This window comes from Burkholderia sp. PR2 (assembly GCF_052372875.1).
Taxonomy (GTDB): Bacteria; Pseudomonadota; Gammaproteobacteria; order Burkholderiales; family Burkholderiaceae; genus Burkholderia; species Burkholderia diffusa.
Genome location: NZ_JBQRWH010000004.1, coordinates 2,323,754 through 2,436,559 on the forward strand (window position 1 = coordinate 2,323,754; position 112,806 = coordinate 2,436,559).

The following is a 112,806-nucleotide window of genomic DNA, read 5'->3' on the forward strand; positions in this document are numbered from 1 at the left end:
CGGCTCGCGCGCTTCATCAGCAGCCAGACCACCGCCCAGTACACCGCATAGGCGATCAGGTTGGTCAGCGCCGGGTGCGCCCGGTAGCCCGTCAGCGTCGCGACGAGCGAACCGAACGTGCCGGAGTCGTCGAGAATCGACGACGTATCCCACACCTGCGAAATGCCGAGCGGCAGGATTTCCTTGTCGATCAGCTTGTCGACGCCGGTCTGGAACAGGCCCGCACCGAGGAACAGCAGCATCACTTCGGTGACGCGGAAGAAATGCCGCCACGAGAAGTACTTGCCGCCAAGCTGCAGCAGATAGAACGTGAGGAACGCGAGGCCCAGGCCGATCACGACCGCGAGCATCTGGCTGCCGTCCACGTGCCCCGACTGACCGAAACCGAGGCCGTACAGGAAGATCACCGTCTCGCTGCCTTCGCGAGCGATCGCGAGCGCGACCAGCACGGCCACTCCCCACCAGTTCGAATCGCGCGTGCTCTGCTGCAGCGACTGCTCCATGTCACGCTTCAGCGTGCGGCCGTGCCGGCGCATCCACAGCACCATCTGCACGATCAGCACGCACGCGATGAGCACCATCGCGGTCTGGAAATAGTCCTGCGCGTCGCCGGACAGCACTTCGGTAAAGCCGACGAGCGCGGCGCCGAGACCGACCGCCATCAGCAGGCCGACTGCCACGCCCGTCCACAGAAACGGCAGGCCGCGGCGCGCGTCGTCGTCGCCGTTCTTCAGCCATGCATAGAGGATGCCGACGACGAGCAGCGCTTCGACGCTCTCCCGCCAGACGATGAACAAGATCTGACCCATTGAATCCTCCTGACGCGCGGCGCAAGACACTCGTACGCCCGCACGCAGATAAAACGCATTACTTCGCGACGATCACGCCCTGTGCCTGCTGGTGGAAATCGTCGAAAAACTTGTATTCGCCCGGCGACAGCGGGGCGACGACCACGAACGAATCCGCGCCCGGCGCAAGCACCTTCTCCTTGCGCAACTGCACGCTCTCGAATTCGGCGGCGCCCTTGCCGGTATTCCTGATCTCGATCTTGAAGCGCTGGCCGGCCGGCACTTCGATGCGGGCGGGATTCAGCTTGCCGTCCGTCATCTCGAGCTTGAACGTCGGCAGATCGGCGGCATGCGCCGCGCCGGCCAGCCACAGCGCGGCGGCTGCGGCAACGATTTTCTGGGGAAATTTCATTCTGGGTTCTCTGCGCCGACGGCGCGCCGAAGCACGCCATCCGTGATGCCACCGATCAGTACCCGCCCTTCTTGCCGATGCCGGCGAACGGGAAGTCATATTCGAGGGTGATGGGCTTGAACCATGCGCCCACGCCCGTTTCCTTGTCGACGTGACGGCCGAACGCCATGTGGCCCGACTGCATCGGCGGCTTGACGGTCATCGTCAGGTGATACTTGCCCGGGCCGGCGAGCTTCACGTTGTCGCCATAGTGCGGCCCGTCGCTCGCGACCATGCCCATCAGGTCGCCTTCGGCCTTCCACTTCGCATCGCCCTGCTTCGTCAGCTTGTACGTGACCTGCAGGTACGGCATCCAGTCGCCTTCCGCGAAACCCGTCGGGTTGTTCTTGACCGCGTGGATGTCCGCCTCGAGGTGGATATCGGAATCCGACGCCTTGCGCATCATCCCTTCCGGATCCATCGTGATCGGCTGCAGGTACACCGCGCCGATCTCCATGCCGCCCTGGATCTGCTGCTTGCCGATCGGATATTCGGCCGCCGAGGCCGACATCGCGGCAAGCGCCGCCGCTACCGCAACCGACGTGCGGATGAACGAAGAACCCAACATGGACACTCCTTGTTATTTGTCTGACTATCTTGACGACATACGTGCGGCCTCCGGGGCGGCACGCTGAAAACACTAACGCAATGAAGAACGTTAATGCGAACTATTCTCAATACTTGCGGAGTTTAGCACCGAACCGGCTTCGGAACAAACGAGACACCGTGTAAACCCCTGATCCGACAAGGCTTACAGACCCGTTACTGACAGATTTTGGTGACGCTTGGAAAGATTTACCGGCCGCCGTTGATGTGGTCGCCGACGTTCGCGCCGAACACGCGCTCGCGCAACAGCGCAAGCTGGTCGCGCGTCGCGGCGGCCTTCTCGAACTCAAGGTTCTTCGCGTAGTCGGCCATCTGCTTCTCGAGACGCTTGATTTCCTTCGCGAGCTGCTTCTCCGACATATCCTCGAATTTCGCGCGCTGCTGCGCTTCCTTAAGCTCCGCGCGCGCCTCGTCGGCGTTGTACACGCCGTCGATGATGTCCTTGATGCGCTTCACGACACCGCGCGGCGTAATGCCCATTTTCTCGTTGTGCGCGATCTGCTTCGCGCGGCGCCGCTCGGTCTCGCCGATCGCGCGCTTCATCGATTCGGTCATCCTGTCGGCGTAGAGGATCGCCTTGCCGTTCACGTTGCGCGCCGCGCGGCCGATCGTCTGGATCAGCGAGCGCTCGGCACGCAGGAAGCCTTCCTTGTCCGCATCGAGAATCGCGACGAGCGACACTTCCGGAATGTCGAGGCCCTCGCGCAGCAGGTTGATCCCGACCAGCACGTCGAACGTGCCGAGCCGCAGGTCGCGGATGATCTCGACCCGCTCCACCGTGTCGATGTCGCTATGCAGGTAGCGCACCTTGACGCCGTGGTCGGCCAAGAACTCGGTGAGCTGCTCGGCCATTCGCTTCGTCAGCACGGTGATCAACACGCGCTCGCCGGCCTTCACGCGCGCATTGATCTCCGTCAGCACGTCGTCGACCTGCGAACTCGCCGGGCGCACTTCGATTTCCGGGTCGACGAGCCCGGTCGGCCGCACCACCTGCTCGGCGACCTGCCCCGTCACGCGCTGCTCGTAGTCGGCCGGCGTCGCCGACACGAACACCACCTGGCGCATCTTGCGTTCGAACTCCGGGAACTTGAGCGGTCGGTTGTCCAGCGCCGACGGCAGCCGGAAGCCATAGTTGACGAGGTTTTCCTTGCGCGCGCGGTCGCCGTTGTACATGCCGTTCAGCTGGCCGATCAGCACGTGCGATTCGTCGAGCAGCATCAGCGCGTCGGGCGGCAGGTAGTCGACGAGCGTCGGCGGCGGCTCGCCGGGCGCGGCGCCCGAGAAGTGCCGCGAGTAGTTCTCGATGCCCTTGCAGAAGCCGAGCTCCTGCAGCATCTCGAGGTCGAAGCGCGTGCGCTGCTCGAGGCGCTGCGCCTCGACGAGCTTGCCGTTGCTGTGGAAGAACTCGAGGCGCTCGCGCAATTCGTCCTTGATCGTCTCGACCGCCCGCATCACGGTGTCGCGCGGCGTCACGTAGTGCGACGACGGATACACGGTGAAGCGCGGGATCTTCTGCCGCACGCGCCCGGTCAGCGGGTCGAACAGCTGCAGCGTCTCGACCTCGTCGTCGAACAGCTCGACGCGCACGGCCAATTCCGCGTGCTCGGCCGGGAAGATGTCGATCGTGTCGCCGCGCACGCGGAACGTACCGCGCTGGAAGTCCTGTTCGTTGCGCGAGTACTGCATCGCGATCAGCCGCGCGATCACGTCGCGCTGCCCGAGCTTGTCGCCGGTGCGCAGCGTCAGGATCATCTGGTGGTATTCGGACGGGTTGCCGATACCGTAGATCGCCGACACCGTCGCGACGATCACCACGTCGCGGCGCTCCATCAGGCTCTTCGTCGCCGACAGCCGCATCTGCTCGATGTGCTCGTTGATCGACGAATCCTTCTCGATGAACAGGTCGCGCTGCGGCACGTACGCTTCCGGCTGGTAATAGTCGTAGTACGACACGAAGTACTCGACCGCGTTGCGCGGGAAGAATTCGCGAAATTCCGCGTAGAGCTGCGCCGCGAGCGTCTTGTTCGGCGCGAACACGATTGCCGGGCGGCCGAGCCGCGCGATCGTGTTGGCCATCGTGAAGGTCTTGCCCGAACCGGTCACGCCGAGCAGCGTCTGGAATGCGAGGCCGTCGCCGACACCTTCGACGAGCGTTTCGATCGCGGTCGGCTGGTCGCCTGCGGGCGGATACGGTTGGTACAACTGGAACGGCGACCCTTCGAAGGTCACGAATTTCGATTCGTCGAGCGCGTCGCCGACTTCGGCGTGATGTTCGGACATGGAGTGCGGCCGGAGCGAGGGCAAAAAAACTATTCTAGCGCTTCGCGGCGTTGCGAACCGCTGACGGCTCCTGACGCGCGGCAACCGCCCGAAATCGCAATTCGCCGCGCGATCACCGCCTCCGGCAGCGTGAATTCGCTACAATGTCAGGCTGCTGCGCTTTCCGGCGCCGTGCCTGTTGGCGCGCGGTCCGCTGCGCCTGCCCCGCCGGCTGAAAGCCTGACCCTCTTTTCACTACTGCCGAATCATCATGTCGCTCTTCTCCGCTGTCCAGCTTGCTCCCCGCGACCCGATCCTGGGCCTGAACGAAGCCTTCAACGCCGATGCGCGCCCGACCAAGGTCAACCTCGGCGTCGGTGTGTACACGAACGAAGAAGGCAAGATTCCGCTGCTGCGCGCCGTTCGCGAAGCGGAAAAGGCGCGTGTCGACGCCGGCCTGCCGCGCGGCTACCTGCCGATCGACGGTATTGCCGCGTACGACGCAGCGGTGCAGAAGCTGCTGCTCGGCAACGATTCGCCGCTGATCGCTGCGGGCCGTGTGGTCACGGCGCAGGCACTGGGCGGCACGGGCGCACTGAAGATCGGTGCCGATTTCCTTCGCACCGTGAACCCGAACGCGAAGGTCGCGATCAGCGATCCGAGCTGGGAAAACCACCGCGCACTGTTCGAAGCCGCCGGCTTCGAAGTCGTCGCATACCCGTACTACGACGCCGCCACCAACGGCGTAAACTTCGAAGGCATGCTGTCGGCGCTGAACGGCTATGCGGCGGGCACGATCGTCGTGCTGCACGCGTGCTGCCACAACCCGACCGGCGTCGACCTGACCGAAGCACAATGGCAGCAGGTCGTCGACGTCGTCAAGGCGCGCAACCTCGTGCCGTTCCTCGACATGGCCTACCAGGGCTTCGGCGAGAACATCGAGGCCGATGCCGCCGCGGTGCGTCTCTTTGCCGCTGCCGACCTGAATGCGTTCGTGTCGTCGTCGTTCTCGAAGTCCTTCTCGCTGTACGGCGAGCGCGTCGGCGCGCTGTCGATCATCACGTCGAGCAAGGAAGAAGCGACGCGCGTGCTGTCGCAACTGAAGCGCGTGATCCGCACGAACTACTCGAACCCGCCGACCCATGGCGGCGCCGTCGTCGCGGCCGTGCTCGCGTCGCCTGAACTGCACGCTTCGTGGGTGCAGGAACTCGGCGAAATGCGCGATCGCATCCGCGCGATGCGCAACGGCCTCGTCGAACGCCTGAAGGCGAGCGGTGTCGATCGCGACTTCAGCTTCATCAACGCGCAGCGCGGGATGTTCTCGTATTCGGGCCTGACCACGGCGCAAGTCGATCGCCTGCGCGAAGAGTTCGGCATCTACGCAGTCGGCACCGGCCGGATCTGCGTTGCGGCGCTGAACACGCGCAACCTCGATGCGGTCGCCAATGCGGTCGCAGCGGTCCTGAAGTAAGCCGGTGTCAGCGGGCAGCAGCCCGCCCTGCCGAAACAACAAACGCGCTCCCCGGAGCGCGTTTTTTTCTTGCCGTTCCACTACCGGCGAATGCTGCCTGCAGCACAAGCGGCGCGCAGCGCGGCCGCCCGTGCCGGAGCCCGTTACTGCATGAACCAGCCGTGGCTGACGACGAACGACTGGCCCGTGAGCGCGGCGCTCGGGAACGCCGACAGGAACAGCACCGTCTGCGCGACGTCCTGCACCGTCGTGAACACGCCGTCGACCGTGTTGCCGAGCATCACCTTCTTCACCACTTCCTCTTCGCTGATCCCGAGCTCCTTCGCCTGCTCCGGAATCTGCTTGTCGACCAGCGGTGTGCGCACGAAGCCCGGACACACGACGTGCGAGCGCACGTTGTGCTTCGCGCCTTCCTTCGCCAGCACGCGCGCGAGACCGAGCAGCCCGTGCTTGGCCGTCACGTACGCCGACTTCAGCGGCGACGCTTCGTGCGAGTGCACCGAGCCCATGTAGATCACCACGCCGCCGCGATCGTCCTTGTACATGTGCTTGAGCGCGGCCTTGGTCGTCAGGAACGCGCCGTCGACGTGGATCGCCTGCATCTTCTTCCAGTCGGCGAACGAATAGTTTTCGATCGGGTTGACGATCTGGATGCCCGCGTTCGACACGAGGATGTCGACCGAGCCGAATGCTTCGGCCACCTTGTCGATACCGCTGTTGACCGCTTCCTCGCTGGTCACGTCCATCGCGACGCCGATCGCCTTGCCGCCTGCCTTGTTGATCTCGTCGGCGACCGCATTTGCGCCGTCCTGGTTCAGGTCGGCGATCGCGACCGCTGCGCCCGCCTTCGCGAGCTCCAGTGCGATTTCCTTGCCGATGCCGCTTGCGGCGCCCGTGACGACTGCGGTCTTGCCGGTCAGATCTGCTGCCATGTCCGTCTCCTTCCGTTATCGGATCGAAAAAGCGCGCCCCGCTGCAGCCGCTTTCGTCGCGCGGTCGTGCAGATGGGCCAGCCGCTATTGTGCACGATCGGCCCCGCCGTTCGCGCGCAAAACGTCTAAGCTTAAGGTCGGTTTCGAGTCGCGGGAGACTCCCATGCACTATCGACGGCTAGGCCGCTCCGGCCTTCAGATCAGCGCGCTTTCGCTCGGCTCGTGGGTCACCTACGGCAACCAGGTCGATCAACGGGTTGCCCGCGAATGCCTCGCGGCCGCCCGCGATGCGGGCGTCAATTTCTTCGACAACGCCGAAGTCTATGCGGGTGGCAAATCCGAGGAAATCATGGGCCAGGCGATCAAGTCGCTCGGCTGGCCGCGCATCAGCTACCTCGTGTCCACCAAGTTCTTCTGGGGACTCGCGGAAGCGCCGAACCAGTATCACACGCTGAACCGGAAATATCTGCTGAACGCGATCGACCACTCGCTGCGCCGGCTGCAGCTCGACTATGTCGACCTCGTGTACTGCCATCGCCCCGATCCGAACACGCCGATCGAGGAGACCGTCTGGGCAATGAGCGACATGATCGTGCGTGGCAAGGCGCTCTACTGGGGCACGTCCGAATGGAGCGCCGACGAGATCCGCGCCGCGTACGAAATTGCCGAGCGGCACCATCTGCACAAGCCCGTCGTCGAGCAGCCGCAGTACAACCTGTTCCACCGTACCCGGGTCGAGCAGGAATACGCGCGGCTTTATGACGACTACGGCCTCGGCCTGACGACCTGGAGCCCGCTGGCATCGGGGCTGCTCACCGGCAAGTACCGGAACGGCGTACCGCCGGGTAGCCGCGCGCAATTGCCGGGCTACGACTGGCTCCGTGCGCGGCTGACGGATCCGGCCAGCAACGACGTGGTCGAACGGCTCGGCGCGATCGCGGCCGAGCTCGACTGCAGCACCGCCCAACTCGCGATCGCATGGATACTTGCGAATCCGCGCGTGAGTTCTGTCATTACGGGCGCCTCGCGAGTCGAGCAGATCGGCGACAACATGCGCGCGCTCGACGTTGTCGAGAAGCTGACGCCGGAGGTCAAGCAACGTATCGAAGAGGCGGCCGGCGACGCATTCGAGTAAGGCGGCTCACGCCCACTCGCGTACAATACGCGGCCGCATTGGTGCGAGGCCCAGCGGCCACACGCGATCGTCCGTTTTCATCGATTCATCCTTCGTTTCAGGCAGCCAGCCATGCTCAGTTATCGTCACGGTTTTCATGCAGGCAACCACGCGGACGTGCTCAAGCACGCCGTCGTCGTCCAGCTGCTGCGCCACCTGAACAAGAAAGACAAATCGTACTGGTACATCGACACGCACGCCGGCGCCGGCGTGTATTCGCTGCGCGACGGTTATGCCGCCAAGACGGGGGAATTCGACACCGGGATTGGGGCGCTATGGAACGAAAAGAACCTGCCCGAGGTGCTCGGTGATTACGTCGACGAGGTGCGCGCGCTGAACGACGACGGCGAGCTGCGCTACTATCCGGGCTCCCCGTATCTCGCATGGCGATCGATGCGCGAGCAGGACCGGATGCGTCTGTTCGAAATGCACACGACGGAAATCGACGTGCTGCGTCACAACTTCCGCGATGCGGGGCGCCGCGCGATGATTTACGCCGGTGACGGCTTCGAGGGCATCAAGGCGCTGCTGCCGCCGCCGCCGCGACGCGCGCTCGTGCTGATCGATCCGTCCTATGAGGACAAGAAGGACTACGCGCGCACGCTGACTTGCGTAACGGAATGCCTGAAGCGTTTCGCGACCGGCTGTTACGCGATCTGGTATCCGCAGGTTGCGCGGGTGGAATCGCAGCGTTTTCCGGAACAACTCAAGCGCCTGCAGCCGAACAACTGGCTGCACCTGACGCTGACGGTATCGAATCCGCCGACAGGCGGCCTGGGCCTTTACGGCAGCGGAATGTTCATCCTGAATCCGCCGTACACACTCGCGCAGAGCATGAACGAAGCGCTGCCCTATCTCGTCGAACGCCTGGGACAGGACAGCGGCGCCCGATGCCAGATCGAGCACCGCGGGAACTGAGCGGACGTCGTGCCGTTATGGCTGCGGTCTTGGCGTGGGTCTCGGCTGATTGGCCGGCGACACGCCCCAGCCCGGCACATTGATATACGGCGCGACAAACAGCGGGATCGATGAAGTCGATCCTTGCCCGGCCGGCGCTCGCATGCCTGCGGGCTCGACGATTGGCTCTGACGATAGCGGAGCCGTTTGCAACACCAGGCCGCCCTTGCCATCCTGGATCCCATGTTGCGTATCGAGAATCAGCGGCTTGGACGACGTCGCCGCACCGGCCGCCAAGCCGTGAGCGAGCACAACAGCCCCCAGAACGAGACGCGCGCGGGAAACGTGACGCACATCGAGACGCAAGCGCATGGTTGTACTCTTCCGGTTAAAAACAGGCCCATACCATAGCGCCGCGCCGACGATTTCGCCAGATCCAGTGCACAAAAAACAAAGCCCCGTCAACACGGGGCTTGCTTTTCGTTCGGTGCCACACGGCACCTGGCGGTAACTCGATTACAGCGAGTAGCCGTTGGTTTCGAGCGAGCGGATGCGGCTCTCGAGCTGGACGATGTCCGACGACGTGGCGAGGTATGCCTCACGGCGCTCACGTTCTGCGGATTCGAACCAGTTGCTCAGCTTTTCAACGATGTAGGCGATCATGATCTTCTCCAAGGAAGGGGGACCCCTGGCGAATCGAGATTCAGGGATTTCCCGTATAGGGTTATCCCGAATTATAGCGATGCCGCACCAAGATACCAGTGAAATGCTTGCATGGAAGCCATTCCATTTTGGAATGGATTGTGAAGCATCCGCTTTAACTCACTGATTTTTATGAATATTGAATCGAGGTCTCTTTTCGACCTCGAGGGCATGCACTAATCTGGTTCACCAGCCGGTTCGGCCAGGCGCGCCAAGATCGGGCATTCAGGTCGTTCGTCACCATGGCAGTGCGCGGCCAGATCGGCTAGCGTATTGCGCATGTCGCTCAATTCCGCGATGCGTTTGTCGAGTTCGGCCACGTGTTCGAGGGCAATCGACTTCACTTCGACGCTGGCGCGGGCGCGGTCCTGCCAGAGCATCAGCAACTTGCGGATATCCTCGACGAGAAAACCGAGCCGCCGTGCCTGACGGATGAAGCGCAGGATGTGGACTTCGTCCGAACCGTAGATCCGGTATCCGGCGTCGCTCCGCTTGCTCGGTGCAAGAAGACCGACCTGTTCGTAGTACCGGATCATTTTTGCGCTGACGCCGGATTCGCGCGACGCGTCGCCGATATTCATTCCCTGCCCTCTCTCCATCAAGCACTGGTTCGAACATGAACGTCGAGGCAAGCAGCCGTCGACGACACTTCGATCGTATCAAATCGCGAGATTTCGTTCCGGCGCGAGCGTGACAACGGAATCGACTGCAATCCGGATAAGTTTATTGGGGTGGGTTGCCGCGGGATCTGCCGGTCCGAGACAGCATGCAGCTTGCAAGACGGAGACGGCTATCTGCCATCTCGCGTATTTTCGCCGCTCAAATGCAAAAACCCCCGCCTTGTCGGGCGGGGGTTCTTGGCTTAGGGAGCCTGACGATTACCTACTTTCACACGGGAATCCGCACTATCATCGGCGTAGAGTCGTTTCACGGTCCTGTTCGGGATGGGAAGGGGTGGGACCGACTCGCTATGGTCATCAGGCAAAGAGGGTTGTTGCGCTGCTTCGCAGCACAACCAATCTGGGAAGAAGCAGTAATTTCGTTGGGTTGTGAGGTTGTATCTCACACATACGCGGTAGTTCAACCGCTGTACGTCGAGTGCCTTGCACTCGACGTTCGACATTCGTAAAGCGCTGAAGCGCTAACGACTGTCGAAACAGACTTGTTATAGGATCAAGCCTTACGGGCAATTAGTATCAGTTAGCTGAACGCATTACTGCGCTTACACACCTGACCTATCAACGTCCTGGTCTCGAACGACCCTTCAAGGGGATCTAGTCCCCAGGGATATCTCATCTTAAGGCGAGTTTCCCGCTTAGATGCTTTCAGCGGTTATCTCTTCCGAACATAGCTACCCGGCGATGCCACTGGCGTGACAACCGGTACACCAGAGGTTCGTCCACTCCGGTCCTCTCGTACTAGGAGCAGCCCCCTTCAAATATCCAACGCCCACGGCAGATAGGGACCAAACTGTCTCACGACGTTTTAAACCCAGCTCACGTACCTCTTTAAATGGCGAACAGCCATACCCTTGGGACCGGCTACAGCCCCAGGATGAGATGAGCCGACATCGAGGTGCCAAACACCGCCGTCGATATGAACTCTTGGGCGGTATCAGCCTGTTATCCCCAGAGTACCTTTTATCCGTTGAGCGATGGCCCTTCCATACAGAACCACCGGATCACTATGACCTGCTTTCGCACCTGCTCGACTTGTCGGTCTCGCAGTTAAGCACGCTTATGCCATTGCACTATCAGCACGATTTCCGACCGTACCTAGCGTACCTTCGTACTCCTCCGTTACGCTTTGGGAGGAGACCGCCCCAGTCAAACTGCCTACCATGCACTGTCCCCGACCCGGATCACGGGCCAAGGTTAGAACCTCAAACAAACCAGGGTGGTATTTCAAGGACGGCTCCACCGAAACTAGCGTTCCGGTTTCATAGCCTCCCACCTATCCTACACAGATCGGTTCAAAGTCCAATGCAAAGCTACAGTAAAGGTTCATGGGGTCTTTCCGTCTAGCCGCGGGTAGATTGCATCATCACAAACACTTCAACTTCGCTGAGTCTCGGGAGGAGACAGTGTGGCCATCGTTACGCCATTCGTGCAGGTCGGAACTTACCCGACAAGGAATTTCGCTACCTTAGGACCGTTATAGTTACGGCCGCCGTTTACCGGGACTTCAATCAAGAGCTTGCACCCCATCATTTAATCTTCCGGCACCGGGCAGGCGTCACACCCTATACGTCCACTTTCGTGTTTGCAGAGTGCTGTGTTTTTATTAAACAGTCGCAGCCACCAGTTTATTGCAACCCCTTCACCCTCCTGGCGCAGGCCAGTCAAGCTACAAGGGCGTACCTTATCCCGAAGTTACGGTACCAATTTGCCGAGTTCCTTCTCCCGAGTTCTCTCAAGCGCCTTAGAATACTCATCTCGCCCACCTGTGTCGGTTTGCGGTACGGTCATCGTTAGACTGAAGCTTAGAGGCTTTTCTTGGAACCACTTCCAATTGCTTCGCTCCCGAAGGAGCTCGCGCCACACCCTTGAATTGCGCACCCGGATTTGCCTAAGTGCCTTCTCCAATGCAGCGACCGGGACTTCCAACACCCGGACAACCTTCCGCGATCCGTCCCCCCATCGCATCTAACAATGGTGCAGGAATATTGACCTGCTTCCCATCAGCTACGCATTTCTGCCTCGCCTTAGGGGCCGACTCACCCTACGCCGATGAACGTTGCGTAGGAAACCTTGGGCTTACGGCGAGGGGGCCTTTCACCCCCTTTATCGCTACTCATGTCAGCATTCGCACTTCCGATACCTCCAGCACCCTTTACAAGGCACCTTCGCAGGCTTACGGAACGCTCTCCTACCATGCGTGCAAAGCACGCATCCGCAGCTTCGGTATATAGCTTAGCCCCGTTACATCTTCCGCGCAGGACGACTCGATCAGTGAGCTATTACGCTTTCTTTAAAGGGTGGCTGCTTCTAAGCCAACCTCCTGACTGTTTTAGCCTTCCCACTTCGTTTCCCACTTAGCTATATTTGGGGACCTTAGCTGGCGGTCTGGGTTGTTTCCCTCTTGACACCGGACGTTAGCACCCGATGTCTGTCTCCCGTGATTGCACTCTTCGGTATTCGGAGTTTGCTATGGCGGGGTAATCTGCAATAGACCCCCCAACCATGACAGTGCTCTACCCCCGAAGGTGAGACACGAGGCACTACCTAAATAGTTTTCGGAGAGAACCAGCTATTTCCAAGTTTGTTTAGCCTTTCACCCCTATCCACAGCTCATCCCCTAACTTTTCAACGTTAGTGGGTTCGGACCTCCAGTACGTGTTACCGCACCTTCATCCTGGCCATGGATAGATCACTTGGTTTCGGGTCTACGCCCAGCAACTGAACGCCCTATTCGGACTCGCTTTCGCTACGCCTGCCCTATACGGTTAAGCTTGCTACTGAACGTAAGTCGCTGACCCATTATACAAAAGGTACGCCGTCACCCCTTTCGAGGCTCCGACTGTTTGTATGCATGCGGTTTCAGGATCTATTTCACTCCCCTCCCGGGGTTCTTTTCGCCTTTCCCTCACGGTACTGGTTCACTATCGGTCGATCACGAGTATTTAGCCTTGGAGGATGGTCCCCCCATCTTCAGACAGGATTTCACGTGTCCCGCCCTACTTGTCGCACACCTAGTTCTTTCATACTGTTTTCGCCTACAGGGCTATCACCTGCTATGGCCGCACTTTCCAGAGCGTTCGGCTAACAATACAAATAAAGAGTGCAAGGCTCATCCCATTTCGCTCGCCACTACTTTGGGAATCTCGGTTGATTTCTTTTCCTGCGGTTACTTAGATGTTTCAGTTCACCGCGTTCGCTTCACATGACCTATGTATTCAGCCATGGATACTCCAAAAGGAGTGGGTTTCCCCATTCGGACATCTACGGATCAAAGCTCGTTTGCCAGCTCCCCGTAGCTTTTCGCAGGCTACCGCGTCCTTCATCGCCTGTGATCGCCAAGGCATCCACCACATGCACTTGTTCGCTTGACCCTATAACGAGTCTGTCTCGTTACAGGTTGAGTTCTCGCGTTGTGCCGTATTCCAAAATCGAGTCGAACATAGAGTTCGAATCATCTTGAGATACATCGATACAATCACAACCCGGATAGTTTCCACGTCCATCTCAAGACGCTTCCGCTATCCAAATTACTTACTTCTTCCAGATTGTTAAAGAACGACAGCCGATACGTACTACGTATCCTCTGACTGGCTCAATCGCCAATGCAAAATTCTCGGTTCACTGTCTGAACCAAGCCCTTAGCGTTGGTGATTGGTGGAGGCAGACGGGATCGAACCGACGACCCCCTGCTTGCAAAGCAGGTGCTCTCCCAGCTGAGCTATGCCCCCATGAGTACAGATTTGCCTCAGGTGTTACCGCCAGACAATGGTGGGTCTGGTTGGATTCGAACCAACGACCCCCGCCTTATCAAGACGGTGCTCTAACCGACTGAGCTACAGACCCCTGAGTCTGTCTTTAAATTTACAGCCGATAAGCGTGAGCGCTCAACTTTGCGAGAAGCTCTGGAAAGGAGGTGATCCAGCCGCACCTTCCGATACGGCTACCTTGTTACGACTTCACCCCAGTCATGAATCCTACCGTGGTGACCGTCCTCCTTGCGGTTAGACTAGCCACTTCTGGTAAAACCCACTCCCATGGTGTGACGGGCGGTGTGTACAAGACCCGGGAACGTATTCACCGCGGCATGCTGATCCGCGATTACTAGCGATTCCAGCTTCATGCACTCGAGTTGCAGAGTGCAATCCGGACTACGATCGGTTTTCTGGGATTAGCTCCCCCTCGCGGGTTGGCAACCCTCTGTTCCGACCATTGTATGACGTGTGAAGCCCTACCCATAAGGGCCATGAGGACTTGACGTCATCCCCACCTTCCTCCGGTTTGTCACCGGCAGTCTCCTTAGAGTGCTCTTGCGTAGCAACTAAGGACAAGGGTTGCGCTCGTTGCGGGACTTAACCCAACATCTCACGACACGAGCTGACGACAGCCATGCAGCACCTGTGCGCCGGTTCTCTTTCGAGCACTCCCACCTCTCAGCAGGATTCCGACCATGTCAAGGGTAGGTAAGGTTTTTCGCGTTGCATCGAATTAATCCACATCATCCACCGCTTGTGCGGGTCCCCGTCAATTCCTTTGAGTTTTAATCTTGCGACCGTACTCCCCAGGCGGTCAACTTCACGCGTTAGCTACGTTACTAAGGAAATGAATCCCCAACAACTAGTTGACATCGTTTAGGGCGTGGACTACCAGGGTATCTAATCCTGTTTGCTCCCCACGCTTTCGTGCATGAGCGTCAGTATTGGCCCAGGGGGCTGCCTTCGCCATCGGTATTCCTCCACATCTCTACGCATTTCACTGCTACACGTGGAATTCTACCCCCCTCTGCCATACTCTAGCTTGCCAGTCACCAATGCAGTTCCCAGGTTGAGCCCGGGGATTTCACATCGGTCTTAACAAACCGCCTGCGCACGCTTTACGCCCAGTAATTCCGATTAACGCTTGCACCCTACGTATTACCGCGGCTGCTGGCACGTAGTTAGCCGGTGCTTATTCTTCCGGTACCGTCATCCCCCGGCTATATTAGAACCAAGGATTTCTTTCCGGACAAAAGTGCTTTACAACCCGAAGGCCTTCTTCACACACGCGGCATTGCTGGATCAGGCTTTCGCCCATTGTCCAAAATTCCCCACTGCTGCCTCCCGTAGGAGTCTGGGCCGTGTCTCAGTCCCAGTGTGGCTGGTCGTCCTCTCAGACCAGCTACTGATCGTCGCCTTGGTAGGCCTTTACCCCACCAACTAGCTAATCAGCCATCGGCCAACCCTATAGCGCGAGGCCCGAAGGTCCCCCGCTTTCATCCGTAGATCGTATGCGGTATTAATCCGGCTTTCGCCGGGCTATCCCCCACTACAGGACATGTTCCGATGTATTACTCACCCGTTCGCCACTCGCCACCAGGTGCAAGCACCCGTGCTGCCGTTCGACTTGCATGTGTAAGGCATGCCGCCAGCGTTCAATCTGAGCCAGGATCAAACTCTTCAGTTTAAACCTGTTACTGTTTTCGGTTCTTTCGAACCGGTCGCTCACTCAAAGCTGACAGGAATATGAATTGCTTCATAAACCTGACTTACTTTAGTGTGAGACTCTTGATACTTTCGCTATCTGACCCGAAGATCAGCTCGCTTCCATCAAGCGCCCACACTTATCGGCTGTTAATTTTTAAAGAGCATTTCTGCGAGAAACCTGAAGTTTCTCAGCAGCGCTGCGTTTTCAGCAGCAGAGAAGCGAGATTATGAACCGTCTTTTTCAGTCAGTCAACAACTTTTTGAACTGCTTCGTTGCGACGACTGGGTTCAACTTCGTGTGCGCCGGGGCTCTACAACCGACCCTCCATCGCACCGCTTCCCTTCTTCCCCCGCGCCGCGTTTCCGTTAGCGCGAAAGAGGCATGATTCTATGCAGCTCCCGGCAATCGCGCAAGGGGTTGATGGATTTTTCTTCATCCCCGCCGATTCGGCCTTCCGGCCATGCCGGAGCACGAGACCGCTTATGGTGCAAAGAACGGACTAGAATGTGAGGTTCTTCGCCCCTTTCTATACGTATTTAATATGCGCCAGCGAATCGCCAAACGCCTCCCCCCCGACGCCGACAAACTGGTCGGCCTGTCGCTTGCGCTCTTCGCCTCGGGCAGCCGCATCGAGGATCGCTTCTGGGAAGCGAAGCTCGATGCGCTACTCGCCAAGATCGTTCGCAACGGCAACCAGACCACGCTCGACGCGGCACTCGACCATCTGCAGCAGAACCACCCTGATGCCTATGGCGCGCTCGCCGACATGGCCGAGACGCATAGTGAATCGATGGTGATCGAGCACGACGGCCAGCCGTACGATGCGCTGCTGGTCGCCGTTCCCGTTCTTGCCTGGACGCGCTATATGATTCCATCGGGCCCGCTGAAAGGCGACGTCGCCGATGCATTGCGCACGCACCTTCAGGCGCACGTGCTCGCTACCGGCACGCTGGTCGGGCTGGCCCCGTTCCTCTACAGCATCGACCAATTGCCGCGCCACCACGTCGAGACCTACCGGCTTGCCCAGCAACTCGCGCACGCGGCGCTCGGCCAGCATGCAGCCAAGCTCAGCTTCGGCGACCTGCCCGAAACCTCGCCGATCCTGGCTGACCCGCGCTTCCTCCTCGCCGTCGTCGCCGCTCCAGCCGGCGCACCGCTGTTCCGCTGGCAGGAAGAAGAGCACGGCAATCGGATCGAACGCGGTCAGTGTCTCGAGCAATGGACCGCGCAGGGTGGTCCGAACCTGTCGATTGCCCTCCCCGGCTGCGAGTTCGAATGCCTGCTCCCGGACGCATACTATTCGGCCTGCCGTGATGCGGACGAGCGCATCCGTCCGCACACGGTCCGAACGGCTATACGTTATCTTTTCGACACACTTGGTACGGCGCCGCAAGAGCTGCGCGCCGTGGTCGCGGGCTTCGGCGAGCGCCGGATCGACGAGTATCGCGTCGGCTTCACGCGACGCGCCAGCAACGACGTGATCTATGGCGTCGTGTGGCCGCTCTACGGCCGCGAAAACGGCGACGTGTCGATCGACAGCGCGACGCTCGAAGGCGAAGCACCGATCGAAGGGCCGCTTGAGGAGATCGTAAGTCTGCTGAAGGAATGCGGCGTGACCGACGTCCGCCGGCACGCGGGCCGCTTCGAGCCTGAATACTGCGACGACTGCGGCGTGCCGCTCTATGCGGATCCGCTCGGCGAGATCGTCCACGCGGAAATGCCAGAAGACGCGTCGCCCGCCCAACCGCACTTTCACTGATCGTGCACCGCAGGCCCCCAGCGCCTGCCCGACGAAGCCGCTCCCGGTTCCAGCCGGAGCGGCTTTTTTCTCGTCCGCATTTCCCTCACTCGAAATTTCAGACTTCTCCTAAACCTTTCAGCCAAGCAGACTTCGTGTAAGGTTTTTGTCATTATCGGATCCAACGCATGCCAACGGCAGCTCAATGACTCACCTTACGGAGGTTGAATATGCGGTTCCTGGTGCTGAACTCAGACGCCGAACGGCGTGACGGACTGAAGGCCCTGCTGCGGCAGATCGACCGTCACGCCAGTATCAACGATGCGCCCGATGGCTTCCAGGCGCGCCGGCTGCTGCGCACCCAGCGCTTCGACCTCGTTGCCATCGACTGGCTGGACGTCGGCCGCCTCTGCGAACTCCAGGCGCTCTGCAGCGCCTGTTCGCCGACACCCGCCGCAGTACTGATCGACGAATCCACGCCGGAAGCCATCCAGCGCTTCTACAACTATGGCGTCGCGGGTGTGATCCCGCACTCCACGCGGCCGCACCTGATCGTGCGGGCACTCGAAATGGTTCTGCTGGGCGGCCATTACATCCCGCCCATCGCACTCAGCCTGCTGCCCTCCACTGCCGCAGTACGCCACGACGCCCATTTCCAGACGCTCGCCGGATCGCTGCCACGCCGCCCGCCAAGCGGCCTCCTCTCGCCGAGACAGGCGCAGATCATGCGCTTCGTCCATATGGGCAGCACCAACAAGATGATCGCTCGCACGCTCGGCATCAGCGAAGGTACCGTGAAGATCCACCTCGCAAGCATCTTCCAGCAGCTGGGCGCGGCAAACCGCGCCGCCGCAGTCGCGATCTACAACGGGTGGCTGTCGCCGCATCTCGAGGTATTGCTGGCGAACCGTGATCGTGCAAGCAAGCCCGTCATCGGCGAACGCGGCCCGGTTCCGCTGCGCAAGCAACGGAACGACCGTCCATACCCGCTGCCCGCCGCGAACACCGACACCCGGGACCTGCCGCTCGCGGCCGAACCGCCAGCGCGGTTTCGGCGCGAGCGCTGATCGGACAGTATCGATATTGCGACGGTCGACATGTGCGGATTCCCACCTTTGATGCTCAACGAGTAATATGGACGCATGGGTTTTCTTTTCACACCGCTTCCGCTCTGGGTTGGCATCGGTGGCTGGATCGCCGCCGTGGCGCTGCTCGCGCTCGCGCTCTGGAATCGTCCCTTCGTCCGTCTCCAGGACGCAACGCTCCAGCACGTGTGGCTCGCGCTCGTCACCGCGATCACGGTGCTCTGGGCCTCGAATGCGTGGCTCGAAGACGGCATCGTCATGCACCTGCTCGGCGCGACGCTGCTCGTCACGCTGTTCGACTGGACGCTTGCGCTGATCGCGATGGGCGCCGTCACTGCCGTCGCCGCTATCGTCTTCGATGCGCCGTGGCAAGGCGTCGGCGTCACCTATCTGATCTACGGCGCGCTACCGGTCGCCGTGTCCGCATTGCTGCAACGCGCCGCGATCGCGCGGCTCCCGCACAATCTCGCGTCGTTCATCACCTGCCAGGGATTCCTGTCACCGGCCATCGCGATCGTCACCGTCGCCGCGGCTGCGGCCGGTGTCCGGCTCGTTCTCGCGGACGGCGTGCCCGTTGTCATTCCCGCAGGCTATCTGCTGAACACCGCGCTGCTCGCGCTCGGCGAAGCGTGGTTCACCGGCATGGCCACCGCACTCATCGCCGTCTATCGTCCGGCGTGGGTCACGACGTTCGACGTTCGGCGCTATCGCCTTGGCGGCCCGCGCGCCTGAACACGCAGGTCCCGGTGCGATCGGTGCGCGTGACGATCCGCTTCCGCAGCGCGGGAGAGCGCGACATCTACTGCCGCACGACTTTTTTACGCTAAGATTGAACTCCTGTTCTTCATCGGGCATCTATACGTGCCCGATGTCTCATTCGCTCCTCACCAATAACCAGATGGACAGCTCACCTGCCTCGCTCCGGATCTTCCGGGCGTTCGGCAAGCTGGCAGCCTGTGTCGCGGGCCTGTCGCTTGCGCTTCCGGCACCGGTATTCGCCGACCTCCTCGATCAGCGCTCCGAACTGATCGACAAATTCGTCAATGAGATGCATGCCGATCCGATCGTCGCCGATTGTGCGGCGCACGGCAGCTTCATCGCCAGCACATCGACGGCCTTCGACCGCGTCGACTTCGCGCCGAACGCGTTCGAAAATGGCAACGCGACGATCACGCCGTGGAATGATTCGTTCGATCAGGGCAAGCAGCGCGTGAAGGTCGACAACATCGTCACCGTGGACGGCCTCGGCGTCCACAGCGACGGCAGCGACCCGACACCGCTGAAATTCCGCTGCGGCTATGTCGGACAACAAATGCTGGCGTTCAGCTGGAACGATCCGGTGCCACCACTGAAGCCGCGTGTCGAGCGCCCGTCGTCGTCGACGAAAAAGTTCAAGGGCAAGTCGCACCGCGGCAAGGCCAAGACATCCGGCCGCACCTCCAAGAAGGCCGTCGCAACGCAAAAATCAAGCGGCCAGAAGAAAGCCGTGAAGAAGAAAACCGCGAAGAAGAAGTCCTGATCCGACGGAGCGGCAACGACAGAAGCAAAAAAGCCGGCGCATCGCACGATGCGCCGGCTTTTTCATATCGACGACGGTACGCTTACGCGAACGTCTCGACGTGCACCAGAATTGCCGCCAGCATCGCCGCGCCGAGCGCGGCGCTCCGCTCGCCGTTCCAGCCGACCCGCTCGTCCGGAAGGTTCGCATTGTCCTTGAACGGCATCTCGAGCGTCAAAGACAGGCAGCCGAACTGATGGCCGATGTACTTCGACGCGAGCTTGAGCGCGTCTTCCTTGTACTTGCTCGCCGCATAACCGTGCTCGGTCTGGAAATCCGGGCTCGCGACCTTGAACGCATCGATGAATGCGGTCTGCTCCTTGCCCTGCTGCTCCGTGAAGCTCGGCAGCATTTCCGAACCCGCCACGAACACGTACGGCAGATCCTCGTCACCGTGAATGTCGAAGAACATGTCGCAGCCGATCGAATGGATCGCATCGCGCACAGCCAGCACTTCGGGGCTGCGCTCGGTATCGGGCGCCATCCACTCGCGGTTCAGGTTCGCACCCGCCGCGTTGGTGCGCAGGTTGCCGTGCACGCTGCCGTCCGGATTCATGTTCGGGACGATATAAAACGTCGCGCGGTCGTATAGCTTGCGCGCCACCGGATCGCCCGCCCAGTCGCCCCACCCGGCCAGTCGCTTGACGAGCCCTTCGACGAACCACTCGGCCATCGTCTCGCCCGGGTGCTGGCGCGCGATGATCCATACCTTCTTCTTCGGTGCGCCGTCGACCTCCGGCGTACCGAGCGTCAGCAGCGACATCGGACGGCCTTCGACCGTTCGGCCGAGCTCGACGACGCTCGCCTGCGGCAATTGCTGGACCGCGCCAAGGAACGCTGCATGACGCTCCTCCGAGTACGGCTCGAAATACGTGTAGTAGATGCTGTCGAACTCGGGCGTATGGTCGATGGTCATCGTCTTGCCGTCGAACGTCGTCGGCACGCGGAACCAGTCGACCCGGTCGTAGCTCGCGACCGCACTGTAGTTACGCCATCCCGACGGATACGCGCATTCGGCCGCATTCTCGAACGACATCACGCACCGCGTACCGCGTGCGCCCGTCAAGCGGAAGTAGAACCATTGCGCGAATTCCGAGCGGTTGTCGCCGCGTACGCGCAGCCGGATCGCGTCGGGGCTGTCGCACGACACGACGTCGATGGCGCCCGCGTCGAAATTGCTGGTGATCGAAAGGGTCATCTATCTCTCCAGTGTCGACCGGAACCGGCAGTTTGCCGCGGGTCCGGCCTCATGCGTGCGCCGGCCGTCTCGTGAACGGCCGGCTTGGTCATTCGCCGATTCGCCGGCGATATACGTAAGTCGAATCATTCGACGCAGCGGCATCGAACGCGTAGTCTTCCACCGCGAAATCCTTCAGCGCCGCCGGTTCGGCGATGCGGTTCTCGACGATGTAGCGCGCCATCAAGCCACGGGCGCGCTTCGCATGGAAGCTGATGATCTTGTAGCGGCCGCCCTTCCAGTCCTCGAACACCGGCGTGACGATCGGCGCGGCCAGCAGTTTCGGCTTGACCGACTTGAAGTACTCGGTCGACGCGCAGTTGATCAGCACGCGCGCCGCGCCGCTGCGCGTCTCGAGCTGCTCGTTCAGCGCCCGCGTGATCCGGTCGCCCCAGAACGCATACAGATCCTTGCCGCGCGCGTTCGCGAATCGGGTACCCATCTCGAGCCGGTAAGGCTGCAGCAGGTCGAGCGGACGCAGCAGCCCGTACAGGCCCGACAGCACGCGCACGTGCTGCTGCGCGTAGTCGAGATCGGCGGCCGACAACGATTTGGCATCGAACCCTTCGTATACGTCGCCGTTGAACGCGAGCACAGCCTGCTTCGCGTTGGCCGTCGTGAAGGTCGGCGACCAGTCCGCATAGCGCTGGAAGTTCAGCCGCGCGAGCGGGTCGGAGATGTCCATCAGCGTCGAGATGTCCTGCGGCGACAACTTGCGCAGGCCGTCGATCAGTTCCGACGCATCGTCGACGAATGCAGGCTTCGTGTAAGACGGGACGTGGGCGGGCGTATCGTAGTCGAGGGATTTAGCTGGGGAGAGAACGATTATCATAGAGGCTCGCTGGCACGCCGTGCCTTGCGGTCAGACGAAAACCACCGATTGTAACGAATGACCCGCTCCATCGCCCCGCATGCCGCACATCGCGTCGTGCTCGACTCGAACGTCTGGATCGACATACTCGTATTCGACGACCCTGCCACACGCCCGATCCGGGCTGCGCTCGAACGCGGCACGCTGGCCGCCGTAATCGACGGCCGCTGCCTGAACGAACTCGTGCTCGTGCTCGATTATCCGCAGTTTCAGGCGCGCGCGATCGACAAGGCCGAAGCGCTCGCGACCGTCGCGCGCCTGACGAGCCTCGTCGAGCCACCGCCCGTCGACGCCGGTGCGCCCCCCCTGCCAAAGTGCAAGGACCGCGACGACCAGAAATTCCTCGAGCTTGCGCGCGCCGCGCAGGCGGACTGGCTCGTATCGAAGGACCGTGCGCTGCTCAAGCTCGCGAAGCGCACCGCGCGCGATTTCGGCTTCCGGATCGCGCAGCCCGCGCCGTTTACCGAAGCCTGCGCGCTCGATGCCGCGTTGGCCACCACTACCACGCCGGCCTGAAGGGCCCGGCACCACCCGCTTGCGACCGTATCGATGAACGCTCCTTCCGACATGCCCACGACTCCCGTTTTCCCCTCGCGCCTGCCGAACGTCGGCACGACGATCTTCACGGTCATGAGCGCGCTCGCCGCCGAGAAAGGCGCCGTGAACCTCGGCCAGGGCTTCCCGGATTTCGACTGCGACCCGCGCATCGTCGACGCGGTCGCAACCGCGATGCGCAACGGTCACAACCAGTATCCGCCGATGGCCGGCGTCGCGCCGTTGCGCGACGCGATCGCCGGCAAGATCGCGCAGGTCTACGGCCGGCTCTACGATCCCGCCACCGAGATCACGGTCACGGCCGGCGCGACGCAGGCCCTGCTGACGGCGATCCTGTGCGCGGTCCATCCGGGTGACGAGGTGATCGTCGTCGAGCCGACCTACGACAGCTATCTGCCGTCGATCGAGCTCGCCGGCGGCAAGCCCGTGTTCGTCACGCTGGAAGCGCCCGACTATGCGATTCCGTTCGATCGCCTGGCCGCCGCGATCACGCCGAAAACGCGAATGATCATGATCAACACGCCGCACAATCCGACCGGCACCGTGTGGCGCGAGGCCGACATGCGCAAGCTCGAGGAGATCGTGCGCGGCACCAACGTGCTGATCCTGTCGGATGAAGTGTACGAACACATGGTCTACGACGGCGCGCGCCATGAAAGCGTCGCACGCTACCCGGAACTGGCCGCGCGCAGCTTCATCGTGTCGAGCTTCGGGAAGACCTACCATGTGACGGGCTGGAAGGTTGGCTACGTCGCGGCGCCTGCCGCGCTGACCGCGGAGTTCCGCAAGGTCCATCAGTTCAACGTGTTCACGGTGAACACACCGATGCAGGTCGGGCTCGCCGACTACCTGCGCGATCCGGCACCGTACCTGACACTGCCCGACTTCTACCAGAAGAAGCGCGACTTCTTCCGCGCCGGCCTCGAGCGCACGCGCTTCAAGCTGCTGCCATGCCCCGGCACGTACTTCCAGTGCGTCGACTATTCGGCGATCAGCGACCTGCCCGAAGCGGAATTCTCGAAGTGGCTCACGTCGGAGATCGGCGTGGCGGCGATTCCTGTGTCGGCGTTCTATCACGAACCGCGCGAATCGGGCGTCGTGCGCTTCTGCTTCGCGAAACAGGAAAGCACGCTGGCATCCGCACTCGAACGGCTCGCACGCCTGTAAGTCCTGCATGGGCGGCCGGGCGCGGTACGACACCGCGCCCACGCCGCGCTTACGAACGCGCAGCGCTCGTCGCCTCGACGTAGGCCTTGCGATCAGCCGCCACGCGCTGCGCGGCCGGCCGCTCACCGACCAGCTTCGCGTGCGCCTTCCAGTCAATGCCGGCATCAAGCAGGAAATCGCGACCGAAGATGGCCTTCGTCGCCATGCCGATCACCGGCAGATGAATCGTCGCGGCAATGTCCGCAAGACTGAACGTGTCGCCGAGCACGTAGGGCGAGAACTGCGTCATCCGCTTGAACGCATTGATCGAGCGCGGCAGGCGCTTCTCGACGTGCGCCTTCGTCCCGTCGCTGACCTTGCCGCCGAAAAACGCTTCCGTATAGACCTCGCGCGTGGTCCATTCGAGATACAGCTCGAGCGTCTCGACGAGTTCACGCACCTTCGCGGCCGCGAACGGTCCGGCCGGGAAAATGGCCTTGTCGGGATAACGCGCCGCCAGATATTCGATGATCACCTGCGATTCGAACAGCGCGCCCTCTTCCGTCTTCAAGAACGGAATCTTGCCGAGCGGCGAATCGGCGAGCAGTGCCGGATCGCTGATCGGCAGGCTGCATGCCATTTCCTCGAACGGGATGTCATGTTCGAGCAGGACGAACTTCACCTTGTTGTAATAGTTGGACAACGGAATACCGCACAGCTGTAGCATCGGAGTCTCCTTCGTTGCTGAAGCGCGGCCGCGGCGATGCCGGCGGCATCGGGATGCGTCGCGCTGAAAAGCACGTTCGTGCTAGTCTAAAGCAGTTTCGCGTCTGTCACGACAACAACGCATCCGCTGCGGCAGCACCCTCACGGGTATGCGCATGCGCCCGCGTAGCATGCGGTGCCGCAGCCTCGCCATCCGATGGAGACACACTCGCATGAGTGCTGAACTGCTGGCCTCGCGTCCGCCCGAGAGCGAATCGACGCTCGTCCTCACGCTGTCCAATCCCGGCGCACGCAACGCGCTGCATCCCGACATGTATGCGGCCGGCGTCGAGGCGCTCGCCACCGCCGAGCGCGACCCCGCCATTCGCGCGGTCGTGCTCACGGGTGCCGATCGCTTCTTTTGCGCGGGCGGCAACCTGAACCGGCTGCTCGATAACCGCTCGAAGGATCCGTCCTATCAGGCCGACAGCATCGATCAACTCGCCGCGTGGATCACGGCGATCCGCGCAGCGACCAAGCCCGTGATCGCGGCAGTCGAAGGTGCGGCGGCCGGCGCGGGCTTTTCGCTCGCGCTCGCGTGCGACCTGGTCGTTGCCGCGCACGACGCGAAGTTCGTGATGTCGTACGCGCGTGTCGGCCTCACGCCCGACGGCGGCGGCTCGTGGTTCCTCTCGCGCGCACTGCCGCGTGCGCTCGCCGCCGAAATCCTGTTCGAGGGCAAGCCCGTCGCGGCCGACCGCCTGCATGCGCTCGGCGTCGTCAATCGGCTCGCCGTGCCCGGTGCCGCGCTGTCCGACGCGCTCGCGTGGGCCGACTCGCTCGCCGGCATCTCGCCGAACGCGCTCACGCGCATCAAGTCGCTGCTCGACGATGCGGCCGCACAGCCGCTCGATGCGCATCTGGACACCGAGCGCGATCACTTCGTCGCATCGTTGCATCATGCGGACGCATTCGAAGGGATTACCGCATTCCTCGAGAAACGCCAACCGCACTACAAGCGCTGATACGCAAGCCCTCGCCGTTACAGCAGCGTTTCGGTCGCCGCAACGCCATGCACGCGCAGGCGCGCGACCGCACGTTTCCGTCGCCTGCAGCCCGCATCGATCCATGCTCTAATGACCGCCTGTCGCGGCGCCCCGCCGGCGCCGTTTTCGCGCATGCAATAAAGGAGTTGACGATGATCGACGTCTACAGCTGGGCGACCCCGAACGGCCACAAGGTACACATCATGCTCGAGGAAACGGGCCTCGCGTATCGTGCGCATCCGGTCGATATCGGTGCGGGCGACCAGTTCAAGCCCGAATTCCTGAAGATCAGCCCGAACAACAAGATCCCCGCGATCGTCGACTCGGACGGCCCCGGCGGCAAGCCGATCTCGCTGTTCGAATCGGGCGCGATCCTCGTGTACCTGGCGGAAAAGACCGGCAAGTTCCTGCCGACCGAGCCGGCCGAGCGCTACGCGACGCTCGAATGGCTGATGTTTCAGATGGGCGGCGTCGGCCCGATGCTCGGGCAGGCGCATCACTTCCGGCTGTATGCGCCGGAGAAGATCGAGTACGCGGTCAATCGCTACACGAACGAAGCGAAGCGCCTGTACAACGTGATGGAAAAGCGTCTCGGCGAATCCGAATTTCTCGCCGGCGACACGTACACGATCGCGGACATTGCGACGTTCCCGTGGACGCGCTCGTGGCAGAATCAGGGCATCGCGCTCGACGAACTGCCAAACGTGAGGCGCTGGCACGAAACGATTGCCGCGCGTCCGGCCGTGCAGCGCGGCGTCGAAGTACTCGCATCGCTGCGCAAGCCGCTGCAGGACGACAAGGCGCGCGAAATGCTGTTCGGTGCGACGCAATACGCAAAGCACTGACGAACCACGCAACAAGCGACGCGGCGGCATCCATCGACGCCGCCGCGCGCATCAGAAATAGTGCAGCGTAATGAATTCCGCCGCGCAAACGAGCAACGGCACGTCCGGACGCTCGACCTGCATCGACACAGACCACGTCACCTGCACGCCGCCCTGAGCGGCCTCTGCGGCTTCCTTCACCGCGAACAGCGCGCGCACGCGTGCGCCGACCGGCACCGGCTTCAGGAATCGCACGCGGTTCAGTCCGTAGTTCACGCCCATCTTCTGCTCGAAGCGCATCGCATCGGTCATCAGCGCGGGAATCAGCGACAGCGTCAGGAATCCGTGCGCGATCGGGCCGCCGAACGGCGACTCGCGCCGCGCCCGCTCGGGATCGACGTGAATCCACTGATGATCGCCGGTGGCGTCGGCAAAACTATCGACGCGACGCTGGTCGATCTCGACCCAGCCGCTCGCGAGCGGCTCCGCGCCGACCCGCTCGTGCAGCGCTTGCGCCGACGCGATAAGTGGCACTGTCACGTCCGTCATGCGCCTACCCCTTGCGGATGACGCAGTCCGAAGATCACCTTGGTATGCACGGTGATCACCGTGTCGCCGGCACCGTTGACGCCGATCCACTCCGTCGACACGATGCCGCGATCGGGCTTGCTCGCCGACACGCGCTTGTCGTGGACCTTCTGGTACATCGTGATCGTGTCGCCGGCACGCACGGGCTTTAGCCAGCGGATCGAGTCGATGCCGGGCGAGCCCATGCTGGTCGAATCCGGCCCCAGCTTCTTGATGAGCAGGCTCATGAACACCGAACACGTATGCCAGCCGCTCGCAACCAGTCCACCGAACGGCGATGCCTTGCCGGCCGCTTCGTCGAGGTGGAACGGTTGCGGATCGTAGCGTAGCGCGAACGCCTTGATGTCGTCCGATTCGAACGTATAGCGGCCGATTTCGGTCGTACTGCCGACTTCCAGATCTTCGTAACTGATACCCACTGTCTATCTCCTCTGGCGCGCTCACGCGCCGCCGTCATGCCGCGTCGGTTTGCGCGAAATCCGGCAGGGCCGCAATGCGCGCAAGATGATGATCGGTGTCGCCGAGTGTCGTCTCGATGATCGACAGCCGCTTGAACAGGTGTGCGGCGGCTACCTCATTGGTCACGCCCATGCCGCCGTGTAGTTGCACCGCCTGCTGCCCGACGAAGCGTGCGGCCGCGCCGACCCGCGCCTTCGCGGCCGACACCGCCTTGCGACGGGCATCGGCATCGCCGCCCGCGTAACGCACCGCAGCCAGGTAAGTCAGCGAGCGCGCCTGCTCCGCATGAATCAGCATGTCGACCATCCGGTGCTGCAGTGCCTGGAAACGTGCAATCGGTACGCCGAACTGTTCGCGCGTCTTCGTGTATTCGACCGTCACGCGGTTCAGCTCGTCGAGTGCACCGACCGCTTCCGCGCAAAGCAGGAAGGTCGCGTAATCGGCAATCTGCTCGAGTGCGGCCGCATCGCGTGCGCCGCCCGTCAGCTGCCGCGCAGGCGTGTCACGCAGCTCGATCGTCGCAGCGCGCTGGCCGTCGATCGTCCGGTAGTCGACGAGTTTCGCCCCCGCGGCATCGCGCTCGACGACGAACAGGCCGATGCCGCCGCCGTCTACCCGAGCGGGTACGATCCACGCATGCGCCTGGGCGCCGTGCTGAACGACCGACTTGGTTCCGGTCAGTCGGTACGTGCCGCCCTGCTCACGCGCGTGTGTATCGAGTGCGTACAGGTCGTAGCGCGCCCGCGGTTCGTGGAACGCAACGGCCAGGCGCTTCTGCCCTTGTGCGACCGCTTCCAGCAGCGCAGCATCGTCACCCGTGCCGGACCCGGCGACACGCAGCGCCTCGATGCCGACCGCCGTCGCCCAGTACGGCTCGACCACGAGTGCACGGCCGAGCTCCTGCATCGCGACCAGCATGTCGACCGGGCCGCCGCCGAAACCGCCCTGTGCATCCGGCACGGGCAGCGCGGTCAGGCCCAGCTCCGCGAATGCGCTCCATTGCGCGTCCGACACGCCGGCATCGCTTCGCACGATGCCCTGGCGTGCGTCGAAACCGTATTGCTCGCCGAGATAACGACGCAGCGCGTCGGCAAACTGTTGCTGCTCATCGGTAAAGCTGAAATCCATGGTTGTCTCCGTTCCCTGATCACAGCCCCAGGATCATCTGCGCGATGATGTTCTTCTGAATCTCGTTCGAACCACCGTAGATCGACGTCTTCCGGTAATTGAAGTAGTAGGCCGCGAGCGGCGCGGCATCATCGTCGCCCGCGCTGCTGTGTTCACGTTCGCCCTCGAGGAACGGAACGTCGAACGGCGCGGCGAGCGGCCCGATCGCCTCGAACATCAGCTCGGTAAGCGCCTGCTGCACCTCGGTGCCCTTGATCTTCAACATTGATGCCTCGGGGCCCGGCCCCTTGCCACTCGTCTCGCGGCTCACGACACGCAGCACCGTCACCTCCAGCGCCATCAGCTCAACTTCGAGCGCGGCAACCTTCGCGGCAAACACGGGATCGGCGAGCAACGGCTTGCCGTTCTTGCGCTGGTTCGACGCCACGCGTTTCAGGAATGCGAGCTCGCGCTTCGACGCGCCGACGCGTGCGATGCCGGTGCGCTCGTGGCCCAACAGGTATTTCGCGTAAGTCCAGCCGCGGTTTTCATCGCCGACGAGATTCTCGACGGGCACCTTCACGTCCTCGAAGAACACCTCGTTGACTTCGTGATCCTCGTCGAGCGTGATGATCGGGCGCACCGTGATGCCAGGCGTCTTCATGTCGATCAGCAGGAACGAGATGCCCTCCTGTTTCTTCGCCGCCGGATCGGTGCGCACGAGACAGAACATCATGTCCGCGTACTGACCCAGCGTCGTCCAGGTCTTCTGGCCGTTGACGACGTAGTGGTCGCCATGACGCTCGGCACGCGTGCGCAGCGATGCGAGATCCGACCCGGAGCCCGGCTCCGAATACCCCTGGCACCACCAGTCGGTACCGTCGAGAATGCGCGGCAGATAGTGGCGCTTCTGCGCTTCGCTGCCGTATTTCATCAGCACCGGCGCGACCATCGATACGCCGAACGGCAGCACGGTCGGCGCGCCGATGCGTGCGCACTCCTCATCCCAGATGTGGCGCTGCGTCGCGTTCCATTCCGGACCGCCATATTCGGCCGGCCACGCGGGCGCGGACCAGCCGCGCTGGCCGAGAATCCGGTGCCAGCTCGCGAAATCCTCGCGGTCTAGTCGTTTGTGATCGAGTACCTTGGCGCGCAGTGCATGAGGCAGGTTGGCCTCGAGCCAGACGCGGACGTCGACGCGGAACGCGTCGTCGGCGGGGGAGTAATCCAGATCCATGCGCAGTGTCTCCTGGCCGCGGCCGTCCGGCCCGGCAAGGACACACTGCGTACGTCATTGCAGCGGTTCTTTCAGCGCGGCAGGAATCGGTAGCGGCATCACGTCGATGCCTTCTTCGACCAAGGATTGCGCATCCTCCGGCGTCGTGACGCCACGAATGCTGCGCGCCGGCGCCTCGTTGTAATGAATGCGCCGCGCTTCCTCGGCGAAGCGCTCGCCCACGTTCTCGGTCTTCTCCAGCACCTCGCGCAGTGCGCGCATCACCTGCGCCTGCAACGCACGCGGATCGGCCGGCGGCGCCTGCGTCGCACCCGACAGGTTAAGGCGCGGCGCCGACGGCATCCGGTTGATCTCGGTCGTCCCGCACACCGGACATTCGACCAGCTTGCGGGACAACTGCGCTTCGAACTCATCGGCGGAAGCGAACCAGCCTTCGAACCGATGACCGTGCGGGCACTGTAAATCGAGGACCTTCATGCTGAATCAGGGCGTGTGGCGAGTGTAGCGCAAAACGCGCTTTTGTGAACGATCGTGCTAAACGAGGATCGCGCGGCCGGACAGCGGCCGCGTCACAGAATTGTAACGCGGCGCCCCACTCGCCGCTGACGCGCCGTCAGGGCTTCTCGACCGGGCCGAGCGGCCAGGTGCCGGACAGCACCTTGTCGAGCCACATTGCGCCGATGATCGTCTTCACGTCAGTGATCTGGCCTGTGCGCACCCACTCCTGCAGGTCGGGCAGCGTCGCCGTGAAGGTTTCGAGGAATTCGCCTTCGTCGAGCTTACGCTCGCCGGCCGTCAGGCCGCGCGCGAGATACAGGTCGATGAATTCGGTCGAATAGGAAATGATCGGGTGAATCCGGGCAAGGAACACGTATTCGCGCGCCGTGTAGCCGGTTTCCTCGCGCAGTTCGCGCACCGCGCAGGCGAGCGCGCCCTCGTTCGGATCAAGTTTGCCGGCAGGGAATTCGGCCATGACCTTGCCGATCGGATAGCGATACTGGCTTTCCATCAGCACGCGGCCGTCGTCGAACAGCGGGATCACCATCACCGCGCCGGGGTGCTGGACGTATTCGCGCGTGGCCTGCTTGCCGTCGGGCAAACGAACGGTATCGCGCTTCAGCTTGAGGAACGAGCCGTCGAAAATCGCCTCGCTCTCGAGGCAGGTTTCGGTCAGTGCGGCGTCGTGATTGGGTAGTTCGGCCATCGGCGGGCTCCGGAGGAATGAGCACGCGACGGCCGAAGCCGTCAGCGTCGTTTGACGAGATACTGGAACGTGAAGCCGGGAAACGCGAATACAACGAAGAGACTGAACGTGATCGCGTAGAACTGCCAGCCCTGTTCGAAGCGGTTGCCGGCGCGCGACTCGAGCCAGAAGCCGAGCGCACCGACGACGAAATACAGCACGATCAGTTCGCCGATCCGAACCCACGCGTTCTTCTTCGTCGCACCGATCGGCACGACGGCGAAAAGGCGTTGGTTCAGGAACGGTACGTTGGCGCATACGAGCGCCAACAGCACGATGAACCAGCCGGCTGCCGACATTACAGCGGCAGCGTGTGACGGATCGCCTGCAGGCAGGCCGTCAGCAGCGGGCTCGGGATCAGGCCGAGCACCACGACTGCAATACCGTTCAGCACGAGGATCGTGCGCTTGCAGAAATCGCCGGTGACCGGAGTCGCGTCCTGCGGGGCATCGAAGTACATCAGCTTGACGATGCGCAGGTAGTAGAACGCGCCGAACAGCGACGTGATCACGGCCAGCACGGCCAGCCACGTGAGACCCGCGTTGACGGTCGCCTCGAGCACCGCGAGCTTCGCGTAGAAGCCAACGGTCGGCGGGATACCGGCCAGCGAGAACATCATGACCATCATCACGAACGCGAACACCGGGCTGCGCTTGTTAAGGCCCTTGAAGTCGTCGATCGTTTCCGCTTCGAAATCGCGGCGTGCGAGCAGCATCACCACGCCGAACGAGCCGAGCGTCGTGATCAGGTAGACGATCGCGTAGAACATCGCCGAGCTGTACGCGTTCGCCGGTGCGGCCGCGTCGCCCTTCACGATGCCGGCGAGCAGGCCGAGCAGCACGAAGCCCATGTTCGAGATCGCCGAGTACGCGAGCATCCGCTTGATGTTGCGCTGGACGATACCGGTGATGTTACCCACGATCAGCGACAGCGCGGCGAGGATCACGAGCGCGGTCTGCCAGTTCTGAGCGAGCGGCAGCAGGCCCATCACAAGGAAGCGCAGGCCCCACGCGAACGCGGCAACCTTCGGGCCGCCGCCGACGAACAGTGTCATCGCGGTCGGTGCGCCCTGGTAGACATCCGGCACCCACATGTGGAACGGCACGGCGCCGAGCTTGAACGCGATACCGGCGACGATGAAGACCACGCCGAACATCAGCACGGCCGCGTCGGTGTTGCCGCCGACCGCCTTGTACACCTCGCCCAGCTCAAGCGAGCCGGTCGCGCCGTAGAGCATCGAAATGCCGTACAGCACGAAGCCCGACGCGAGCGCGCCCAGCACGTAGTACTTCATCGCGGCTTCGCTCGACTGAGCGACATCGCGGCGCAGCGCGATGACGGCGTACAGCGACAGCGACATCAGTTCGAGGCCGAGGTACAGCGTCAGGAAGTTGTTGCCCGACACCATCACCAGTTGACCGAGCAGCGAGAACATGCCCAGCAGGAACACGTCGCCGCGGAACATGTCGCGGTCTTCGAGGTACTTGCGCGAATAGACGAGCGAGACCGCGAAGCCGAGCGACACGACGGCCTTCATCATGCTCGCGAACGAGTCGACGACGACCATCCGCGAGAAGAAGTAATACTGCTGCGGGTCCAGCGCCTGCACCGCGAACCACACGCCGGCAACGACCGACGAAACCACCGCGATCAGATAGGTCAGGCGGCGGCCAGCAGCACCGGTAAAGGTGTCGTTCAGCCATGCGACGACGACGGCGACCATCACCAGCGCGTCAGGCAACAGGACATTCATAGGAGCGTTCATGATCTTGATTTCCTCCGCTCGCGATTACTGGGCCAGCGGCAGCTTGGACTGCGCGACGTGGGAGAGGAGGTTTTCCACGGAAACGTGCATCACGTCGGTGAAAGGCTTCGGATACAGACCCATCAGCAGCGTGAACGCGGCGAGCACGGCCAGCATCACGAATTCGCGACGGCCGATGTCCTTCAGCTTTGCAACGTGATCGTTCGCGACCGCGCCGAAGTACACGCGCTTGTACATCCACAGCGTGTAGGCGGCGCCGAGGATCAGCGTGAATGCCGCGCCGAATGCGATCCAGAAGTTGTACTGGACAGCCGCGAGAATCACCATGAACTCGCCGACGAAACCCGAGGTACCCGGCAGGCCGCAGTTGGCCATCGAGAACAGCATCGCAAATGCCGCGAACTTCGGCATCACGTTCACGACGCCGCCGTAATCGGCGATCTGGCGCGAGTGCACGCGGTCGTACAGCACGCCGATGCACAGGAACATCGCGCCCGACACGAAGCCGTGCGAGATCATCTGGACGATCGCGCCTTCGACGCCGAGCTGGTTGAAGATGAAGAAGCCGAGCGTGACGAAGCCCATGTGCGCGATCGACGAATACGCGACCAGCTTCTTCATGTCGGCCTGCACCATCGCGACGAGGCCGATATAGATCACCGCGATCAGCGACAACGTGATCACGACAGGTGCCAGGAAGTGGCTTGCGTCAGGCGTGATCGGCAGCGAGAAACGCAGGAAACCGTACGCGCCGAGCTTCAGCATGATTGCCGCCAGCACGACCGAGCCGCCCGTCGGCGCTTCCACGTGCGCGTCCGGCAGCCAGGTGTGCACCGGCCACATCGGCACCTTCACCGCGAACGCGAGGAAGAATGCAATGAACAACAGGATCTGCGGCGTCATCGCGATCTTGGCGTTCTGCCACGTCGCGAGGTCGAACGAATGCGTCTGCGTGTACAGGTAGATCAGCGCGACCAGCATCAGCAGCGAGCCGGCCAGCGTGTACAGGAAGAACTTGAACGCCGCGTACACGCGGTTCGGGCCGCCCCACACGCCGATGATGATGTACATCGGGATCAGGGTCGCCTCGAAGAACACGTAGAACAGCAGGCCGTCGGCCGCCGAGAACACGCCGATCATGATCCCGGACAGGATCAGGAACGCCGCGAGGTACTGCGCGACGTTCTCGGTGATCACTTCCCACGCGGCGATCACGACGATCACCGTGATCAGCGCGGTCAGCACGACGAACCACATCGAGATGCCGTCGACGCCGAGGTGATACGCGATGTTGAAGCGCTCGATCCAGGTCGACTGTTCGACGAACTGCAGCGCAGCCGTGCTCGAGTCGAAGCCCGTGATCAGCGGAATCGTGACCGCGAGACCGAGCAGCGAACCGATCAGCGCGACCCAGCGGGCCGTCCCCGGATTTTTGTCGTTACCCACCGCGAGCACGAGGAGGCCGAAAACGATCGGCAACCAGATCGCGGTACTGAGAATCGGAAAAGCGTGCATTAGTGTTGTCCCCCCGCCTTATTTGCCGCCGAGCGTTACAAACAGGGTCAGGAGCCCCAGCATGCCGATGATCATGGCGAACGCGTAGTGATAGATGTAACCGGATTGGAGGAAGCGGATCACGCCGGCGAACCAGCCGATGAACCGCGCGCTGCCGTTGACGAGACCGTCGATCACGACGACGTCGCCTTCCTTCCACAGGCCGCGGCCGATCGCCACCGAACCACGGGCGAACACCACTTCGTTGATCTTGTCCATGTAGTACTTGTTGTCCAGCAGCGTGTAGATCGGACCGAACGCGCGGCGGATCGACGCCGGCAGCTCCGGACGCTTCAGGTACAGAAACCACGCAACGACGACACCGGCGAGCGCCAGCCATACCGGCAGGCCCGACACCGAGTGCAGGCCCATGCCCACCCAGCCGTGGAACTCTTCGGCCATCTCGGCCAGGGCCGGATGGTTTTCACCGATGAAGATCACCTTGTCGAACGCGACGCCGTGCTGGAAGAAGTCGCCGAACAGCATCGGGCCAATCGCGATCGCACCGATGATCACCGACGGAATGGCCAGCAGGACCAGCGGCACCCACACGACCCACGGGGTCTCGTGCGGCTCGTGCGCGTGGTCGTCATGACCGTGGCCATGGCCGTGATCGTCGTGGCCGTGCGCGGCCGCCATGCCCATCGGCGATTCAGGATGCTTCGGCTTGCGGAAGCGCTCTTCGCCGTGGAACACCAGGAAGTACATGCGGAACGAGTAGAGCGCCGTGACGAACACGCTCGCGACAACCGCGAAGTATGCGAAGCCCGAACCCGGCAGGTGCGACAGCTTCACCGCGTCGATGATCGAGTCTTTCGAGTAGAAGCCGGAGAAGAACGGCGTACCGATCAGCGCCAGCGAACCGACGAGCGACGTGATCCACGTGATCGGCATGTACTTGCGCAGGCCACCCATGTTGCGCATGTCCTGGTCGTGGTGCATGCCCATGATCACCGAACCGGCGCCAAGGAACAGCAGCGCCTTGAAGAACGCGTGCGTCATCAGGTGGAACACGGCGACCGGGTAAGCGGACACGCCGAGCGCGACGGTCATGTAGCCGAGCTGCGACAGCGTCGAATACGCAACCACGCGCTTGATGTCGTTCTGGACGATACCGAGGAAGCCCATGAAGAGCGCCGTGATCGCGCCGATCACCGTGATGAACGACAGCGCGGTATCCGACAGCTCGAACAGCGGCGACATGCGCGACACCATGAAGATGCCGGCCGTCACCATCGTCGCCGCGTGAATCAGCGCGGAGATCGGGGTCGGGCCTTCCATCGAGTCGGGCAGCCAGACGTGCAGCGGGAACTGCGCCGATTTACCCATCGCGCCGATGAACAGGCAGATGCAGGCGACGGTCAGCAAGCCCCAGTCGGTGCCCGGGAAGTGCAGGCTTGCGAGCTCGGCACGCTTCGCGAACACTTCGCCGTAGTTCATCGAACCCGCGAACGCCAGCAGCAGGCCGATGCCCAGCAGGAAGCCGAAGTCGCCCACGCGGTTCACGAGGAACGCCTTCATGTTCGCGTAGATCGCGCTCTCACGCGTGAAGTAGAAGCCGATCAGCAGGTACGACACCAGACCCACCGCTTCCCAGCCGAAGAACAGCTGCAGGAAGTTGTTGCTCATCACGAGCATCAGCATCGAGAACGTGAACAGCGAGATGTACGAGAAGAAGCGCTGGTAGCCGTCTTCTTCCGACATGTAGCCGATCGTGTACACGTGCACCATCAGCGAGACGAAGGTCACGACGACCATCATCATCGCGGTCAGCGAATCGACGAGGAAGCCGACTTCGAGTTTCAGCGAACCGACGTTCATCCATTCGTAGACGGTCGCGTTGAAGCTCGCGCCGCCCATCACGTCGAGGAAGACTTTCGCCGACAGGAGGAACGCGATCAATACGCCGAGGATCGTGATCCGGTGTGCGCCCTTGCGCCCGACTGCGTTCCCGAACAGCCCCGCAATCAGCGAGCCGGCCAGCGGAGCGAGCGGAATCGCCAGCAGCAGGTTTTCATTGAGTGTCGTTGACATAACAGCGTTGCCTGAAATTAACCTTTGAGCTGATCGAGATCCTCGACATTGATCGTGTCGAGCTTACGGAACAGGGTCACCAGAATCGCGAGGCCGATCGCGGCTTCCGCTGCGGCGACGGTCAGCACGAAGAACACGAATATCTGGCCGTGCACATCGCCGAGGTAGTGCGAAAAAGCGACGAAGTTGGTGTTCACCGCCAGCAGCATCAGTTCGATCGCCATCAGGATGATGATGATGTTGCGGCGGTTCAGGAAGATCCCGACGATCGCGATCGCAAAGAGGATCGCGCCGAGCACAAGGTAATGAGCAAGAGTCAGCATGGTTTTCTTTTCCTCCGCTTAGCCGTTGGTGCTCGTACCGGCTTCGCTCTGCGCCGTTTCCGGCTGCGGCTTTTCCGCTTCCATCTTCACGAGGCGCACGCGGTCGTCGCGGCGCACCTTGACCTGATCCGACACGCGCTGCCGCTTGCTGTCCTTGCCCTTGCGCTCAGTCAGCCCGATCGCGGCGATGATCGCGACCAGCAGCACCAGGCCTGCGATTTCAAACGCGAAGATGTAGTCGGTGTAAATCACCTTGCCGATCAGGCGCGTGTTCGACCAGTCGGCCATCGCGCCCGTCGCCATCGCGTGCACCGTGTGCGTGTCGCCGTAGCCGCGCCACAGGATCAGCGCGGTCTCGACCACGATGATCGCGCCGACGACGGTCGCCATCGGTACGAAGCGCTTGAAGTCGCGGCGCAGGTAATCGATGTTGATGTCCAGCATCATCACGACGAACAGGAACAGCACCATCACGGCGCCCACGTACACCAGCACCAGCAGGATCGCGAGGAACTCCGCTTCCAGCAGCATCCAGATCGCGGCGGCGTTGAAGAACGCCAGCACAAGGAAAAGCGCAGACGCCACCGGGTTGCGCGAAGTGATCACCTTCAGCCCTGATACCACCAGGAGCAGCGCGAAGATGTAGAACAGTACGGTCGTGAATTCCATGATTACCGGTTCATCGTTAGGCCATAGTCAGGCGCGGCTTGCGGGACGCTCTCGCGTGCCGCACCCGTCGCGGCGGCTCGGCCCGTTCCTGCCGGGCCGGCACTGCAAACACAATCAACGATACGGCGCGTCGGCGGCCTTCGCCGCGGCGATGTCCTTCTCGTAGCGATCGCCCACCGCGAGCAGCATTTCCTTCGTGAAATACAGGTCGCCGCGCTTTTCGCCGTGGTACTCGAGAATCTGCGTCTCGACGATCGAATCGACCGGGCAGCTTTCCTCGCAGAAACCACAGAAGATGCACTTCGTCAGGTCGATGTCGTAGCGCGTCGTGCGGCGCGTGTTGTCCGCGCGCGTTTCCGATTCGATCGTGATCGCCATCGCGGGGCACACTGCCTCGCAGAGTTTGCACGCGATGCAGCGCTCTTCGCCGTTTTCATAGCGGCGCAGCGCATGCAGCCCGCGGAAACGCGGCGAAATCGGGGTCTTTTCTTCCGGGAACTGCACGGTGAACTTGCGCTTGAACGTGTAACGACCGGTCAGCGCGAGCCCCTTCAGCAGCTCCGTCAGGAAGAAGGTCTTAAAGAAGTGTTGGATTGCCGTCATGATTTCGTCCGATCTTTACTTCACCCAGATGTTGAGCGGCGACATCATCCAGAAGCCGACCACGACCACCCAGATCACCGTGACGGGCAGGAACACCTTCCAGCCCAGACGCATGATCTGGTCGTAACGGTAGCGCGGGAACGTCGCGCGCACCCAGATGAACACCGACAGCAGCGCGAATACCTTCAGCACCAGCCAGAAGATGCCCGGAATGAACGACAGGAATTCGAACGGTGCGTCCCAGCCGCCGAGGAACAGCGTCGCGGCCAGCGCCGAGATCACGATCATGTTGATGTACTCGGCGAGGAAGAACAGCGCGAACGCCATGCCCGAGTAATCGATCATGTGACCTGCGACGATCTCCGACTCCCCTTCCACCACGTCGAACGGGTGACGGTTCGTTTCGGCGATGCCGGACACGAAGTAGACCACGAAGGCCGGCAGCAGCGGCAGCCAGTTCCACGACAGGAAGTTCACGCCGTGGCCGGCGAAGAAGCCGTGCTGTTGCGAGCCGACGATTTCCGACAGGTTCAGGCTGCCGGCCGTCATCAGCACGAGCACCAGCGCGAAGCCCATCGAGATTTCGTACGACACCATCTGCGCCGCAGCGCGCATCGCGCCGAGAAACGCGTACTTCGAGTTCGACGCCCAGCCGGCGAGAATCACCGCGTACACGCCGATCGACGAGATCGCCATCGCATACAGCAGGCCTGCGTTCACGTTCGCGAGCACGGCTTCGGCCTGGAACGGGATCACCGCCCACACGGCGAACGCCGGCACGACGGTCATGACCGGCGCGATCAGGTACAGCCAACGGCTGGCGGCGCTCGGCTGAATCACTTCCTTCAGCAGCAGCTTCAGCACGTCGGCGATCGGCTGCAGCAGGCCGCCGGGGCCGACGCGGTTCGGGCCGAGACGCACGTGCATCCAGCCGATCAGCTTGCGTTCCCACAGAATCAGGTACGCGACGCACAGCAGGATCACGACGGCGACGACGAGGATGCGCACGACGGCCCACACCGTCGGCCACGCGACGCCGAGAAGCTGGGCTCCGCCCGCGTTGATCGTATCGAACAAGCTCATTTACGCCTTCTCCACCACCAGTTCACCGGACAGGCTGCCGAGCGCTGCGCCGGCAGGCGTCGCCGCCGACACGCGAACGACCGTCTCCGCAAGATTCGCGTCGCGCACGGCCGGCAACTGCACCGCACGCTCGCCCTGGCGCACGCGCACTGCGTCGCCTTCCTTCAAGCCCAGCTTGTCGAACAGCGCGGCCGGCAGGGCTGCGGCATTCGCTGCCTTCGCGGCAGCCGTCAGGTGCAGCGCACCTGCGCGGCGCACCAGCACGTCGGCGTGATAGATCGGCACATCGGCCAGGCGCTCGAAGCCGCCGTTCGCGGCATTCGCCGCGACGCGCGCCGGAGCGACCGACGTCTGGTTCGACAGGCGGCCCGCGACGCCTGCGTCGCCGAGCGCCGCGAGACGCACTTCTTCCGCCGTCTCGTATTCGAAGTTCGGCAGGCCGAGCAGGCTGCCGAGCACGCGCAGCACCTTCCATGCCGGACGCGTGTCGCCGAGCGGGCGCACGACGCCGTTGAAGCTCTGCACGGTGCCTTCTGCGTTGACGAACGTGCCGGACGTTTCCGTGAACGGCGCGATCGGCAGCAGCACGTCGGCGTAATCGAGGCCGTGCTTGAACGGCGACATCACGACGACCATTTCAGCCTGGTTCAGCGCGGCAAGCGCCTGCGCCGGATCGGCCGTGTCGAATTCCGGTTCGACGTTCAGCAGCACGTAGCCCTTGCGCGGCTGTGCAAACGCTTCGCGTGCATTCAGGCCGCCTTCGCCCGGCAGCGCGCCGACGACGTGCGCACCGACCGTGTTCGCCGCTTCCGTGAGGAAGCCGAACGTCGCGCCGGTGTTGTCGGCGATCCATTGGGCGACCGCGTGCAGCTTCGCGAATTCCGGATGACGGACCGCGACGTTGCCGAGCAGCACCGCGCGGCGTTCGCCGTTCGCGAGCGACTGGGCGACCGCTTGCGCAGCCGGCGATGCCGTGACGCCCGCGAGCGTGTCGGGCAGCGCGACGCCGCGCAGTTGCGCGACGGCCGCGGCGATGCCGGCCAGCTCGTCGAGCCATGCCGACGGCGCGGCGACGATGCGCTGCGCGGTCGGGATCAGCGAGTCGTCGGCGGTCGCGTGCAGGAAGTGCAGCTTCGCGCCGTTCTTCGCGGCCTGGCGCAGGCGTGCGGCGAACAGCGGGTGGTCGCGGCGCAGGAACGAACCGACGACGAACGCGGCATCCACGCTCGACAGATCGGTGATCGGCATGCCGAGCCACGGTGCGCCCTGGACCGGCGCCGAGAAATCCTGCTGCCGCAGACGGAAGTCGACGTTCGGCGTTTTCAGTTCGCTGGCGAGCTGCTTAACGAGGAACAGCTCTTCAGCGGTGCTGTGCGCGCTCGCGAGCATCGCCAGCGCGTTCGCGCCGTGATCCGCGGCGATGCCCTTCAGGCCCTTCGCGACATATTCGAGCGCGGTCTGCCAGTCGGTCTCGATCCACTGGCCGCCCTGCTTCAGCATCGGCTTCGTCAGGCGCTCTTCACTGTTCAGGCCTTCGTACGAGAAGCGATCCTTGTCCGAGATCCAGCATTCGTTGATCGTTTCGTTCTCGAACGGCAACACGCGCATCACGCGGTTGTTCTTCACCTGCACGACGAGGTTCGCGCCGACTGAATCGTGCGGGCTCACCGACTTGCGGCGCGACAGTTCCCACGTACGGGCGCTGTAGCGGAACGGCTTGCTGGTCAGCGCGCCGACCGGGCACAGGTCGATCATGTTGCCCGACAGTTCGGAGTCGACCGTCTTGCCGACGAACGTCGTGATTTCCGAGTGCTCGCCGCGACCCAGCATGCCGAGCTCCATCACGCCGGCGATTTCCTGGCCGAAGCGGACGCAGCGCGTGCAGTGGATGCAGCGCGACATTTCTTCCATCGAGATCAGCGGGCCCACGTTCTTGTGGAACACCACGCGCTTTTCTTCCGAGTAGCGCGACGACGACTTGCCGTAACCGACCGCCAGATCCTGCAGCTGGCATTCGCCGCCCTGATCGCAGATCGGGCAGTCGAGCGGATGGTTGATGAGGAGAAATTCCATCACCGACTGCTGCGCCTTCACGGCCTTGTCGGACTGCGTGCGCACGATCATGCCTGCCGACACGGGCGTCGCGCAGGCAGGCACGGCCTTCGGCATCTTCTCGACTTCGACGAGACACATCCGGCAGTTGGCCGCGACCGACAGTTTCTTGTGATAGCAGAAGTGAGGAATGTACGTATCCGCCTTGTGCGCAGCCTGGATCACCATGCTGCCTTCGGGCACCTCGACCTTCTTGCCGTCTATTTCAAGTTCAACCATGATGGTGAATGGTCCTTAACCTATTTCCGCCCGTTCGCGCCTTCGCCCGACCGTGCGCTCAAATTCCGCAACCGGTGCTTCGCTTCAGGCCGCCGCCGCGTGCGCGTGGCCGCCGACCATGCAGTGCTTATGCTCGACGTGGTACGCAAATTCGTCCCAGTAATGCTTCAGCATCCCGCGTACCGGCATCGCCGCCGCATCGCCGAGCGCGCAGATCGTGCGGCCCATGATGTTCTCGGCAACCGAGTTCAGCAGGTCCAGATCTTCCTGGCGGCCTTCGCCGTGCTCGATACGATTCACGACGCGATACAGCCAGCCGGTGCCTTCACGGCACGGCGTGCACTGGCCGCACGATTCCTCGTAGTAGAAGTACGACAGGCGCAACAGCGAACGCACCATGCAACGCGTCTCGTCCATCACGATCACCGCGCCGGAGCCGAGCATCGAGCCCGCCTTCGCGATCGAATCGTAATCGAGATCGGTCTGCATCATGATGTCGCCCGGGATCACCGGTGCCGACGAACCGCCCGGAATCACGGCCTTGATCTTGCGACCGCCGCGCATCCCGCCGGCGAGCTCCATCAGCGTCGCGAACGGCGTGCCGAGCGGCACTTCATAGTTGCCCGGACGCTCGACGTCACCCGACACCGAGAAGATCTTCGTGCCGCCATTGTTCGGCTTGCCGATCTCGAGGTAATTCTGCGGCCCGATGGACAGCAGGAACGGCACCGCCGCGAACGTCTCGGTGTTGTTGATCGTGGTCGGCTTGCCGTACACGCCGAAGCTCGCCGGGAACGGCGGCTTGAAGCGCGGCTGGCCCTTCTTGCCTTCGAGCGACTCGAGCAGCGCCGTTTCCTCGCCGCAGATGTACGCGCCGTAACCGTGGTGCGCGTGCAGCTGGAACGAAAATTCCGAGCCCATGATGTTGTCACCGAGGAAACCCGCGGCACGCGCTTCATCGAGCGCAGCCTCGAAGCGTCGATACACTTCGAAGATTTCCCCGTGGATATAGTTGTAGCCGACGGTGATGCCCATCGCGTACGCGCCGATGGCCATGCCTTCGATCAGTGCATGCGGGTTCCAGCGCAGGATGTCGCGATCCTTGAACGTGCCCGGTTCGCCTTCGTCCGAGTTGCAGACGAGGTACTTCTGCCCCGGGAACTGGCGCGGCATGAAGCTCCACTTCAGGCCGGTCGGGAAGCCCGCACCGCCACGGCCACGCAGGCCCGACGCCTTCACGTCGGCGATCACCTGCTCCGGCGGAATCTTTTCTTCGAGAATGCGGCGCAGCTGCTTGTAGCCGCCGCGCGCGACGTAGTCTTCGAGATGCCAGTTCTCGCCGTTCAGACCAGCGAGGATCAGCGGTTTGATGTGACGGTCGTGGAGGGACGTCATTTCGAGAGCTCCTCAAGCAGCTGGTCGATCTTCTCGCGGCTCATGAAGCTGCACATTCTGTGATTGTTCACCAGCAGCACCGGCGCATCACCGCAAGAGCCCATGCATTCGCCTTCCTTCAGCGTGAACTTGCCGTCGGGCGTGGTCTCGCCGAAGCCGATGCCCAGCTTCTGTTTCAGGTAGTCGGCAGTCGCTTCCGCGCCGCCGTGCGGGCCAAGCTGGCACGGCAGGTTCGTGCAGAGCGTGATCTTGTGCTTGCCGACCGGTTTGAGCTCGTACATCGTGTAGAACGTCGCGACTTCCTGCACGGCAACGGCCGGCATGCCGAGATAGTCCGCGACGAACTGCATCAGTTCGGGCGACAGCCAGCCGTGCTCTTCCTGAGCAACGGCCAACGCCGACATCACGGCGGACTGTTTCTGATCGGCGGGATACTTCGTCAACGCTCGATCGATTTCCTTCAGGCCTTCAGCTGAGATCATTTTCAGACACGACTCTTTCAATTCCTACCGAACGAACAACCTGCCGCACTGCTGTGCGAGGACGGCAGACCTGGCGCTCACTGTTGACAGCTTGCGAAGCCGCGCCGGTTCAGCGCGCATCGCGTGTGACTTACTGCTCGCCGCCCGCACGCGCAGGCGGCGCAACCATTAGCGATCGATCTCGCCGAACACGATGTCCTGCGTACCGATGATCGTGACGGCGTCGGCAATCATGTGGCCGCGCGCCATTTCGTCGAGCGACGCGAGGTGCGCGAAGCCCGGTGCGCGGATCTTGAGGCGATACGGCTTGTTGGCACCGTCCGACACGAGGTAGATGCCGAATTCACCCTTCGGATGCTCGACCGCCGCGTACGCTTCGCCTTCCGGCACGTGAAAACCTTCGGTGAAGAGCTTGAAGTGGTGAATCAAGTCTTCCATGTTGGTCTTCATGCCGACGCGCGACGGCGGTGCAACCTTGTGATTGTCCGTCATCACCGGGCCCGGATTCTTGCGGAGCCACTCAATACACTGTTTCGCGATGCGGATCGACTGGCGCATTTCCTCGACGCGCACCAGATAGCGGTCGTAGCAATCGCCGTTCACGCCGACCGGCACGTCGAAATCCATGCGGTCGTACACTTCGTACGGCTGCTTCTTGCGCAGGTCCCACGCGATACCCGAGCCACGCAGCATCGGACCCGTCAGGCCCATCTGCAGCGCACGCTCCGGGCTGACGACGCCGATCCCGACCAGACGCTGTTTCCAGATCCGGTTGTCGGTCAGCAGCGTTTCGTATTCGTCGACGCACTTCGGGAAGCGCGTGAAGAAGTCGTCGATGAAGTCGAGCACCGAGCCGCTGCGCGCTTCGTTCATCTTCGCGAGCGCCTTCTCGTTGCGAATCTTCGACGCCTTGTATTGCGGCATTGCGTCAGGCAGGTCGCGGTAGACGCCGCCCGGACGGTAGTACGCCGCGTGCATCCGGGCACCGGACACCGCTTCGTACACGTCCATCAGGTCTTCACGCTCGCGGAATGCGTACAGGAACACCGCCATCGCGCCGACGTCGAGTGCGTGCGCGCCGATCCACATCAGGTGGTTCAGCACGCGCGTGATCTCGTCGAACAGCACGCGGATGTACTGCGCGCGCTCAGGCACGTCGATGCCGAGCAGACGCTCGATTGCGAGCACATAGCCGTGCTCGTTGACCATCATCGACACGTAGTCGAGACGGTCCATGTACGGCACGGACTGGATGAAGGTCTTGCTTTCCGCGAGCTTTTCAGTCGCGCGATGCAGCAAGCCGATGTGCGGATCGGCGCGCTGGATGACTTCGCCGTCGAGCTCGAGCACGAGACGCAGCACGCCGTGCGCTGCCGGGTGCTGCGGGCCGAAGTTGAGGGTGTAGTTCTTGATTTCTGCCATGACGCCCCCTTAATGTTTCAGACCGCCATAGCGATCCTCGCGGATCACGCGCGGCGTGATTTCGCGCGGCTCGATCGTCACCGGCTGGTAGACGACCCGTTTCTCTTCCGGGTCGTAACGCATTTCGACATAACCCGACACCGGGAAGTCCTTGCGGAACGGGTGACCGATGAAACCGTAGTCGGTGAGGATGCGGCGCAGATCGGGGTGACCCTCGAACACGAGGCCGTACAGGTCGAACGCCTCGCGCTCGTACCAGTTTGCGGAGGCCCAGATGTCGACGAGCGATGCCACGATCGGCAGATCGTCGTCCGGAGCGAACACGCGCAGACGCAGGCGCCAGTTGTTCGTGACCGACAGCAGCTGCGACACGGCCGCGAAACGCGGGCCGTCGTAGGCGCCGTCGCCGTAGGTCTGGTAATCGACGCCGCAGAGGTCGATCAGTTGCTCGAAACGGAGCTTCGGATCGTCGCGCAGCATCTTTGCGACTTCGAGGTAATCGCTCGCCTTCACGACGAGCGTCAGTTCACCGATCGCTTCGGTGAGGCTCACCACGCGCGCGCCGAGCGCTGCTTCGAGGTTTGCCTTGAGGGTCTCGATTTTGCTTGCCATATTGAGGGGGACGCTCGGGACTTTATTGACGGGCGATGGTGTTGGTGCGGCGGATCTTCGCCTGAAGCTGGATCACGCCGTAGACCAGCGCCTCGGCCGTGGGCGGGCAGCCCGGCACGTAGACGTCAACGGGTACGATCCGGTCGCAACCGCGAACCACCGAGTACGAGTAGTGGTAGTAACCGCCACCGTTCGCGCACGACCCCATCGAGATCACCCAGCGCGGCTCGGCCATCTGGTCGTACACGCGGCGCAGTGCGGGCGCCATCTTGTTGCACAGTGTGCCGGCGACGATCATCACGTCCGACTGACGCGGGCTCGGACGGAACACGACCCCGAACCGGTCCAGGTCATAACGGGCCGCGCCCGCATGCATCATCTCGACGGCGCAACACGCGAGCCCGAACGTCATCGGCCACAGCGAGCCGGTACGCGTCCAGTTGATCAGCTTGTCAGCCGTCGTGGTGACAAACCCTTCCTTCAAGACCCCTTCGATACTCATTTGCTTTCCACTCCAGACGAGCGGCCCAGCGTGGCCGCCCATGCAAACCGGCGATTAACCCATCACTCCCAGTCGAGGCCGCCTTTCTTCCAGATATAGGCAAAGCCCAGCAGGAATTCGAGCAGAAAAATCATCATTGCGATGAAACCCGGCCAGCCGATGTCCCGGAGCGCGACGCCCCACGGAAACAGGAATGCGGTTTCGAGATCGAAGATGATGAACAGGATGGCGACGAGGTAGTACCGGACGTCGAATTTCATCCGGGCGTCTTCAAAGGCTTCGAAGCCGCACTCGTACGGTGCGTTCTTCTCGACGTCCGGCTTGTTGGGACCAAGGAGCTTGCCGATGCTGACCAGCGCTATACCTAAACCAGTGCCCACGAGGAGGAACAACAAGACGGGGTAATAGGCTGCGAGGTTCAAGGCAATCCTCTATCGGTTGGTTCTGAGCGTCCGGAGAATACCACTTCCGGCGGAAGGAATCATTTCGGAGTGCTCGCGATCACAAGACAATCGCAAGGCACACCCCAGAAATGAAAAATGCCAGCCACTAGAAGCGGCTGGCATTGAGTAACTTTGGTGCCGACGGCGAGACTCGAACTCGCACAGCTTTCGCCACTACCCCCTCAAGATAGCGTGTCTACCAATTTCACCACGTCGGCACTGCATGCAACCCGGGTTGTGCTGCTTGTTTCCCGCGAATCGCTTCAAGAATTAAATTCTAACCCGAGTTCCAGATTTGTTCAACGCACAAACGCAAAAATTTTGACCTTTTATTTCGGGACATCCTGGCCGGGCGCGCTTGCTGCCGAACCTGCGGCAGCGGACGCCGCGACGGCTGGCGCCGACGCTGCGGGCGCCGATGCCGGCGCGGTCGCGGCGGCACCGAGCACGCCCGCCGACGGCGTCGACTTGTACGAACCGAGGTACGTCAGCGCGAGCGTCGCGACGAAGAAGATCGTCGCGAGAATGCCCGTCGTGCGCGACAGGAAGTTGGCGGAGCCCGTTGCACCGAACAGGCTGCCCGACGCGCCGCTGCCGAATGCAGCACCCATGTCCGCACCCTTGCCGTGCTGCAGCAGCACGAGTCCGATCACACCGAGTGCAGACAGCACCTGCACGACAATAATCAGCGTCTTGAATAACAGCATCACACCCACCCGATTGGATCAGGCAACCGGACCAACCGGCCGCCATCATGGTTCAATTCGATCCCGGACCGCTCAACGTGCGGCCCGGCAGATCGCCAGGAAATCTTCCGCCTTCAGCGACGCGCCGCCGATCAGGCCGCCGTCGATGTCGGGCTGCGCGAACAGCTCTTCCGCGTTGTCCGGCTTCACGCTGCCGCCGTACAGCACCGATACGTCCGCCGCCCCCTTCGCCGCGAGACGCGCCCGCAGGAATGCGTGCACGTCCTGCGCCTGCGCCGACGTCGCGCTCTTGCCCGTGCCGATCGCCCAGACCGGCTCGTATGCGACGACGATGCGGGCGGCTTCGTCAGCCGTCAGCACGGCCAGCACGGCGTCGAGCTGCGCACCGACTACCTGCTCGGTCGCGCCCGCTTCGCGCTCGTCGAGCGTTTCACCGACGCACACGACGGGCGTGAGGCCCGCCGCGAGCGCGCGTTGCGTCTTCGCGGCGACGGTTTCGTTGCGCTCGCCGTGATACGCGCGACGCTCCGAGTGACCGACGATCGCATACTGCGCGCCGAACTCCGCCACCATCGCGGCCGCCACTTCACCGGTGAACGCGCCCTGCTCGTGCGCGGACACGTCCTGCGCGCCGAACGCGACACGGCCGCCGCCGAGCTGCGCCTGAACCTGCGCGAGGTACGGGAACGGCACGCACACGCCGACCGACGTTTCGGCCGGCACCGCACCCGCGCCCTGCATCACTTCGTTCAGCAATGCCTGGTTGCCGGCCAGCCGGCCGTGCATCTTCCAGTTGCCGATCACTCGCTTCGTTCGTTGTTTCGACATCGTGTCTGTCTCGTCACTATCTTGTCATTAACGCACCGGAAACCGGCCCGTCAGGTTGGATCTGGCGAAGCAAACCCGCGATTTTACTGCGCGCGGCTTGAACCGGTCAAACCACACATGTCAAGCCCGTCGCACGGGCCGTCACGCGTTCGCACCCCAATCGAGCACGATCTTGCCGATGTGCTCGCCGCTTTCCATCAGCGCATGCGCCTGGGCGGCCTCCCCTGCCGGCAGCACGCGGTAGATGACGGGTTTGATGCGGCCGTCCGCGAGCAGCGGCCAGACACGCGCCTTCAGCTGCGCGGCGATGCGCGCCTTGAACTCGACCGGCCGCGGACGCAGCGTCGAGCCCGTCACCGTCAACCGGCGGCGCAGGATTTCATTCAGGTTGACCTCGGCCTTCGCGCCGCCGAGCAGCGCGATCAGCACGAGGCGGCCGCCATCCGCGAGCGCGGACAGTTCGCGCGGCACGTACGAGCCCGCGACCATGTCGAGGATCACGTCGACGCCGCGATCGTGCGTCAGCGACTTGACGACCTCGACGAAGTCTTCGGTCTTGTAGTTGATCGCACGCTCGGCGCCGAGCGCCTCGCAGGCACGGCATTTATCGGCACTCCCCGCCGTCGCGAAGACACGAAAGCCGAGCGCGTGCGCGATCTGGATCGCCGTCACGCCGATCCCGCTCGAGCCGCCCTGCACGAGCAGCGTTTCCTGCTCGCCGCCCTCGCCCGCGCCGAGCAGCGCGCGGTCGAACACGTTGCTCCACACCGTGAAGAAGGTTTCGGGCAGCGATGCGGCCTCGATGTCAGTCAGCCCGTCGGGCACCGGCAGGCATTGCGGCAGCGGCGCGACCGCATATTCGGCGTAACCGCCGCCCGCGAGCAGCGCGCAGACGCGATCGCCCACCTTCAGGTCGAACGGGTTCAGCGCCGCATCCGACAGGTCACCGCCGACAATCTCGCCCGCGACCTCGAGGCCCGGCAGATCCGACGCACCCGGCGGCGGCGCATACGCGCCCTTGCGCTGGAATACGTCCGGCCGGTTCACGCCGGAAGCCGCCACCTTGATCAGCACTTCGCCGCGCTTCGGTTCCGGGCGCGGACGCTCCGCGAGCTTCAGCACGTCGGGGGCGCCGAATTCGGTGATTTCGATGGCTTTCATGGTGGTCGCTCCAGGATCAGTCGGGGGCGCACCCGTGCGCGGCACGGGCGCCTCGCCGGCGCTGCTGCGCCGCACAACGATGCTACAGAAAAAACGGCCGGCACGCTTTCGCACTGCCGGCCGCTCTTACGCCCGTCCGCTTACTGCTGCGGCGGCGTATCCGACTGCGACGCTGCCGCTGCTTCGTTCAGCAGCGCCTTCGCCGACAGACGCACGCGACCCTTCTCGTCCGTCTGGATCACCTTGACCTTCACCTGCTGACCTTCCTTCAGGTAGTCGTTGATGTCCTTCACGCGCTCGTTGACGATTTCCGAGATGTGCAGCAGGCCGTCCTTGCCCGGCAGCAGGTTCACGATCGCGCCGAAATCGAGCAGCTTGAGCACCGTGCCTTCGTACACCTGGCCGACTTCGATCTCGGCCGTGATGTTCTCGATGCGCTTCTTCGCTTCGGCCATGCCTTCGCTGCTCGTGCTCGCGATCGTCACGACGCCGTCATCCGAGATGTCGATGGTCGTGCCCGTTTCTTCCGTCAGCGCGCGGATCACCGAACCACCCTTGCCGATCACGTCGCGGATCTTTTCCGGGTTGATCTTGATCGTGATCATGCGCGGCGCGAATTCCGACAGTTGCGTGTTCGCACCCGAGACCGCCGACGTCATCTTGCCGAGGATGTGCATGCGGCCTTCCTTCGCCTGCGCGAGCGCGACCTGCATGATTTCCTTCGTGATGCCCTGGATCTTGATGTCCATCTGCAGCGCCGTCACGCCTTGCTCCGTGCCGGCTACCTTGAAGTCCATGTCGCCGAGGTGATCCTCGTCGCCGAGGATGTCGGTCAGCACCGCGAACTTGTTGCCTTCGAGGATCAGGCCCATCGCGATACCCGCGACGTGCGCCTTCATCGGCACGCCGGCGTCCATCAGCGCGAGGCAGCCGCCGCACACCGATGCCATCGACGACGAACCGTTCGATTCGGTGATTTCCGACACGACGCGGATCGAGTAGCCGAATTCGTCGGCGCTCGGCAGGCACTTGACCAGCGCGCGCTTCGCGAGACGGCCGTGGCCGATTTCACGACGCTTCGGCGAGCCGACGCGCCCCGTTTCGCCGGTCGCGAACGGAGGCATGTTGTAGTGGAGCATGAAGCGCTCGCGGTATTCGCCTTCGAGCGCGTCGATGATCTGCTCGTCACCCTTCGTGCCGAGCGTCGCGACGACGAGCGCCTGCGTTTCGCCACGCGTGAACAACGCCGAACCGTGGGTGCGCGGCAGCACGCCGGTGCGGATCTCGATCGGACGCACGGTGCGCGTGTCGCGACCGTCGATGCGCGGCTCGCCGTTCAGGATCTGCGAACGGACGATCTTCGCTTCGATGTCGAACAGGATGTTGCCGACGGTAGCCTTGTCGGCCGCGACCGTGCCGGCCGCCAGCGCGTCTTCCTCGAGCTTCGCCGAGGTCGCCGCGTAGACTTCCTTCAGCTTCGTCGAACGCGCCTGCTTGTCGCGCAGCTGGTAAGCGGCGAGCAGGTCGCCGTGCGCCAGTTCCGTCACGCGCGCGATCAGCGCCTCGTTCTTCGGTGCCGGCTGCCAGTCCCACTCGGGCTTGCCACCTTCGCGCACGAGTTCGTGGATCGCGTCGATCGCCGTCTGCATCTGCTCGTGACCGAACACGACCGCGCCCAGCATCACGTCTTCCGGCAACTGGTCGGCTTCCGATTCGACCATCAGCACCGCGCGCTCCGTGCCGGCGACGACGAGATCGAGGCTCGATGCCTTGATCTGGTCACGCGTCGGGTTCAGCACGTATGCGTTGTCGATGTACGCGACGCGCGCGGCACCGACCGGGCCGTTGAACGGCAGGCCCGACACGGCGAGCGCAGCCGATGCACCGATCAGCGCGGGGATGTCCGCCGGGATTTCCGGGTTCACGGACAGCACGTGGATCACAACCTGCACTTCGTTGTAGAAGCCTTCCGGGAACAGCGGGCGCAGCGGACGGTCGATCAGGCGCGACGTCAGCGTCTCGTGTTCCGACGGACGGCCTTCGCGACGGAAGAAGCCGCCCGGGATCTTGCCGGCCGAGTAGGTCTTTTCGAGGTAGTCGACGGTCAGCGGGAAGAAATCCTGGCCCGGCTTTGCCGACTTCGCGCCGACGACGGTTGCCAGCACGACGGTGTCTTCCACGTCGACGATCACGGCACCGCTCGCCTGGCGAGCGACTTCACCGGTTTCGAGGCGCACCTTGTGCTGGCCCCACTGGAATTCCTTCACGACCTTGTTGAACATGGACATGGTTGCTCCTTTGAATTCATTCATTTCATTCGCCGCCCGGGTCATCCCGTGCGGCGGCGTCCCGACCGAATCACCCGGAGCAAGGTGTGTTTTTTATGCCATTCCAGCGCGGCGCTCGTCGAGCGACGCGCTGGAATGACACAAATCCCGACCCCGGTATCAGCCGTTCCGGCAGCCGGCACTCTCGTGCCGGACAACCTGCGGTGCGCGTGACGCTACGCACCGCGCAAAAACAAAATGCCTGCATCAGCGGACTGACACAGGCATCTTGCTGGCGGCAATCGCCTCGATTACTTACGCAGACCCAGCTTCTCGATCAGCGCGCGGTAACGGTCGGCATCCTTGCCCTTGAGGTAGTCGAGCAGCTTGCGGCGGCGGCTCACCATGCGCAGCAGGCCGCGGCGGCTGTGGTGGTCCTTCGCGTGGGTCTTGAAGTGACCCGTCAGTTCGACGATACGTGCGGTCAGCAGTGCGACCTGGACTTCGGGCGAACCCGTGTCGTTGGTACCGCGGGCGAACTGAGCAACGACTTCCGACTTCTTGATATCTGCAACAGACATGTGATTTCCTTTCTAACTGAACAGGCGGACACGGAAGAATGGCCGTGCCGTGACTTACAACCGGCGGGGATTGTAGCACAACTCTCCGCCGTTCTTACCGCCTCCTGTCACGGACGCGTCATCGAGCACGCCGACGGCATCTCCGTGCGCTGCGCTGGCACCGCCAGCACCGTCCGAAAGCCATAGCCCGACCCCTCGTTGTCGAAGCGCACGCCCGGCGTGCCGGCCTTGTCCATCTCCATTACGTAAAGGGGCTGGATCAGCTGGTGATCCTGCGCGCGCATCCGCGACGCCTGGAAGCCGTCGTCGAACGACAGGCCCTCGAGCGACCGCGCGACCGCCACGGGGTCGGCCGACCCCGCCCGGTTCATCGCCGCGGCCAGCATCTCGATCATCAGGCTCATCCGCCGCACCGGATAGTCGTCGTGCGCGGCCGGGAATCGGGTCCGGAACGTGCGGTAGAACGCGTCGGATTTCGCGCCGCCTGCGTTCGGGTGCCAGTCGGCCACGGCCACGACGCGCCCGACCCCGGCATCGCCCAGGGCGGCCGGCGCGCCGAGACTGTTGCCGTAGAACGTATAGAACTTCGCGTTCAGCCCCTGCTCGCGCGCCGCCTTCACGAGCAGCGTGAGGTCGTTGCCCCAGTTGCCGGTCACGACGGCATCCGCGCCGCTCGCGCGGATTTTCGCGATGTACGGCGAGAAATCCTTGATCCGGCCGATCGGGTGGAATTCGTCGCCGGCGATCGTCACGTCCGGGCGCCGCGCGGCCAGCGCCTGCCGCGCGAGCGTGCTGACGTCGTGACCGAAGCTATAGTCCTGGTTCAGCAGATAGACCTTGCGCAGCGCGCGGTCGCGCGCCATCACGTCCGCGAGCGCGGCCATCCGCATGCCCGCGTGCGCATCGAAGCGGAAATGCCAGAAGCTGCAGCGCGCGCCGGTGAGCGCGGGATCGTCGGCCGAATAGTTCAGCAACAGCATCCGGTTGTCCGGGTCGCGCGCGTTCAGCTTGTCGAGCGCCGCGACGAGCGCGGCCGCGACGGCCGAACTGTTGCCTTGCGCAACGAAGCCGATATGGCGGTCCGCGGCCGCGCGCAGTTGCACGAGCGCCTCCTCCGGGCTGCCCTTGCTGTCGAGCACGACGAGTTCGAGCGGGTGCGCGCCGTCGCGCAGCTTCACGCCGCCCGCCGCGTTGACCTGCTCGACGCCGAAGCGCAGGTTGCGCTCGACCGCCGCGCCCGCGTTCGCGAACGGGCCCGACATCCCCTCGATCAGCGCGATCCGCACCGGCTCGCCGCCGGCAAACGCGGACGACACCAGCATCCATCCTGCGCTCAACGCGAGCGCGCACCATTTCCACCCCTGCATCGGCCACCTGCCCTTCGATCTGCCCGAGAAGCGCGGATCATAGGCCGGCGCGCCCGCCGCCCGCAAGCCTCGCCACGCCGCCGATCCGCACCGATTTTTTCCGCGCGATGCACCGGCGCGCGCCGTCCGTGATACAACGGGGCCTGTTTCCGTGTTCTGGAGGATCCCATGCGCATTCGTATTCCCGCGCGCCTGCCGGTGCTGGTCGCCGGTGCCGCCGCACTGCTGGCCGGTTGCGCGCAACCGTGGCAGCAATACCAGGCCGGCCAGGACGAGTCGGCGATCGTCGCGCGCATGGGCCCGCCGCGCGAGATCTACGACCTGCCCGGCGGCGGCAAGCGGCTGATGTGGCCGACCCAGCCGATGGGCGAAATCACGATCGCGGCCGACGTCGACGCAGCCCACAGGATCGTCAACGTGCGCCAGGTGCTGCAGCCGAGCGAGTTCTATCGCGCGGAGATCGGCAAGTGGACGAAGACCGACGTGCTCGTCAATTTCGGCCGCCCGGTCGAGACGTCCTACTTCCCGCTGATGAAGCGCGAGGTGTGGACGTACCGGTATCTCGAGGACAACGTCTGGTACATGATGTACAGCTTCTATTTCGATCCGCAGGGCATCCTGCGCACCACGCAGAAAACACCGGACCCGCTGCACGATCCCGATCGCCGTAATCTGTTCTGACCGATTGCGCATTTACGCGCAATTTTCACAATGGCCATTCACGAATTATTGCGTGAATGGCCATTTCGTTTTTTCCGCCACATTATTCAATGCACGGAATATGGCGGAAAACTTTTCCGGTCAATGACATCCCGATGGCAATCCGCTGAACGCCCCGTCATGCGGCCCTCTGCGCAGAAACCGGCATACGCGATGCATGTCATGCGTCGGGTTGGTGCACGCAATGCACTGCGCCAAATCAATTTGAAACAGTTTGTTTCAATGCCCCCGGAGCGCTAGGGCATACCCCTAATATCAGTCCAAATCCAACCTTTCAATTTAGAAAGAATGGAGTTGCGTCATTTCGTCGATATTTATTTGCCGTTGTCAGAAAGGAGTCCTCATGAATCGCCCCAAGAGCATGCTGGTTGCCAACATTGCCTGGGCCCGCGAGACGCGTGAACACACGCCCGGTTTCTTCGACGCGCTCGCGCGTGGCCAGAACCCGCGCGTGCTGTGGATCGGCTGCGCAGACAGCCGTGTGCCGGCCGAAACCATCACGCACTGCGCGCCCGGCGAACTGTTTGTCCATCGCAACATCGCGAACCTGTTCCATCCCGACGACGACAATTCCGCCAGCGTGCTCGAGTACGCGGTGCGCGTGCTGAAGGTCGACCACGTGATCGTGTGCGGCCACTACGGCTGCGGCGGCGTGCGCGCGTCGCTGCTGCCGCCGCCGGCCGACCTGCCGCACGTCGCGCGCCGCATCGCGCCGCTCTGCGCGCTCGCGCGGCGCCATCGCGACACGCTCGACGGGCTCGACGACACGGCCGCCGCCGACCGCCTCGCCGAGCTGAACGTGCTCGAGCAGGTGCGACTGCTGCGCGCATCGCCGATCGTGCGCGACCGCGAACGGCCGCCGCTCGTGCACGGCTGGATCTTCTCGCTCGCCGACGGTCGCCTGCTGGAGCTCGATTCCGGCTACGCGGCACCGCCCGTCGACGTCGAACCCGCGCTGGCCACGACCGCCGCCGCGCTCGGCTGATTCCCCCCCCGCCCCAACGCCCACGAAACCGCCCCAACCATGAAACTGAACGAGCGCCTGTCCACCCTGCCGCGCGACATCGTCGCCGGCATCGTCGTTTTCCTCGTCGCGCTGCCGCTCTGTCTCGGCATCGCCAACGCCTCCGGCGTCGAACCGTTCGCCGGGCTCGTGTCCGGCATCGTCGGCGGCATCGTCGTCGCGCTGCTGAGCGGCTCGTCGCTGTCCGTCAGCGGGCCGGCCGCCGGCCTCGTCGTGATCGTCGTCGAGGGAATTGCGCAACTCGGCAGCTTCTCCGCGTTCCTGCTCGCGGTGCTGCTGTCCGGCGTGCTGCAGTTCGGGTTCGGCATGCTGCGCGCCGGCCGCTTCGCCGCCTACGTGCCGTCGCCCGTCATCAAGGGCATGCTCGCCGCGATCGGCCTGCTGCTGATCGTGAAGCAGATTCCGTTCGCGTTCGGCATCGGCGGCTCGGCTGCGCAATCGTTTGCGAACTGGCCGGGCCTGCCGGTCGCATGGGCTGCCACGGCCATCGCGCTCGCGTCGCTCGCGCTGCTGATCGCATGGGACACGCCCGCGCTGCGCCGCTTCGCGCTGGTGCGCTCGGTGCCCGCGCCGCTCGCGATCGTCGTGCTCGGCATCGGCGCGACGCTCGTGCTGGGCTTCGTCGCGCCGGCCGTTGCGCCGGGCGCGGCCCATCGCGTGACGCTGCCCGAGCTCGGATCGTTCGCGGCGTTCGCGGCCTCGCTCAAGCATGCGGAGCTCGGCCCGAACTTCGCGCAGCTCGTCAATCCGGACGTGTGGCGCGTCGCGATCACGCTCGCGGTCGTCGCGAGCCTCGAGACGCTGCTGAGCCTGGAGGCGGTCGAGCAGATCGACCCGAAGCGCCGGCCGACGCAGCCCGATCGCGAACTGAAGGCCCAGGGCGTCGGCAATCTCGTCGCGGGTGCGTTCGGCGGGCTGCCGATCACGTCCGTGATCGTGCGCAGCTCGGTGAACGTGAACGCGGGTGCGCAAAGCCGGATGTCGGCGATCGTGCACGGGATCCTGCTGCTTGCCAGCGTGTTCGCGCTCACCGGGCTCATCAACCTGATCCCGCTCGCAAGCCTGGCCGCGATCCTGATCCATACGGGCTTCAAGCTCGCGAAACCGGCGCTGTTCCGCTCGGTGCTGAAGCAGGGCCCGGCCGCGTTCGTGCCGTTCGCCGCGACGATCGCGGGCGTGCTCGCGGTCGACCTGCTGTTCGGCATTGCCGTCGGCCTCGCGTGCAGCGTGCTGGCGGTCGCCGTCGCGAACCTGAAGAGCCCCGTCACGCTCGCGCAGCACGACGACCACTTCCTGCTGTCGTTCCGCAAGGACGTCTCGTTCCTCGGCAAGGTGCAGGTCAAGCATCACCTGCGGCACATTCCCGACCGCGCGGCCGTGATCATCGACGCAACGCGCGCCGACTACATCGATCACGACGTGCTCGAACTGCTCGACGCGTTCGTCGCCGATGCGCCGCGGCGCGGGATCGCGGTGGAATTCCGCCGCCGCAGCCCGGCGCCTCGCCCTGCCGCGCGCCGCTGGCTGTTCCGCGCGCCGGCGGCCGAATGAATGGCGCATGAAAAAACGCCCCGGGCGGCGCAAGGCCGCACGGGGCGTTTCGTGTGCTTCGAGCGCTCGACGCGCAGCGCTTACGAGCGCTGCGGGTTGACCTTGTCGTCCTTCGAATGCAGTTTGTTCAGCGCCGAAATGTACGCCTTCGCGGACGCCGCGACGATGTCCGGATCGGTGCCAACGCCGTTGACGATCCGCCCGCTCTTCGACAGCCGGACGGTCACTTCGCCCTGCGCCTGCGTGCCGGTCGTGATCGCGTTCACCGAATACAGGAGCAGTTCGGAACCGCTGCCGACTTCGCCCTCGATCGCGTTGAACGTCGCATCGACCGGCCCGTTGCCGCGCGCCTCGCCGGTCACTTCCTTGCCCTCGACCGCGAACACGATCTTCGCCTGCGGCTGCTCGCCCGTCTCAGAATGCTGTGACAGCGACACGAACTTGAAGTGCTCCTGCTCCTGCGCGAGCGCCGATTCTTCGGAGACGATCGCGATGATGTCTTCGTCGAAGATCTCGGCCTTGCGATCGGCGAGGTCCTTGAAGCGCATGAACGCAGCGTTCAGCTCGGCTTCGCTGTCGAGCGACACGCCGAGCTCCTGCAGGCGCTGCTTGAACGCGTTGCGGCCCGACAGCTTGCCGAGCACGATCTTGTTCGCGGTCCAGCCCACGTCTTCCGCGCGCATGATCTCGTAGGTGTCGCGCGCCTTCAGCACGCCGTCCTGGTGGATGCCCGACGCGTGCGCGAACGCGTTCGCGCCGACCACGGCCTTGTTCGGCTGCACGACGAAACCGGTGATCTGCGACACGAGCTTCGACGTCGGCACGATCTGCGTGGTGTCGATGCCGACGTCGAGGCCGAAGTAGTCCTTGCGGGTCTTCACGGCCATCACGATTTCCTCGAGCGACGTATTGCCCGCGCGCTCGCCGAGACCGTTGATCGTGCACTCGACCTGCCGGGCACCGCCGATCTTCACGCCGGCGAGCGAGTTCGCCACCGCCATCCCGAGGTCGTTGTGGCAGTGCACGGAGAAGATCGCCTTGTCCGAGTTCGGAATGCGTTCGCGCAGCGTCTTCACGAGGTTGCCGTACAGTTCCGGCACGCCGTAGCCGACCGTGTCGGCGATGTTGATCGTCGTCGCCCCTTCGGCGATCACGGCTTCCAGCACGCGGCACAGGAAGTCGAGGTCCGAACGGCTGCCGTCTTCAGGCGAAAATTCGACGTTGTCGGTGAACTTGCGCGCGAAGCGCACCGCGAGGCGAGCCTGCTCGAACACCTGGTCCGGCGTCATCCGCAGCTTCTTCTCCATGTGCAGCGGCGACGTCGCGATGAACGTGTGGATCCGCGAGCTATTGGCCGGCTTCAGGGCGTCGGCCGCACGCTGGATGTCCTTGTCGTTGGCGCGCGCCAGCGAGCAGATCGTGCTCTCCTTCACCAGGCCGGCGATCGTGTGGATCGCGTCGAAGTCGCCGTTCGAGCTGGCCGCGAAGCCGGCCTCGATCACGTCGACCTTCATCCGCTCGAGATGCTTCGCGATGCGGACTTTCTCTTCCTTCGTCATCGACGCACCGGGCGATTGTTCGCCGTCACGCAACGTCGTATCGAAAATGATCAGCTTGTCTGTCATGGGGGGCTCCAGGGCTCTTTATACGGGAATCAAACGTAATGAGATCGCGCCACCGCTGGCGACGCTCAACAACAGACGAGGCTTGACGGAGGGCGAGAACGGTCAGCGCGGCAGGCGCGCCAAAGCTAGCGCGCGTAGCGGCGCACCGGCTAGAAGGAGGGAGAGGCGGGAAAATGCAGTCATGCCGAAGACTATAGCGGCATTCCGCTGGGTGCGCAATCGGACGGCACCCGGGATGCCAGACCGCGCCACGCGAAAAAGGGGCAAATGAAAACGGCGGCCTCGTGGCCGCCGTTGCCGGGCAGGTTGCGCGTCAGTGATCGCGCTGCGACGAGCGCGCGGGGTTCGCCCGTCCGCGCACGGCCATGTAGGCCCAAAACACGTAGCCGGACAGCCCGTACAGCACGAACAGGCAGAACAGCATCAACGGCGGATCGGACGACACGAGCACGAACGCGACGACGACCAGCAGGATCGCCGCGAACGGCACGCGGTGCCGTACGTCGAGCGCCTTGCCGCTGTAGAACGGCGCGTTCGACACCATCGTCACGCCTGCATAGATCGTCAGTGCGAACGCGACCCAGGGCAGCCAGCCGAGCTTCATCGGCACGCGGTTGTCGGTCGCGAGCCAGACGAAGCCGGCGATCAGCGCGGCGGCGGCCGGGCTCGGCAGCCCCTGGAAGAAGCGCTTGTCGACGACGCCGATGTTCGTGTTGAAGCGCGCGAGACGCAGCGCGGCGCCCGAACAGTAGACGAATGCAGCGAGCCAGCCCCAGCGGCCAAGATCCTTCAGCACCCACTCGTACATCACGAGCGCCGGCGCGACGCCGAACGACACCATGTCCGACAGGCTGTCGAACTGTTCGCCGAACGCGCTTTGGGTATGCGTCATCCGCGCGACTCGCCCGTCCATCCCGTCGAGCACCATCGCGACGAAGATCGCGATCGCGGCGATCTCGAAGCGCACGTTCATCGCCTGCACGACCGCGAAGAAGCCGCAGAACAGCGCGGCGGTCGTGAACGCGTTCGGCAGCAGGTAGATGCCGCGCGTCTTCAGGAACCGCTGGCGCGCGGCGCGGCGGCTCTCAATGGGCGCCTGATCCGGCGCCATCACCTTGTTGCGGCGGAACGGGCGTGGCGTCTGGCCGGAGCCGTTGCGCGGACGACGCGGTTTGAATGCGGCCATCGTGCGTCCCGCCGCTTACTGTTCGAGCTCGGCGAGGATCGTCGACGACGCGTAGACCTTCTCGCCGATCGACACCTTCGCGCGGCTGCCGAGCGGCAGGTACACGTCGACGCGCGAACCGAAGCGGATGAAACCGTAGCGCTGACCGCGCGACAGCGGCTCGCCGGCACGCACGTAGCACAGGATCCGGCGGGCGACGAGGCCTGCGATCTGCACGGCGGTGACGGTCTTGCCGCTCGCCGTCTGGATCACGACCGCATTGCGCTCGTTCTCGGTCGACGCCTTGTCGATCGCCGCGTTCAGGAACGCGCCCGGGAAGTATTCGACCTTGGTGACCGCGCCGTCGACCGGCGAACGCTGCGAATGGACGTTGAAGACATTCATGAACACGCTGATCTTCAGCGCTTCGCGATTCGCGTACGGATCCTGGGTGGTCTCGACCGCGACGATGCGGCCGTCCGCCGGGCACAGCACCGCATTCGGCTGCGCCGGGATCGGGCGCTGCGGATCGCGGAAGAACTGGACGACGAAGACGAGCAGCAGCCAGAACGGCCACGCGAAGCCGAAGCCCCCGACGGCGTGGATCAACAACGCGATGACGGCTGCAATCGCGATGAACGGCCAGCCTTCGCGCGCGATGATCGGATGAGGATAGTTCATGGGTTCGTTCGGTGTTCGGTGAATTGGTAGGGTAGCCCCCTCTCCTTGCGGAGAAGGGGCCCCCTAGGAACCGTACGTGCGAGTTTCCCCGCATACGGCTCGAGCCTACATGTAAATCAAAGTCCGACCTGGGGTCGGACCGGCTTAGTTACCGCAATTTTACCGGCGTGCACCTGCCGGTGGCAGTCGGGGTGAAGCAGAACCCGGTTGGACAGAGCATCGGTGCCGCCATGCATCCGGTATTCCAGATGATGGTCATGCCAACCCGTCTCGTCCGACAGGGCACAGCCGCAGTGCGCACACAACCCGCCCTGCGACATGTACAGGCTTGCCCATTGTTTTCGGTAGCGCATGGTGTCTCCCATCCGCTCCTGCCGCAATAGCTCGCCGTACTGCTCCCACTCCGGATCAAAGGGGTTGTAGCCGCCCTTGATCTTCTTGTGCCGTTTGATCTCCGTACCACTGAGGTGGTACAGCTCATTCAGCCCCTGACTGCCGTCTTCGCGAACCGCTCGGACAGCAAATACCCAGTGTCGAGTTCCGACCGTGTGGAAATATTTCTTCCTCACCCAATCGGCCCTCTTCTTCGGGTGCCGCCTCCTCGCCCACCGCCAGAGCCTCTGAAAGACCAAAGACTCCATGCGGCTGTACGCCTGCTTCGCCACCACGGGGCGGTGATACTGCGCCCACCCTCGTAGCATCGGGCTCAGCAGTCGAATCAAGTCCGACTGCTTTGCCGCCTTGTTGCCGCTGATCGTCTCCGCAACCTTGCGATAGAACGTTTGCACGTTCTTCTTGCTCGGTTTGATGAGTAGCGTTCCCGAGTACTTCCGGAAATTCCACCCAAGGAAATCGAAGCCTTCGTCAATGTGCACGATGCGCGTCTTCTCCTCGGAAAGTTGCAGTCCTCGCGGCGCAAGGAATGCTTCCACCCAAGGCTTCACTTCGCTGGCCAGCATCTCTTGCGAGTCGCCGGTGATTACGAAGTCGTCCGCGTACCGCACCGCATTTACTTTCAACTTCTTTGCCTTCGCGATCCCGAATCTCGCACGCAAATGCTCGATAAGTTCACGCTCCAACCCGTTCAGCGTCACGTTGGCCAGCGTTGGGGAAATGATGCCTCCCTGCGGCGTACCGGCCTCGGTTGCCTGTAGCTGCCCCTTGTAAATCAGGCCAGCCTTCAACCACTTCCGGAGGATCTCCTTGTCCATCGGGACATGGTTCACCAGCCAATCATGGTTGATGTAGTCGAAGCAGCCTTTGATGTCTGCCTCCAAGACCCATTGGGCCGAAGCCTTCTGAGACAAGGAAACAAACAACTGCGACATGGCGTCGGCCGTCGAACGATTAATCCGAAACCCGTATGAGTTCGGGTCGCTCGTCGATTCCGACACTGGCTCCAAAGCCAACAGATACAGAGCTTGCATCGCTCTGTCCCGCATGGTCGGTATGCCCAGAGGGCGTAACTTCCCATTGGCTTTAGGGATAAAGACTCTCCGTAATGGCAGAGGCTTGTATCCGCGCCGCTTCAACTTGCCGACAGCTTCCCATCGGCTCTCAGGCGTGTCCCATAGTTCGCGATCGACTCCAGCCGTTCGCGCACCTTGGTTTTGCGTAACACGTCGCACCGCGTGCAACTTTGCGGACAACGTGCGGGTCAGCATCCTCTGCAGGGCCTTCACCCTGCGCCAGTCACCTTCCCGCGTCGCCTTCGCAATTCGAATCTGCATCCCTCTCACGTTCCGTTCCACGCGACGCCAATCGACGTCATGCCAGTGGTCCAGCGCATGGGAAAGCGCAGACCCGTTCTTTCGAACGGATACTCTCATGCTGCTCTCCTACCTTGGGGTGATCAGCCCTCCAGTAGGGACACAGCTGCCCCAGTGGGGCAGATATGCCCCACTGGGGAACCACTCTCGTTCTGGGTATGGGCACGTGCGTCCATACTTCGAACTGGTACTTGCAAGCGGGCACATGTGCCCGCGTTGCTCCAAGTCAAAAGGTCAGTCAGCCGTCTTGCGACGGTAGACCAGACGGAAGTCTGCCCGCTTTCGCGTGGGATGATGTTTCAATCCCTATTCGAGCCATTACAACCCGACATTCGCTTTTTCCGCCCTCCCATACCCGCACCGCTAACAGCGTCCCTCACGGTTCGCCTGCCAACCCTACAGCGTTGGCAACGATACGGGCTTACCGCGTTCCCGGCATGTCACACAACCGATTTAGGTTCTGCCTCTCCCCCGACGGTCTAACGACGACGTAACCCGAGCTTTGAGCGGGTTATCCGACCGCACACCTTTTGGTTCATGCCTGACAGCAGCTTAGGCACTTCGCCTACTTACGAGGTTTATCAGCAGTTCACTTACGTTAACCATGTCGGCCAGCCTTGCTCCTCGACCCCATCGCTGCTAGGAGTCTCCACACACGTACCTCACGGCCCGTGCATGCCCGAAAATTCCGGGGGCTACGTTGTTGGAAGAGCTTCACACCCCACCGTTACCAGTGACGCATGTCTTCCTAGGCTACCGTTGGTCGCACAACGGGTTTCCTCCCTCACCAGTGTTCCGGTGAAATGAAACAATGACACACCGAGCATTCGCTCGACCAAGATCGTGTCCCCGCATCCGGAAGCTACGGGGAAATTGCAAACACCAACCCGCTTTGTTAGCGGAGTTGAAGCCGCTAACTAGGCGGGACCTGACGGTAATCAGGTCAATGCAATGCGATAGACGGTCAACTTCAACCGCCCCTCGCCAACTGGTAGGTTCCAGCTTACTGCTGCCGGTTCCCACCTCTCACAGGGGTGACCAAAAGTCACCAATAGGTCGGCTCATCGCCGACAGTCGTTGCGACTCGCGTCGCACCAAAGCCCGTAGGATAGCAAAAGCCGCCCGGGGCACTGCTGCCTTCGGACGGCTTTTTGATACCGACCCTCCACTCGAAGGGCCGGAACAGCACGTGGTGCTTAGTTCTTCGTCTGGTCGACGAGCTTGTTCTTCGCGATCCACGGCATCATCGCGCGCAGCTTCGAGCCGACCTGCTCGATCTGGTGCTCGGCCGTCAGGCGGCGGCGCGACTGCAGCGTCGGCGCACCTGCCTTGTTCTCGAGAATGAAGCTCTTCGCGTATTCGCCCGTCTGGATGTCGGTCAGGCACTGCTTCATCGCCTTCTTCGTCTCTTCCGTGACGACGCGCGGGCCCGTCACGTACTCGCCGTACTCGGCGTTGTTCGAGATCGAGTAGTTCATGTTCGCGATGCCGCCTTCGTAGATCAGGTCGACGATCAGCTTCAGTTCGTGCAGGCACTCGAAGTACGCCATTTCCGGCGCGTAGCCCGCTTCGACCAGCGTCTCGAAACCTGCCTTGATCAGCTCGACGGTACCGCCGCACAGCACGGCCTGCTCGCCGAACAAGTCGGTTTCGGTCTCTTCACGGAAGTTCGTCTCGATGATGCCGGCACGGCCGCCACCGTTCGCTGCCGCATACGACAGCGCGATGTCGCGTGCCGCGCCCGACTTGTTCTGCGCAACCGCGATCAGGTGCGGCACGCCGCCGCCCTGCGAGTACGTGCCGCGCACGGTGTGGCCCGGTGCCTTCGGCGCGATCATGATCACGTCGAGGTCGGCGCGCGGGATCACCTGGCCGTAGTGGACGTTGAAGCCGTGTGCGAATGCCAGTGCGGCACCCTGCTTGATGTTTGCGTGCACTTCCTTCGCGTACACGTCGGCGATCTGCTCGTCCGGCAGCAGCATCATGACGACGTCCGCGCCCTTCACCGCTTCCGCGACTTCCTTGACCGACAGGCCTGCGTTTTCGGCCTTGCTCCACGACGCGCCGCCCTTGCGAAGGCCGACCGTCACGTTCACGCCGCTGTCCTTCAGGTTCAGTGCGTGTGCATGGCCTTGCGAGCCGTAGCCGATGATCGTGACTTGCTTGCCCTTGATGAGGGAGAGGTCAGCGTCTTTATCGTAGAAAACGTTCATGATGGTTCCTTCGCCAATTCAAAAATTCAACAATTCGTTCAGATGGAGTACTGCGGGCCGGGACATGACGGCGCACCCGGCGTGCCTGTCTGGCATCACACCTTCAGGATGCGCTCGCCGCGTCCGATGCCGGAGCTGCCGGTGCGCACGGTCTCTAGGATCGCGGTCGCGTCCAGCCCCTGGATGAATGCGTCGAGCTTGTCGCTCGCGCCCGTCAATTCGATCGTGTAGGTCTTTTCGGTCACGTCGATGATGCGGCCGCGGAAAATATCCGACATCCGCTTCATTTCTTCGCGCTCCTTGCCCACTGCTCGTACCTTGATCAGCATCAGCTCACGTTCGATGTGTGCACCGTCGGTCAGGTCCACCACTTTCACCACCTCGATCAGGCGGTTCAGATGCTTCGTGATCTGTTCGATCACGTCGTCAGAGCCAATGGAAACGATGGTCAGCCGCGACAGCGATTGGTCTTCGGTCGGCGCCACCGTCAAGGTTTCGATGTTGTAGCCGCGTGCGGAAAACAGACCGACCACGCGCGACAGCGCGCCCGGTTCGTTTTCCAGCAGGACGGAAATGATGTGTCTCATGTTCGCTTCTTCCAGAATGTGTCCGTGTCGATTCACTCGCGCCGCGCGCCGCCCGGTGCCGCACCGCCCTTCGTGAAGGCGGCCGCCTCGGCCCTGGCGCGCGTCGCGCCGTTACAGATCTTCCGATCCGAGCAGCATCTCGGTGATGCCCTTGCCGGCCTGTACCATCGGCCAGACGTTTTCGGTCGGATCGGTCTGGAAGTCGAGAAACACGGTGCGGTCCTTCAGGCGAAGCGCTTCCTTCAGCGCCGGCTCCACATCCGAGGTCTTTTCGATCCGCATGCCGACATGGCCGTACGCTTCGGCGAGCTTCACGAAATCGGGCAGCGCATCCATGTACGAATGCGAATAGCGCTTGCTGTATTCGATCTGCTGCCACTGGCGGACCATGCCGAGATAGCGGTTGTTCAGCGAAATGATCTTCACGGGCGTGTCGTACTGCAGGCAGGTCGACAGTTCCTGGATGCACATCTGGATCGAGCCTTCGCCCGTGATGCACAGCACGTCGTCGTCCGGGTGCGCCATCTTGACGCCCATCGCTGCCGGCAGGCCGAAGCCCATCGTGCCGAGGCCACCGGAGTTGATCCAGCGACGCGGCTTGTTGAAACGGTAGAACTGCGCCGCCCACATCTGGTGCTGGCCGACGTCCGAGCACACGAACGCGTTGCCGTCCGTCAGCTCCCACGCCTTCTCCACCACGTACTGCGGCTTGATGATCTCGCTTTCGCGGTCGAACTTCAGGCAGTCCTTCGAGCGCCAGTCCTCGATGTCCTTCCACCATTGCGCGAGCGCCTCGGTGTCGGGGCCATGCTCGGCCGTCTGCAGTTGCTCGATCAGCTCCTTCAGCACTTCCTTCACGTCGCCGACGATCGGGATGTCGACCTTCACACGCTTCGAGATCGACGACGGGTCGATGTCGATGTGGATGATCTTGCGCGGACGCGACGCGAAGTGCGCCGGGTCGCCGATCACGCGGTCGTCGAAGCGGGCGCCGATCGCGATCAGCACGTCGCAGTGCTGCATCGCCATGTTCGCTTCGTACGTGCCGTGCATGCCGAGCATGCCGAGGAATTTCTTGTCCGATGCGCGATAGCCGCCGAGGCCCATCAGCGTGTTCGTGACCGGGTAGCCGAGCAGGTCGGCGAACTGGTTCAGTTCGCGCGCCGCGTCGGCGAGGATGATGCCGCCGCCCGTGTAGATATAGGGACGCTTCGCCGACAGCAGCAGCGACACGGCCTTGCGGATCTGGCCCGAATGGCCCTTCGTGACGGGGTTGTACGAGCGCAGCGACACGCTCTTGACCGGCTCGTACTGGCACGGCGTCTTCGAGATGTCCTTCGGGATGTCGATCAGCACCGGGCCCGGACGGCCGGTTCGGGCGATGTAGAACGCCTTCTTGACGGTTTCCGCGAGGTCGCGCACGTCCTTCACGAGGAAGTTGTGCTTCACGCACGGACGCGTGATACCGACCGTATCGCATTCCTGGAACGCGTCCTGGCCGATCGCGGCAGTCGGCACCTGGCCGCTGATCACGACCATCGGGATCGAATCCATGTAGGCCGTTGCAATGCCGGTCACCGCATTGGTGACACCGGGGCCGGACGTCACGAGACAGACGCCGACGTTGCCGGTGGAACGCGCATACGCATCGGCTGCGTGCACGGCCGCCTGTTCGTGGCGCACCAGCACGTGCTGAATCTTGTCCTGCTTGTAAAGCTCGTCGTAGATGTAGAGTACCGAGCCGCCGGGATAGCCCCAGATGAATTCGACGTTCTCGTCGGCCAGTGCTTTCATGAGCACGGTGGCGCCGATGGAGTCGCTATCGGGAGGGGAAAGGGGTTCCGACGTGGAGAATTCCGCGCTGGGCATGTTCATTTTGACCTTTCGAATTTTCGGCAAAAAATTGATCGGGTGCTCTCTGCCGGGCTTGTGGCTCGGGTTCAAGCGGCGCGTCCAGTTTGAAGGGCGGGCTTCTTGGGCCAGCCTCAAATGAGACCATCACTTCATGTTGCGAATCGTTGACGATAGCGGGTCATGATTGGGTCGTCAAGCAAAATATCCCGCATCGCATCATGCGCCCCGCCCGGCGGCCCGCGGACGCTGCTCGCGCGCAACGTACCGAGCCGTCACCGGTGCCAAGTCGCGCGAAAATTTGTTAGCATCCGCGGGTTTTACGAAATTTTTCGACCTTTCACACGCCGCAGTCCGCAGCGCATACCTTTACGGAATGGCATCAGACAAGGAACTCGCCGACTTTCTGGCGGGCGTCGAAAGGCGCGCGTTCAAGCAGGCTGCGTACGCCGTGCGCGACGACGATGCGTCGCTCGACATCGTGCAGGACGCGATGATCAAGCTGGCGGAGAAGTACGGCGACCGGCCGGCGGCCGAGCTGCCGCTGCTGTTCCAGCGGATCCTCCAGAACGCGATCCATGACTGGTTCCGCCGGCAAAAGGTCCGCAATACCTGGGTCACGCTCTTTTCGTCGCTCAACAACACGGACGACGAGGACTTCGATCCGCTGGAAACGCTCGAGTCCGCGGACGACAACGCGGGCGTCGAGAGCACCGAGCACCGCCTCGAGCGGGAGCAGGTTCTGGCCCTGATCGACGCAGAAATCCAGAAACTTCCGACGCGTCAACGGGAAGCGTTCCTGATGCGTTATTGGGAAGATATGGATGTCGCCGAGACTGCCGCCGCAATGGGGTGCTCCGAAGGCAGCGTCAAGACGCACTGCTCGCGAGCCACCCACACCCTGGCGCAAGCGCTCAAGGCCAAAGGAATCACGCTATGAGCTCCGCTCCCGTAAATCGAGAACACGAATTCGCGCTGAAGGTCCGCCGCGCGCTGGACGAACGTGCCGCGGCGCTGCCTGCCGCGACCACTGACCGTCTGGCCGCCGCGCGCGGGGCCGCGCTCGCGCGCAAGAAGCCGGAACCCGCGACCGCGCCGGTGTTCGTGCCCGCCTTCGCCGGTGCCGCCGCCGCATACGGCACGCCGCCCGCGAGTCGCCCGCAGACGTCGTTCGCGCGCCGCCTGCTGCGCGCCTGGCCGCTCGCGCTGCTGCTCGCGGGGCTCGTCGGCATCGCGTACTGGGAAGACATGCAGCGCACCGCCGAACTCGCCGACATCGACGCGGCGATGCTCAGCGACGACCTGCCGCTCAACGCGTATCTCGATCACGGGTTCAACGCGTATCTTTCGCACGCACGCTAACAGAGAATAACGAGGGGATCGCACGGGTGAGTCAGAAACGCGGCCTGGCCGTATTTTTCGGATGCGTGATCGCGATCGCCGTTTCCTACGTCGCCACCTATTCCCGATTCAACCCGCCCGCCGCGACGGTCTCCGCGGCGGCCAGCAGCGCGCCCGCGCCGACCTCGGCCGCCGCCGGGCTGACCAACGAACTCGCCCCGCTGCCCCTGCCGCTGCCGGCCGCCAACGGCCCGCTGTCGTGGGCGCGCCTGACGCCTGCGCAACGCTCGGCACTCGCGCCGTTCGCCGACCAGTGGGACGGCTTCAGCGACGCTCGCAAGCGCAAATGGCTGAAGATCGCATCACGTTTCGCGAAATTGACGCCCGATGAGCAGAAGCACCTGCAGGACAGGATGTCCGAGTGGGTGCGGATGACGCCCGAGCAGCGCCGCGTCGCGCGTGAGAATTACCAGAGCGCGAAGGAGCTGTCCGCGCAGGCGCGCGAGCGTGCGTGGAAGGCCTACCAGCAACTTCCCGAAGAACAGAAGGAGCGCCTGGCCGCGACCGAGCGCCGTCGCCGACCGAGCGTCGTCAGCGCGCCGCCGACGGTCGCCGACCGCGATGTGCGCCGCCTCGTCAATTCGCACGAGCATCCGGCGAGCAACGCCGCGCCGGCATCGGCGCCCGCTACGGCCGGCGCCGGCACACCGCCCGTGGCGGCATCATCCACGTCCGGCACCGCACCCGCGACCGTCACGCCCGTCTCGCCGGCCGACGCGCCGTCGATGTTCAAGGGTTCCTGACCCGACGTGGCGAGCGCCCCCGCACCCCAGGCCCCGGCCGTCTTCGCCGCGCCGTCCGTGCGGCGGCGCCTCGCCGCGATGCTGTACGAAGCCGTGCTGCTGTTCGGCATCGTGTTCTTCGCCGGCCTCGCATTCAGCCTCGCGACGCAGCAGCGCAACGGCCTCGTTCATCACAACCTCCTCGCCGCGTGGATCGCGCTCGTCGTCGGCGGGTACTTCGTCTGGTTCTGGACCCACGGCGGCCAGACGCTGCCGATGAAGACCTGGCGGCTGCGGCTCGAATCGTCCAGCGGCCAGCCGCTGAACACCGGCCATGCGCTCGTCCGCTACGCGCTCGGGTGGCTGTGGTTCCTGCCGCCGCTCGCGCTGCATCCGCTCCTCGGCCTGTCGGTGCCCGTCACGCTCGCGCTGGCTGCCGCGTGGATCGTCGCATGGGCCAGCGCCGCCCGCCTGCACGCCGATCGTCAATTCCCGCACGATCGCATCGCCCGCACGCGCGTCGTCGCGATTCCGCGCTGACGCGCTCGCGCGGTCCGCACGAGCGCGACCGGTTCCGCGCGTCGGCGCATCCGTCAGACGAAATCCCTTGAAGGCACCGTCACAGCCACCCCGCTCGGCGTGCCCGATCATCGCAAAGGCGGTCGGTTCGGCAGATTGCGCAACGCCGCCGCATTCACTGCTAAACATGGCGGAACGACAGTAATAAGAACGTCTCGTGACTGTCACGGCATGGTCACGCCCGCATGGCGCAATGCCGGTAATGTCAACCGGCGCGAGTCATGCATGGGCCAGAAAACGTCCGCGACCTCCCTGTTCCGTCAACCCCTCGGCGCCCGCGCCGTCACCGCCTTCCTGTCCGGCTCGGCCGCAACCGATGCCCTTTCGTCGAACGAGCCGACGGCCGCGCACGCCAGGCAGCACGACGACCCCGAGCCGTCCGCCCATCGCTACCGCACGATCTGGCTGTCCGATATCCATCTCGGCTCGAGCGGATGCCAGGCGCCGTATCTGCTCGACTTCCTGCGCCACAACGATTCGGAATACCTGTACCTCGTCGGCGACATCATCGACGGCTGGCAGCTGAAGAAGGGCTGGTACTGGCCGCAGGCGCACAACGACGTCGTGCAGAAGGTCTTGCGCAAGGCGCGCAAGGGCACGCAGGTGGTCTACATTCCGGGCAACCACGACGAAGGCGCGCGGCAGTTCTGCGACCTCGCGTTCGGTGACATCCAGGTGCGGGGCGAGGCATTTCACACGACGCTCGCGGGCAAGCGCCTGTGGATTGTCCACGGCGACCTGTTCGACGGCGTGATCCAGCATGCGAAATGGCTCGCGTATCTCGGCGACACGCTCTACACGCTGATCCTCGTGCTGAACCGCTGGTTCAACCGGATCCGCAGCCGGCTGGGCTTCCAGTACTGGTCGCTGTCGCAGTACCTGAAGCATCAGGTGAAGAACGCGGTGAACTTCATCTCGCAGTTCGAGACCGTGATGACCGACGAAGCGCGCCGCCGCGGCTGCGACGGCGTCGTGTGCGGGCACATCCACAAGGCGGAGATCCGCGACATCGACGGCGTGCTGTACTGCAACGACGGCGACTGGGTCGAAAGCCTGTCCGCGCTCGTCGAAACGATGGAAGGCGAACTGAAGATCGTCTACTGGACGGCGATGCGCACCGCGCCGTCTGCTGCCCCGTCGCGCAAGGCCAAGGCCACCGCCTGACACAACTCCACTTACAGGACACATGCCGCGATGAAGATCATGATCGTCACCGACGCGTGGGAACCGCAGGTCAACGGCGTCGTGCGCACGCTGAAGAGCACCTCCCGCGAACTCACCGCGCTCGGCCACCGGGTCGAAATGCTGACGCCGCTGGAATTCCGCACGGTGCCCTGCCCGACCTATCCCGAGATCCGCCTGTCGATTCTGCCGTACCGCAAGCTGCGCGCCCGGATCGATGCGTTCGCACCCGACGCCCTGCACATCGCGACCGAAGGCCCGCTCGGCCTCGCCGCGCGACGCTATGCGCGCGCACGCAAGCTGCCGTACACGACCGCGTACCACACGCGCTTTCCTGAATACGTGCAGGCGCGCTTCGGCATTCCGCTGTCGGCGACCTACAAGTTCCTGCACTGGTTCCACGGGCCGTCGCTCGCGGTGATGGCGCCGACCCCGGTCGTGAAGCAGGACCTCGAGAAGTTCGGCTTCACGAACGTCGTGCTGTGGACGCGCGGCGTCGACCTCGACATCTTCCGGCCGATGGAGTCGAAGGTGCTCAATACCGCGCGGCCGATCTTCCTGTACGTGGGCCGCGTCGCGATCGAGAAGAACGTCGAGGCATTCCTGCGCCTCGACCTGCCCGGCTCGAAGTGGGTCGCGGGCGAAGGTCCGGCGCTCGCAGAGCTGAAATCGCGCTATCCGGAAGCGAACTATCTCGGCGTCCTGTCGCAAGCCGAGCTCGCCAAGGTGTATGCTGCGGCCGACGTGTTCGTGTTCCCGAGTCGCACCGACACGTTCGGCCTCGTGCTGCTGGAGGCGCTCGCGTGTGGCACGCCGGTCGCCGCGTACCCGGTCACGGGCCCGATCGACGTGCTCGGCGGGGGCGATGCCGGCGCGATGCACGAAGACCTGCAGGAAGCCTGCCTCGAGGCGCTCAAGATCGAACGCGAGACTGCCCGCGCGTGGGCCGAGCGCTTTTCGTGGCGCGCGGCGTCCGAGCAGTTCGCGTCGCATCTGAAACCGCTGCCGAAGACTGCGTACTCGCCCGCCGAAGGTGCCGCCGTTTGAAACGAGACCTGAACGACAAGACCCCGCCCCCTGCCACGACGGCGCAACCACATCGTCCGTTCGACGAAGAAGAGCCGCACGCCGACGCGGACGTGCACCCGCACGAACCGCTCGGCCCCGACGATCGGCTCGCGCCGCTGCCGCCGAACCCGTACAAGCGCCACCGCGGCATCACGCGTGCGTGGTACGCGCTCAAGCATTCGCTGAACGGGTTTCGCGTCGCGATCCGCGAGGAGAGCGCGTTTCGCCAGGAGCTCACGCTCGCCGCGCTGATGCTGCCGATCGGTGCGTTCTCGCCGGTCCCCGCCGCATCGCGCGCGCTGCTGATCGCGTCGGTGCTGCTCGTGCTGATCGTCGAGCTGCTGAATTCGAGCGTCGAGGCCGCGATCGATCGCATCTCGCTCGAGCGCCACGAATTGTCGAAGCGCGCGAAGGATCTCGGCAGCGCGGCGGTCACGGTCGCGCTGTTCGCGTGCGTGACGACGTGGGGCTTCGTGCTCGGCCCGGTGATCGCACGCTGGCTCGGCTTCTAGCGGCATCCGCGGCATCGCCGCCGTGCGGCGGTGCACCATGCGCGGGGAACGCGCCGCGATCACGAAATGCGCCCGTTGTCAGGAAACAGCGGTTTATAATCGTCCGCTAGACTTAGAACAGCAACCCGCGCCGGACGAATCTCGCAGCATCGATTGCAGCGCCCGCCAGTCCGGCACACACAGGGCCGGACGACATGGAAGCGAAACCTCCCCGCCGCACCCGCGAACGGATTCTCGAGTTGTCGTTGAAACTCTTCAACGAGATCGGCGAGCCGAACGTCACGACCACGACGATCGCCGAGGAAATGGAAATCAGTCCAGGCAACCTGTACTACCATTTCCGCAACAAGGACGACATCATCAACAGCATCTTCGCGCAGTTCGAGCAGCAGATCGAACGGCGGCTGCGCTTTCCCGAAGATCACCGTCCGACGATCGACGAAACCTGGTCGTACCTGCAGTACATGGCCGACTTCATGTGGACCTACCGGTTCCTGTATCGCGACCTCAACGACTTGCTCGCGCGCAACCGCACGCTCGAGACGCACTTCAAGCAGATCATCAGCCACAAGGTGCGCTTCGCGCACGACATGTGCGAGCTGCTCGTGTCCGACGCCGAAATGGTCGCGACGCCCGCCGAGATCGAGGTCATCGCCACCAACATGGCCGTGATCTCGACGTACTGGCTGTCGTATCAGTACGTGATGCACCCGCGCAAATACAACGACCAGGACGCGATCCGCGAAGAGCTGCACCAGGTGAGCATGCATGTGATCTCGGTCATGGCCCCGTACCTGCGCGGCCGTTCGCGCCAGCTGTTCGACGATCTCGTCTCCGGCAAGCTGCCCAAGCGCCAGTTCACCGACTACCTGCCGCCGCGCGACGGTTCGCCGCGCCCGGCGGGCAGCCCGGTCGCCGCCAAGCCCGCCGCGAAGGATACGAAACAATGAAGGCAGTCTGTGTTTACTGCGGCTCGTCGTCCGGCGTGCGGCCCGTCTATGCGGACGCCGCGCGCGCGTTCGGCCGCGCGCTCGTCGATGCGGGCCTCACGCTCGTCTACGGCGGCGGCCGCGTCGGCCTGATGGGCGTGATCGCCGATGAAGTGATGGCGGCCGGCGGCCATGTGGTCGGTGTGATCCCCGAGTTGCTGGTCGACAAGGAAGTCGGCCACACCGGGCTGTCCGAGCTGCACGTCGTGCCCGACATGCACCACCGCAAGAAGATGATGGCCGACCTCGCGGATGCGTTCGTCGCGATGCCCGGCGGCGCCGGCACGCTCGAGGAATTCTTCGAGGTCTATACCTGGGCGCAGCTCGGCTATCACCGCAAGCCCGTCGCGCTGTACAACATCGATTCGTTCTACGATCCGCTGATCGCGCTGCTGCGCCATACGGTCGACGAAGGCTTCATGCGCCCGACTTACTTCGACGCGTTGTGCATCGACGCCGAACCGGTCGCGCTGATCGAACAGCTGCGCCGCTACCAGCCGCCCGTCCGCGACAAGTGGGCGCCGGACGCAGCCAAGTAACGTTTATCGGGAGCCGCACGCGATGCCCGCACCGTCGTCCGAGCGCAAGGCCGTCCTCATCACCGGCGCGAGCCGCGGCATCGGCCGCGCGACCGCCGTGCTCGCGGCCGAGCGCGGCTGGGACGTCGGCATCAACTACGCACGCGACGCGGCGGCAGCCGAACTGACCGCGCAAGCCGTTCGCGACGCCGGCGCTCGCGCCTGCGTCGTGGCCGGCGACGTCGCGAACGAAGCGGACGTCATCGCGATGTTCGACACCGTGGCGTCGGCGTTCGGTCGCCTCGACGCACTCGTCAACAATGCAGGGATCGTCGCGCCGTCGATGCCGCTCGCCGACATGCCGGTCGACCGGCTGCGGCGGATGTTCGATACCAACGTGCTCGGCGCCTACCTGTGTGCGCGCGAAGCCGCGCGCCGGCTGTCCACCGATCGCGGCGGGCACGGCGGCGCGATCGTCAACGTGTCGTCGATCGCGTCGCGGCTCGGTTCGCCGAACGAGTACGTCGACTACGCGGGCTCGAAGGGCGCGGTCGATTCGCTGACGATCGGCCTCGCGAAGGAACTCGGGCCGCACGGCGTGCGCGTCAACGCGGTGCGGCCCGGCCTGATCGAGACGGATATCCATGCGAGCGGCGGCCAGCCGGGCCGCGCGGCACGCCTCGGCGCGCAGACCCCGCTCGGCCGTGCGGGCGAGGCGCAAGAGATCGCGGAAGCGATCGTCTGGCTGCTCGGCGACACGGCGTCATACACGACGGGCGCCCTGCTCGACGTCGGCGGCGGCCGGTAATCGCGCCCCAGAAGGCGGAAAAACGGACCGGCTGAAGCGGTCCGTGGTCACGACACCACAAATCTCCACAATATCGTGACCATTTCAGTAAACATCCGTAACAGTTCCGTGCTTTACTAGCGCCAAGCCAAAAACAGCCGGTCATCCGGCTGTCATCTCGCCTTGATGCGACCCTTACTGGGTCCGGCCCATGTCGCCGGACCAGCTTGACCCGACCGAGATCTTTTCCATGCCAGGAACCGCAGCGCCCGGCCGCCGGCGACGCACGTCCGTGCCCGCTTCGGCCACGCACGCCCGATCAGCCGCCGATCCCGACCTCAGCGCGACGCTCCATGCCGCCGGCACGCCTGCCGTGGCCGGCACCGCCGCGACGGACGCCGCCGGCGATCGCGTCGTCCGGCTCGGCTGGCGCGTCTGGCTGCTGGTTGCCGCACTGGTCTGCGCGTACACGCTGCCGGGCGTGCTCGGCCACGATCCGTGGAAGCAGGACGAAACCTATACGTTCGGCATCATCCAGCACATGCTCGAGACGGGCGACTTCGTCGTGCCGACCAACGCCGGCCAGCCGTTCATGGAAAAGCCGCCGCTTTACGCGTGGGTCGCGACGAGCCTCGCGTGGCTGCTGCAGCGGGTGATGCCACTGCACGACGCGGCACGGCTCGCGAGCGCGCTGTTCGCAGCGCTCGCGTTCGGCTTCATCGCACGCGCGGCACGCAGTGCCAGCCGGGCCGACAGCTGGCTCGACCTGCGCGTGATCGGCCCCGTCGTGCTGAGCGCGAGCACGCTCGTCGTGGTCAAGCACGTGCACGACATGATGACGGACGTCGCGCTGTTCGCGGGCACCGCGATGGGCTTCTGCGGCCTGCTCGAGCTCGTGATGCAGCATGTCGCGCGCGCGCGCCAGATGCGGCATGGGCTGCCGGTGCGGCCGTCCGGCCGCTGGGCCGCGCCGATCTTCGGCGTGGGCGTCGGCATCGCGCTGATGGCAAAGGGGCTGTTCGTGCCGCTCGTGTTCGCGGCCACGCTCACGGGCGCGCTGGTGCTCTACCCTGCCTGCCGTACACGTGCGTTCGCGCGCTCGCTCGGCGTCGCCGCGCTCGTGTTCGCACCGTTCGCGCTCATCTGGCCGACCACGCTGTTCCTGCGTTCCGAGACGCTGTTCATGACCTGGTTCTGGGACAACAACGTCGGCCGCTTCTTCGGTTTCTCGGTGCCGGAACTCGGCGCGGAAAACGACAAGCCGTTCTTCATCCTGCGTGCGTTCCTGCTGCTCGGCTTCCCGGTCGCGCCGCTCGCGATCGTCGCGCTGGCACGCGGCGCATGGCGCGAGTGGCGCACGCCGCGCATCGCGCTGCCCGTCCTGTTCGCCGGGATTGGCCTCGCGGTACTGCAAGTGTCCGCGACCTCGCGCCAGCTCTACATCCTGCCGTTCTTCGCGCCGCTCGCGCTGGTTGCCGCACAGGCGATCGAGCGCCTGCCGCGCGGGCTGCATCTTGCATGGGATTACCTGAGCCGCCTGCTGTTCGGCACCGTCGTCGCGCTCGCGTGGGGGATCTGGGCAGTAATGGCCGATCCGGGTGCATCGCGTGCAGGCCTCGCGCCGCTCGGCCGATGGCTGCCGCTCGACTGGACGATGCCGATCGTGCCCGGACTTGTGATCGGCGCGCTCGTGCTGACGGCCGGCTGGCTGTGGCTGCTGCCGAAGCTGCGCACCACCGGCCTCTGGCGCGGCGCGCTGTCGTGGGGCGCGGGTGCTGTGGTTGCGTGGGGCCTCGTGTATACGCTGTTGCTGCCGTGGCTCGACGTGGCGAAGAGTTACCGGTCGGTATTCGACGACCTGAACGCGCATCTCGCCCTCGAATGGAGCGACGGCGACTGCATGGCGAGCCTGCACGGGCTCGGGGAATCGGAAGCGCCGATGCTGTACTACTTCTCCGGTATCCAGCACACGCCGATCGACGACGCGAAGGCGACACGCTGCACGTGGATGATCGTCCAGGGCGTGCGGTCAGTCGATCCGGCGCCGGGCAGCGACTGGAAACTGTTCTGGACCGGCGCTCGCCCGGGCGACGACGAGGAACTGCTGCGCGTCTACGTGCGCACCCCCGAAGAGCACGAAACGCAGTAATGCAAGGCGGCGCCGCGAAACGGCGCCGTCGTCATTTCCGGGAGGCCAGGCAAGCGGCGCTCAAGCGCGCTTTCACGCCCGCCGCCCCACCGCCCCGCACGTCAGAACGACGAGCCCGGCTCGCGCAGGAATGCCGTCTCCGCATCGGTCGACACACGGCCGAGAATCGCGTTCCGGTGCGGAAAACGACCGAAGCGCTCGACCACGGCCGCATGACGCAACGCGAAGTGGTGATAGCTCTCGCATTCGGCCTCGCCGCGAATGCCCGCGCAAAGGCGCACTGCCTCGCGCTGGCTCTCGTCCGACTCGTCATGTTCGAACGGCAGGTACGCAAAGGCGCGGTGATGGCCGCTCGGCAATTGCGCGTCCCACCCTGCCGCCACGACGCGCCGCGCGAGCGCCAGCGCCTTCGAATCGGCGGCGAACGCACGCGGCGTGCCGCGATGAATGTTGCGCGAGAACTGGTCGAGCACCACGATCAGCGCGAGCGCGCCGAGCGGCGTGTCGGCCCAGTGATCGTGGGCGCCGTCGCACGCGGCGTCGAGCAAGGCGCCGTAGCGCGTCCGCAGTACCTCGTCGAACGCCGCACCGCCGTTGAACCACACCTTGCGCGCGTGGCCGAACTCGACCGAACCAGGCTCGCCGAACCAGAAATCGAGAATCTCGCGCGCTTGCGGATCGAGCGCCGCGGCACTGTCCGTCAGGTTTTCGACCGTCATGCAAACTCCAGTACGAGGCGCCGTGTCCGCGCGCTCTTCTTTTCAAGTTTGGCGACCCGCAGGTCGCCGATTTCCGACGTATTGCGCACATGCGTGCCGCCGCACGGCTGCAGATCGACCCCTTCGATGCGCAGCAGCCGCACGCGGCCCAGCCCCATCGGCGGCTTCACGCTCATCGTGCGCACGAGGTCGGGCCGCTCGGCCATCTCGGCGTCGGTGATCCATTCGGTGGTGACCGCATGCGCGCCGTGGACCAGCGCCGCGAGACGGCGCTCGACGTCGACGCGGTCGATCGCGTCCGACGTCGCGAAATCGAGCCGCACGTAGTCGGCTGTCACGCTGCAGCCGTCGACCGGGTACGGCAGCACCGCGCACATCAGGTGCGCGGCCGTATGCAGCCGCATGTGCCGGTAGCGGCGCAGCCAGTCGATGTCCGCGACCACGCGCGCGCCGGTGGCGAGCGCCGCGACGCGCGCTTCCTGGCCCTTCGCCGGCACGTGTACGGCATCGTCGGGCGTCGCACCGTCGAACTTCGCCTTGCGCGTGTCGGCGATCGTGATCGTGCTGCCGTCGGGCAGCGTCAGCGTGCCGCTGTCGCCGGCCTGCCCGCCGCCAAGCGGATAGAACACGGTGCGGTCGAGGCGGATGCCGTCATCGTCGACGGCCGCGACGACGGCCTCGCATTGCGTCAGATAGGCATCTTCACGAAACAGTGCGTGGGTCGTCATCGGGCGAGCCTCGTATCGATGGGGAAGCGGTCAGTGTCGCGCCGCACGGGCCAGGCGCCCAGACGCAGATCGTCCGGCGTCCGGACAGCGGCGTACCGGTCGATCAACCGGGCCGGTTGCGCATCCAGTCGGCCGTGTCGTAGAACGAATGCATGAGCCGTTCGCGCAGCGGCTCGGCCAGCCCGATGTCCTCCATCGCCCACGCCATGCAGCGCAGCCACTGATCGCGCTCGACCGACGCGATCGGGAACGGCAGATGCCGCGCGCGCAGCCGCGGATGGCCGAACCGGCTGATGTAGTGATCGGGGCCGCCAAGCCAGCCGCACAGGAACCAGAACAGCTTGTCGCGCGAGCCGTCGAGCGACGCCGGATGCAGCGCGCGAATCTCCGCGAACTCGGGCTCGAGGTCCATCAGGTCGTAAAAGCGGTCCACCATTTCGCGCACGCGGGCTTCGCCGCCCACGAGCTCGAACGCCGTCGGTTGCGACGGCGCCTCATCATTCACATCGGTCATACGGATAATCGGAAACGGGATAGTCGGGGCCGCCGGCGACGCTCAGGCGTCGCGCAGCGACTGCAGCGCCGGGCGCCGCAACACATTATGCAGGCTCAGCCAGCCGGCCGCACCGGCGCACGCGACGCCGGCCGCGATGCCGGCCGGCACGAGCCACGGATCGACGGCGAGCCGGAAGTCGAACACGCGCGACGCGAGCACCCAGCCGACCGCGATCGCACCGGCCGACGCCAGCGCGCCGGCCAGCGCGCCGACGACGATGAATTCCACGCGCTGCACGGCGTTGATTTGCGCGCGCGACGCGCCGAGCGCGCGCAGCAGCGCAGCCTCGCGCACGCGCTCGTCGCGCGAGCCGGCGAGCGCCGTGTACAGCACGAGCACACCCGCCGCGAGCGTAAACGCAAACAGGAACTGCACCGCGCCGACCACTTGCAGCATCATCCGCTGCAACTGAGCGAGGATCGGTGCAACGTCGATCGCGGTCAGGTTCGGGTAGCGCGCGATCAGCGGATCGAGCAGCGCCGCCTGCTCGGCCGGCAGGTGGAAGCTCGTCAGGTAGACGGCCGGGAAATCCTTCAGCACGGGCGGCGGCATCAGCACGAAAAAGTTGACGCGGAACGAGCCCCAGTCGAGCTTGCGCACGCTGGTGATCGGCGCATCGACCGTCAGCCCCGTCACGTCGAAGCGCAGCGTGTCGCCCGGCTTCACGTTCAGCGTCTTCGCGAGCCCGGCCTCGATCGAGATCTGCGGGCTGGCGGAGCGGCCGAACCAGTCGCCGGCGACGATCCGGTTGTCCGACGGCAGCTCGGTCGTATACGACAGGTTGAACTCGCGGTCGACGAGCCGGCGCGCCTCGTCCGACGGATATGCGTCCGGGTTCACCGGCTTGCCGTTGATCGCGACGAGCCGGCCGCGCACCATCGGCGCGGGCACCGCGTCGCGTACGCCGTGCGCGGCGAGCCATGCCGCGACGTCGTCGCGCTGGTCGGGCTGGATGTCGATCAGGAACTGGTTCGGCGCATCGGGCGGCGTCGACTGCCGCCAGCCCGCGACGAGGTCGTTGCGCGTGATCGCGATCAGCAGCAGGCACATCAGGCCCAGCGCGAGCGCGGTGATCTGCAGCGCGCTGGCCGTGCCGCGCCGGTGCAGCGACGCGAGCGCATAGCGCCAGCCGACGCCCGCTGCCACGCGCGCATCGCGCACCGCGCGCGCCGCCGCGTACAGCGCGAGCCGCGCGATCAGCGAGAAGCCGACCAAGGCGCCCGCGAACCCGCCCGCGACGATCAGCCCGAGCTTCAGGTTGCCTGCCGCGACGATCAGCAGCCCCGCGAACAGCACGACACCGAGCGCGTACAAGGCCCAGGCCGTGCGCGACGCGTCGCCCCAGTCGCGCCGCAGCACGCGCACCGGCGGCACGCGGGTGAGCGGTGCAAGCGGCGGCAGCGCGAAGCCGAGCAGCAGCACGAGCGCGGCGCCGATCCCGACGAGCGCGGGCCAAGGCGTGGGCGGCGGCAGCACGACGTCGATCAGGCTGCCGATCGCCGCGAGGAGCGCCCAGTGGCCGGCGTAGCCGAGCACCGCGCCGGCGACGCCCGAGACGATGCCGATGCCGGCGAATTCGAGCGCGAACAGCGCGCCGAGCGTGCGACGGCTCACGCCGAGGCAGCGCATCGTCGCGCAACCGTCCAGATGGCGCCGCATGTAGCGCTGCGCGGCCATCGCGATCGCGACCGCCGCGAGCAGCGCGGTGAGGAGCGCGACGAGGGTAAGGAAATGGCGTGCGCGATCGAGCGTCTGGCGCACCTGCGGCTGGCCTTCCTGCAACGATTCGAGACCGACGCCGCGCACCTTGCCGCCGTCGACGCGCGCGTGCGCGTAGGCCTCGAAGCGCGCGACGGCCGGTGTGTCGCCGGCCACGAGCAGCCGGTACGTGACGCGGCTGCCGTAACCGGTGAGCCCCGTCGCGGCGAGCTCGTCCGCGCGCATCATCAGCCGCGGCGAGAAATTGACGAACGAGAAACCGCGATCGAGTTCGCGGGAGATCGACGCGGCCACCGTGAACGTGCGCAGCCCGACACGCACGGTGTCCCCCGCCTTCAGATGCAATGCGTCGAGCAGCGCGGGATCGGCCCACACGGTACCTGGCGCGGGGATCGCGGTCGCCTTGTGCGCGACGGTCGTGCCGGCCGGCACGATCTCGACCGCGCCGCGCAGCGGATACCCGGGCGAGACGGCCTTCACCGCCGCGAGGCGCGCCGGCGCCGCGTCGCTCGCCTGCCCGCCGGCGGCCGATGCGATCATGCTCGGGAAGATCGCGGTCGTCGCGGTACGCAGCCCGAGTGCGCGCGCCTCGCGGTCGAACGATGGATCGACGGGATGGTCGGCGCGCACGACGAAATCGGCGCCGAGCATCTGGCGCGCGTCGCGCTCGAGCCCCTGGCGCAGCCGGTCGGCGAGGAAGCCGACGCTCGTCAGCGCGGCGACCGCGAGCACCAGCGCCAGCACGAGCAGCGTCAGTTCGCCGGCGCGCCAGTCGCGCGCGGTCATCCGCGCGGCCTGGCGAATCAGGTCGTGCAGGCCGAAGCGGCCGGCATGGCCGGGCCGCCCGGCCGGCGACGGGTCAGCGTGCTGCCGCTCGACGGGTGACGGCGCCTTCAATCGCGCTTGCCCCCGATCGAATTGAGCCGCGACACCATGTGGTTCGCCATCCCGCGAAAGCCGCCCGACACGCCGCGCCACAAACGCGGCAGCGCCCAGGCCGACGCCGCGATGAACGCCGCGAGCAGGACGAGGAACGCGAGCGGAACGAAGAACGCGAGTGCGAGGCCGCCGAACACGAGGCCGTCCTCGGTGGACGACGCGACCCAGTTCGAGATCGGCTCGGGAGACAGGTTGATCAGCGCGCGCGTGCCGGCCTTCGCGACGTGGGCGGCACCGGCGAGCGAACCGCCGGCCAGCCCGGCGACAGCGAGCACGGTCGGGTCGGCATGGCCGAGCGCACCGGCGGCCAGCACCGCGCCGGCCGGAATGCGGATGAAGGTGTGCACCGCGTCCCACAGCGAATCGAACGCGGGAATCTTGTCGGCAAGGAATTCGGTGACGGCGAGCACGGCGGCGGCGCCGATGACCCACGGCGACATCAGGACCGCGAGCGTGTCCGGCAGATGGAGCCAGCCGACCCGCGCGAGCACGCCGGCGATCAGCACCGTCAGGTAAAGGCGCAGCCCGCTCGCCCACGCGAGCCCCGCGCCGAGCGAAATGGCTTCGATCATGGCCCTCTCCTTGCACTTTTCCGTGCGCTTTGCCGATTGATCGGATCGAGTCGGTACGACCGGCCGCGCGGCGCGTGGCGACCGGCGCCGCGTGCCGAGAACGGCACGGCGACATTCAGGCCCGAATCCGTTCCATTATAGACAGGCTGGCAGGAGGGCCGCCGCAATTCCGCAGTGCGTCACGGCCGGGCGCGGACGCCGGCCGGCGCCCGGCGCGTCGGCGTCAGGCAGCCGACGACAGCTTCAGGCCGACCAGCCCGAGCACGATCAGCGACGCGCTCGCGACGCGGGCGGCGGTGAGCGCCTCGCCCATCATCACGATCCCGAACACGAACGCGCCGACCGCGCCGATGCCCGTCCACACCGCATACGCGGTGCCGAGCGGCAACTGGCGCATCGCGACGGCGAGCAGCCCGAAGCTGGCGAGCGCCGTCACGATCGTAAACACCGACGGTCCGAGCTTCGTGAAACCCTCGGACGATTTCATGCCGGCCGCCCAGGCCACTTCCAGCAAACCGGCAATCAACAACAATACCCACGCCATCTCGACGTACTCCGGATCGGATGGGGCCGTCCCCGTTGAAGCGAATGACCCGGGGTCGTCCCCGGGCGGCGCCGAGTATAACAAGACGCTTACAGGCATGCCGGATGCACCGGCCGCGGGGGCGAACGGGGATGAACGGGGGCAGGCCGGCGCATGGCGCGGCCACGCCCGCCCTGCCGCGCCCGGTCTCAGTTCGACACGCGCTTGGCGCCGCCACCGCCGATGCAGCGGTCGTCGCGGTACAACGCCCATTCGTCGCACACGCGGCCGTCCTTGAACACGCACATGCCGACCTGCCCGCTCGGCAGGTTGCGGATCACGTGGCGGCCGCCGAGCTTTTCGCAATTGACTGACGCCGGATTGGCCAGCGCCTGCTGCGGGGCCGAAGGCTGCTGCCCGGGCGGCAGCGGCTGCGCGAACGCGCCGGGCGCGGCAAGCGCCAGCGCACTGATGACGACGAGACGGACGGACATGGCACGCTCCTCGGTTTCGTTCGCGGAACGATCAGCATAGCGGGGAATCCGTGGCCGGTGTGCGCGGCCGGCGCATGCGGCCGCAATGTCGCGCCGATGCAACTTCACCGGCGTGCGGCCTTGCATTCGGGCCGCATCACGCGGCATGCCGCGGACGTCACGCAGCGCCGACGAGCCGGTAGCCGACGCCCGTTTCGGTAATGATGTGCTCGGGCTGCGCGGGATCGCGCTCGAGCTTCTGGCGCAGATGCGCCATGTAGATCCGCAGATAGTGATGGCTCTCGACGTGCGACGGCCCCCATACGTCGCGCAACAGTTGACGGTGCGTGAGCACGCGCCCCGCATGCCGCACGAGCGTCGCGAGCAGCCGGTATTCGAGCGGCGTCAGGTGCACGATCTCGCCGTCGCGCCACACCTGGCGCAGCGCGAGATCGACGGTCACGCCGCCGAAGCCCACCTTCGGCGATTCGTTCGCACCGCCCTGGTTGCGCCGGCGCAGTTGCGCACGGATCCGCGCGCGCAGCTCGGACACGCCGAACGGCTTGGTCAGGTAGTCGTCTGCGCCCGCGTCGAGCGCGGCGACCTTCTCCTCTTCCTGCGTGCGCGCGGACAGCACGATCACCGGCACCTCGGACCACCCGCGCAGCTCGCGGATCACGTCGAGGCCGTCGGTGTCGGGCAGGCCGAGATCGACGATCACGAGATCGGGCTTGCGGGTCGCCGCGTCGATCAGCCCCTGCTTGCCCGTCTCCGCCTCGAACACGGCGATGTCCTCCTCTTCGAGCGCGGCGCGCACGAAGCGGCGGATCTGTTTCTCGTCCTCGATCAGGACGACGGTCAGGCTCGGTTCACTCATGGTCTGGCAATGGCTCGGAGGGGGACGATGCACCGGGCACGTCGATTTCGTCGTCGGGTACGGCAGGCACGGCCGGCGGCGTGTCGACCGGCAGCGTGAACCAGAAGCGCGCGCCCGTCACGCGGCCGTCGGGCGCGGTACGGTTGAGCGCGCCGATTTTACCGCCATGCGCCTCGACGATCGCGCGGCAGATCGCGAGGCCGAGCCCGATGCCCGGCGTCGCCGATTCCTTCTCGCCGCGCGTGAACTTGTCGAAGATCCGCGTTTCCATGCCGGCCGGCAGGCCCGGGCCGTGATCGTCGACGTGCACGCGCACGAACGGCTGGCCGTCGTCGGTCACGCGCTCGGCGCCGATGTCGATCGACGTATCGGGCGGCGTATACTTCGCCGCGTTCTCGAACAGGTTGGTGAACAGCCGCTCCATCAGCACCGCGTCCATCTGCAGGAGCGGCAGGTCGGCCGGCAGCGACACGCGCGCGGGATGCCGCGCGAGCACGCGCTTGCACGCGGCGAGCGCGGCGCCGACGGTTTCCTCGAGCAGCGACCACTGGCGCTTGAGCTGCAGGCTGCCGGCCTGCAGCCGCGCCATGTCGAGCAGGTTCGTGACGATGCCCGTCATCCGCAGCGCCTCGTCGTGGATCGCGTCGACGAGTTCGCCCTCGCGCTGCGCGAAACGTTCGGCTGCCGCCGCGTCGCCGCCCTGCGCGGCCGCGCGCCCGTTCGCGAGCATCGACGAGAAGCCGACGATCGTCGTGAGCGGCGTGCGCAGATCGTGCGAGATCGCCGACAGCAGCGAGTTGCGCAACCGCTCGGACTCCATGTTGACGAGCGCGTCGCGTGCGATCTCGACGTAATGCACGCGCTCGAGCGCGAGCGCGATCTGCGCGGCGAACGCATCGAGCATCCGCAGCTGCTCGGGCACCTCGAGCTCCCCCGGGTCACGCGACGCGACCGCGAGCACGCCACGCGTGCGCATCGGCGCCTTCAGCGGCAGGTACAGCGCGGCGGTCGCGGGCAGCGTGTCGGTGCCGCGGCCGGCCGGCTTCTGCTGGTCGTACACCCACTGGCCGACGTCGCTGTCGAGATCGGCGCCCGTCAGCGTGACGGCCGCATCGGGCTCCTCGATCTTCTGCCGCACCTTGTCCGCGCTGTCTGGGAGCAGGAACGCCACGCGCGCGCGGAACACCTCGCCCACGTGGCGGCTGCCGATCTCGACGATCTGCTCGGTCGTCAACGCCGCGCCGAGCTCGCGCGCCATCGCGTAGATCGCGCCGGTGCGGCGCTCGCGGCGCTGCGCGATGCTCGCCTGGCGCGTCAGCGTCGACGTCAGGTGGCTGATCACGAGCGACGTCAGCAGCATCCCGAAGAAGGTCAGCAAGTACTGCGTGTCGCTGACCGAGAACGACATGCGCGGCGGCACGAAGAAGAAATCGAACGCGGCGACCGACAGGAACGACTGCAGCACGCCCGGGCCACGCCCGAGCCGCACGGCCGAGAACACGACGCCGAGCAGATACAGCATCACGAGGTTCGTCAGGTCGAGCCGCTCGGACACGATGCTCGCGACGCCGGTGATCACCGCGCAGATTGCGGCCGCGTACAGGTAGTGACGCGGCGGCGAACGCCGCATGCCGAATTGCGCGAACGCGTCGCGCCAGTCGCGTGCACGCGCGTCGAGCGGCGCGGCGCGCACTTCGTCGCTCGCCGACGCGCGGATCAGCATCAGGTCGACGTCGCCTGCGCGCTCGGCGAGCTTTTCGCCGAATGGCCGCGCGAAGCGGCGCGCGAGCCCGACCTTCGGCGAGCCGCCCGCGACGAGCTTCGACACGTTGCGCACCTTCGCATAGCCGATCAGCGCGGCGACCGCGTCGTCGCCGGCGAGCGTGGCCGTCTCCGCGCCGAGCTCGACCGCGAGCTTCAGCGCGTCGAGCGTGCGCTGCCGCCGCGCGTCGGGCAGCCGCTGCAGGCGCGGCGTCTCCACGTAGACGGCGATCCAGTCGGCCTTCAGGCTCGCGGCGAGCCGCGCGGCCGCGCGCACGAGCGTCGGCGCCTCGGGGCCGGGCCCGACGCACACGAGCAGCCGCTCGCGCGCCTGCCAGATGCGCTGAATCGAACGGTCGGCGCGGTATTCGCGCATCTGCGCGTCGACGCGGTCTGCCGTGCGCCGCAGCGCCAGTTCGCGCAGCGCGATCAGGTTGCCCTTGCGGAAGAAATTGCGCACCGCGCGCTCGGCCTGCTGCGCGAGATACACCTTGCCGTCGCGCATCCGCGCGAGCAGTTCCTCGGCCGGCAGGTCGACCAGCGTGACCTCGTCGGCCGCGTCGAACACGCGGTCGGGCACGGTTTCCCACACGCGGATGCCGGTGATCGCGCCGACCACGTCGTTCAGGCTTTCGAGATGCTGGACGTTGACGGTGGTGTACACGTCGATGCCCGCGTCGAGCAGTTCGTAGACGTCCTGCCAGCGCTTCAGGTGACGCGCGCCCTGCACGTTCGAATGCGCGAGTTCGTCGACGAGGATCAGTTGCGGCGCACGCGCGAGCGCGCCGTCGAGATCGAATTCGGCGAGCGTGCGGCCGCGATAGTCGATGCGCGCGAGCGGCAGCACGTCGAGGCCGTCGAGCAGCGCGGCGGTTTCGCCGCGGCCGTGGGTCTCGACGATGCCGACGACGACGTCGACACCATCCTGCAGCCGCTGGCGCGCGGCCTGCAGCATCGCGTAGGTCTTGCCGACGCCGGCGGACGCACCGAAGAAGATCTTGAGCTGGCCGCGCCGCTGCTTTTCTTCGTCTCGCTGCAGCTTGTCGAGGAGTTGGTCGGGATCGGGGCGGTTCATGCGTCAGGAAGGCGAAGCGCGGGATTGCGAACGAGTACCGTCATTGTTGTTCCAAATCGCCGCAAAAGGCAAAGACGGCGCATGCGCCGTCGGAAAAGCCGTCCGACGCGGATCGGCCCGCGCCGGACGCAGGTTGTCGCCTACGCTCAGTGCGCGGCCTGGGCCGCGTCGAGCGCGAGATTCAGCTTCAGCACGTTCACGCGCGGCTCGCCGAGCACGCCGAACTGGCGGCCCGTCGTGTTCGCGGCGACGAGTTGCGCAACCGCATCGGCCGTCAGGCTGCGCGCCTTCGCGACGCGCTCGACCTGGTACGCGGCGGCGGCCGGCGTGATCTCCGGATCGAGGCCGCTCGCCGACGCCGTCACGAGGTCGACGGGCACGGGCTTCGACATGTCGGTGCCCGCGTCGCGCAACGCGGCGATGCGCGCCTTCACCTGGTCGGCCAGCGACGGGTTCAGCGGGCCGAGGTTCGAGCCGCCGGAGCCGGTCGCGTTGTACGGCATCGGCGACGTGGCCGACAGCCGGCCCCAGAAGTACTTCGGCGCATCGAACGGCTGGCCGATCAGCGCGGAGCCGACCGCCTTGCCGTCCTTCTCGATCAGGCTGCCGTTCGCCTGCGACGGGAACACGGCCTGGCCGAACACGGTCATCACGGCCGGGTAGGCGAGACCCGTCACGACGGTCAGTACGACGAAGATCACGACGAGCGGGCGAATCAACGATTTCATGATGGTTCTTCCTTCAGGTACGGCGCATCAGGCCCAGCCGAGCGCGGCGAGCGTCATGTCGATCAGCTTGATGAACGGGAACGGCAGCAGCACGCCGCCGAGGCCGTACACCAGCAGGTTGCGGCGCAGCAGCGACGCGGCGCCGAGCGGCCGGTAGGTGACGCCCTTCAGCGCGAGCGGGATCAGCGCGACGATGATCAGCGCGTTGAAGATCACCGCCGACAGGATCGCCGACGCCGGGGACGTCAGATGCATGATGTCGAGCACGCGCAGTTGCGGGTACGTCGTCACGAACGCGGCCGGGATGATCGCGAAGTACTTCGCGATGTCGTTCGCGATCGAGAACGTGGTCAGCGATCCGCGCGTCATCAGCATCTGCTTGCCGATCTCGACAATCTCGATCAGCTTCGTCGGGTTCGAGTCGAGGTCGACCATGTTGCCGGCTTCCTTCGCCGCCTGCGTGCCGGTGTTCATCGCGACCGCCACGTCGGCCTGCGCGAGCGCCGGTGCGTCGTTGGTGCCGTCGCCCGTCATCGCGACGAGGCGCCCCGCCGCCTGATGCTCGCGGATCGTCGCCAGCTTGGTTTCCGGCGTCGCTTCCGCGAGGAAGTCGTCGACGCCCGCTTCCGCCGCGATCGCCGCGGCGGTGAGCCGGTTGTCGCCCGTCACCATCACGGTCTTGATGCCCATCTTGCGCAGTTCCGCGAAGCGCTCCTTGATGCCGCCCTTCACGATGTCCTTCAGCTCGATCACGCCAAGCACGCGCGCCACGCCGTCATGCAGGTCGGCCACGACGAGCGGCGTGCTGCCGCGGCGCGCGACGTCGTCGACCGCGCGGCGCACTTCTTCCGGAAAGCGGCTGCCGTGCGTCTCGACGTAGCGGCGGATCGCATCCGCCGCGCCCTTGCGGATTTCACGACCGGGCAGATCGACACCGCTCATCCGCGTCTGCGCGGAGAAGCCGATGAACGTCGCATGCAGTTGCGCCATGTCGCGCTGGCGGATGTTGAAGCGTTCCTTCGCGAGCACGACGATGCTGCGGCCCTCCGGCGTTTCGTCGGCGAGCGACGACAGCTGCGCGGCGTCGGCCAGCGCTTCCTCGGTCACGCCCGGCGCGGGCACGAACATCGACGCCTGGCGGTTGCCGAGCGTGATCGTGCCGGTCTTGTCGAGCAGCAGCACGTCGACGTCGCCGGCCGCTTCGACCGCGCGGCCCGACGTCGCGATCACGTTCGCCTGCATCATCCGGCTCATCCCGGCCACGCCGATCGCCGACAGCAGCCCGCCGATCGTCGTCGGGATCAGACACACGAGCAGCGCAACGAGCGCGGTGATCGTCACCACGTGGCCGGCCTTCATCGCCTCGACCGAGAACATCGAGAACGGCAGCAGCGTCGCGGTCGCGAGCAGCATCACGATCGTCAGCGCGACGAGCAGGATCGTCAGCGCGACCTCGTTCGGCGTCTTCTTGCGCTTCGCGCCTTCGACCATCGCGATCATGCGGTCGAGGAACGCCTCGCCGGGGTTCGCGGTGACCTTCACGACGATCCAGTCGGACAGCACGCGCGTGCCGCCCGTCACCGACGAGAAGTCGCCGCCCGATTCGCGGATCACCGGCGCGGATTCGCCGGTGATCGCCGATTCGTCGACCGATGCGACGCCCTCGACGACTTCGCCGTCGGCCGGGATCACGTCGCCGGCCTCGACCAGCACGACGTCGCCACGACGCAGGTCGGACGCGGTCATGATGCGGATCGGCGACTTCGGATGCGGCTCGTTGAGCTTCTTCGCCATCACGTCCTTCTTCGCGCTGCGCAGCGATGCGGCCTGCGCCTTCGAGCGCCCTTCGGCGAGCGCTTCGGCGAAGTTCGCGAACAGCACCGTGAACCACAGCCACAGCGCGATCGCGAGGATGAAGCCCGCCGGCGCCTCGGCCTGGCCGGCGAGCGCCGCGATCCACAGGATCGTGGTCAGGATGCTGCCGACGTACACGCAGAACATCACCGGGTTGCGGAACTGCGTGCGCGGCGTGAGTTTCTTGAACGAATCCACGATCGCCGGACGCAGCAGCGCCGGATCGAACATGGACCGTGTTGCGGAATGTTGAGTCATTGCGATCTCTTCAATCTCTTCAGTCTTTGCAAGGTGTCGCCATGCGGGCGCGCATCACGCGCCCAGCCACATCATCAGATGCTCGACGCCCGGGCCGAGCGCGAGCGCCGGCACGTAGGTCAGCGCGCCCACCAGCATCACGGTGCCGAGCAGCAGCACGACGAACAGCGGGCCGTGCGTCGGCAGCGTGCCGCTCGTCACCGCGATGCGCTTCTTCGCGGCGAGCGAGCCGGCGATCGCCAGCACCGGCACGATCGTGCCGAAGCGGCCGAACCACATCGCGATCGCGGTCATCCAGTTGTAGAAGGGCGTGCCGACCGTCAGGCCCGCGAACGCGCTGCCGTTGTTGTTCGCGGCCGAGCTGAACGCGTACAGGATTTCCGAGAAGCCGTGCGGGCCCGGGTTCGCGATGCCGGCACGACCCGCATCGGCGAGCACGGCGATCGACGTGCCGACCAGCACGAGCAGCGGCGTGAGCAGCACGACGATCGACACCATCTTCATCTCGTACGACTCGATCTTCTTGCCGACGTATTCCGGCGTGCGGCCGATCATCAGGCCGGCGACGAACACCGCGAGCAGCGCGAACACGAGCATCCCGTAGAGGCCGGAACCGACACCGCCGTAGATCACCTCGCCGAGCTGCATCAGCAGCATCGGCACGAGACCGCCGAGCGGCGTCAGCGAATCGTGCATCGTGTCGACCGCGCCGCACGACGCGGCCGTCGTCGCGACCGTGAAGATGCCGGTCTGCGCGATGCCGAAGCGCGTTTCCTTGCCTTCCATGTTGCCGCCCGCCTGGAGCGCGCTCGTCGACTGGTCGACGTGCAGCGCGGCGAGCGTCGGGTTGCCGGCCTGCTCGGCGCTCACCTCGACGCCGATCGCGATCGCGAACGCGACCGTCATCGCCGCGAGCACCGCGATGCCCTGCCGGCGGTCGCCGATCATCCGGCCGAACACGAGGGCCAGCGCGGCCGGGATGATCAGGATCGAGAAGATCTGCAGGAAGTTCGCGAACGGCGTCGGGTTCTCGTACGGGTGCGCCGAGTTCGCGTTGAAGAAGCCGCCACCGTTGGTGCCGAGCATCTTGATCGCTTCCTGCGACGCGACCGGGCCCATCGCGAGCGTCTGCTTCGTGAGCGGCGTGGGCACCGTCACCGGGTTGCCCTTGTCGTCCTTCACCGGGTTGCCCTGCGCGTCGAGCTTCGGCGCCGCGTAGGTGCTCGCCTGCAGCACCGGCACGTCCTGGTAAGCCTTCATGTTCTGGATCACGCCCTGGCTCATCAGCAGCGCGGCGATGATCATCGACATCGGCACGAGCACGTACATCGTCACGCGCGTCAGGTCGACCCAGAAGTTGCCGATCGTCTGCGCGGTATGACGCGCGAAGCCGCGGATCAGTGCGATCACCACGACGATGCCCGTTGCCGCCGACAGGAAGTTCTGCACGGTCAGGCCGAGCATCTGCGTCAGGTAGCTGACGGTCTGCTCGGGCGTGTAGTCCTGCCAGTTGGTGTTGGTGACGAAGCTGACGGCCGTGTTGAAGGCGCCGTCGGCCGTCATCGCGCCGAATTGCTGCGGATTGCCGGGCAGGAAGCCCTGCAGGCGCAGCAGACCGTACAGGAACAGCGCGCCGAGCGCGTTGAACGCGATCGTGGCGATCGCATACTGCCTCCAGTTCATTTCGGTGCCGGCGTCGACGCCGGCGATGCGGTACAACGCGCGCTCGAGCGGCCCGAACACGCGCACGACGCGCGAACTGCCGTCCATCACGCCCGTCAGGTAGCGCGCGACCGGCACGGCCGCCGCGAGCAGCACGACGATGAACAGCAGTATCTGCAACAGGTTGTTCGCGTTCATTCGATGTCCTCCGCGCGCAGCAGCGCAAAGACGAGATACGCGAACAGCAGGGCCGTCGAGGCACCCGCGAGCCAAAGCATCCAGGTCATGCGCGCCCCCCGCGACCGTATTGCACGAGCTTCTCGCAACCGGCAAGCAAACCGAGGATCAGCGCGGTGAACAACACCAGTGCGCCGATGAAAACCCCATCCATTTTTTGTTCTCCGTCGTCGAAATCGGACGACTAGAACCTTATGGGAACGCGCGTAAAGGTCGGGTCAAAGGTCATCGGGCCGGTATAAAAAACCCGTAAACGCGTGCGGTGGGAAACGGCGGCCGGATGAAGACGGGACGGGCGGCGGCCAGCGCCGCCCGTCAGGATGCGTGCCGGCATGGTGCGGCACGAAGGGATGCGTCAGGGAACGAGGATCGTCGAGCCGGTCGTCTTGCGCGCTTCGAGATCTTCATGCGCGCGGCCGACTTCCGCGAGCGGATAGCGCTGGTTGATGCTCGTCTTCACCTTGCCCGACAGGATCACGTCGAACAGCTCGGCGGCCGCGGATTCGAGATCCGCACGCTTCGCGATGTACGAGAACAGCGTCGGCCGCGTGAAGAACAGCGAGCCGCGCGACGAGAACTCCTTCGAGTCGATCGGCGGCAGCGGGCCCGACGCATTGCCGAAGCTGACGAACAGACCGAGCGGCGCGAGGCAGTCGAGCGAGCCGATGTAGGTGTCCTTGCCGATCGAGTCGTAGACGACCGGCACGCCCGCGCCGTTCGTGATCTCCTTCACGCGCTGCGTGAAGTTCTCGCGCGTATAGACGATCGGATGATCGCAGCCGTGCGCTTTTGCGAGCGCGGCCTTCTCGTCGGAGCCGACCGTCCCGATCACGGTCGCGCCGAGCGCCTTCGCCCACTGGCACACGAGCAGGCCGACACCGCCGGCCGCCGCGTGGATCAGGATCGTGTCACCGGCCTTCACCGGGTACGTGCGGCGCAGCAGGTAGTGCGCGGTCAGTCCCTGCAGCATCACCGATGCCGCGTCGTCGTAGCTGATCCCGTCGGGCAGCTTCACGAGCCGCTCGGCCGGCATCACGCGCTCCTGCGCGTACGCGCCCGGCGGCTGCCCGACGTAGGCGACGCGGTCGCCCGCCTTGAGCGCGGTCACGCCGTCACCGACGGCCGTCACCTCGCCCGCCGCCTCCATCCCGAGGCCACCGGGCAGCGGCTGCGGGTAAAGGCCAGTGCGGAAATACACATCGATGTAGTTGAGCCCGACCGCATGCTGCCGGATGCGGACTTCGCCCGCCTTCGGTTCGCCGACCTCGACATCGACCCACTTCATCACGTCCGGGCCGCCCGGCTGGTCGTATCGGATTGCTTTCGGCATCGTTTCGCTCCTCGTTTCTGAATCGGTCAGGGGAAATTCGGGTCGCCGACGCCAGCCGGTGCCGATCGGTACAGGACCGGCGGCGGTGCGCGTCGCGACGCCCGATTCTCGCGCGTCACCGCCGGGCGTGCATGGCCCTGCCGCCAGCAAGGGCAATCAGGCTGGCGGGCGACTAGCAGACGTCCTGCATGTTCCGCGCCAGGTCGTCGAGCAGCATCCGCGCGGTCGCCACGTTCGTCGCGACCGGCACGTCGTGCACGTCGCACGCGCGCACCAGCGCGGTGATGTCCGGATCGTGCGGCTGCGCGGTCATCGGGTCACGCAGGAACACGACGATGTCGACGCGGCCTTCGGCCAGTTCCGCACCGATCTGCAGGTCGCCGCCGAGCGGCCCCGACAGCTTGCGCTCGACCTCGAGCCCGTGCGCGGCGGCGATGCGGCCGCCCGTCGTGCCCGTTCCGACCAGCCTGCATTGCGCGAGCGTCTCGCGGTACTGGCCCGCGAGCGCGACGATCTCGTCCTTCTTCGCGTCGTGCGCGATCAATGCGATGCGGGGTTTGCTCATCTCCGTTTCCTTCGTGGGTCGATTGTTGTCGTATGCGTGAATGGCGGTGCGCGCGTCAGAACGTACCCGGATACGCGCCGCCGTCGAGCAGCCAGTTCTGCCCGGTGATGTAGCCGGCATGGACGCTGCAGAGGAACGCGCACGCCGCGCCGAATTCGGCACGCGTGCCGAGGCGCCCGGCCGGGATTTCCTTCGCGCGCCGCGCGCGCATCTCGTCGACCGTCACGCCCTGCACCTTCGCCGACGCGGCGAGCGTCGTCGCGATCCGGTCGGTGTCGAACAGCCCGGGCAGCAGATTGTTTATCGTCACGCCCTGCCCCGCGACCTTGCGCGACAGCCCCGCGACGAAGCCGGTCAGTCCCGAGCGTGCACCGTTCGACAGCGCGAGCACGTCGATCGGCGCCTTCACGGCCGAACTCGTGATGTTGACGATCCGGCCGAAACCGCGCCCGATCATCCCGTCCACGGTCGCGCGGATCAGTTCGATCGGCGTCAGCATGTTCGACTCCAGCGCGCGGATCCAGTCGTCGTGCGAGAAATCGCGGAAGTCGCCGGGCGGCGGCCCGCCGGCATTCGTCACGAGAATGTCCGGCTGCGGGCAGGCGGCGAGCGCGGCCGCGCGGCCGTCGGGCGTCGTGATGTCGCAGGCGACGGCGGTGACCGACACGTTCGACCCGGCGCGGATCTCCTCCGCGGTTTCCTCCAGCGTGTCGCGCGTGCGCGCGACGATCACGAGATTCACGCCCTCGGCGGCCAGCGCTTCCGCGCAGCCGCGCCCGAGTCCCTTGCTCGCCGCGCACACGAGCGCGGTCTTTCCTGCGATGCCGAGATCCATCGTCGATTCCCTTATGGCGACGCGCGCCGGCGCAGCCGCCCGCATCGCCGGACGGGCGAGCGGTCGGAAACGGGCGAACACGGCGCGCGGATTGTCGTGAGACGTCGATAATATCCGGATCACGTGGCGCGCCTTGGTAAAATTGCGGCCATAAGCGGCGGCCGGCCTCGCGCCATCGCCGCCCCCGATCCCCTTTTGCCGCCAAGGCACCCCGTCATGAAACAGGACAGCCGTTTCCCGAATCTCTTCATCACTGATCACCCGCTGATCCAGCACAAGCTGACCCACATGCGCGACAAGGACACGTCGACGCGCACGTTCCGCGAACTGCTGCGTGAGATCACGCTGCTGATGGGCTACGAGATCACCCGTAACCTCCCGATCACGACCAAGCGGGTCGAAACCCCGCTCGTGGCGGTCGACGCGCCGGTGATCGCGGGCAAGAAGCTCGCGATCGTGCCCGTGCTGCGCGCCGGCATCGGGATGTCGGACGGCCTGCTCGACCTGGTGCCGTCTGCGCGCGTCGGCCACATCGGCGTGTACCGCGCCGAGGATCACCGCCCGGTCGAATACCTGGTGCGCCTGCCCGATCTCGAGGATCGCATCTTCATTCTGTGCGACCCGATGGTCGCGACCGGCTATTCGGCCGTGCACGCGGTCGACGTGCTCAAGCGCCGCAACGTGCCGGCCGCGAACATCATGTTCGTCGCACTGGTCGCCGCGCCCGAGGGCGTGCAGGTGTTCCAGGACGCGCACCCGGACGTGAAGCTGTTCGTCGCATCGCTCGACTCGCACCTGAACGAGCACGCATACATCGTGCCGGGCCTGGGCGACGCGGGCGACCGCCTGTTCGGCACCAAGAACTGACGCACGGCGGCGCCGGGGCGCGCGGCACGGTGCTCCGAGCGGCCCTCCCGGCCGTTCGGCCATGCACGGCGGGCCCGAAGCGACGGTCGCCGCGTGATAAAATCACGTTCCACTCGACACGCGCGGCCCCGCGGCATCATGCCCGCCCAGACGGCCGCCGATTCAACGACACATTGGCACAATCGCCCGCGCAGCGCGCCCGGGCACGGAGAAAGGTATGGCTGGTCATTCGAAATGGGCCAACATCAAGCATAAGAAGGCAGCGGCCGACGCGAAGCGCGGCAAGATCTGGACCCGCCTGATCAAGGAAATCCAAGTCGCGGCCCGCCTCGGCGGCGGCGACGCCAGCTCGAACCCGCGTCTGCGTCTCGCAGTCGACAAGGCAGCCGACGCGAACATGCCGAAAGACAACGTCAAGCGCGCGATCGACCGCGGCGTCGGCGGCGCGGACGGCGCGAACTACGAAGAAATCCGTTACGAAGGCTACGGCATCAGCGGCGCGGCGATCATCGTCGACACGCTGACCGACAACCGCACCCGCACGGTCGCGGAAGTCCGTCACGCATTCTCGAAGTTCGGCGGCAACATGGGCACCGACGGTTCGGTCGCGTTCATGTTCGATCACGTCGGCCAGTTCCTGTTCGCGCCCGGCACGTCGGAAGACGCGCTGATGGAAGCGGCGCTCGAAGCCGGCGCGGACGACGTCAGCACGAACGACGACGGCTCGATCGAAGTGCTGTGCGACTGGCAGGCCTTCTCGGCGGTGAAGGACGCGCTCGAAGCCGCGGGCTTCAAGGCCGAACTCGCCGAAGTGACGATGAAGCCGCAGAACGAAGTCGAATTCACCGGCGACGATGCGGCGAAGATGCAGAAGCTCCTGGACGCGCTCGAGAACCTCGACGACGTGCAGGAGGTGTATACGAACGCCGTCATCGTCGAGGAATGAGATGCCGGCCGCCGTGCGCATCGTCGCGGCGGCGGCCCGACCGATTTCGCGGCCGGCGCGCCTGAGCGTGCCGGCCGCCCTGTTTTCTAGTCTGCGGGGAATCCCATGAAACTACTCGTCGTCGGTTCCGGCGGCCGCGAACATGCGCTGGCGTGGAAGCTCGCGCAGTCGCCGCGTGTCCAGATGGTCTACGTCGCGCCCGGCAATGGCGGCACGGCGCAGGACGAGCGTCTGAAGAACGTCGACATCACGGCGCTCGACGAACTCGCCGATTTCGCGGAACGCGAAGGCGTCGCGTTCACGCTCGTCGGGCCGGAAGCGCCGCTCGCGGCCGGCATCGTCAACCTGTTCCGCGCGCGCGGCCTGAAGGTGTTCGGCCCGACCCGCGAAGCCGCGCAGCTCGAAAGCTCGAAGGATTTCGCGAAGGCGTTCATGAAGCGCCACGGCATCCCCACCGCCGAGTACGAAACGTTCTCCGACGTGGCTGCCGCACACGCGTACATCGACGCGAAGGGTGCGCCGATCGTCGTGAAGGCCGACGGCCTCGCGGCCGGCAAGGGCGTCGTCGTCGCGATGACGCTGGAAGAAGCACACGAAGCCGTCGACATGATGCTGTCGGGCAACAAGCTCGGCGACGCCGGCGCGCGCGTCGTGATCGAGGAATTCCTCGACGGCGAGGAAGCGAGCTTCATCGTGATGGTCGACGGCAAGCACGCGCTGGCGCTGGCCTCGAGCCAGGACCACAAGCGCCTGCTCGACGAGGACCGCGGCCCGAACACGGGCGGCATGGGCGCCTACTCGCCCGCGCCGATCGTCACGCCTCAGATGCACGCACGCGTGATGCGCGAAATCATCATGCCGACGGTGCGCGGGATGGAGAAGGACGGCATCCGCTTCACGGGCTTCCTGTATGCGGGCCTGATGATCGACAAGGAAGGTAATCCGCGCACGCTCGAGTTCAACTGCCGGATGGGCGACCCCGAGACGCAGCCGATCATGGCGCGCCTGAAGAGCGATTTCTCGAAGGTCGTCGAACAGGCGATCGCGGGCACGCTCGACACGGTCGAGCTCGACTGGGACCGCCGCACCGCGCTCGGCGTCGTGCTGGCCGCGCACGGTTATCCGGACGCGCCGCGCAAGGGCGACCGCATCAACGGGATCCCGGCCGAGACCGAACAGGCCATGACGTTCCATGCGGGCACGACGCTCGCCGAAGGCGACAAGCTCGTCACGTCGGGCGGCCGCGTGCTGTGCGTGGTCGGTCTCGCCGATTCGGTGCGCGAAGCCCAGCAGCATGCGTACGACACGATCAATCAGATCAATTTCGAAGGCATGCAGTATCGCCGCGACATCGGCTTCCGCGCGCTGAACCGCAAGAGCGCGTGACGCCCTGACCGCCGCCTGCCGTCACAAGCGGCGGCCTCCTCTGCCGGGGTTCGATAGAATGCCCGGCAGATGCCTTTTTTACGGCCCCCGCTTCGCGCGGAGGCACCCAGTTCAGACATGACCGATTCGACCTACGACGTGGCGCGCGTGCGCACGTACCTCCAGGGCCTGCAGACACGCATCGCCGACGCGCTCGGCGCGCTCGACGGCACGCCGCTCGCGACCGATGCGTGGCAGCGCGGGCCGGAAGAGCGCCTGCGCGGCGGCGGCTGCACGCGGATTCTCGAAGGCGGCCGCGTGTTCGAGCGCGCGGGGATCGGTTTTTCCGACGTCTCGGGCGACGCGCTGCCGCCGTCGGCGAGCGCCGCGCGCCCGCAGCTGGCCGGCCGCGGCTTCGAGGCGCTCGGCGTGTCGCTCGTGCTGCACCCGCGCAACCCGTACTGCCCGACGGTGCACATGAACGTGCGGATGCTGATCGCGACGAAGCCCGGCGAGGCGCCGATCTTCTGGTTCGGCGGCGGGATGGATCTGACACCGGTTTATCCGTTCGAGGACGACGCGCGGCATTTCCACCAGACCTGCAAGGACGCGCTCGACCCGTTCGGTGCCGAGCTCTATCCGCGTTTCAAGACGTGGTGCGACGAGTATTTCTTCCTGAAGCACCGCAACGAGACGCGCGGCATCGGCGGGATCTTCTTCGACGACTTCTCCGAACCCGGATTCGAACGCTCGTTCGAGATGATGCAGCGCGTCGGCGACGCGTTCCTGAACGCGTACCTGCCGATCGTCGAACGCCGGGTCGCGCTGCCGTACGGCGAGCGTGAACGCGACTTCCAGGCTTACCGGCGCGGCCGCTACGTGGAATTCAACCTCGTGTTCGACCGCGGCACGCTGTTCGGCCTGCAAAGCGGTGGCCGGACCGAATCGATCCTGATGTCGATGCCGCCGGTCGCGAACTGGCGCTACAACTGGCAGCCCGAGCCGGGCTCGCCCGAAGCGCGCCTGAGCGAGTTCCTCGTGCCGCGCGACTGGGTCTGAGCCCGTCGCGCCCCGCCGCCCCAAGAACAGGACACGTTTTTCTGGACACCACCGCCCGCCCCGCCCCGCAGCCGCGCCCGCCGTTACGTCGCATCGGCCTGCTGGGCGGCACGTTCGATCCGATCCACGACGGCCACCTCGCGCTCGCGCGCCGGTTCGCCGACGTGCTCGGCCTGACCGACCTCGTGCTGCTGCCCGCCGGGCAGCCTTACCAGAAGCGCGACGTGTCGGCCGCCGAGCATCGGCTCGCGATGACGCGCGCCGCTGCCGGCTCGCTGTCCCTGCCCGGCGTGACGATCACCGTCGCGACCGACGAGATCGAGCACGCGGGGCCGACCTATACGGTCGAGACGCTCGCGCGCTGGCGCGATCGGATCGGCCCCGACGCCTCGCTGTCGCTGCTGATCGGCGCCGACCAGCTGGTGCGGCTCGACACGTGGCGCGACTGGCGCAAGCTGTTCGACTACGCGCACGTGTGCGCGTCGACGCGCCCGGGCTTCGACCTCGGCACGGCGCCACCGGCCGTCGCACGGGAAATCGCGCGGCGGCAGGCCGGTGCGGATGTGCTGAAAGCGACACCGGCCGGCCACCTGCTGATCGACACGACACTGGCGTTCGATATCGCCGCAACCGACATCCGTGCGCACCTGCGCGAATGCATCGCGCGTCATGCGCAGATGCCCGACGCGTCGGCCGAGCATGTACCGGCCGCCGTCTGGGCCTATATTCTTCAACATCGTCTCTACCATTCCTGATTCCATGGATATCCGCAAACTGCAGCGCGTGATCGTCGACGCTCTCGAAGACATCAAGGCGCAAGACATCAAGGTGTTCAACACCAGCCACCTGACCGAACTGTTCGACCGCGTGATCGTCGCGTCGGGCACGTCGAACCGCCAGACCAAGGCGCTCGCGTCGAGCGTGCGCGACAAGGTCAAGGAAGCCGGCGGCGACATCGTCAGCTCCGAGGGCGAAGACACGGGCGAATGGGTGCTGGTCGACTGCGGCGACGCCGTCGTGCACATCCTGCAACCGGCGCTGCGCCAGTATTACAACCTCGAGGAAATCTGGGGCGACAAGCCCGTGCGGATGAAGCTCGGCGGCGGCAAGGACGGTTTCGCGACGGCCAGCGAAGGCGAGGACGACGAGGAAGAAGCGCCCGCACGCCCGGCGCGCAAGACGGCGGCCCGCCGCCGCTGAGCCGCAGCGAGTCGTCCCGATGAAGCTATTCATCCTCGCGGTCGGCCACAAGATGCCCGGCTGGATCGCGTCCGGCTTCGACGAATACACGAAGCGCATGCCGCCCGAGCTGCGCATCGAGCTGCGCGAGATCAAGCCCGAACTGCGTTCGGGCGGCCGCAGCGCGGAAAGCGTGATGGCGGCCGAGCGGCAGAAGATCGAGGCCGCGCTGCCGAAGGGCGCGCGCATCGTCGCGCTCGACGAGCGCGGCCGCGACTGGACCACCATGCAGCTCGCGCAGGCGCTGCCCGGCTGGCAGCAGGACGGCCGTGACGTCGCATTCGTGATCGGCGGCGCCGACGGGCTCGATCCGGAACTCAAGGCGCGCGCCGACCTGCTGCTGCGCATTTCGAGCATGACGCTGCCGCACGGTATGGTGCGCGTGCTGCTTGCCGAACAGCTTTACCGGGCGTGGAGCATCACGCAGAATCACCCCTATCACCGCGCATGACGCGTCGTCTTCTGGACGCGCGACGCGCGCGCACAACGAGATAACGACACCATGCCGTCCAGCACGCCCCCCGCCCTTTTCCCGATTCTCTACCTCGCTTCGCAAAGCCCGCGCCGCCAGGAGCTGCTGCTGCAGATCGGCGTGCGCTTCGAATTGCTGCTGCCGCGCCCCGACGAGGACGCCGAGGCGCTCGAAGCCGAATTGCCCGGCGAAGCCGCCGATGTGTACGTCCGGCGCGTGACCGTCGCGAAGGCCGAGGCCGCACGTGCGCGCCTCGTCGCGAGCGGCAAGCCGGCCGCGCCGGTGCTGGTTGCGGACACCACCGTGACGATCGACGGCGCGATCCTCGGCAAGCCGGCCGATGCCGCCGACGCGCTCGCGATGCTGACCCGCCTGGCGGGCCGCGAACACGAGGTGCTCACCGCGGTCGCGGTGATCGGCGCCGACGGCGAACTGCTGCCGCCCGCGCTGTCGCGCTCGTCGGTGCGCTTCGCGGCCACGCCGCGCGACGCGTTCGAACGTTACGTCGACAGCCGTGAACCGTTCGGCAAGGCCGGCGCCTACGCGATCCAGGGGCGTGCGGCCGAATTCATCGAGCGAATCGAGGGCTCCCATTCGGGTATCATGGGTCTGCCCCTCTTTGAGACTGCGGCACTGCTGCGCGCCGCGCGCGTCGACTTCTGAATCCCACCATGAACGAAGAAATCCTGATCAACCTCACGCCGCAGGAAACGCGGGTCGCACTCGTGCAGCAAGGCGCGGTGCAGGAGCTTCACGTCGAGCGCACGCTGTCGCGCGGGCGGGTCGGCAACATCTACCTCGGCAAGGTCGTGCGCGTGCTGCCCGGCATGCAGTCGGCGTTCATCGACATCGGCCTCGAGCGCGCGGCGTTCCTGCACGTCGCCGACATCTGGCATCCGCGCCTCGCGGGCGAGCCGCAGTCGGGCGCGCCGCACCAGCCGATCGAGAAGACCGTCTTCGAGGGCCAGACGCTGATGGTCCAGGTGATCAAGGATCCGATCGGCACGAAGGGCGCGCGACTGTCGACGCAGGTCAGCATCGCAGGCCGCACGCTCGTGTACCTGCCGCAGGAGCCGCACATCGGCATCTCGCAGAAGATCGAGAGCGAGGCCGAGCGCGAGGCCGTGCGCGCACGGCTGACCGCCGTGATCCCGCCGGACGAGAAAGGCGGCTACATCGTGCGCACGATCGCCGAGGATGCGACTTCCGACGAACTGGCGGGCGACGTCACGTATCTGCGCAAGACCTGGGCGACGATCGTCGCGCAAGCGCAGCGGCTGCCGGCGACGAGCCTGCTGTACCAGGATCTCGATCTCGCGCAGCGCGTGTTGCGCGATTTCGCGAACGACGACACGACGCGCATCCAGGTCGATTCGCGCGAGACCTACCAGCGCCTCGCGGAATTCGCGGGCGAGTTCACGCCGGCGGTGAGCCCGAAGCTGCATCACTACACCGGCGAGCGGCCGCTGTTCGACCTGTACAACATCGAGACGGAGATCCAGCGCGCACTGTCGCGCCGCGTCGACCTCAAGTCGGGCGGCTACCTGATGATCGACCAGACCGAGGCGATGACGACGATCGACGTGAACACCGGCGGCTACGTCGGTGCGCGCAACTTCGACGACACGATCTTCAAGACCAACCTCGAGGCCGCGCATACGATCGCGCGGCAGCTGCGTCTGCGCAACCTCGGCGGGATCATCATCATCGACTTCATCGACATGGAGAACGCCGAGCATCGCGACGCGGTGCTGTCCGAGCTGAAGAAGGCGCTGTCGCGCGATCGCACGCGCGTGACGGTCAACAGCTTCTCGCAGCTCGGGCTCGTCGAGATGACGCGCAAGCGCACGCGCGAATCGCTCGCGCACGTGCTGTGCGAGCCGTGCCCGACCTGCCAGGGCAAGGGCCAGGTGAAGACGTCGCGCACCGTCTGCTACGACATCCTGCGCGAGATCCTGCGCGAGTCGCGCCAGTTCAACCCGCGCGAATTCCGCGTGATCGCCGCGCAGCAGGTGATCGATTTGTTCCTCGACGAGGAGTCGCAGCATCTCGCGATGCTGATCGACTTCATCGGCAAGCCGGTATCGCTGCAGGTCGAGTCGAACCTGAGCCAGGAGCAGTACGATATCGTGCTGATGTGACGTTCCGTCTGCCCGCCGCCGGCTACGCCGTGCGGCGATCCAACGCGGCGCCGGCCGCTCGCGCATGTCATATCCGCGCCCGCCGCCGCTGCCTTTTTCCTCTTCCCGTTCATCACACACCATGAGCCAACGCCACAACCGCCGCCAGCGCAAGAAACTCCACATCGCCGAATTCCAGGAACTCGCGTTCAACGCGACCGCGCAATACAGCAAAGAGTTGTCCGACCTCGAACGCGGCCAGCTGATCGATTCGTTCATCGATTTCGTCGAAGCGAACGGGCTGCTGACCGTCGCGTCCGCCGACGAAGGGATCGGCGCATACGTGATCTCCGGCGCACCGCGCGGCACGACGACCGATGCCGACCGCGAAAACGTCCGTGCATGGCTGGCCGCACGGCCCGAGCTGACCGACGTCAAGGTCAGCGAATTCACCGATGCGTGGTATCCGGACGCCTGACTTTCCGGTTTCTGCCTGCATCGGGCAGCGCCCGCGCCGGCCCGCCATGACGGCGGGCCAGGCCGGCGCCTGGATGTCCCGCCTTCTCTTCCGCCTCCGTTACCCGCCTCCCGACACCCGCGCAACCGGCACGGCTCGCACGATTCACGCCGTGTCGACCGTGACTACCCCTGATCAGGCGCCGCGGCTGCATCCTCGACCATCATTCGGCATCCCTCGGCCCGCCGCCGATCCCTTCCTTTTCCCGACGGTCCGCCTCCAATCGGCCATCGAAATCGGTCCTGAAAGCAAGACACGTTAAACTCTCACCTCGCGTGGTGCGCCGCCCGCACCCGCCATCCATCGCCAGCCGCGAGCCTCCGGGCCCGCCCCCGACCCATGGAGTGAGTGTCAATGAGCGGCGGACTCCCGTTTCCCGCATCCCGCATGTCGTTACCGTCCTCGACGGTCTTCCTCGTTCTCGCGGCCGCCGCGCTGCTGTCCGGCTGCGGGCTGCTGCCGACCCAGAATCCGCCTGCGCCGATCAGCGAGGCGCTCGTCGAGCCCATCGGGGAAACAGCCGGCGAACCGCTGACGATGCCGCCCGTGCCGCCGCTCGTCCAGCCGGAGGAACCGGAAGCGCCGAAGAAGCCGCACCGTGAAGTGACGAAGCCGAAGCCGGTGCAGCGCCCCGAATCGCCGACGCCGCCTCCGCCGCCCCCGCCGCCGCTCGTCGCGACACGCCCGCTCGACCGCACCCAGATCCATGCGCTGCTCGACAGCGAGGTCGCGCGCCGCAACGGCAAGGTGATCGGCCGCGCGGTCGACATGGTGACCGACGCAAGCGGCAAACCGCGCGAGATGATCGTCAACCTGCAGGGGTTCATGGGTGTCGGCGACCGCAAGGTCGTCTTCCCGTGGAACGTGTTCCGCTTCACGCCGGGCGGCAAACAGGAACCGATCGTGCTCGACGTGCCATCGGGCGACCTGCCGCCGGCCGCCCGCCCCAAGGCCGTGCCGCTGTCGGGCTCGGCCGCGGCGTCGCCCGCGACGCGTCTGCCGCTGCTCGACAGCGACGTCGAACGCCCGAACGGCACGAAGATCGGCCGGGTCGTCGACGTGCTGATCGACCGCGGCGCGCAACCGCAGGCCGTCGTGCTCGACCTCGGCGGGCTCGTCAATACCGACCGCCGCTCGATCGCCGCGAGCTGGGGCGCGTTGCGCTTCGTCATGCGCGACAAGGCGCTGCGTCCGCAACTCGACCTGAACGACGCGCAGATCAAGGCGTCGCCGCCCTACGCGGCCGACAAGCCGATCGTCGTGGTCTCGCCGCCGGTTACTGCCGCCGCGCCGGCTTCGCCTGCGAGTGCCACCCGATGACGATCAAGCATTCCGTCAGCGTTCGCAGTCTCCGGGCCCTCGACTGGCTCAACTTTTTCGTTGCAAACGTTCAAACCGGGTTCGGTCCGTTCATCGCGTCCTACCTCGCGTCACACAAGTGGACGCAGGGCGAGATCGGCATGGTGCTGTCGATCGGCACGATCAGCGCGATGGTCAGCCAGGTGCCGGGCGGCGCCGCCGTCGACGCGCTGAAGAACAAGAAAGGCGCGGCCGCATGGGCGATCGCGGCCATCATCCTGTCCGCGGTGCTGCTCGCGTCGAGCCCGACGATCGTGCCGGTGATCGCGGCCGAAGTGTTCCACGGCTTCGCGAGCTGCATGCTCGTGCCCGCGATGGCCGCGATCTCGTTCTCGTTGGTCGGCCGCGCCGACCTCGGCGACCGGCTCGGCCGCAACGCGCGCTGGGCATCGATCGGCAGCGCGGTCGCCGCGGGCCTGATGGGGCTCACCGGCGAGTATTTCTCCGCGCGCGCGGTGTTCTGGCTGACCGCCGTGCTGGCATTGCCCGCGCTGTTCGCGCTCGCGATGATCCAGCCGACACACGAAGTGATTCCGCATGCGCCGAAACCCGACGACCACGACGAAGGCGAGGCACGCGAGACGCTTTCCGAGCTGCTGCGCGATCGCCGGATGCTGACCTTCGCGGCATGCGTCGTGCTGTTCCACCTGTCGAACGCGGCGATGCTCAACCTCGCGGCCGGCGAAGTGACGGCCGGCATGGGCGAGAACGTGCAGCTCGTGATCGCCGCGTGCATCATCGTGCCGCAGGCGATCGTCGCGATGCTGTCTCCGTGGGTCGGTCGCTCCGCGCAACGCTGGGGACGCCGGCCGATCCTGCTGCTCGGCTTCTCGGCGCTGCCGGTGCGCGCGCTGCTGTTCGCCGGCGTGAGCAGCCCCTACCTGCTGGTGCCGGTGCAGATGCTCGATGGCATCAGCGCGGCAGTGTTCGGTGTGATGCTGCCGCTGATCGCGGCCGATGTCGCAGGCGGCAAGGGCCGCTACAACCTGTGCATCGGGCTGTTCGGGCTTGCGGCCGGAATCGGCGCGACGCTCAGCACGGCCGTGGCCGGCTTTGTCGCCGATCACTTCGGCAATGCGGTCAGCTTCTTCGGGCTCGCCGCCGCCGGCGCGCTCGCCGTGCTGCTGGTCTGGCTCGCGATGCCGGAAACGCGCGTCGAAAACGGCGATGCGGCCACCGGCGAGCCGGCCGCCGCATCGTCGGAACAGGCGCACTGACGCACTCGCACCCGCTTCCCGGCCCGACACGATGGATACGATCAGGACACTCAACGAAGCCCGCCAGCAGATCCAGCAGTCGATCTTCGATCTGTTCAAGGGGCTGACTTTCGGCGAGCGGCTCACGCAAGGCGCGCTGATGGCGTTGCAAGCGGTCTGCGGCGCGTGCCTCGCGTACACGATCGGTCGCGCGCTGCACACCGAGCAGGCCGTGTGGGCGGCGGTCACCGCGATCGCCGTCACGCAGCACAACTATTCGGACACGATGTCGCTGTCGCGCGATCAGTTCATCGGCGCGATGATCGGCGGCCTGGTCGGCTTCGCGGGCGCCGCGCTCGGTGGCGACCGCCTCGTCGCCTATGCGATCGCGGTCGCGGTCACGATCATCAGCTGCTGGTGCCTGAATGTCGGCAGCGCGGCTCGGCTCGGCGGCGTGACCACGACGATCGTGCTGCTGTTTCCGGGCAACGGCCCGCTATGGGACATTCCGCTGATGCGGCTCGGGGAAGTGGCGCTCGGCACCGTCTGCGCGCTGGCCGTGTGCTGGGCGATGTCGCACATCGAGCGGCGCGGGTTCCGCCGGGCGGCGGACAAGGATAAGGACAAGTGACGCGGCTGCCGGAGCGCACGCTCCGGCAGCCTGATGAATCGATGATCGGCGACAGGTGTTACGGACCGACCCGCAGCACGATGCCCGAGCCGATCTGCACGAGCAGGTAGTCGCCGCCGACGCCCACCCAGTGATAGCCGCGCGGCGGCGGGCTCAGGCGGTAGCCGCGCCAGTCGTCGACCACGTACTGGCGATCGCGGAATTCGTCCGGGAGACGATCGCCCCTGTGCCACTCACGGCGCGGCTGGTCGGCCCAGCGCGGCGGCACGTCGTCTTCGCGATGCATCGCCTGCCCCGGCGGCATGTGCCTCGGGCCGTGGCCGTGCCGCATACCCGGGCCGCCGTGGTCTCCGCGGTTGTCGTAGTTGCCGTGATCCTGCGCCATCGCGACCGGCGCTGCGAAACCCGCCGCGACCAGCGCGGCCAGCATCATCCCGTGCATCTTCTTCATCGCCCTTCCCTCCGTGTTGTCACGTCGAACCGGAAACAACGAAACCGGACCTGCCGGATCAAGACTAGCACACGGGTGCGATCCGACGTCACGCCGCCTGCTGCTGGTACTGGATCCGGTGAAGGTGCGCGTACAGCCCGCCATGGCGCAGCAGCTCGTCGTGGCTGCCCGTTTCGACGATCTTGCCGGCTTCGAGCACGAGGATCCGGTCCGCACGCTCGATCGTGGACAGCCGGTGCGCGATCACGAGCGTCGTGCGCCCTTCCATCAGCCGCTCGAGCGCGGCCTGCACGTGGCGCTCGGATTCCGAATCGAGCGCCGAGGTCGCCTCGTCGAGGATCAGGATCGGCGCGTCCTTGTAGATCGCGCGCGCGATCGCGAGCCGCTGCCGTTGGCCGCCCGACAGACGCATCCCGTTACCGCCGACCAGCGTGTCGAGCCCGTCCGGCATCGCGGCGACCGCGTCGGCGAGGTTCGCGGCCTCGAGCGCCGCCTGCACGCGTGCGCGGTCGGGCGTCTGCCCGTACGCGACGTTCGCGGCGATCGTGTCGTTGAACAGCACGACGTCCTGGCTGACCATCGCCATCTGGCTGCGCAGCGCGTGGATGTCGTAGTCGGACACCGCCACGCCGTCGACCAGGATCGCGCCGCCCGTCGGATCGAAGAAGCGAGGCAACAGGTTGACGAGGGTCGTCTTGCCGCTGCCCGACGGCCCCGCGAGCGCGATCATCTCGCCCGGCGCGACCTTGAACGAAATGCGGTCGAGCGTCGGCCGCTCGGAGGCGCCGTAGTCGAACGACACGTCGCGGAATTCGATCTCGCCACGAGCGTTCGGCAGCGCACGGTCGCCGCCCTGCGGCTCGGCCGGCTCGTCGATCAGCCCGAAGATCAGCTCGGCGGCCGTCATCCCGCGCTGCAGCGGCTGGTTGACGTCGATCAGGTGCTTGAGCGGCGAAATCACCAGCAGCATCGACGTGACGAACGCGACGAAGCCGCCGACCGTCGTCTGGTCGTTGGTCGACTGCACGACCGCGATCGTGATCACGACCGCGAGCGCGATCGACGCGAGGAACTGCGTCAGCGGCTGCGCGAGCCCGCCCGAGATCGTCATGCGCATCGCGTAGCCGCGCAGGCGCTTGCTCATCGTCGTGAAGCGGTCCATCTCGTACGCTTCGCCGTTGTGCACCTTCACGACCTTGTAGCCGCCGACCGTCTCCTCGACGATGTAGGAGAGTTCGTTGGTCAGCGTCTGGTGCTCGCGGTTCAGGCGGCGCAGGCGACGGTTGATCTTGCTGACGAGCCAGCCGATGCCCGGCAGGATCACCGCGACGATCAGCGTGAGCCGCCAGTTCAGGTAGAACAGGTAGCCGAGCAGGAACACCACGGTCAGCGAGTCGCGCACGAGCGTGACCATCACGCCGGTCAGCACCGACAGGATCTGGTTGACCTCGAACACGATCGCGTTGATCACGGTGCTCGCGGTCTCGCGCTGGAAGAACGATGCGCCCGTGTGGATCATCCGCTGGAACATCTCGAGCCGCAGTTGCAGCAGGATGCGGTTCGACACGTAGTTGAGCAGGTAGTTGGACGCATACTGCGACACGCCGCGCACGAGCGCGAGGCCGATCACCGCGATCGGCACGTACCATTTCGCGCGGTCGCTGCCGTGCGAGCCGAAGCCGTGATCGAGCAGCGGCTTGAGCAGTGCCGGGATCCCGGCTTCCGTGGCCGCGACGACGCCCATCGTCATCACGGCGAGCACCACGATGCCGATGAGCGGCCGGATGTACGGCCACAGGCGCTTGAGGACCGTGACCGGCGACGTACCGGTGCCGTCCATCGGTTTGCGAAGAGTGTTCTGGGTTTCCAAGGCAATCCTTCTTGAGCCGCGACGCGGCGCCCGGGGCGTGACTGCCCGGAATTCACCCCGTCCGGCGGGTGCCGAAAAAGGCCCAACATTATAGCTGCACCGCCCTCGCCGGCATGGCCGCCGCCGAAGCGGCCGCCGGCCGGCGCGCGGGTATACTGCCGCTCACCGTTTTTCTCCGCCTTTTCGACGATTTCATGGCAGAACCCACCCTCGGCGTCGCCCTCATCGCCCTCAACGCGGCCGCGCGGCTCGCGCAGTGCCTCGACGCGCTGACCTTCGCCGACGACGTCGTCGTGATCGACGGCGGCAGCACCGACGATACCGTGGCGATCGCCCGCGCGCACGGCGCCCGCGTGATCGTCGAGCGCGACTGGCCGGGTTTCGGCCCGCAGAAGAACCGCGCGCTCGACGCCCTCGAGACCGACTGGATCCTGTCGCTCGACACCGACGAGGTGGTCAGCCCGGAACTCGCGCAGTCGATCCGCGCGGTCATTCGCGCACCGGCCGCGCAGGTCTATGCGCTCGACCGGCTGTCGAGCTTCTGCGGCCAATGGATCCGCCACAGCGGCTGGTATCCGGACTGGGTGCCGCGCCTGTTCCGGCGCGGCACCGCCCGCTTCTCCGACGACCTGGTGCACGAACGGCTCGTGTTCGACACGCCCGCGCAGCGGCTGCCGGGCAAGCTGATGCACTATTCGTACGAGGATTTCGAAACCGTCGTGCGCAAGCTCGATGCGTATTCGACGGCCGGCGCGCGCCAGCGCCGTGCGGCCGGCCAGCGCGGCGGCTTCGGCAAGGCGCTCGCGCGCGGCGCATGGGCGTTCGTGCGGACCTACGTGCTGCGGCGCGGGTTTCTCGACGGCCGCGCGGGCTTCATGATTGCCGTGTTCAACGCGGAAACGGTGTACTACCGGTTCCTGAAGCTCGGCCACGAGCCGACCCGCTGAGTGCGCGCCGCCCTGCCCCGATCCTGACGCCGCCGGCATGTGGCCGGCCCGGCGTTACAATGCCGGGCTGCCCGCGCGCCATGCGCGCCCGAGCGCGGCGCCGCGCCACGCGCCGCCGACACGACGACCATCGAATCCGACCGCCATGTTCTCCATCATCATCCCGACCTGGAACAACCTGCCGTACCTCAAGCTCGTCGTCGACAGCCTGCGCCGCCATTCGGCGCATGACCACCAGATCATCGTGCACGTGAACGACGGCTCGGACGGCACGCTCGACTGGGTGCGCAGCGAAGGCATCGAGCACACCGCGTCGCCGGCCAACATCGGCATCTGCCACGCGGTGAACCTGGCCGCCGCGCGCGCGACGCGCGACTACGTCGTCTACATGAACGACGACATGTACTGCTGCCCCGGCTGGGACGCGGCGCTCGTGCGGCGCATCGAGCAGATGCCGACCGACCTGTTCATGCTGTCCGGCACGATGGTCGAGCCGGTCGACACGCGCAACCCGTGCGTTGTCGTCAGCAATTTCGGCCGCGACGCCGAACAGTTCGACGCGGCCGGCCTCGTCGCGGCCACGCCGCGACTCGCGCGTGCGGACTGGCTCGGCTCGACCTGGCCGCCGACGCTCGTGCACCGCGACTGGTGGAACCGCATCGGCGGCTACAGCAGCGAGCTGTCGCCGGGGATGAGCAGCGACAACGACTTCTCGATGAAATTCTGGGACGCCGGCTGCCGGATCTTCCTCGGCGTCGGCGACAGCCTCGTCTATCACTTCCAGCAGAAGAGCACGGGCAAGATCGTCAAGAACGATGGCCGCCGCCAGTTCCTCAACAAATGGGGCATGACCCAGGCCACGTTCGACCGCTACTACCTGCATCGCGGCGAGCCGGCCGGCTCGCGACTCGCGCTCGATACGCCGGCCATCGAGGGGCGCCTGAAGCGCGCACTGCTGCGCTCGCGGATCAAGCGCGCATTCAGCTGATCGGACCCCGGAAACGGTAAAGAAACGCCCGCCGCTTCGCGTATACTGCGCGCTTCGTCCCGCGCGGTGCCGCCGGGACGCGCGGCGCGCAGCACGGTGCCTGCATGCCGCATTCGCCCATTCGACAGGTTCCGATGCTTTCGTTTTCCGCTCCCGCCACGCGGCGCCTGACCGCCGCCCGCGCCTTCGCCGTCATCGCGCTGTGCATGGTGCCCGTCTCGACCGCGCTGACCAACGTGTTCTGCGGGCTGTTCGCGGCCGCGCTCGTCATCTCCCCCGAATTCTGGCGCGACCTGCGCACGTTCATCACCGAACCGGCGTCGCTCGCGGCGCTCCTGATCCTCGCGGCGCTGACCGCGAGCGTCACCTATACCGTCGCGCCGCACCCGAAGGCGTGGAACTGGGTCGCCAAGTACGACAAGCTGCTGCTGCTGCCGTTTGCCGTGCTCGCCTTCCGCCACTCGAACTGGGCGCCGATCGTGCGGCGAGCATGGTTCGGGACGCTGTGCGTGATCCTGCTGCTGTCGACCACCAACTATCTCGGGCTGACCGCGATCGGGCCCGCGCATGCGACCGAACTGCCGCTCTCGCGTGCCTGGGTGTTCAAGAACCACATTGCGGCCGGCATGTTCGGCGCGCTGCTGTTCTACCAGGCGGCCGACCTCGCGCTTTCGGCCCGCACCGCGCTGTCGCGAGCCGCGTATGCCGCCGTCGCCGCATGGTCGCTGATCAACGTGTTCGTGATGCTGCAGGGGCGCACCGGGCAGGTCATCGCGCTGCTGCTGATCCTCGTTGTGGCGGTGCGTTTCGTGCTGTTGATGCGCCGCCAGTCGACGCTGCGCGCGGGCCTCGCCGCCGGTGCACTGGTCCTGGCGGGCGTCGCACTCGTCGTCGCTGCATGCACGGTGCACAACGGCCGGCTTGTGAAGGTGGTGTCGGAAGTGCAGCAGTATCGGCAGACCGATGCGGTCACATCGACCGGGCTGCGTCTCGAGTGGTACAAGAAGGGGCTCGAGCTGTATCGCATGCGTCCCGTGATCGGCTACGGTGCGGGTGGCCTCGAGTTCGAGTTCGAGAAGCTCACGGCCGGCAAGACGGCCGCCGAAGGGCAGCTCACGTCGAATCCGCATAACGAATACCTGCTGATGGCCGTGCAGCTCGGCGCGCTCGGCGTATTGCTGTTCGTGAACCTGATCGTGCAGATCGCGCGCGGCAGCCGCGCGCTCGATCCGGGTTCGCGGCAGCTGCTGCTCGCGTGGCTCGCGATCTTCGCGATCGGCAGCCTCGCGAATTCGCTGCTGCTCGATTTTGCCGAAGGCCACCTGCTGGTGCTGCTCGCCGGGATCCTGCTCGGCTGCGGCGCGCGCACCGAAGCACTGCCCCGCGAGACGTCGGCGATCCGGCGCAGCGCGTAACGCATCATGCGGCGGGCGGCGCGCGATCCGCGTTGCCACCTGCCACGGGTTCGGCCTCTCGTGCTTCAATGGCGGCGCACGCGCGCCGCCATTGAAGCACGGCCGCGCGCCGTCGACGCGTCGTCACTCCCCCGCTCTTCAAATCAGGAAACGCAAGGCCTTTACGCGTCAGCCGGAACGCGCGCGATGCAATCGCGACGTGTCGATGACCGCGTCGGCGGCGCCCGGCGGATTCAGCCCGAGCATCTCGGCTGCCGCCGCCTTCACGCGCTGCGTGCCTAGATTGACGAGGCAGTCGCTACGGCTGTCGACATGGCGCTCGCAGCCTTCGTGCCGGCACGGCACGCAATCGCCCTCGCCCTGCAACAGCCAAACGTTGCCGTGCCGTGCGGAACCGCGCAGCGCCCACGGGTTCTCGGTCGCGGGCCAGTACTGCGGCCACGGCCCCCAGCGCACCGGATCGGACGGACCGAACAGCGCGATCGTGTCGGTGCCCGTCGCGGCCGCAACGTGCGTCGCGCCCGTATCGGGCCCGATGAAGAGCCGCGCACGCCGCACCAGTTCCGCGCTTTCGCCGAACGTCAGGCGACCGACCAGATTCAGCACGTCACCGCCCGCCTCGGCCGCGACCTGCTCCGCGTACTCGCGCTCGCGATCGGCCGGACCGCCCGACAGCGCGATCGCGAATCCCTGCGCGCGCAGCCAGTCGATCATCTCGACCCAGCCTTCGAGCCGCCATTGCTTGTAGCGGAACATCGGATACGGATGCAGCACCACGAGCGGCTTGCCCTCGCGGATCGCCGGCGATTCCGCGAGCCACGCGTCGAATCGCGCGCGACGCTCGGGATCGTCGCCGATGCCCGGCGCGACGACTTCGGATACCGGCTCGATGCCGATCACCGGTGCGAGCGCGAGCGTGCTGACGACCGTATGCGCGGATTCGTGATGATTGATCGCGATACCGTTCAGCATCATTCGCGTCAGCCAGGTGACGCGGTTCGGATCGACGAGGCCGACGCGCTTGCGGCCGGCGAACCAGCTGTAGAAACGCGGCCGGTCGGAGCTCAGCGCCGCGCACGCGAGATCGTAGCGGCGCCACATCGACAGCGCGTCGCGCAGACGCTCCCGGAACCCCGCACGCTGCGCGACGACGATCACGCGCCGCACGTCGGGGTTGTGCTCCAGCACACCCTCGGTGCCACGAAACACCAGCATGTCGATCTGCGCGTCGGGCCAGCGCGCCTTCAGCGAACGCACGAGCGGCGTCGTCAGCAGCACGTCGCCGATACGGCGTGGGGCTGCGACGAGGATGGTTCTGGGCGGGCGGGCGGAAGAAAACAGGGCCACGGCGATCGTTCCGTCTAGCTGGCTGGACAAGGCTCGCAATGTACAGGATTTTGCCGCCGGTGGCGTGGCGGCGGGCGCAGGCGCCGATAACGCGCCGCGGTCGGCAGCTGCTGGGGCACCCGCCCGGCATCGCGGCGGGCAACGACGCGTCGTGCACGGCGGGGCCTGCGGCCATCGCAACGCCTGGTGCCCATTTGCCCGTTCGACGGCATTGCCGGCAATGCGGTCGCCGCCTGGCTTCCCGGGGGCTACGAAACGAATGCGTCGACCCCGGGTGCCGCGAACGTGGCGGCCGGGAGCGGCACCGCTCCACCCATCGCGTCGTCGGGCTGTCCGGCCGGCATCAAGAGATGAAGCACCGCGCGCTCGAGCGCGTCGACGCCGATCGCGTCGACCGTCGCGCCGGCACGCAGGATCACATGCGGCACGCCAAGCGGATGCCAGCGCCGGTATTTCTCAGGACGGTCCTCGAACAGCGCGGCAACCGGCACGCCGAGCGCCGACGCGAGATGAACGGGCGCGCTGTCGGCCGACACGATCGCGTCGAGCAGGCTCGCGGCGGCCA

General features: G+C 65.3%; 106 protein-coding genes, 3 tRNA genes and 3 rRNA genes (2 of these 112 only partly in view). 41 read left to right on the forward strand and 71 right to left on the reverse strand.

Annotated elements, in window-relative coordinates; translation table 11 throughout:
- The 4 genes from ACT2FV_RS27920 to uvrB all read right to left on the reverse strand — a co-directional run.
- A protein-coding gene (locus ACT2FV_RS27920) for an FTR1 family iron permease (RefSeq protein WP_059605551.1) crosses the window boundary here: on the reverse strand, positions 1–809 show its 5' portion. Its footprint begins 34 nt before the window's first position; only the first 809 of its 843 coding nucleotides appear in the window; its start codon is at positions 807–809; the stop codon falls past the left edge of the window.
- Positions 810–867: 58 nt separating this feature from the next.
- Entirely contained in the window at positions 868–1,200 is a 333-nt protein-coding gene (locus tag ACT2FV_RS27925) for a cupredoxin domain-containing protein (protein ID WP_006760846.1), read from the reverse strand.
- Positions 1,201–1,255: 55 nt separating this feature from the next.
- A complete protein-coding gene (locus tag ACT2FV_RS27930; protein WP_059685430.1) occupies positions 1,256–1,807 on the reverse strand; it encodes an iron transporter in 552 nt (183 codons plus the stop codon).
- A 227-nt stretch (positions 1,808–2,034) separates the two neighbouring features.
- Positions 2,035–4,125 carry an excinuclease ABC subunit UvrB gene (gene uvrB, locus ACT2FV_RS27935; RefSeq protein WP_059605554.1) on the reverse strand — a complete coding sequence of 697 codons (2,091 nt, stop codon included), beginning with the start codon at positions 4,123–4,125 and terminating at the stop codon, positions 2,035–2,037.
- 250 nt (positions 4,126–4,375) lie between these two features.
- Between uvrB and ACT2FV_RS27940 the strand changes: the two genes are divergently transcribed.
- Positions 4,376–5,575 carry an amino acid aminotransferase gene (locus ACT2FV_RS27940; RefSeq protein WP_444505197.1) on the forward strand — a complete coding sequence of 400 codons (1,200 nt, stop codon included), beginning with the start codon at positions 4,376–4,378 and terminating at the stop codon, positions 5,573–5,575.
- A 143-nt stretch (positions 5,576–5,718) separates the two neighbouring features.
- Here the strand turns inward: ACT2FV_RS27940 and ACT2FV_RS27945 are convergent, their stop codons facing one another.
- Positions 5,719–6,507 carry a 3-hydroxybutyrate dehydrogenase gene (locus ACT2FV_RS27945; protein ID WP_444505198.1) on the reverse strand — a complete coding sequence of 263 codons (789 nt, stop codon included), beginning with the start codon at positions 6,505–6,507 and terminating at the stop codon, positions 5,719–5,721.
- Positions 6,508–6,670: 163 nt separating this feature from the next.
- Here ACT2FV_RS27945 and ACT2FV_RS27950 point away from each other — a divergent pair, with 163 nt between their 5' ends.
- Entirely contained in the window at positions 6,671–7,642 is a 972-nt protein-coding gene (locus ACT2FV_RS27950; RefSeq protein WP_151052475.1) for a potassium channel beta subunit family protein, read from the forward strand.
- Positions 7,643–7,753: 111 nt separating this feature from the next.
- A complete protein-coding gene (locus ACT2FV_RS27955) occupies positions 7,754–8,599 on the forward strand; it encodes a 23S rRNA (adenine(2030)-N(6))-methyltransferase RlmJ (RefSeq protein WP_059603028.1) in 846 nt (281 codons plus the stop codon).
- A 15-nt stretch (positions 8,600–8,614) separates the two neighbouring features.
- On the opposite strand, the gene ACT2FV_RS27960 is transcribed toward ACT2FV_RS27955, so the two are convergent.
- The 8 genes from ACT2FV_RS27960 to ACT2FV_RS27995 all read right to left on the reverse strand — a co-directional run bounded on the left by ACT2FV_RS27960 (position 8,615) and on the right by ACT2FV_RS27995 (position 15,399).
- Positions 8,615–8,950 carry a hypothetical protein gene (locus ACT2FV_RS27960; protein ID WP_082728959.1) on the reverse strand — a complete coding sequence of 112 codons (336 nt, stop codon included), beginning with the start codon at positions 8,948–8,950 and terminating at the stop codon, positions 8,615–8,617.
- A 144-nt stretch (positions 8,951–9,094) separates the two neighbouring features.
- Entirely contained in the window at positions 9,095–9,241 is a 147-nt protein-coding gene (locus ACT2FV_RS27965) for a DUF3563 family protein (RefSeq protein WP_006478295.1), read from the reverse strand.
- Between the two features lie 215 nt (positions 9,242–9,456).
- On the reverse strand, positions 9,457–9,861 hold the full coding sequence (gene cueR, locus ACT2FV_RS27970) for a Cu(I)-responsive transcriptional regulator (protein WP_059603025.1): 405 nt from the start codon (positions 9,859–9,861) through the stop codon (positions 9,457–9,459).
- A gap of 288 nt (positions 9,862–10,149) precedes the next feature.
- Positions 10,150–10,262: ribosomal RNA gene (gene rrf / locus ACT2FV_RS27975) — 5S ribosomal RNA — on the reverse strand.
- Positions 10,263–10,449: 187 nt separating this feature from the next.
- Positions 10,450–13,331 (reverse strand): 23S ribosomal RNA (locus tag ACT2FV_RS27980).
- Positions 13,332–13,612: 281 nt separating this feature from the next.
- Positions 13,613–13,688 (reverse strand) — tRNA-Ala (locus ACT2FV_RS27985).
- A gap of 38 nt (positions 13,689–13,726) precedes the next feature.
- Positions 13,727–13,803, reverse strand: a tRNA-Ile gene (locus ACT2FV_RS27990).
- Positions 13,804–13,866: 63 nt separating this feature from the next.
- Positions 13,867–15,399: ribosomal RNA gene (locus tag ACT2FV_RS27995) — 16S ribosomal RNA — on the reverse strand.
- Together the 16S, 23S and 5S rRNA genes with 2 tRNA genes alongside form the textbook arrangement of a ribosomal RNA operon.
- Positions 15,400–15,961: 562 nt before the next feature.
- Between ACT2FV_RS27995 and ACT2FV_RS28000 the strand changes: the two genes are divergently transcribed.
- The 4 genes from ACT2FV_RS28000 to ACT2FV_RS28015 all read left to right on the forward strand — a co-directional run bounded on the left by ACT2FV_RS28000 (position 15,962) and on the right by ACT2FV_RS28015 (position 19,762).
- The gene (locus ACT2FV_RS28000; RefSeq protein ID WP_059533163.1) at positions 15,962–17,179 is read left to right on the forward strand and encodes a DUF2863 family protein; all 1,218 of its coding nucleotides are present in this window, start codon (positions 15,962–15,964) and stop codon (positions 17,177–17,179) included.
- Between the two features lie 209 nt (positions 17,180–17,388).
- Complete coding sequence (locus tag ACT2FV_RS28005) at positions 17,389–18,225, forward strand: response regulator transcription factor (protein WP_059600450.1); 837 nt, start codon at positions 17,389–17,391, stop codon at positions 18,223–18,225.
- A 75-nt stretch (positions 18,226–18,300) separates the two neighbouring features.
- Positions 18,301–18,975, forward strand: a complete 675-nt coding sequence (locus ACT2FV_RS28010; protein ID WP_059600449.1) for an energy-coupling factor ABC transporter permease — start codon at positions 18,301–18,303, stop codon at positions 18,973–18,975.
- Between the two features lie 136 nt (positions 18,976–19,111).
- Positions 19,112–19,762: a BspC domain-containing protein gene (locus tag ACT2FV_RS28015; protein WP_151052121.1), complete on the forward strand. Its 651-nt coding sequence runs from the start codon at positions 19,112–19,114 to the stop codon at positions 19,760–19,762.
- A gap of 82 nt (positions 19,763–19,844) precedes the next feature.
- On the opposite strand, the gene ACT2FV_RS28020 is transcribed toward ACT2FV_RS28015, so the two are convergent.
- Positions 19,845–20,999 (reverse strand): M14 family metallopeptidase, encoded by a 1,155-nt coding sequence (locus tag ACT2FV_RS28020; RefSeq protein ID WP_151052123.1) that lies wholly within the window; start codon positions 20,997–20,999, stop codon positions 19,845–19,847.
- A gap of 88 nt (positions 21,000–21,087) precedes the next feature.
- Positions 21,088–21,870 carry a peroxide stress protein YaaA gene (gene yaaA / locus ACT2FV_RS28025; RefSeq protein ID WP_059680613.1) on the reverse strand — a complete coding sequence of 261 codons (783 nt, stop codon included), beginning with the start codon at positions 21,868–21,870 and terminating at the stop codon, positions 21,088–21,090.
- 57 nt (positions 21,871–21,927) lie between these two features.
- On the opposite strand from yaaA, the gene ACT2FV_RS28030 reads away from it, so the two are divergent.
- Together ACT2FV_RS28030 and ACT2FV_RS28035 are read left to right on the forward strand one after the other, a co-directional pair.
- On the forward strand, positions 21,928–22,425 hold the full coding sequence (locus tag ACT2FV_RS28030; protein WP_124903415.1) for a putative toxin-antitoxin system toxin component, PIN family: 498 nt from the start codon (positions 21,928–21,930) through the stop codon (positions 22,423–22,425).
- 33 nt (positions 22,426–22,458) lie between these two features.
- Positions 22,459–23,631 carry a pyridoxal phosphate-dependent aminotransferase gene (locus ACT2FV_RS28035; protein WP_124903413.1) on the forward strand — a complete coding sequence of 391 codons (1,173 nt, stop codon included), beginning with the start codon at positions 22,459–22,461 and terminating at the stop codon, positions 23,629–23,631.
- Between the two features lie 49 nt (positions 23,632–23,680).
- On the opposite strand, the gene ACT2FV_RS28040 is transcribed toward ACT2FV_RS28035, so the two are convergent.
- Positions 23,681–24,337 carry a glutathione S-transferase family protein gene (locus ACT2FV_RS28040; RefSeq protein WP_174911840.1) on the reverse strand — a complete coding sequence of 219 codons (657 nt, stop codon included), beginning with the start codon at positions 24,335–24,337 and terminating at the stop codon, positions 23,681–23,683.
- A 211-nt stretch (positions 24,338–24,548) separates the two neighbouring features.
- On the opposite strand from ACT2FV_RS28040, the gene ACT2FV_RS28045 reads away from it, so the two are divergent.
- Positions 24,549–25,340 carry an oxepin-CoA hydrolase, alternative type gene (locus tag ACT2FV_RS28045; RefSeq protein ID WP_059600442.1) on the forward strand — a complete coding sequence of 264 codons (792 nt, stop codon included), beginning with the start codon at positions 24,549–24,551 and terminating at the stop codon, positions 25,338–25,340.
- A 173-nt stretch (positions 25,341–25,513) separates the two neighbouring features.
- A complete protein-coding gene (locus tag ACT2FV_RS28050) occupies positions 25,514–26,206 on the forward strand; it encodes a glutathione binding-like protein (RefSeq protein WP_444505199.1) in 693 nt (230 codons plus the stop codon).
- Between the two features lie 51 nt (positions 26,207–26,257).
- Here ACT2FV_RS28050 and ACT2FV_RS28055 read toward each other — a convergent pair whose 3' ends face one another.
- The 28 genes from ACT2FV_RS28055 to ACT2FV_RS28190 form a co-directional block, all read right to left on the reverse strand.
- Positions 26,258–26,734, reverse strand: a complete 477-nt coding sequence (locus ACT2FV_RS28055; protein ID WP_151049399.1) for a MaoC family dehydratase — start codon at positions 26,732–26,734, stop codon at positions 26,258–26,260.
- Positions 26,731–27,192 carry a MaoC family dehydratase gene (locus ACT2FV_RS28060; protein WP_151049397.1) on the reverse strand — a complete coding sequence of 154 codons (462 nt, stop codon included), beginning with the start codon at positions 27,190–27,192 and terminating at the stop codon, positions 26,731–26,733. The genes ACT2FV_RS28055 and ACT2FV_RS28060 overlap by 4 nt, the downstream gene beginning before the upstream one ends.
- Before the next feature lie 34 nt (positions 27,193–27,226).
- Positions 27,227–28,360 carry an acyl-CoA dehydrogenase family protein gene (locus ACT2FV_RS28065; RefSeq protein ID WP_151049395.1) on the reverse strand — a complete coding sequence of 378 codons (1,134 nt, stop codon included), beginning with the start codon at positions 28,358–28,360 and terminating at the stop codon, positions 27,227–27,229.
- A 19-nt stretch (positions 28,361–28,379) separates the two neighbouring features.
- Positions 28,380–29,576: an acyl-CoA dehydrogenase family protein gene (locus ACT2FV_RS28070; protein WP_124626884.1), complete on the reverse strand. Its 1,197-nt coding sequence runs from the start codon at positions 29,574–29,576 to the stop codon at positions 28,380–28,382.
- A gap of 54 nt (positions 29,577–29,630) precedes the next feature.
- Positions 29,631–30,053, reverse strand: a complete 423-nt coding sequence (locus ACT2FV_RS28075) for a DUF1178 family protein (RefSeq protein WP_059680603.1) — start codon at positions 30,051–30,053, stop codon at positions 29,631–29,633.
- 136 nt (positions 30,054–30,189) lie between these two features.
- A complete protein-coding gene (locus ACT2FV_RS28080; RefSeq protein ID WP_059468101.1) occupies positions 30,190–30,780 on the reverse strand; it encodes an NUDIX domain-containing protein in 591 nt (196 codons plus the stop codon).
- Between the two features lie 41 nt (positions 30,781–30,821).
- Positions 30,822–31,118 (reverse strand): DUF2818 family protein, encoded by a 297-nt coding sequence (locus tag ACT2FV_RS28085; protein WP_059533192.1) that lies wholly within the window; start codon positions 31,116–31,118, stop codon positions 30,822–30,824.
- Entirely contained in the window at positions 31,118–32,572 is a 1,455-nt protein-coding gene (gene nuoN, locus ACT2FV_RS28090; protein ID WP_174911940.1) for an NADH-quinone oxidoreductase subunit NuoN, read from the reverse strand. Before nuoN ends, ACT2FV_RS28085 begins: the two co-directional genes overlap by 1 nt.
- Before the next feature lie 36 nt (positions 32,573–32,608).
- A complete protein-coding gene (locus ACT2FV_RS28095) occupies positions 32,609–34,099 on the reverse strand; it encodes an NADH-quinone oxidoreductase subunit M (RefSeq protein WP_059600434.1) in 1,491 nt (496 codons plus the stop codon).
- An 18-nt stretch (positions 34,100–34,117) separates the two neighbouring features.
- Positions 34,118–36,172 (reverse strand): NADH-quinone oxidoreductase subunit L, encoded by a 2,055-nt coding sequence (gene nuoL, locus ACT2FV_RS28100; RefSeq protein WP_059533198.1) that lies wholly within the window; start codon positions 36,170–36,172, stop codon positions 34,118–34,120.
- Positions 36,173–36,189: 17 nt separating this feature from the next.
- Positions 36,190–36,495: an NADH-quinone oxidoreductase subunit NuoK gene (nuoK, locus tag ACT2FV_RS28105; RefSeq protein WP_004185739.1), complete on the reverse strand. Its 306-nt coding sequence runs from the start codon at positions 36,493–36,495 to the stop codon at positions 36,190–36,192.
- Between the two features lie 18 nt (positions 36,496–36,513).
- Positions 36,514–37,164: an NADH-quinone oxidoreductase subunit J gene (locus ACT2FV_RS28110; protein WP_059600433.1), complete on the reverse strand. Its 651-nt coding sequence runs from the start codon at positions 37,162–37,164 to the stop codon at positions 36,514–36,516.
- A 114-nt stretch (positions 37,165–37,278) separates the two neighbouring features.
- Positions 37,279–37,767, reverse strand: coding sequence for an NADH-quinone oxidoreductase subunit NuoI (nuoI, locus tag ACT2FV_RS28115; RefSeq protein ID WP_009691265.1), 489 nt, complete (start codon positions 37,765–37,767; stop codon positions 37,279–37,281).
- A 15-nt stretch (positions 37,768–37,782) separates the two neighbouring features.
- Entirely contained in the window at positions 37,783–38,850 is a 1,068-nt protein-coding gene (gene nuoH / locus ACT2FV_RS28120) for an NADH-quinone oxidoreductase subunit NuoH (RefSeq protein WP_059533202.1), read from the reverse strand.
- A complete protein-coding gene (gene nuoG / locus ACT2FV_RS28125; protein ID WP_444505200.1) occupies positions 38,851–41,181 on the reverse strand; it encodes an NADH-quinone oxidoreductase subunit NuoG in 2,331 nt (776 codons plus the stop codon).
- An 84-nt stretch (positions 41,182–41,265) separates the two neighbouring features.
- Positions 41,266–42,576 carry an NADH-quinone oxidoreductase subunit NuoF gene (gene nuoF / locus ACT2FV_RS28130; RefSeq protein WP_006756904.1) on the reverse strand — a complete coding sequence of 437 codons (1,311 nt, stop codon included), beginning with the start codon at positions 42,574–42,576 and terminating at the stop codon, positions 41,266–41,268.
- Positions 42,573–43,058: an NADH-quinone oxidoreductase subunit NuoE gene (nuoE, locus tag ACT2FV_RS28135; protein ID WP_006478266.1), complete on the reverse strand. Its 486-nt coding sequence runs from the start codon at positions 43,056–43,058 to the stop codon at positions 42,573–42,575. Before nuoE ends, nuoF begins: the two co-directional genes overlap by 4 nt.
- 168 nt (positions 43,059–43,226) lie before the next feature.
- Positions 43,227–44,480, reverse strand: coding sequence for an NADH-quinone oxidoreductase subunit D (locus ACT2FV_RS28140; protein WP_006750459.1), 1,254 nt, complete (start codon positions 44,478–44,480; stop codon positions 43,227–43,229).
- 9 nt (positions 44,481–44,489) lie between these two features.
- A complete protein-coding gene (locus tag ACT2FV_RS28145; protein WP_059600431.1) occupies positions 44,490–45,092 on the reverse strand; it encodes an NADH-quinone oxidoreductase subunit C in 603 nt (200 codons plus the stop codon).
- Between the two features lie 22 nt (positions 45,093–45,114).
- The gene (locus ACT2FV_RS28150; RefSeq protein WP_006398799.1) at positions 45,115–45,594 is read right to left on the reverse strand and encodes a NuoB/complex I 20 kDa subunit family protein; all 480 of its coding nucleotides are present in this window, start codon (positions 45,592–45,594) and stop codon (positions 45,115–45,117) included.
- A gap of 62 nt (positions 45,595–45,656) precedes the next feature.
- Positions 45,657–46,016: an NADH-quinone oxidoreductase subunit A gene (locus tag ACT2FV_RS28155; protein ID WP_006398798.1), complete on the reverse strand. Its 360-nt coding sequence runs from the start codon at positions 46,014–46,016 to the stop codon at positions 45,657–45,659.
- A 154-nt stretch (positions 46,017–46,170) separates the two neighbouring features.
- A tRNA-Leu gene (locus ACT2FV_RS28160) sits at positions 46,171–46,255 on the reverse strand.
- Positions 46,256–46,366: 111 nt separating this feature from the next.
- Complete coding sequence (gene secG / locus ACT2FV_RS28165) at positions 46,367–46,744, reverse strand: preprotein translocase subunit SecG (protein WP_047898610.1); 378 nt, start codon at positions 46,742–46,744, stop codon at positions 46,367–46,369.
- 72 nt (positions 46,745–46,816) lie between these two features.
- On the reverse strand, positions 46,817–47,572 hold the full coding sequence (gene tpiA, locus ACT2FV_RS28170; RefSeq protein WP_059600429.1) for a triose-phosphate isomerase: 756 nt from the start codon (positions 47,570–47,572) through the stop codon (positions 46,817–46,819).
- Between the two features lie 141 nt (positions 47,573–47,713).
- Positions 47,714–48,733, reverse strand: coding sequence for an NAD(P)H-quinone oxidoreductase (locus ACT2FV_RS28175; protein WP_059600428.1), 1,020 nt, complete (start codon positions 48,731–48,733; stop codon positions 47,714–47,716).
- A gap of 140 nt (positions 48,734–48,873) precedes the next feature.
- On the reverse strand, positions 48,874–51,021 hold the full coding sequence (pnp, locus tag ACT2FV_RS28180; protein WP_059600427.1) for a polyribonucleotide nucleotidyltransferase: 2,148 nt from the start codon (positions 51,019–51,021) through the stop codon (positions 48,874–48,876).
- Positions 51,022–51,311: 290 nt separating this feature from the next.
- Positions 51,312–51,581 carry a 30S ribosomal protein S15 gene (rpsO, locus tag ACT2FV_RS28185; RefSeq protein ID WP_006398792.1) on the reverse strand — a complete coding sequence of 90 codons (270 nt, stop codon included), beginning with the start codon at positions 51,579–51,581 and terminating at the stop codon, positions 51,312–51,314.
- A 107-nt stretch (positions 51,582–51,688) separates the two neighbouring features.
- A complete protein-coding gene (locus ACT2FV_RS28190) occupies positions 51,689–52,948 on the reverse strand; it encodes a branched-chain amino acid ABC transporter substrate-binding protein (RefSeq protein WP_444505201.1) in 1,260 nt (419 codons plus the stop codon).
- A gap of 168 nt (positions 52,949–53,116) precedes the next feature.
- Between ACT2FV_RS28190 and ACT2FV_RS28195 the strand changes: the two genes are divergently transcribed.
- The 3 genes from ACT2FV_RS28195 to ACT2FV_RS28205 all read left to right on the forward strand — a co-directional run bounded on the left by ACT2FV_RS28195 (position 53,117) and on the right by ACT2FV_RS28205 (position 56,243).
- A complete protein-coding gene (locus tag ACT2FV_RS28195; RefSeq protein ID WP_124626871.1) occupies positions 53,117–53,629 on the forward strand; it encodes a hypothetical protein in 513 nt (170 codons plus the stop codon).
- Positions 53,630–54,011: 382 nt separating this feature from the next.
- The gene (locus ACT2FV_RS28200; RefSeq protein ID WP_059600424.1) at positions 54,012–54,653 is read left to right on the forward strand and encodes a carbonic anhydrase; all 642 of its coding nucleotides are present in this window, start codon (positions 54,012–54,014) and stop codon (positions 54,651–54,653) included.
- Between the two features lie 39 nt (positions 54,654–54,692).
- The gene (locus tag ACT2FV_RS28205) at positions 54,693–56,243 is read left to right on the forward strand and encodes a SulP family inorganic anion transporter (RefSeq protein WP_444505202.1); all 1,551 of its coding nucleotides are present in this window, start codon (positions 54,693–54,695) and stop codon (positions 56,241–56,243) included.
- An 80-nt stretch (positions 56,244–56,323) separates the two neighbouring features.
- Here the strand turns inward: ACT2FV_RS28205 and ACT2FV_RS28210 are convergent, their stop codons facing one another.
- The 7 genes from ACT2FV_RS28210 to ACT2FV_RS28240 form a co-directional block, all read right to left on the reverse strand.
- Entirely contained in the window at positions 56,324–57,868 is a 1,545-nt protein-coding gene (locus ACT2FV_RS28210) for a 2-isopropylmalate synthase (RefSeq protein ID WP_059600422.1), read from the reverse strand.
- A 313-nt stretch (positions 57,869–58,181) separates the two neighbouring features.
- A complete protein-coding gene (pssA, locus tag ACT2FV_RS28215; RefSeq protein ID WP_059600421.1) occupies positions 58,182–59,054 on the reverse strand; it encodes a CDP-diacylglycerol--serine O-phosphatidyltransferase in 873 nt (290 codons plus the stop codon).
- A gap of 15 nt (positions 59,055–59,069) precedes the next feature.
- Positions 59,070–59,714, reverse strand: a complete 645-nt coding sequence (locus tag ACT2FV_RS28220) for a phosphatidylserine decarboxylase (RefSeq protein ID WP_059468119.1) — start codon at positions 59,712–59,714, stop codon at positions 59,070–59,072.
- A gap of 116 nt (positions 59,715–59,830) precedes the next feature.
- Positions 59,831–61,543: a group II intron reverse transcriptase/maturase gene (ltrA, locus tag ACT2FV_RS28225; RefSeq protein WP_444505203.1), complete on the reverse strand. Its 1,713-nt coding sequence runs from the start codon at positions 61,541–61,543 to the stop codon at positions 59,831–59,833.
- Positions 61,544–62,679: 1,136 nt separating this feature from the next.
- Complete coding sequence (gene ilvC, locus ACT2FV_RS28230) at positions 62,680–63,696, reverse strand: ketol-acid reductoisomerase (protein ID WP_059533228.1); 1,017 nt, start codon at positions 63,694–63,696, stop codon at positions 62,680–62,682.
- A 95-nt stretch (positions 63,697–63,791) separates the two neighbouring features.
- Positions 63,792–64,283, reverse strand: coding sequence for an acetolactate synthase small subunit (ilvN, locus tag ACT2FV_RS28235; protein WP_034207977.1), 492 nt, complete (start codon positions 64,281–64,283; stop codon positions 63,792–63,794).
- Positions 64,284–64,394: 111 nt separating this feature from the next.
- On the reverse strand, positions 64,395–66,158 hold the full coding sequence (locus ACT2FV_RS28240; protein WP_124626865.1) for an acetolactate synthase 3 catalytic subunit: 1,764 nt from the start codon (positions 66,156–66,158) through the stop codon (positions 64,395–64,397).
- A gap of 352 nt (positions 66,159–66,510) precedes the next feature.
- Between ACT2FV_RS28240 and ACT2FV_RS28245 the strand changes: the two genes are divergently transcribed.
- The 11 genes from ACT2FV_RS28245 (at position 66,511) to ACT2FV_RS28295 (ending at position 76,041) form a co-directional block, all read left to right on the forward strand.
- The gene (locus tag ACT2FV_RS28245; protein ID WP_124626863.1) at positions 66,511–67,074 is read left to right on the forward strand and encodes an RNA polymerase sigma factor; all 564 of its coding nucleotides are present in this window, start codon (positions 66,511–66,513) and stop codon (positions 67,072–67,074) included.
- A complete protein-coding gene (locus ACT2FV_RS28250) occupies positions 67,071–67,496 on the forward strand; it encodes a DUF3619 family protein (RefSeq protein WP_124903381.1) in 426 nt (141 codons plus the stop codon). The genes ACT2FV_RS28245 and ACT2FV_RS28250 overlap by 4 nt, the downstream gene beginning before the upstream one ends.
- 26 nt (positions 67,497–67,522) lie before the next feature.
- Positions 67,523–68,278: a DUF3106 domain-containing protein gene (locus ACT2FV_RS28255; protein ID WP_444505204.1), complete on the forward strand. Its 756-nt coding sequence runs from the start codon at positions 67,523–67,525 to the stop codon at positions 68,276–68,278.
- Between the two features lie 78 nt (positions 68,279–68,356).
- Complete coding sequence (locus tag ACT2FV_RS28260; RefSeq protein WP_409364579.1) at positions 68,357–68,797, forward strand: RDD family protein; 441 nt, start codon at positions 68,357–68,359, stop codon at positions 68,795–68,797.
- A 264-nt stretch (positions 68,798–69,061) separates the two neighbouring features.
- Complete coding sequence (locus tag ACT2FV_RS28265) at positions 69,062–70,000, forward strand: UDP-2,3-diacylglucosamine diphosphatase (RefSeq protein WP_124626855.1); 939 nt, start codon at positions 69,062–69,064, stop codon at positions 69,998–70,000.
- 30 nt (positions 70,001–70,030) lie between these two features.
- Positions 70,031–71,065, forward strand: a complete 1,035-nt coding sequence (locus tag ACT2FV_RS28270; RefSeq protein WP_059533238.1) for a glycosyltransferase family 4 protein — start codon at positions 70,031–70,033, stop codon at positions 71,063–71,065.
- Positions 71,062–71,598, forward strand: coding sequence for a diacylglycerol kinase (locus ACT2FV_RS28275; protein WP_059600413.1), 537 nt, complete (start codon positions 71,062–71,064; stop codon positions 71,596–71,598). Before ACT2FV_RS28270 ends, ACT2FV_RS28275 begins: the two co-directional genes overlap by 4 nt.
- A 194-nt stretch (positions 71,599–71,792) precedes the next feature.
- On the forward strand, positions 71,793–72,548 hold the full coding sequence (locus ACT2FV_RS28280; protein ID WP_059600412.1) for a TetR/AcrR family transcriptional regulator: 756 nt from the start codon (positions 71,793–71,795) through the stop codon (positions 72,546–72,548).
- Positions 72,545–73,126, forward strand: a complete 582-nt coding sequence (locus tag ACT2FV_RS28285) for an LOG family protein (RefSeq protein WP_059600411.1) — start codon at positions 72,545–72,547, stop codon at positions 73,124–73,126. Before ACT2FV_RS28280 ends, ACT2FV_RS28285 begins: the two co-directional genes overlap by 4 nt.
- 22 nt (positions 73,127–73,148) lie before the next feature.
- Positions 73,149–73,913 carry an SDR family oxidoreductase gene (locus ACT2FV_RS28290; protein WP_444505205.1) on the forward strand — a complete coding sequence of 255 codons (765 nt, stop codon included), beginning with the start codon at positions 73,149–73,151 and terminating at the stop codon, positions 73,911–73,913.
- 229 nt (positions 73,914–74,142) lie between these two features.
- A complete protein-coding gene (locus tag ACT2FV_RS28295) occupies positions 74,143–76,041 on the forward strand; it encodes an ArnT family glycosyltransferase (protein WP_444505206.1) in 1,899 nt (632 codons plus the stop codon).
- Between the two features lie 101 nt (positions 76,042–76,142).
- Here the strand turns inward: ACT2FV_RS28295 and ACT2FV_RS28300 are convergent, their stop codons facing one another.
- From ACT2FV_RS28300 to ACT2FV_RS28375, 16 genes are all read right to left on the reverse strand, one after another.
- Positions 76,143–76,760: a DUF924 family protein gene (locus tag ACT2FV_RS28300; RefSeq protein WP_151051552.1), complete on the reverse strand. Its 618-nt coding sequence runs from the start codon at positions 76,758–76,760 to the stop codon at positions 76,143–76,145.
- Complete coding sequence (locus ACT2FV_RS28305) at positions 76,757–77,488, reverse strand: alanyl-tRNA editing protein (RefSeq protein WP_151051550.1); 732 nt, start codon at positions 77,486–77,488, stop codon at positions 76,757–76,759. The genes ACT2FV_RS28300 and ACT2FV_RS28305 overlap by 4 nt, the downstream gene beginning before the upstream one ends.
- A gap of 103 nt (positions 77,489–77,591) precedes the next feature.
- On the reverse strand, positions 77,592–78,002 hold the full coding sequence (locus ACT2FV_RS28310; protein WP_059533253.1) for a group II truncated hemoglobin: 411 nt from the start codon (positions 78,000–78,002) through the stop codon (positions 77,592–77,594).
- Positions 78,003–78,044: 42 nt separating this feature from the next.
- Complete coding sequence (locus ACT2FV_RS28315; protein ID WP_444505457.1) at positions 78,045–80,549, reverse strand: ABC transporter permease; 2,505 nt, start codon at positions 80,547–80,549, stop codon at positions 78,045–78,047.
- A gap of 107 nt (positions 80,550–80,656) precedes the next feature.
- A complete protein-coding gene (locus ACT2FV_RS28320) occupies positions 80,657–81,274 on the reverse strand; it encodes a DUF4126 domain-containing protein (protein ID WP_059600405.1) in 618 nt (205 codons plus the stop codon).
- Between the two features lie 223 nt (positions 81,275–81,497).
- The gene (gene sugE / locus ACT2FV_RS28325; RefSeq protein WP_059533257.1) at positions 81,498–81,818 is read right to left on the reverse strand and encodes a quaternary ammonium compound efflux SMR transporter SugE; all 321 of its coding nucleotides are present in this window, start codon (positions 81,816–81,818) and stop codon (positions 81,498–81,500) included.
- 188 nt (positions 81,819–82,006) lie between these two features.
- On the reverse strand, positions 82,007–82,291 hold the full coding sequence (locus ACT2FV_RS28330; RefSeq protein ID WP_059689393.1) for a putative hemolysin: 285 nt from the start codon (positions 82,289–82,291) through the stop codon (positions 82,007–82,009).
- Positions 82,292–82,448: 157 nt separating this feature from the next.
- On the reverse strand, positions 82,449–83,147 hold the full coding sequence (gene kdpE, locus ACT2FV_RS28335; RefSeq protein ID WP_124626846.1) for a two-component system response regulator KdpE: 699 nt from the start codon (positions 83,145–83,147) through the stop codon (positions 82,449–82,451).
- A complete protein-coding gene (locus ACT2FV_RS28340) occupies positions 83,140–85,983 on the reverse strand; it encodes a sensor histidine kinase (RefSeq protein ID WP_151049498.1) in 2,844 nt (947 codons plus the stop codon). The genes kdpE and ACT2FV_RS28340 overlap by 8 nt, the downstream gene beginning before the upstream one ends.
- 146 nt (positions 85,984–86,129) lie before the next feature.
- Positions 86,130–86,711, reverse strand: a complete 582-nt coding sequence (kdpC, locus tag ACT2FV_RS28345; protein WP_444505207.1) for a potassium-transporting ATPase subunit KdpC — start codon at positions 86,709–86,711, stop codon at positions 86,130–86,132.
- Positions 86,712–86,738: 27 nt separating this feature from the next.
- On the reverse strand, positions 86,739–88,823 hold the full coding sequence (kdpB, locus tag ACT2FV_RS28350; protein WP_444505208.1) for a potassium-transporting ATPase subunit KdpB: 2,085 nt from the start codon (positions 88,821–88,823) through the stop codon (positions 86,739–86,741).
- 54 nt (positions 88,824–88,877) lie between these two features.
- Positions 88,878–90,683 (reverse strand): potassium-transporting ATPase subunit KdpA, encoded by a 1,806-nt coding sequence (gene kdpA / locus ACT2FV_RS28355; RefSeq protein ID WP_444505209.1) that lies wholly within the window; start codon positions 90,681–90,683, stop codon positions 88,878–88,880.
- Positions 90,680–90,772 carry a K(+)-transporting ATPase subunit F gene (kdpF, locus tag ACT2FV_RS28360; protein WP_006752209.1) on the reverse strand — a complete coding sequence of 31 codons (93 nt, stop codon included), beginning with the start codon at positions 90,770–90,772 and terminating at the stop codon, positions 90,680–90,682. The genes kdpA and kdpF overlap by 4 nt, the downstream gene beginning before the upstream one ends.
- Positions 90,773–91,077: 305 nt before the next feature.
- Complete coding sequence (locus ACT2FV_RS28365) at positions 91,078–92,052, reverse strand: quinone oxidoreductase family protein (protein WP_124626835.1); 975 nt, start codon at positions 92,050–92,052, stop codon at positions 91,078–91,080.
- Positions 92,053–92,224: 172 nt separating this feature from the next.
- Positions 92,225–92,617: a methylglyoxal synthase gene (locus ACT2FV_RS28370; protein ID WP_059533273.1), complete on the reverse strand. Its 393-nt coding sequence runs from the start codon at positions 92,615–92,617 to the stop codon at positions 92,225–92,227.
- A gap of 55 nt (positions 92,618–92,672) precedes the next feature.
- Positions 92,673–93,452 carry an SDR family oxidoreductase gene (locus ACT2FV_RS28375; RefSeq protein WP_444505210.1) on the reverse strand — a complete coding sequence of 260 codons (780 nt, stop codon included), beginning with the start codon at positions 93,450–93,452 and terminating at the stop codon, positions 92,673–92,675.
- Between the two features lie 216 nt (positions 93,453–93,668).
- Between ACT2FV_RS28375 and upp the strand changes: the two genes are divergently transcribed.
- The 13 genes from upp to ACT2FV_RS28440 all read left to right on the forward strand — a co-directional run bounded on the left by upp (position 93,669) and on the right by ACT2FV_RS28440 (position 105,223).
- Positions 93,669–94,319, forward strand: a complete 651-nt coding sequence (upp, locus tag ACT2FV_RS28380; protein WP_006478229.1) for a uracil phosphoribosyltransferase — start codon at positions 93,669–93,671, stop codon at positions 94,317–94,319.
- A 217-nt stretch (positions 94,320–94,536) separates the two neighbouring features.
- Entirely contained in the window at positions 94,537–95,265 is a 729-nt protein-coding gene (locus ACT2FV_RS28385; RefSeq protein WP_044844700.1) for a YebC/PmpR family DNA-binding transcriptional regulator, read from the forward strand.
- A 105-nt stretch (positions 95,266–95,370) separates the two neighbouring features.
- Positions 95,371–96,651 (forward strand): phosphoribosylamine--glycine ligase, encoded by a 1,281-nt coding sequence (gene purD, locus ACT2FV_RS28390; RefSeq protein WP_444505211.1) that lies wholly within the window; start codon positions 95,371–95,373, stop codon positions 96,649–96,651.
- A 117-nt stretch (positions 96,652–96,768) separates the two neighbouring features.
- Entirely contained in the window at positions 96,769–97,689 is a 921-nt protein-coding gene (gene hemF / locus ACT2FV_RS28395) for an oxygen-dependent coproporphyrinogen oxidase (protein ID WP_124626833.1), read from the forward strand.
- Positions 97,686–98,444: a nicotinate-nucleotide adenylyltransferase gene (locus ACT2FV_RS28400; protein ID WP_151049486.1), complete on the forward strand. Its 759-nt coding sequence runs from the start codon at positions 97,686–97,688 to the stop codon at positions 98,442–98,444. The genes hemF and ACT2FV_RS28400 overlap by 4 nt, the downstream gene beginning before the upstream one ends.
- Before the next feature lie 4 nt (positions 98,445–98,448).
- Complete coding sequence (gene rsfS, locus ACT2FV_RS28405; protein ID WP_006752218.1) at positions 98,449–98,889, forward strand: ribosome silencing factor; 441 nt, start codon at positions 98,449–98,451, stop codon at positions 98,887–98,889.
- Between the two features lie 19 nt (positions 98,890–98,908).
- Positions 98,909–99,379, forward strand: coding sequence for a 23S rRNA (pseudouridine(1915)-N(3))-methyltransferase RlmH (gene rlmH, locus ACT2FV_RS28410; protein WP_044844705.1), 471 nt, complete (start codon positions 98,909–98,911; stop codon positions 99,377–99,379).
- Between the two features lie 51 nt (positions 99,380–99,430).
- Complete coding sequence (locus ACT2FV_RS28415) at positions 99,431–100,063, forward strand: Maf family protein (protein ID WP_059600393.1); 633 nt, start codon at positions 99,431–99,433, stop codon at positions 100,061–100,063.
- Positions 100,064–100,071: 8 nt separating this feature from the next.
- A complete protein-coding gene (gene rng, locus ACT2FV_RS28420) occupies positions 100,072–101,541 on the forward strand; it encodes a ribonuclease G (RefSeq protein WP_059600392.1) in 1,470 nt (489 codons plus the stop codon).
- A gap of 121 nt (positions 101,542–101,662) precedes the next feature.
- The gene (locus ACT2FV_RS28425; protein WP_059600391.1) at positions 101,663–101,998 is read left to right on the forward strand and encodes a YggL 50S ribosome-binding family protein; all 336 of its coding nucleotides are present in this window, start codon (positions 101,663–101,665) and stop codon (positions 101,996–101,998) included.
- A 393-nt stretch (positions 101,999–102,391) separates the two neighbouring features.
- The gene (locus tag ACT2FV_RS28430; protein ID WP_444505212.1) at positions 102,392–103,357 is read left to right on the forward strand and encodes a PRC-barrel domain-containing protein; all 966 of its coding nucleotides are present in this window, start codon (positions 102,392–102,394) and stop codon (positions 103,355–103,357) included.
- The gene (locus ACT2FV_RS28435) at positions 103,354–104,613 is read left to right on the forward strand and encodes an MFS transporter (RefSeq protein WP_151049481.1); all 1,260 of its coding nucleotides are present in this window, start codon (positions 103,354–103,356) and stop codon (positions 104,611–104,613) included. The genes ACT2FV_RS28430 and ACT2FV_RS28435 overlap by 4 nt, the downstream gene beginning before the upstream one ends.
- A 31-nt stretch (positions 104,614–104,644) precedes the next feature.
- Positions 104,645–105,223 (forward strand): FUSC family protein, encoded by a 579-nt coding sequence (locus ACT2FV_RS28440; RefSeq protein WP_124626821.1) that lies wholly within the window; start codon positions 104,645–104,647, stop codon positions 105,221–105,223.
- A gap of 58 nt (positions 105,224–105,281) precedes the next feature.
- On the opposite strand, the gene ACT2FV_RS28445 is transcribed toward ACT2FV_RS28440, so the two are convergent.
- The gene (locus tag ACT2FV_RS28445) at positions 105,282–105,674 is read right to left on the reverse strand and encodes an RcnB family protein (protein WP_151049479.1); all 393 of its coding nucleotides are present in this window, start codon (positions 105,672–105,674) and stop codon (positions 105,282–105,284) included.
- 88 nt (positions 105,675–105,762) lie between these two features.
- Positions 105,763–107,514, reverse strand: coding sequence for a lipid A export permease/ATP-binding protein MsbA (msbA, locus tag ACT2FV_RS28450; protein WP_239007344.1), 1,752 nt, complete (start codon positions 107,512–107,514; stop codon positions 105,763–105,765).
- A 224-nt stretch (positions 107,515–107,738) separates the two neighbouring features.
- Between msbA and ACT2FV_RS28455 the strand changes: the two genes are divergently transcribed.
- The 3 genes from ACT2FV_RS28455 to ACT2FV_RS28465 all read left to right on the forward strand — a co-directional run bounded on the left by ACT2FV_RS28455 (position 107,739) and on the right by ACT2FV_RS28465 (position 110,894).
- Positions 107,739–108,491: a glycosyltransferase family 2 protein gene (locus tag ACT2FV_RS28455; protein ID WP_174919986.1), complete on the forward strand. Its 753-nt coding sequence runs from the start codon at positions 107,739–107,741 to the stop codon at positions 108,489–108,491.
- A gap of 145 nt (positions 108,492–108,636) precedes the next feature.
- On the forward strand, positions 108,637–109,479 hold the full coding sequence (locus ACT2FV_RS28460) for a glycosyltransferase family 2 protein (protein WP_444505213.1): 843 nt from the start codon (positions 108,637–108,639) through the stop codon (positions 109,477–109,479).
- A 134-nt stretch (positions 109,480–109,613) separates the two neighbouring features.
- Complete coding sequence (locus tag ACT2FV_RS28465) at positions 109,614–110,894, forward strand: O-antigen ligase family protein (RefSeq protein WP_174906352.1); 1,281 nt, start codon at positions 109,614–109,616, stop codon at positions 110,892–110,894.
- A gap of 168 nt (positions 110,895–111,062) precedes the next feature.
- Here the strand turns inward: ACT2FV_RS28465 and ACT2FV_RS28470 are convergent, their stop codons facing one another.
- Both ACT2FV_RS28470 and ACT2FV_RS28475 read right to left on the reverse strand, forming a co-directional pair.
- Positions 111,063–112,241, reverse strand: coding sequence for a glycosyltransferase family 9 protein (locus tag ACT2FV_RS28470; RefSeq protein ID WP_444505214.1), 1,179 nt, complete (start codon positions 112,239–112,241; stop codon positions 111,063–111,065).
- Positions 112,242–112,489: 248 nt separating this feature from the next.
- Positions 112,490–112,806 carry the 3' end of a glycosyltransferase family 9 protein gene (locus tag ACT2FV_RS28475; protein ID WP_444505215.1) on the reverse strand. Its footprint extends 772 nt past the window's final position, so only the last 317 of its 1,089 coding nucleotides appear in the window; its start codon lies off the right edge, out of view; its stop codon occupies positions 112,490–112,492.

Excerpts from the sequence above, each read along its gene's own strand:
- ACT2FV_RS28415 (WP_059600393.1), top strand. The coding sequence starts at position 99,431 with ATGCCGTCCAGCACGCCCCCCGCCCTTTTCCCGATTCTCTACCTCGCT.
- ACT2FV_RS27945 (WP_444505198.1), bottom strand. The coding sequence starts at position 6,507 with ATGGCAGCAGATCTGACCGGCAAGACCGCAGTCGTCACGGGCGCCGCA.
- ACT2FV_RS28245 (WP_124626863.1), top strand. The coding sequence starts at position 66,511 with ATGGCATCAGACAAGGAACTCGCCGACTTTCTGGCGGGCGTCGAAAGG.
- ACT2FV_RS28190 (WP_444505201.1), bottom strand. The coding sequence starts at position 52,948 with ATGCAGGGGTGGAAATGGTGCGCGCTCGCGTTGAGCGCAGGATGGATG.
- ACT2FV_RS28150 (WP_006398799.1), bottom strand. The coding sequence starts at position 45,594 with ATGAGTATCGAAGGGGTCTTGAAGGAAGGGTTTGTCACCACGACGGCT.
- ACT2FV_RS28065 (WP_151049395.1), bottom strand. The coding sequence starts at position 28,360 with ATGGATTTCAGCTTTACCGATGAGCAGCAACAGTTTGCCGACGCGCTG.
- ACT2FV_RS28435 (WP_151049481.1), top strand. The coding sequence starts at position 103,354 with ATGACGATCAAGCATTCCGTCAGCGTTCGCAGTCTCCGGGCCCTCGAC.
- ACT2FV_RS28385 (WP_044844700.1), top strand. The coding sequence starts at position 94,537 with ATGGCTGGTCATTCGAAATGGGCCAACATCAAGCATAAGAAGGCAGCG.
- ACT2FV_RS27930 (WP_059685430.1), bottom strand. The coding sequence starts at position 1,807 with ATGTTGGGTTCTTCGTTCATCCGCACGTCGGTTGCGGTAGCGGCGGCG.
- nuoH (WP_059533202.1), bottom strand. The coding sequence starts at position 38,850 with ATGAGCTTGTTCGATACGATCAACGCGGGCGGAGCCCAGCTTCTCGGC.
- uvrB (WP_059605554.1), bottom strand. The coding sequence starts at position 4,125 with ATGTCCGAACATCACGCCGAAGTCGGCGACGCGCTCGACGAATCGAAA.
- nuoN (WP_174911940.1), bottom strand. The coding sequence starts at position 32,572 with ATGAATGTCCTGTTGCCTGACGCGCTGGTGATGGTCGCCGTCGTCGTC.
- sugE (WP_059533257.1), bottom strand. The coding sequence starts at position 81,818 with ATGGCGTGGGTATTGTTGTTGATTGCCGGTTTGCTGGAAGTGGCCTGG.
- secG (WP_047898610.1), bottom strand. The coding sequence starts at position 46,744 with ATGCTGTTATTCAAGACGCTGATTATTGTCGTGCAGGTGCTGTCTGCA.
- ACT2FV_RS28290 (WP_444505205.1), top strand. The coding sequence starts at position 73,149 with ATGCCCGCACCGTCGTCCGAGCGCAAGGCCGTCCTCATCACCGGCGCG.
- nuoG (WP_444505200.1), bottom strand. The coding sequence starts at position 41,181 with ATGGTTGAACTTGAAATAGACGGCAAGAAGGTCGAGGTGCCCGAAGGC.
- ilvC (WP_059533228.1), bottom strand. The coding sequence starts at position 63,696 with ATGAACGTTTTCTACGATAAAGACGCTGACCTCTCCCTCATCAAGGGC.
- ACT2FV_RS28220 (WP_059468119.1), bottom strand. The coding sequence starts at position 59,714 with ATGAACTATCCTCATCCGATCATCGCGCGCGAAGGCTGGCCGTTCATC.
- kdpB (WP_444505208.1), bottom strand. The coding sequence starts at position 88,823 with ATGACTCAACATTCCGCAACACGGTCCATGTTCGATCCGGCGCTGCTG.
- ACT2FV_RS28145 (WP_059600431.1), bottom strand. The coding sequence starts at position 45,092 with ATGGCAAGCAAAATCGAGACCCTCAAGGCAAACCTCGAAGCAGCGCTC.
- ACT2FV_RS28045 (WP_059600442.1), top strand. The coding sequence starts at position 24,549 with ATGAGTGCTGAACTGCTGGCCTCGCGTCCGCCCGAGAGCGAATCGACG.
- ACT2FV_RS28365 (WP_124626835.1), bottom strand. The coding sequence starts at position 92,052 with ATGCCGAAAGCAATCCGATACGACCAGCCGGGCGGCCCGGACGTGATG.
- ACT2FV_RS28260 (WP_409364579.1), top strand. The coding sequence starts at position 68,357 with ATGCTGTACGAAGCCGTGCTGCTGTTCGGCATCGTGTTCTTCGCCGGC.
- tpiA (WP_059600429.1), bottom strand. The coding sequence starts at position 47,572 with ATGTCGAAACAACGAACGAAGCGAGTGATCGGCAACTGGAAGATGCAC.
- hemF (WP_124626833.1), top strand. The coding sequence starts at position 96,769 with ATGACCGATTCGACCTACGACGTGGCGCGCGTGCGCACGTACCTCCAG.
- ACT2FV_RS28015 (WP_151052121.1), top strand. The coding sequence starts at position 19,112 with ATGTCTCATTCGCTCCTCACCAATAACCAGATGGACAGCTCACCTGCC.
- ACT2FV_RS28080 (WP_059468101.1), bottom strand. The coding sequence starts at position 30,780 with ATGGCCGAACTACCCAATCACGACGCCGCACTGACCGAAACCTGCCTC.
- ACT2FV_RS27955 (WP_059603028.1), top strand. The coding sequence starts at position 7,754 with ATGCTCAGTTATCGTCACGGTTTTCATGCAGGCAACCACGCGGACGTG.
- kdpC (WP_444505207.1), bottom strand. The coding sequence starts at position 86,711 with ATGAAATCGTTGATTCGCCCGCTCGTCGTGATCTTCGTCGTACTGACC.
- ACT2FV_RS28030 (WP_124903415.1), top strand. The coding sequence starts at position 21,928 with ATGACCCGCTCCATCGCCCCGCATGCCGCACATCGCGTCGTGCTCGAC.
- ACT2FV_RS27950 (WP_151052475.1), top strand. The coding sequence starts at position 6,671 with ATGCACTATCGACGGCTAGGCCGCTCCGGCCTTCAGATCAGCGCGCTT.
- ilvN (WP_034207977.1), bottom strand. The coding sequence starts at position 64,283 with ATGAGACACATCATTTCCGTCCTGCTGGAAAACGAACCGGGCGCGCTG.
- kdpF (WP_006752209.1), bottom strand. The coding sequence starts at position 90,772 with ATGACCTGGATGCTTTGGCTCGCGGGTGCCTCGACGGCCCTGCTGTTC.
- ACT2FV_RS28330 (WP_059689393.1), bottom strand. The coding sequence starts at position 82,291 with ATGTCCGTCCGTCTCGTCGTCATCAGTGCGCTGGCGCTTGCCGCGCCC.
- ACT2FV_RS28140 (WP_006750459.1), bottom strand. The coding sequence starts at position 44,480 with ATGGCAGAAATCAAGAACTACACCCTCAACTTCGGCCCGCAGCACCCG.
- ACT2FV_RS28270 (WP_059533238.1), top strand. The coding sequence starts at position 70,031 with ATGAAGATCATGATCGTCACCGACGCGTGGGAACCGCAGGTCAACGGC.
- rng (WP_059600392.1), top strand. The coding sequence starts at position 100,072 with ATGAACGAAGAAATCCTGATCAACCTCACGCCGCAGGAAACGCGGGTC.
- ACT2FV_RS28250 (WP_124903381.1), top strand. The coding sequence starts at position 67,071 with ATGAGCTCCGCTCCCGTAAATCGAGAACACGAATTCGCGCTGAAGGTC.
- ACT2FV_RS28210 (WP_059600422.1), bottom strand. The coding sequence starts at position 57,868 with ATGACAGACAAGCTGATCATTTTCGATACGACGTTGCGTGACGGCGAA.
- ACT2FV_RS28095 (WP_059600434.1), bottom strand. The coding sequence starts at position 34,099 with ATGCACGCTTTTCCGATTCTCAGTACCGCGATCTGGTTGCCGATCGTT.
- ACT2FV_RS28425 (WP_059600391.1), top strand. The coding sequence starts at position 101,663 with ATGAGCCAACGCCACAACCGCCGCCAGCGCAAGAAACTCCACATCGCC.
- ACT2FV_RS28315 (WP_444505457.1), bottom strand. The coding sequence starts at position 80,549 with ATGACCGCGCGCGACTGGCGCGCCGGCGAACTGACGCTGCTCGTGCTG.
- ACT2FV_RS28050 (WP_444505199.1), top strand. The coding sequence starts at position 25,514 with ATGATCGACGTCTACAGCTGGGCGACCCCGAACGGCCACAAGGTACAC.
- nuoF (WP_006756904.1), bottom strand. The coding sequence starts at position 42,576 with ATGACGTCCCTCCACGACCGTCACATCAAACCGCTGATCCTCGCTGGT.
- ACT2FV_RS28195 (WP_124626871.1), top strand. The coding sequence starts at position 53,117 with ATGCGCATTCGTATTCCCGCGCGCCTGCCGGTGCTGGTCGCCGGTGCC.
- ACT2FV_RS28440 (WP_124626821.1), top strand. The coding sequence starts at position 104,645 with ATGGATACGATCAGGACACTCAACGAAGCCCGCCAGCAGATCCAGCAG.
- ACT2FV_RS28295 (WP_444505206.1), top strand. The coding sequence starts at position 74,143 with ATGCCAGGAACCGCAGCGCCCGGCCGCCGGCGACGCACGTCCGTGCCC.
- ACT2FV_RS28300 (WP_151051552.1), bottom strand. The coding sequence starts at position 76,760 with ATGACGGTCGAAAACCTGACGGACAGTGCCGCGGCGCTCGATCCGCAA.
- yaaA (WP_059680613.1), bottom strand. The coding sequence starts at position 21,870 with ATGATAATCGTTCTCTCCCCAGCTAAATCCCTCGACTACGATACGCCC.
- ACT2FV_RS28000 (WP_059533163.1), top strand. The coding sequence starts at position 15,962 with ATGCGCCAGCGAATCGCCAAACGCCTCCCCCCCGACGCCGACAAACTG.
- ACT2FV_RS28110 (WP_059600433.1), bottom strand. The coding sequence starts at position 37,164 with ATGGAATTCACGACCGTACTGTTCTACATCTTCGCGCTGCTCCTGGTG.
- ACT2FV_RS28040 (WP_174911840.1), bottom strand. The coding sequence starts at position 24,337 with ATGCTACAGCTGTGCGGTATTCCGTTGTCCAACTATTACAACAAGGTG.
- ACT2FV_RS28370 (WP_059533273.1), bottom strand. The coding sequence starts at position 92,617 with ATGAGCAAACCCCGCATCGCATTGATCGCGCACGACGCGAAGAAGGAC.
- ACT2FV_RS28055 (WP_151049399.1), bottom strand. The coding sequence starts at position 26,734 with ATGACGGACGTGACAGTGCCACTTATCGCGTCGGCGCAAGCGCTGCAC.
- ACT2FV_RS28430 (WP_444505212.1), top strand. The coding sequence starts at position 102,392 with ATGAGCGGCGGACTCCCGTTTCCCGCATCCCGCATGTCGTTACCGTCC.
- pnp (WP_059600427.1), bottom strand. The coding sequence starts at position 51,021 with ATGTCCATGTTCAACAAGGTCGTGAAGGAATTCCAGTGGGGCCAGCAC.
- purD (WP_444505211.1), top strand. The coding sequence starts at position 95,371 with ATGAAACTACTCGTCGTCGGTTCCGGCGGCCGCGAACATGCGCTGGCG.
- ACT2FV_RS28310 (WP_059533253.1), bottom strand. The coding sequence starts at position 78,002 with ATGACCGATGTGAATGATGAGGCGCCGTCGCAACCGACGGCGTTCGAG.
- nuoK (WP_004185739.1), bottom strand. The coding sequence starts at position 36,495 with ATGCTGACTCTTGCTCATTACCTTGTGCTCGGCGCGATCCTCTTTGCG.
- ACT2FV_RS28240 (WP_124626865.1), bottom strand. The coding sequence starts at position 66,158 with ATGAACATGCCCAGCGCGGAATTCTCCACGTCGGAACCCCTTTCCCCT.
- ACT2FV_RS27965 (WP_006478295.1), bottom strand. The coding sequence starts at position 9,241 with ATGATCGCCTACATCGTTGAAAAGCTGAGCAACTGGTTCGAATCCGCA.
- pssA (WP_059600421.1), bottom strand. The coding sequence starts at position 59,054 with ATGGCCGCATTCAAACCGCGTCGTCCGCGCAACGGCTCCGGCCAGACG.
- ACT2FV_RS28005 (WP_059600450.1), top strand. The coding sequence starts at position 17,389 with ATGCGGTTCCTGGTGCTGAACTCAGACGCCGAACGGCGTGACGGACTG.
- ACT2FV_RS28340 (WP_151049498.1), bottom strand. The coding sequence starts at position 85,983 with ATGAACCGCCCCGATCCCGACCAACTCCTCGACAAGCTGCAGCGAGAC.
- ACT2FV_RS28320 (WP_059600405.1), bottom strand. The coding sequence starts at position 81,274 with ATGATCGAAGCCATTTCGCTCGGCGCGGGGCTCGCGTGGGCGAGCGGG.
- rpsO (WP_006398792.1), bottom strand. The coding sequence starts at position 51,581 with ATGTCTGTTGCAGATATCAAGAAGTCGGAAGTCGTTGCTCAGTTCGCC.
- ltrA (WP_444505203.1), bottom strand. The coding sequence starts at position 61,543 with ATGAGAGTATCCGTTCGAAAGAACGGGTCTGCGCTTTCCCATGCGCTG.
- ACT2FV_RS28375 (WP_444505210.1), bottom strand. The coding sequence starts at position 93,452 with ATGGATCTCGGCATCGCAGGAAAGACCGCGCTCGTGTGCGCGGCGAGC.
- rsfS (WP_006752218.1), top strand. The coding sequence starts at position 98,449 with ATGGATATCCGCAAACTGCAGCGCGTGATCGTCGACGCTCTCGAAGAC.
- nuoI (WP_009691265.1), bottom strand. The coding sequence starts at position 37,767 with ATGACGGCAATCCAACACTTCTTTAAGACCTTCTTCCTGACGGAGCTG.
- kdpE (WP_124626846.1), bottom strand. The coding sequence starts at position 83,147 with ATGAGTGAACCGAGCCTGACCGTCGTCCTGATCGAGGACGAGAAACAG.
- ACT2FV_RS28455 (WP_174919986.1), top strand. The coding sequence starts at position 107,739 with ATGGCAGAACCCACCCTCGGCGTCGCCCTCATCGCCCTCAACGCGGCC.
- ACT2FV_RS28070 (WP_124626884.1), bottom strand. The coding sequence starts at position 29,576 with ATGGATCTGGATTACTCCCCCGCCGACGACGCGTTCCGCGTCGACGTC.
- nuoE (WP_006478266.1), bottom strand. The coding sequence starts at position 43,058 with ATGATCTCAGCTGAAGGCCTGAAGGAAATCGATCGAGCGTTGACGAAG.
- nuoL (WP_059533198.1), bottom strand. The coding sequence starts at position 36,172 with ATGTCAACGACACTCAATGAAAACCTGCTGCTGGCGATTCCGCTCGCT.
- ACT2FV_RS28265 (WP_124626855.1), top strand. The coding sequence starts at position 69,062 with ATGGGCCAGAAAACGTCCGCGACCTCCCTGTTCCGTCAACCCCTCGGC.
- ACT2FV_RS28280 (WP_059600412.1), top strand. The coding sequence starts at position 71,793 with ATGGAAGCGAAACCTCCCCGCCGCACCCGCGAACGGATTCTCGAGTTG.
- msbA (WP_239007344.1), bottom strand. The coding sequence starts at position 107,514 with ATGGACGGCACCGGTACGTCGCCGGTCACGGTCCTCAAGCGCCTGTGG.
- ACT2FV_RS28285 (WP_059600411.1), top strand. The coding sequence starts at position 72,545 with ATGAAGGCAGTCTGTGTTTACTGCGGCTCGTCGTCCGGCGTGCGGCCC.
- ACT2FV_RS28020 (WP_151052123.1), bottom strand. The coding sequence starts at position 20,999 with ATGACCCTTTCGATCACCAGCAATTTCGACGCGGGCGCCATCGACGTC.
- ACT2FV_RS28460 (WP_444505213.1), top strand. The coding sequence starts at position 108,637 with ATGTTCTCCATCATCATCCCGACCTGGAACAACCTGCCGTACCTCAAG.
- ACT2FV_RS28035 (WP_124903413.1), top strand. The coding sequence starts at position 22,459 with ATGAACGCTCCTTCCGACATGCCCACGACTCCCGTTTTCCCCTCGCGC.
- cueR (WP_059603025.1), bottom strand. The coding sequence starts at position 9,861 with ATGAATATCGGCGACGCGTCGCGCGAATCCGGCGTCAGCGCAAAAATG.
- ACT2FV_RS27940 (WP_444505197.1), top strand. The coding sequence starts at position 4,376 with ATGTCGCTCTTCTCCGCTGTCCAGCTTGCTCCCCGCGACCCGATCCTG.
- ACT2FV_RS28085 (WP_059533192.1), bottom strand. The coding sequence starts at position 31,118 with ATGTCGGCAGCCGGCTGGTTCATCGTGCTGTTGGCGCTCGTATGCGCC.
- ACT2FV_RS27960 (WP_082728959.1), bottom strand. The coding sequence starts at position 8,950 with ATGCGCTTGCGTCTCGATGTGCGTCACGTTTCCCGCGCGCGTCTCGTT.
- ACT2FV_RS28010 (WP_059600449.1), top strand. The coding sequence starts at position 18,301 with ATGGGTTTTCTTTTCACACCGCTTCCGCTCTGGGTTGGCATCGGTGGC.
- kdpA (WP_444505209.1), bottom strand. The coding sequence starts at position 90,683 with ATGAACGCGAACAACCTGTTGCAGATACTGCTGTTCATCGTCGTGCTG.
- ACT2FV_RS28465 (WP_174906352.1), top strand. The coding sequence starts at position 109,614 with ATGCTTTCGTTTTCCGCTCCCGCCACGCGGCGCCTGACCGCCGCCCGC.
- ACT2FV_RS28200 (WP_059600424.1), top strand. The coding sequence starts at position 54,012 with ATGAATCGCCCCAAGAGCATGCTGGTTGCCAACATTGCCTGGGCCCGC.
- ACT2FV_RS28075 (WP_059680603.1), bottom strand. The coding sequence starts at position 30,053 with ATGAAGGTCCTCGATTTACAGTGCCCGCACGGTCATCGGTTCGAAGGC.
- rlmH (WP_044844705.1), top strand. The coding sequence starts at position 98,909 with ATGAAGCTATTCATCCTCGCGGTCGGCCACAAGATGCCCGGCTGGATC.
- ACT2FV_RS28305 (WP_151051550.1), bottom strand. The coding sequence starts at position 77,488 with ATGACGACCCACGCACTGTTTCGTGAAGATGCCTATCTGACGCAATGC.
- ACT2FV_RS27925 (WP_006760846.1), bottom strand. The coding sequence starts at position 1,200 with ATGAAATTTCCCCAGAAAATCGTTGCCGCAGCCGCCGCGCTGTGGCTG.
- ACT2FV_RS28205 (WP_444505202.1), top strand. The coding sequence starts at position 54,693 with ATGAAACTGAACGAGCGCCTGTCCACCCTGCCGCGCGACATCGTCGCC.
- ACT2FV_RS28445 (WP_151049479.1), bottom strand. The coding sequence starts at position 105,674 with ATGAAGAAGATGCACGGGATGATGCTGGCCGCGCTGGTCGCGGCGGGT.
- upp (WP_006478229.1), top strand. The coding sequence starts at position 93,669 with ATGAAACAGGACAGCCGTTTCCCGAATCTCTTCATCACTGATCACCCG.
- ACT2FV_RS28175 (WP_059600428.1), bottom strand. The coding sequence starts at position 48,733 with ATGAAAGCCATCGAAATCACCGAATTCGGCGCCCCCGACGTGCTGAAG.